This window comes from Citrobacter sp. MGH100 (genome assembly GCF_001034465.1).
In the GTDB taxonomy this organism is placed as follows: domain Bacteria; phylum Pseudomonadota; class Gammaproteobacteria; order Enterobacterales; family Enterobacteriaceae; genus Citrobacter; species Citrobacter youngae.
In genome coordinates this window covers 803972-919314 of sequence record NZ_KQ089800.1, presented here as the reverse complement: position 1 = coordinate 919314, position 115343 = coordinate 803972, and the positions used below count along the sequence as shown (strand labels likewise).

Below are 115343 nucleotides of genomic sequence, written 5' to 3'. Positions count from 1 at the left end.
AGCACGCGCATCGCTCGCCAGGCGAAAACATAACTCAGACTAATTTCCGGCCATAGCCACATCACATACAGTGGCAGAATTGTCGCGAGATCGATAATTCCCCAGAAGCTAAACACATATTTTGCAGGATTGGCCCAGCAGCACAATCTGAGCAGATATTCGATGGTAAAGACCAGCGTAATAAAGACTTCCAGCCAGACAAAAATATGCCATTCATCATAGGTTAAATGGTATTGCGTCCCGACCCCAGACTCAATGAAGATAACAATCACGCTCAGCAATGCGAACAGTGCGCACATGCCTTCAAAACGGCGCCCCGAGCGCGTGTCTAAATCAAATAATGTACGATAGAGAGTACGGCGAACAGAAGAGACTAAGCCTGACACATTTACCTCACCAAAAAGAAGGGCTGACAGTGTGTCAGCCCTCTCGATTATAGCGGGTCTACTTTTAAGCAGGAAACCGCGTGTCGGAAACTCCCTTCAAGTACAGGACGCGTTTTCGCGCATTCTGGGCCGGCGATCGGACAACGTGTGCGGAACACACACCCCGAAGGCGGATTAATCGGGGAGGGTAACTCACCTTCCAGCAGTTGGATAACCTTGTTCCTCTCCATATCAGGATCGGGAATTGGCACCGCTGACATTAGTGCTTTGGTATAGGGATGCAGCGGATTATGGTACACCTCGTCATAGGTCCCCAACTCCACCGCATGTCCGAGATACATCACCAGCACACGATCGGAAATATGCTTAACCACTGCCAGGTCATGGGCAATGAAGATTAATGATAAGCCCATCTCACGCTGTAATTGCTGCAACAGGTTAACAACCTGCGCCTGAATCGACACATCCAGCGCGGATACAGGCTCATCACAAATTATCAGCTTCGGCTCAAGGATCAACGCGCGAGCAATACCAATACGCTGGCACTGCCCACCGGAAAACTCGTGCGGGTAGCGGTTAATCAGGTTAGGCAGTAACCCCACTTTCATCATCATCGCCTTTACGCGGTCACGGACTTCCTGCCCAGGCAGATTCGGGTGATAAGTCCGCAGCGGTTCGGCGATAATTTCACCGATGGTCATACGTGGGTTTAACGATGCCAGCGGATCCTGGAAAATCATCTGGATGTCACTGCGCACTGCCCGCCACTCATCGGGTTTCATGCCAAGCAAATCTTTGCCGAGCCAGGCGACTTTACCATCAGTCGCTTTTACCAGACCGATAATCGCACGCGCAAACGTCGATTTCCCGCAACCCGATTCCCCCACTACGCCTAATGTTTCGCCCTCATACAGACGTAGGGTCACGCCATCAACGGCTTTCAGCGTTTTCGACGGTTGCCAGAACCACTGTTTACCATCTTTGATGTCGAAATGGACTTTCAGATCGGCAATTTCGAGGAGTACTTTTCGTTGTTCGGTTACCGCATTCATACCAGTTCCTCCACCGGTTTAAAGCAGGCGCGCAGACGGCCTGGACTAAACTCTTCCAGTGGCGGAGCACTGTTACAGATTTCCATGGCATGCGGGCAACGGGGCTGGAACGGGCAGCCTTTCGGTAAACGCAACAGATTCGGCGGATTACCCGGGATAGTCAGCATTTCTTCCCCTTCGGCATCCAGACGCGGGACGGCATTAAGCAGGCCAATCGAATACGGATGAACCGGCTTATAAAAGACATCGCGCGCACTGCCATACTCCATCGTGCGTCCGGCATACATCACCAACACCTTGTCGCAAATACCAGCAACAACACCGAGGTCGTGAGTAATCATGATAATTGCGGTATTGAATTCACTTTTCAGCTCATTTAGCAGCGTCATGATTTGCGCCTGAACCGTGACATCCAGCGCAGTAGTCGGTTCATCGGCTATCAGTAATTTTGGCCTGCACAGCAGCGCCATGGCGATCATGACGCGCTGACGCATCCCGCCGGAGAATTCATGCGGATACATTTTCATTCGCTTACGCGCTTCCGGCATTTTCACCGCATCCAGCATCCTGACTGATTCTTCAAAGGCTTCCGCTTTGCTCATACCTTTATGTAGCATCAGAACTTCCATTAACTGTTCGCCGACCCGCATATACGGATTCAGAGAGGTCATGGGATCCTGGAAGATCATCGAGATTTGCTCGGCGCGTAGCTTGTTCAGCTCACGCTCCGGTAAGTTCAGGATCTCACGACCGTTGAATGTAGCGGAGCCGCCAATCCGGCCATTTGCGGCCAGCAGGCCCATCAAGGCAAATGCAGTCTGCGACTTACCTGAACCAGACTCACCAACAATACCCAGCGTTTCCCCGGCGCGTAGTGAAAAGTTTAAATCGTTTACTGCAGTAACATCACCATCTGGGGTGGCAAACGTCACTCGCAGATCGGTAACGTTTAGCAGTGCGTTAGCCTGTTGTTGCGCGAGCGGCGCGGTTGAGGTCTCAATTACGCTCATGGCGGCACTCCTTAACGGTCTTTCGGGTCGAGGGCATCACGCAGGCCATCGCCAATAAAGTTAAAACAAAATAGCGTCACCACCAGGAACCCTGCCGGAAACAGCAGTAACCATGGTGATACTTCCATCGAGTTGGCACCATCGCTGAGCAGTGCGCCCCAGCTACTTAGCGGCTCTTGTGTGCCAAGTCCCAGGAAGCTCAGGAACGATTCAAACAGGATCATGCTGGGAACCAGCAATGAGGCGTAGACCACCACCACACCGAGTACGTTTGGCACAATGTGGCGCACAACAATACGCACGGTAGACACCCCACCGACCTGGGCTGCTTCAATAAACTCTTTGCGCTTCAGGCTCAGCGTCTGGCCACGAACGATACGCGCCATATCAAGCCAGGACACCATCCCAATCGCCACAAAGATTAACAGGATGTTTTGCCCAAAGAAGGTAACCAACAGAATAACGAAGAACATGAACGGGAAGGAGTTAAGGATTTCCAGCAGACGCATCATCACAGAGTCGATTTTGCCGCCCAGGTAACCCGACAGTGAACCGTACAGCGTGCCCACAATCACCGCCACCAGCGCCGCAGCAATCCCCACCATCAACGAGATCCGTCCACCAATAGCCACCCTCACCAGCAGATCACGGCCAGATGAGTCAGTGCCAAAATAGTGCCCAGACTCCGTATCAGGCGCGCTGGACATCATGCCCCAGTCAGTATCGAAGTAGGTAAACTGCGATAACATGGGTGCCAACGTCACAAACAGCGCAATAATCACCAGTACCACGAGGCTGGCTACTGCCGCTCGGTTATGCATAAAGCGTCGACGAGCGTCCTGCCACAGGCTGCGGCCTTCGACCTCCAGCTTCTCACTGAAATTCTCCAGCGCTTCGCTGTTTTTCTTACTTAACATCATAGCGAGCTCCAGTATCAGTAACGGATTTTCGGGTCGATTACGGCATACAGCACATCGACAATCGCGTTAAACACGATGGTCAGCGCGCCAACCAGAATGGTCAGGCTCAGTACCAGCGAGTAATCGCGGTTTAATGCGCCATTCACGAACAACTGCCCAATCCCTGGTAAACCATAGATAGTTTCAATAACCATCGAACCGGTAATGATGCCGACAAACGCGGGCCCCATATAGGACAACACCGGCAACAGCGCAGGTTTTAACGCATGGCGGAAAATAATCCGTCGCATCGGCAACCCTTTAGCACGCGCGGTCCGAATAAAGTTAGAGTGCAGCACTTCAATCATCGAGCCGCGGGTAATACGCGCAATACTGGCAATATAGGCCAGGGATAGCGCCACCATGGGCAGGATCATAAATTTCAGCGCCCCACCGTTCCAACCGCCACCGGGTAGCCATTTCAGTGTGATCGCAAATATCATGACTAATAAGGGGGCAACGACAAAACTGGGGATCACCACCCCGGTCATCGCCACCCCCATAACCGTATAATCCCAACGCGTGTTTTGCTTCAACGCGGCGATTACGCCCGCACTAACACCGATCACCACCGCCAGAATAAAGGCCGCAGCCCCCAGCTTCGCGGAAACCGGAAAGCTTGACGCGACCAGGTCATTAACGGTGTAGTCTTTATATTTAAAGGATGGTCCAAAATCACCGTGCGCCAGCTGTTTCAGATAGCTAAAGTACTGCGTTGAGATCGGATCATTAAGATGGTATTTCGCTTCAATATTCGCCAGAACTTCTGGCGGTAAGGCGCGCTCTCCGGTGAAAGGACTTCCCGGCGCAAGACGCATCATAAAGAATGAAATCGTAATAAGAATAAATAGTGTCGGAATCGCTTCCAGACAGCGGCGTAATATAAATTTCAACATTGCCCGTACCTTCTGGCGTGTGCCTTTATACCCGTCATACTTCAAGCTGCAGGTGCGTTGGCTTTGCTCGCGCACGCCCGTCACTTACTTAAGTAAGCTCCTGGCGATTCGCTGCGTTGCCGCCTTCCTGCAACGTGAATTATTTAGGGTATACCTCTCTTTGTCTAAAGAGGTATTTATAGTTCGAAGAAAAAGACACTGTAGGGCAACCTTAATCGCCCCACGTCTTGCCATTAATGCTTGATAATATACAAGTCTTTAACGTGGATATTATCCATCGGGTCTTTACCGGAGTATCCGCCTACCCAAGGTTTCACCAGACGGGCGTTGACGTAGTAGAACACCGGTACAATTGCAGAGTCTTTATCCAGCAGCTGTTCTGCTTGCGAATACAGTTCACTGCGCTGAGCATCATCAGTCGCTTTCAGGGTATCAGCAATCAACTTGTCAAATGCAGGGCTCTTATAGTGGACGGTGTTGTTGGAGCTATCGGACAGTACCATATTCAGGAAAGACGTCGGTTCATTATAATCCGCACACCAGCCTGCGCGTGAAACATCATAGTTGCCCTGATGACGCGTATCGAGGAACGTCTTCCACTCCTGATTTTCCAGCTTCACATTCGCACCCAGATTTTTCTTCCAGATGGATGCCGCAGCGATAGCCAGCTTCTTGTGCAGATCGGAGGTGTTATACAGCAGATCAAAGGTCAACGGTTTTTCAGCGGTGAAGCCAGCTTCGGCCAGCAGTTTTTTCGCCTCTTCGTTACGTTTTTCCTGTGACCACTTGAACCACTCTGGCTCAACCAGTTTAGCGCCATCAGTATACGGCGGGGTAAAGCTATAGGCGGGCAGATCGCCCTGGTTTTTCACTTTGTTGACGATGATGTCACGATCCAGCGCCAGCTTCAGGGCGGTACGTACACGAACATCGTTGAACGGTGCTTTTTGGTTGTTAATTTCGTAATAGTAGGTGCACAGATAAGGATCAACGTGAACTTCGTTCGGGATCTCTTTTTTCAGTTTCTGGAATAACTCAATCGGCATGTTGTTATAGGTCATGTCGATTTCACCGCTGCGATAGCGGTTCACGTCAGTCACTTCAGAAGAAATTGGCAGGTATGTGACCTGGTTAATAATGGTTTTCGCGTTGTCCCAGTAGTGAGTATTACGCTCAAGTACAATACGCTCGTTGACAACCCAGTCTTTCAGTTTATAAGAGCCGTTAGAAACGATGTTAGCGGGCTGGGTCCATTTTTCACCGAATTTTTCCACCACGGCTTTAGGCACAGGGGAAAGAGAAGAGTGCACAAGGAGTTTGTAGAAATAAGGAACAGGTTCACTCAGAGTCACTTCAAAGGTATGGTCATCAATCGCTTTTACACCGAGATCGGTAACTGGCTTCTTACCAGCGATGATGTCATCAATATTGACAATATGTCCGTACTGTAAATAGCTGGCGTACGGTGAAGCAGTATTGGGGTTCGCCAGACGTTGCCAGCTATAGACGAAATCTTGTGCGGTAACAGGCGTTCCGTCAGACCATTTAGCGTCTTTACGCAGATGGAATGTCCAGACTTTAAAATCTTTATTTTCCCATTTATCAGCCACACCCGGCGATGGTTTGCCATCAACGTCACTGATTAATAAACCTTCAAATAAATCACGGCTAATGTTGGATTCCGGTACACCTTCGATTTTATGCGGATCGAGTGACTGAACTTCCGAACCATTATTACGCACCAGAGTCTGCTTCTCAGCCAACTGAACGCCTGCTGGTACCACTGCTGCTGTAGCAACATTTCCAGCGATTAGCGCAGTTAGGATCCCCGCAGCTACTAAACTTTTTTTAGTGATGTTAGTCATTGTGTTTGTACTCCCTCATTATTATGGCTGGTTTTATAACCAGACTGTTAATCCTGTCAGGATCCCTGTACGACACCGGAGATTTTCTGCCGTCAGGTGTTTTTTTGTTTACTGCTCGCTATCACCGACTTTATTTATTCTGGCGATTCGTTTGATCGCCTTGCGTCGATTATCTACGTGCCTCCCCTGCCGGAAGCACGCTATTACCCTGTTGAGAGAGATCAAATGAAAATTATTCTCATCAACGTGAAATCTTCTGCTAAATACCTGGCCGGAAAGTATCAAATGCGTTTCTTCACCGCCAATACATTTTACAGATTTGTTAACCAATTCTCTTTTATCGAAAAAAAAACGCACAACAAAAGCATTGATACGGCAATTTTTTAACGATAAAATCAATTAATTCAATGCGTTACGTGAGACACTCGACTCATCGCCCTGTCCGGCATCGAAGAGACGTCAAAATGCACATAAATTTAACAATTGGTTATTAATTAGCACATTCATCTAAATTAGGTGCTGAAATAACTAATAACATTTCGATAATCCTTCAGCAAGCCCAAGAGTATGATGTTAATAAAATAACAATGCTGCCCTGGTTCATCTGTTCTGCTGAAAAGATAATTGTGTTGAAAATCAATACATAAAAATGCAGTGGCTATCAGCATCTTTTATTACTGCTATGGCGCGTTTCAACTTTAGTGAGAAGTATTACTGATAATGGTGGGAAACGGAGCCTGGAAGCAGCTCCGTTTATATTGATTCGGTGGATTCAGGCAAGTAAGCCCGGGAAAATGGATTTGATCCCGGTCACAATGAACTCAATGCCCAACGCCATGAGTAACAACCCCATAATACGCGTAATGACGTTGATGCCCGTTTGGCCCAGCAGGCGAACTAACCACGGCGCCATACGAAACAATCCCCAACAGCACAGCGCAAACAGCGCAATCGCCACGAAAAAGCCGAACAGATTAATAGCACTATGGTAACGCGTGCCCCAGACGATCGTTGAGCTTATTGCCCCCGGCCCCGCCATTAACGGCAGCGCTAACGGGACAACGCCAATGCTCTCGCGTATCGCCGTCTCCGACTTTTCCTGCTTGTTTTGCTTATCTTCCCCAAGTTTTCCGCTGATCATCGACATCGCGATAGTCACGACCAGGATACCACCGGCAATCCTGAACGAATCAATTGAGATACCAAACAATTGCAGAATTCCATCCCCCAGAAACAGAGAGATCCACAGAATGATAGCAACCGACAGGTTTGCCGTAAGGTTGGTTTTATTGCGTGCGGCAGCGGTTTGGTAGCTGGTCATGCTGATAAAGACAGGGATGATCCCTACCGGGTTGACCAATGCAAATAACCCAATGAAAAATTTAAAATAAACAGGAAAATCGAATAGCGTATGGATCACGGTTAGCTCCGAAGCGTTAGCCGGATAAAATGAGTCATAAAATTGATGAAATCCGCGCTGAAGATACGCCTTTTGTCAGCATACTTCACCTGCTATCTGCGTATATCTACGTAAATACGCTACCATTACTCAGTGTTATTAATATGTATTAAATATGCTAATGTTAACCTCATTCATTACATCAATTTTTTAACACTTACCAAGAAACGCTAAAAGGGCCTGCTGAAAGGTGTCAGCTTTGCGGAAATTTGATCCAGATCACGCAATTACTACTCAGAAGTGAGTAATCTTGCTTACGCCACCTGGAGGTAACGCGTTAGAGTTAAATGACGCTAACGCATAAGCTCTTTTAGTAAATCAAAGTAAAGTGGACGTTAATTAACCGTTTTATTTTCAAAACGTTATACGATTTTTCGTCGGTCTGTCTATACTCTCGTATCGAGCAGATGATTTACTAAAAAAGTTTAACATTATCAGGAGAGCATTATGGCTGTTACTAATGTCGCTGAACTTAACGCACTTGTAGAGCGCGTAAAAAAAGCCCAGCGTGAATATGCCAGTTTCACTCAAGAACAGGTTGACAAAATCTTCCGCGCCGCCGCTCTGGCAGCCGCAGACGCTCGAATCCCTCTCGCGAAAATGGCCGTTGCCGAATCCGGCATGGGCATCGTCGAAGACAAAGTGATCAAAAACCACTTTGCTTCCGAATACATTTACAACGCTTATAAAGATGAAAAGACCTGTGGTGTTCTGTCTGAAGACGACACTTTCGGTACTATCACCATCGCTGAACCGATTGGTATCATCTGCGGTATCGTTCCGACCACTAACCCGACATCTACTGCTATCTTCAAATCGCTGATCAGCCTGAAGACGCGTAACGCCATCATCTTCTCTCCACATCCGCGTGCTAAAGATGCCACTAACAAAGCGGCTGACATCGTTCTGCAGGCTGCTATCGCTGCTGGCGCACCGAAAGACCTGATCGGCTGGATCGATCAACCTTCCGTTGAACTGTCTAATGCTCTGATGCATCACCCGGACATCAACCTGATCCTTGCGACCGGCGGCCCAGGCATGGTTAAAGCAGCATACAGCTCCGGTAAACCAGCAATCGGTGTAGGTGCAGGTAACACCCCGGTTGTTATTGACGAAACTGCGGATATTAAGCGCGCGGTTGCTTCTGTTCTGATGTCTAAAACCTTCGATAACGGCGTAATCTGTGCTTCTGAACAGTCCGTTGTTGTTGTTGACTCTGTATACGATGCAGTTCGTGAACGTTTCGCTAGCCACGGCGGCTACATGCTGCAGGGTAAAGAGCTGAAAGCCGTTCAGGACGTTATCCTGAAAAATGGCGCACTGAACGCCGCTATCGTTGGTCAGCCGGCATATAAAATTGCTGAACTGGCAGGCTTCTCGGTTCCGGAAACAACTAAGATCCTGATCGGTGAAGTGAAAGTTGTTGATGAAAGCGAGCCGTTTGCTCACGAAAAACTGTCCCCGACGCTGGCGATGTACCGTGCGAAAGATTTCGAAGATGCGGTAGACAAAGCAGAGAAACTGGTTGCGATGGGTGGTATCGGCCACACTTCTTGCCTGTACACTGACCAGGACAACCAACCAGAACGCGTTGCTTACTTCGGTCAGATGATGAAAACTGCGCGTATCCTGATTAACACCCCGGCTTCACAGGGTGGTATCGGCGACCTGTACAACTTTAAGCTCGCACCTTCCCTGACTCTGGGTTGTGGTTCCTGGGGTGGTAACTCCATCTCTGAAAACGTTGGTCCTAAGCACCTGATCAACAAGAAAACCGTTGCTAAGCGAGCTGAAAACATGTTGTGGCACAAACTTCCGAAATCTATCTACTTCCGTCGTGGCTCTCTGCCAATCGCGCTGGATGAAGTGATTACCGATGGTCACAAACGTGCTCTGATCGTGACCGACCGCTTCCTGTTTAACAACGGTTATGCAGACCAGATCACCTCCGTTCTGAAAGCAGCCGGCGTTGAAACCGAAGTGTTCTTTGAGGTTGAAGCTGACCCGACTCTTAGCGTTGTTCGTAAAGGTGCTGAGCTGGCTAACTCCTTCAAGCCTGACGTTATCATCGCACTGGGCGGTGGTTCCCCGATGGACGCCGCGAAAATCATGTGGGTGATGTACGAACATCCGGAAACCCATTTCGAAGAGCTGGCGCTGCGCTTTATGGACATCCGTAAACGTATCTATAAGTTCCCGAAAATGGGCGTGAAAGCGAAAATGATCGCCGTCACCACCACTTCCGGTACCGGTTCTGAAGTGACTCCGTTTGCGGTTGTTACCGACGATGCAACGGGTCAGAAATACCCGCTGGCTGACTACGCATTGACCCCAGACATGGCAATTGTCGATGCCAACCTGGTTATGGATATGCCGAAATCACTGTGTGCATTCGGTGGTCTGGATGCGGTGACTCACGCTCTGGAAGCTTACGTTTCCGTACTGGCATCTGAATTCTCTGACGGTCAGGCTCTGCAAGCGCTGAAACTGCTGAAAGAAAACCTGCCTGCGTCCTACCATGAAGGTTCTAAGAACCCGGTAGCGCGTGAGCGTGTTCACAGTGCAGCAACCATCGCCGGTATTGCGTTTGCTAACGCCTTCCTGGGTGTATGTCACTCAATGGCGCACAAGCTGGGTTCTCAGTTCCACATTCCTCACGGTCTGGCGAACGCCCTGCTGATCAGCAACGTCATTCGTTATAACGCGAACGACAACCCGACTAAACAGACTGCTTTCAGCCAGTATGATCGTCCGCAAGCTCGTCGTCGCTACGCAGAAATCGCAGACCATCTGGGTTTAAGCGCACCGGGCGACCGTACTGCGGCTAAAATCCAGAAACTGCTGGCATGGCTGGAAGAAATCAAAGCTGAACTGGGTATTCCTAAATCTATCCGTGAAGCTGGCGTTCAGGAAGCTGACTTCCTGGCACACGTCGATAAACTGTCCGAAGATGCGTTTGACGACCAGTGCACCGGTGCTAACCCGCGTTACCCGCTGATTTCTGAACTCAAACAGATCCTGCTGGATACGTACTACGGTCGTGAGTATAGCGAAGGTGAAACTGCTGCTAAAACTGAGCCAGCAGCAGCGCCTAAAGCTGAGAAAAAAGCGAAAAAATCCGCTTAATGCACTCACATAAGTTTTAGTATCTTCATAAACGGCCCTTTGGGGCCGTTTTTTTTTGCCATACTCAACGAAAATCAGACTATGCAGACGCCAGCCACCGAGGTGAAAAGGCGTAAGGGAAATAGGTGTGAAAGTGGCACCAGAAGGCAATACGCAGGGTATCGCTTCTGGCTAAAGCAGAGGCCTACCCTGCGATTTTAACTCAGCAGGAGAACAGAGGAGGGTTAATCGTGGCTGTGACGTTCCTGAATGGCCGTCAGAGAGCCTTCAGACTGTGCTTCCTTATAATGCTTGCGGCACACCGATACATAGCGTTCATTTCCGCCTATAACGACCTGCTCTCCTTCGTTATAAGGTCTTCCGGCCTGATCAAGGCGTAATACCATGCTGGCCTTACGGCCACAGAAACAAATAGTTTTTAATTCAACCAGCTTATCTGACCATGCAAGCAGGTATTCGCTACCACCGAAGAGTTCACCACGAAAATCAGTGCGTAAGCCATAACACAACACGGGAATATCCAGTTGATCAACAACCTCTGATAATTCATAAACCTGCTGTCGCGTCAGAAACTGAGACTCATCAACCAGCACGCAGTGAATTCGTTGCTGCGCATTCTCCGCACGAATCTCCTCGAACAATGATGAATTTTGGTTAAACAATTTTGCAGGTGACGACAGGCCTATACGTGAACTTACTTTTCCCGCGCCAAAACGGTCATCAATTTCCGCTGTATATACAACGGCACGCATCCCACGTTCCTGATAATTGTATGAAGATTGCAGCAATGCCGTCGACTTGCCTGCATTCATTGCAGAATAGTAAAAATAAAGCTGTGCCATTGTGTATCGGCCCTCACCGGGGAAAATAAATATGGGCAGGATTGTATCATATTTCACAAACATGTCGGTGCAGCGTGACATCCGGGATGTATAAAAGAACGTGCGAACATCGCCCTGTTTCGTCTAAATACCCCGCTGCGCGGAAGTGTCCTTGAGTACTTTCTCAAGTGTACGATAGAGTGAAAGTCCGCTGCCAAAGCACAAACAACCTGAAGTATGATGAGTATATACACATTCTTTCACAAATAGTGCTCCTGAAATTCATCAACGTCACTTATCATCACCGCGCAATAAAGAAACCCTGCCCTTATTGTTATTGCATCTAACGATAGCCACCTTGTAATAGGGGATTCCCGTAAGCAAAACTAATACAAAAGGTTGAAATCACTGCAAAGAGATACTATTTGTACACCATGAAATGTGACCTGAATCTTGAATTTTTACTCGCTGCTGCCATGAAGCCCGCATACCAATAAGCCTTTTTTATGCCCGACATCGTCGTAAAATTAAGACAGAACAATTAATACAGACACTAAATAAAGAGCAATTTTGAATTCCTTACATTCCTGGCTATTGCACAACTGAATTTATCGCTCTATTATTAGCTCAACAAACCACCCCCAATATAAGTTTGAGATTACTACAATGAGCGAAGCACTTAAAATTCTGAACAACATCCGTACTCTTCGTGCGCAGGCGAGAGAATGTACTCTGGAAACGCTTGAAGAAATGCTGGAAAAATTAGAAGTTGTAGTTAGCGAGCGTCGCGAAGAAGAAAGCGCTGCGGCTGCTGAAGTTGAAGAGCGTACTCGTAAACTGCAACAATATCGTGAAATGCTGATTGCTGATGGTATCGATCCGAACGAACTGCTGAATAGCATGGCAGCGGTTAAGTCCGGTACCAAAGCTAAACGCGCAGCGCGTCCGGCTAAATATAGCTACGTTGACGAAAACGGTGAAACTAAAACCTGGACTGGCCAGGGTCGTACACCGGCTGTGATCAAAAAAGCGATGGAAGAACAAGGTAAACAACTGGACGATTTCCTGATCAAGGAATAATTCAGAAATAGTTTGCTTAAAATCCCGCCACTGGCGGGATTTTTTTTACCCGTACTTCGCACATCGCCCTACCCAAATTAGGTATAAAAAAACGGCGCTGGATTAGCAGCGCCGTTCTGTCCTTATAATACCGCGAGGTTACTTCTTAATACCCATCTCATCTTCAAGCCACGCTTTAAATTCAGCGCCAAGCGTATTATGGCGAATACCATATTCAACAAACGCCTGCATATAGCCCAGCTTATTACCACAGTCATGGCTTTTACCCTTCATGTGATAGGCTTCTACCGTTTCTTTTTCGATCAGCATATCGATAGCATCGGTCAGCTGAATTTCATCACCTGCTCCCGGAGGTGTTTTTGCCAGCAGAGGCCAGATATCCGCACTGAGAACATAACGCCCCACAACGGCCAGATTAGATGGCGCAACGTCTGCTTTCGGTTTTTCTACCACGCCAACCATCGGTACGCTTTCACCAGGCGTTAATTCAACGCCCTTGCAATCAACAACGCCATAAGCCGTTACGTCTGCTACAGGCTCCACCATAATCTGGCTGCTGCCTGTTTCATCAAAACGGTGGATCATTTCAGCAAGGTTGTCACGGGATAAATCAGATTCGTATTCGTCAAGAATAACGTCCGGCAGGATGACCGCAACGGGTTCATCGCCAACAACCGGATGGGCACACAATACCGCGTGCCCCAGACCTTTTGCCAACCCCTGACGCACCTGCATAATAGTGACATGCGGAGGGCAAATAGATTGCACTTCTTCCAGAAGCTGACGTTTTACGCGCTTTTCAAGCATCGCTTCAAGTTCAAAGCTGGTATCAAAGTGGTTTTCAATTGAATTTTTAGACGAGTGAGTCACGAGTACAATTTCAGTGATGCCCGCAGCAATACATTCGTTCACGACGTACTGAATTAATGGCTTATCAACCAACGGTAGCATCTCTTTCGGGATTGCCTTCGTAGCCGGTAACATCCTGGTTCCTAATCCCGCAACCGGGATAACGGCCTTTTTGACTTTTGAATTTAGGGCAGCCATTTAAAACTCTCCTGGACTGTTCATATATTGAACGTGTTCATCAATCTGTTTCGCATCCGAGTATATCAGTACCGCAGTAAGCTTCTGGTCTGAAAAGGACGCACGTCGGTATAATTAAGATAAATACGAATAAATCTGCCGCTGATAGTAGCACTCACAGCGTAAGGGAGGTAAACCAATTTCATTCACTCCCCTCTCGATTGTTCATTCCGCAGACAACATCAGGCGCAGGCGACCGCCTGCCCCCCAAATTTGGCACTGCCAGGATTCACAGCGATGACTTAGCTGATTCAAATACGTATTACCTAACGTGCCCAGCGGAACACCATTACTGATTTGTACGTGATGTGAACCGGTATTTAATGTCGCATTCAGCCCAGCCGATACCAGAATCAGATTTTTTAATCCACTATGGTAATACCCCACCAGCAGTGGAAACTGTCCGGGTAAATTAGCCTGACGCAGTAAATGATTCACCTGTTTCAATAACGCACCGAGCTCAGGCAAACGTTGATTCTGATGGGTGAGCTGTTCTTGCAGCAAACCATTAAACAGCGCGCGCAGTAATAATGCAGCCAGGACACCATTATCCCCGGCCCTTGTCACATCCAGACAATAGAAGGCGAGATCGTGGTCCGACAATGGAGCAATATCCAGTACCAGCCCTGGCTGATCGGCGGCGACCAACTGGCGGTAGTTAACCCGACAATGCGAGATAACCTGCGACACTGGGGGCTGCAATTCTTGCAACAGTTTTGCAGCAGCTGCAGGATCGCCCACCATCGCATCCCAGTCGCGAAACAGCCGCTCTTCTTCTTCCACACGAGAATTAAACATATTGGGATAAAGACACGCAAAAACGGTTTCTCGCAGGCGGTTAAGGTCCTTCACGGGCTTTAAAAGAACATCATCCACACCGAGTCGTAATGCTTTGGCAATATCGGCCATATTTTCCGTTGCGGAGATCACCAGAATAGGCGTCTGATCGCCACGATTACGCAGATACTCAACCAGTTTAAGGCCGTTCATTCTCGGCATAGCGAGATCGCAAATCATCAGGTCGGGGGTGAAGCGCCCCAGTAACTCCAGCGCATCAAGCCCGTCTCCCGCTACTGCTGTTGTCGCTCCCAAAGAGGAAAACCATGAATCCAGAAGCGAGCGAAATACCGGCTCATCTTCAACGATAAGAATCTGTTTTCCGACCAATGGCTGCGTCATATTCTCCCCCCTGACTGGCTTTAGTAAATAGTGGCATGCTATTGCAACTCACGCCTGTCAGAATTTGCTTAAGTGTTGATGAAAAATGCGTTAAACGTTGGTTTTTACCAGGGGCAGAAGCTCATCCATTTTCTTCTCGACCGCTAACTGCCCGGCAGCAATTGCAGCACTGGCGCGATGGAAATCCAGCGTAGATATTTGCGGACAAAACGGCTGAATCAGAATATCAGGTGGATCTCCAGCCATACGGTTGCGCTTGAGACGGTTTTCCAGAACCTGAATCGAGGTCGTCATGATCTCCATCGCCGTAGGTGCCGTGACTGCACGCCGGGCCGTAATGTTGCTCAAACGTTCTTTCAGGCGGGCATGCCATGACAGCTCATCATCATCGTTCGATTCGGTTTCACTATTGACGTTGAAGGAGAGCAGATCCTGTTGCATCAGGTGCGCATCATGTTGCAGGTCGACTGCAATAACGATATCGGCCCCCAACGCACGCGTCAGGGAGACGGGTACAGGGTTCACCACCGCGCCATCAACCAGCCAATAACCATTATGTGCCACAGGTGACATCAGGCCAGGAATACTGCAGGAGGCACGGACGGCAAGATGCAAATCACCTTCGGTAAACCAGAGTTCACGGCCCGTACTTAGATTGGTTGCGACAGTAGCAAAACGACGTGAACATTGTTCGATAGATTCTACCGGCATGACATTCCGATACTGATTGAATACCCGTTCGCCGCGCAATAATCCGCCCCTGCGCCACGAGAGATCCATGAGGCGTAAAACATCCCAGTAACTGAAGGAGCAAACCCACTGTTCAAGCGCGGGGAGTTTGTTACATGCGTAGGCGGCTCCGACCAGTGAGCCAATGGAACACCCTGCCACAATATCAATATCAATGCCCATGTGTTTCAGGGCTTTGATCACACCAATATGCGACCAGCCGCGTGCTGCGCCGGAACCTAGCGCCAGCCCAATTTTTATTTTTCTCATTATACCTACAGACTTCCCCTGGCTTGCAGACGTAGCAACATCGCCACGGCTCAGTTAACATAGTGCCACCCTGGCGTTTTTACGCCGTTTTTTTATTCCAGGGAGTACTTTGTGTCTCAGCTTTGTCCCTGTGGTAGCGCTGTCGAGTATAGCCTATGTTGCTACCGTTATGTGTCCGGTGCACAAGTAGCACCTACGCCGTCACATCTCATGCATTCTCGTTACTGTGCTTTTGTGATGAAAGACGCAGATTACCTCATCAAAACCTGGCATCCAGATTGTCATGCCGCCGATTTTCGGGATGACATTATTGCAGGATTTACCCATACCGAATGGCTGGGACTGACCGTTTTTGAACAGCAGACGGCAGAAACCGACAATATCGGCTATGTCAGTTTTGTCGCACGGTTTTCTGAACAGGGAAAAACAGGCGCAATTATCGAACGCTCTCGTTTTTTAAAAGAAAACGGTCAGTGGTACTATATCGATGGTACACGCCCGCAAATTGGACGAAACGATACCTGCCCTTGTGGCTCCGGTAAAAAATTTAAAAAGTGCTGCGGCTAATCAACGCCCGACAGTATCAATTATGCAAACATTCTCAACAGGATCTCCGCTGCAAATGCATTCATTACAACGAAAAGTGCTGCGTACAATTTGCCCGGACCAAAAAGGTCTGATCGCGCGCATTACTAACATCTGTTACAAGCACGAACTGAACATCGTGCAAAACAATGAGTTCGTGGACCACCGTACCGGGCGTTTTTTCATGCGCACCGAGCTGGAAGGCATTTTTAACGATGTCACACTGCTGACCGATCTGGACAGCGCGCTACCAGAAGGTTCCATTCGCGAGCTTACGCCTGCGGGACGGCGCCGCATCGTTATTTTAGTCACCAAAGAAGCCCACTGTTTGGGCGATCTGTTAATGAAGGCCAATTACGGCGGACTGGATGTTGAAATTGCTGCGGTTATCGGCAACCACGACACGCTACGTTCCCTGGTTGAGCGTTTTGATATTCCTTTTGAGCTGGTCAGCCACGAAGGATTAACGCGTGACGAACATGACCAGAAAATGGCCGATGCTATCGACGCACATCAGCCAGACTATGTCGTGCTGGCAAAATATATGCGTGTCCTGACGCCGACATTTGTTTCTCGCTTCCCGAATAAGATTATCAATATCCACCACTCATTCCTGCCAGCGTTTATTGGTGCTCGCCCGTACCATCAGGCCTATGACCGCGGTGTGAAGATCATCGGTGCGACGGCGCATTATGTGAATGATAACCTCGATGAAGGTCCGATCATCATGCAGGACGTGATTCATGTGGATCATACCTATACCGCAGAGGATATGATGCGTGCCGGTCGTGACGTTGAAAAAAACGTATTAAGCCGCGCGCTGTATCAGGTTCTCGCGCAGCGTGTCTTTGTTTACGGTAACCGAACGATTATTCTGTAATCGATTGATAATTTTATTGCTTACCTTTACATCTTTACGCGTAAAAATCAGGCAACCAGTTCTTTTTTATCAACGGAATGCTTTACAGGGGCGCATCATTTGATATGATGCGCCCCGCTTCCAAAGGAAGCAGGCCAGTAACATAGCATTACCCCGTGGTGGGGTTCCCGAGCGGCCAAAGGGAGCAGACTGTAAATCTGCCGTCATCGACTTCGAAGGTTCGAATCCTTCCCCCACCACCATTATTCACTACAGTGATGTAGTAACCCCAATAAGCTATGCTGAAGTTTGCACTTACTGGGAAGGGTGAGAATCTTCGATTAAGGTTCGACTCGAGCGAAAGCGAGAGAACGTTGCCAGCGGCAACGGCCCGAAGGGTGAGGAGCGAAGCGACGAATAATCCTTCCCCCACCACCATCCTCAAGCTTTACCTACAATTTGAATTGCCCCTGGTGGGGTTCCCGAGCGGCCAAAGGGAGCAGACTGTAAATCTGCCGTCATCGACTTCGAAGGTTCGAATCCTTCCCCCACCACCATCATCTCCTGTAAGACTTCACTAAATCATATCTCAATGCCTTATATTCTACCCAGCCGGGAAGGATGAGAAGCTTCGACTAAGGTTCGATTCGAGCGTAGCGAGAAAGCGTTGCCGCAGGCAACGACCCGAAGGGCGAAGCGCACAGCGCTGAGTCATCCTTCCCCCACCACCATCACTTCATATAGCACCAACACCAAGTCCATCTGCAATACCCCATATTCTGCCCTCAATACGTGCCAGCAATTTGCCTGAGGCGCTACGCTTATCAGGCCTACAGAGAACTGACGTCTGCGTAGGCTGGATAAGGCGGTTACGCCGCCATCCGGCGTGCAGAATACAAAAAACCCCGCCGTAGCGGGGTTTGGTGCGTTACAACGCGAAATTAATGACGGGCGCGCACAATCTGATATTTACGTGTCAGATACTCGACTGGCACGCTCCAGATATGTACCAGACGCGAGAATGGGAACAACAGGAACAGCGTCATACCCAGCACAAGGTGCACACGGAAAATAAATGCGACGCCATCCAGATACTGAGACGCTCCGCCATGGAAGGTCACCACTGATTGTGCCCAGTTCACCAACTTCATCATTTCGCTACCGTCCATATGCTGAGCCGAGAACGGAATGGTCAGCAGGCCCAGTGCACACTGGATAACCAGAACAGACAACACCAGAATGTCGGCTCCCGTGGTCGTTGCACGCACGCGTGGACTAAACAGACGACGTTTCAGCAGCAGCACGCCCCCCACCAGGCACATCACACCACTGGCACCACCGGCAAACATTGCCATCTTTTGCTTCACTTCAAGCGGTAACCACGCTTCGTACATCCAGTGTGGCGTCAGCATCCCCAGGAAATGGCCCGCGAAGATGCCAAGGATCCCAATGTGAAACAGGTTTGACGCAAGGTTCATCCCTTTGCGATCCAGCATCTGGCTGGAAGCCGCACGCCAGGTATACTGACCGTAGTCGTAACGTAACCAGCTGCCAATCAGAAAGACAGAACCCGCAATATACGGATAGATGTCAAAGAAGAACGTATTCAGGAAGTGCATTAGTTCTGTCCTCCGGTGGTGATGTTCAGGTACTGCGGCGCAACGGCCCCTGCAAAACGACGCTGGTGAGCAGAAATTTCAGACTCACCACATCCCTGGTCGGCAAAGAATTTCACCTGCTCTTCTTCCCAAACAGCATCCAGTGCCTGCGGCGTGTCGTCACGAACTTCATCCGCAATTTTTTCGGCCACTTTGTCACCGTCGATAGCGGTATTCGCCAGTTTTAACAGCAGATCGAACAGCACCGCGTAACGGCTTTCGCGCTGTTGCAGACGCGCACTGAGCAGCGCCAGAATCGGGGCGATATCCTGCAAGCCACCTAACGCTTCGCTTTTTGGCAACTGTGCGAGGTACTCCAGATACAGCGGTAAGTGATCGGGCAATTCGCGGCTATCGAGTTGTAGCCCGTGCTGCTCATACTGCGCCATCAGGTCAACCATCGCCTGTCCACGATCGCGGGATTCACCGTGAACATGTTCAAACAGCAGTAGCGAAGTCGCACGACCACGGTCGAACAGTTCGCTATAGCTTGCCTGTGCATCCAGCATGTCCTGCGCAGTTAAATCGCGCAGGAAAACGCCCAGAGTCTGGGCATCCTCTTTGTCCAGGTTTTCAGATGACGCGAGTGCATCGAAAAGTTCCTGCTGATGCTGCCACAAGGCAGCATCCGGGTACTCGAGCAGACGCGAAACAATGACGAGTTCAATCATTGGTGCGGCTCCGTTTTGCTGGTCACATCGACAGCATCGATGCGGCGACTGTTGAACAGATTGAATTTAGTATCAGAACCGTGGCAACCATCACCGAAGGTGAAACCACAACCGCTCTTCTCCGGGAATGCTTCACGCGCCAGTTCGCGATGGCTGCTCGGGATCACAAAACGATCTTCATAGTTAGCAATCGCCAGGTAACGATACATCTCTTGTGCCTGAGCTTCGGTCAACCCGACTTCTTCCAGCGCGCGGGTATCAACTTTACCGTCTACGGTTTCTGCGCGTTTGTAGTGACGCATCGCCAGCATACGTTTCAACGCCCGCAGTACCGGCTGGGTATCACCCGCTGTCAGCAGGTTCGCCAGGTACTGAACCGGGATACGCAGGCTGTCCACGTCTGGCAGAATACCGTTGCTACCCAGTTCACCCGCGTCAGCAGCGGACTGAATCGGAGATAAAGGTGGCACATACCAGACCATCGGCAACGTGCGGTATTCCGGATGCAGCGGCAGCGCCAGCTTCCAGTCCATCGCCATTTTGTATACCGGAGACTGCTGGGCCGCGTCGATTACACTCAGCGGAATGCCATCTTTCAGTGCCTGTTCAATCACCGCTGGATCGTTTGGATCGAGGAATACGTCCAGCTGACTCTGATACAGATCTTTCTCGTTCTCGGTGCTTGCCGCGCTTTCAATCGCATCTGCGTCATACAGCAGCACGCCGAGATAACGAATACGACCTACGCAGGTTTCAGAGCAAACTGTCGGCTGACCGGCTTCGATACGCGGATAGCAGAAAATGCACTTCTCAGATTTCCCGCTCTTCCAGTTGAAGTAGATCTTCTTATACGGGCAACCGGTGATACACATACGCCAGCCACGGCACTTGTCCTGGTCAATCAGCACGATGCCATCTTCTTCACGTTTGTAGATGGCGCCACTTGGGCAGGTCGCCACGCACGCCGGGTTCAGGCAGTGCTCGCACAGACGGGGCAGATACATCATGAAGGTGTTTTCGAACTGGCCGTACATCGCCTTCTGTATATTTTCGAAGTTCTGGTCTTTCGCCAGTTTCTCGAACTCGCCGCCCAGGTCATCTTCCCAGTTCGGACCTTTGGTGATTTTGTCCATACGCTTACCGGTAATCAGCGAGCGCGGACGGGCGATCGGCTGCGCCTTGCTATCAGCAGGTGCGTTGTGCAGCGTCTGGTAGTCGAAATCAAAAGGCTCGTAGTAATCATCAATGCCCGGCAGATGCGGGTTAGCAAAGATTTTACCCAGCAGCAGCGCTTTGTTACCCATGCGCGGCACCAGCTTGCCGTTGATTTTACGGATCCAACCGCCCTTCCATTTTTCCTGGTTTTCCCAGTCAGTCGGGAACCCCGTACCTGGCTTCGTTTCAACGTTATTGAACCAGGCATATTCGGCACCTTCACGGCTGGTCCAGACGTTTTTGCAGGTTACTGAACAGGTGTGGCAACCGATGCACTTATCGAGATTCAGCACCATGCCGACTTGTGAACGAATTTTCATTTTACGCTCTCCTGTACCTGGTCATTGCCTTCACCATCCAACCAGTCAATGTTCTTCATCTTACGTACCACAACGAACTCATCACGGTTCGACCCTACGGTGCCGTAGTAGTTAAAGCCGTAGGCCAGATGTGCATAGCCGCCGATCATGTGGGTCGGTTTCGGCGTAATACGCGTTACCGAGTTATGGATCCCGCCACGCTGCTGGGTAATTTCTGAACCTGGCAGGTTCACAATACGTTCCTGCGCGTGGTACATCATGGTCATCCCGGCCGGTACACGCTGGCTGACAACGGCACGGGCGGTTAAGGCACCGTTGCTGTTGAAAACTTCGATCCAGTCGTTATCTTCGATACCCAGTTCTTTCGCATCAACTTCACTCATCCACACGATCGGACCACCGCGTCCCAGCGTCAGCATCAGCAAGTTGTCGCTGTAGGTGGAGTGGATACCCCATTTCTGGTGCGGCGTCAGGAAGTTAAGTGCTTTTTCCGGATTACCATTAGACTTCTCGCCCATCACCTCTTTCACCGAACGGGTGTCGATTGGCGGACGATAAACCAGCAGGCTTTCACCGAAGTCGCGCATCCACTGATGATCCTGATACAACTGCTGGCGACCAGAAAGCGTGCGCCAAGGGATCAGCTCGTGAACGTTGGTATAACCGGCGTTATAAGACACATGTTCATCTTCCAGACCTGACCAGGTCGGGCTGGAGATAATTTTGCGCGGCTGCGCCTGAATATCACGGAAGCGAATCTTCTCATCTTCTTTGTTCAGCGCCAGATGCGTATGGTCACGTCCGGTAAATTCACTCAGCGCTTCCCAGGCTTTCACGGCAACCTGACCATTTGTTTCCGGTGCCAGGGTGAGGATCATCTCAGCGGCATCAATAGCCGTGTTTAGACAAGGCTGTCCTTTCGCCGGGCCTTCCGCCTTGGTGTAATTGAGCTTACGCAGCAAGTCCATTTCACTCTGGGTGTTCCAGGCAATCCCTTTACCACCGTTACCGATTTTTTCCATCAACGGACCGATAGAGGTGAAGCGCTCGTAAGTTGCCGGGTAATCACGCTCAACGGTCATGATGTGCGGCGCGGTAACACCCGGAATCAGGTCGCATTCGCCTTTTTTCCAGTCCTTCACGTCTAACGGCTGCGCCAGTTCGGCGGCAGAGTCGTGCTGGATTGGCAGCGTCACCACGTCGGTTTCTTTCCCGAGGTGGCCTACGCAGACTTCAGAGAATTTCTTCGCGATGCCTTTGTAGATTTCCCAGTCGCTTTTCGACTCCCAGGCTGGATCAACAGCGGCAGACAGCGGATGAATAAACGGATGCATATCCGAAGTATTCATATCGTCTTTCTCGTACCAGGTTGCGGTAGGCAGCACGATGTCGGAGTACAGACAGGTGCTCGACAGACGGAAGTCCAGCGTCACCACCAGATCCAGTTTGCCGTCCAGCCCGTTGTCCTGCCATTCCACTTCTTCTGGCTTCACGCCGCCCTGTTTACCCAAATCCAGCCCCTGAATACCGTGCTCGGTACCCAGCAGGTACTTCAGCATGTATTCATGACCTTTACCGGAAGAACCGAGCAGGTTAGAACGCCAAATAAACAGGTTACGCGGATGGTTTTTACCGTTTTCTGGTTGTTCTGCCGCAAAGCGAATAGAACCTTCTTTCAGAGATTTAACGGTGTAATCGACGGGTGTCATCCCAGCTTTTTCCGCCTCACGCGCAATGTACAGCGGGTTAGTACCCAACTGCGGTGCGGACGGCAACCAGCCCATACGCTCGGCGCGTACGTTAAAGTCAATCAAATGACCGCTGTAGCGGGATTTATCCGCCAGCGGAGACAGCAGTTCCTGCGCGGTGACCGTCTCATAGCGCCACTGGCTGGAGTGGTTATAGAAATAGGACGTACTGTTCATGTGACGCGCCGGACGCTGCCAGTCAAGGGCAAACGCCAGCGGCTGCCAACCGGTCTGCGGACGCAGTTTTTCCTGGCCCACATAGTGGGCCCAGCCGCCACCGCTCTGACCAACGCAGCCGCAGAAAATCAGCATGTTGATCAGGCCGCGATAGTTCATATCGAGGTGGTACCAGTGGTTCAGACCCGCACCGACGACAATCATCGAACGACCGTGCGTCTTATCGGCATTATCTGCAAATTCACGGGCGATGCGCACGATTTGAGAACGTGAAACACCGGTGATTTTTTCTGCCCACGCCGGGGTATACGCTTTGATATCGTCGTAGCTGGAGGCGCAGTTTTCATCGTTCAGACCGCGTTCCAGACCGTAGTTGGCCATGGTCAGATCGTAAACGGTGGTCACCAGAGCCGTAGAGCCATCGGCCAGTTGCAGTCGTTTCACCGGCAGTTTATGCAGCAGAACGTTTTCCAGTTCGACTTTATTGAAGTGTTCAGTTCCTTCGCCACCGAAGTACGGGAAACCGACTTCAGCGATGTCATCCTGACTACCCAGCAGGCTCAGTTGCAGTTCGGTTTCGGCACCAGACGTACCGTCACGCTGCTCCAGGTTCCATTTGCCTTTTTCACCCCAGCGGAAGCCAATTGAACCGTTTGGCGCAACCATTTCGCCGTTGCTGTTAATCGCGACAGTTTTCCATTCCGGGTTGTTTTCCTGGCCCAGAGAATCGACCAAATCTGCCGCACGCAGCATACGCCCAGCGGCATAGTAACCGTCACGCTCTTCAAGCATGACCAACATTGGCATGTCGGTGTAACGGCGCACGTAATCGGTAAAGTACTGGCTTGGGTTGTCGAGATGGAACTCACGCAGCATAACGTGGCCCATCGCCAGCGCCATCGCCGCATCGGTCCCCTGCTTCGGTGCCAGCCACAGGTCGCAAAGCTTGGCGATTTCTGCGTAGTCCGGCGTAATCGCGACAGTTTTGGTACCTTTGTAGCGAACTTCTGTGAAGAAGTGCGCATCCGGGGTACGGGTCTGCGGTACGTTAGAACCCCAGGCGATGATGTAACTGGAGTTGTACCAGTCAGCAGATTCAGGTACGTCTGTCTGCTCACCCCAGGTCTGCGGAGACGCAGGCGGTAAGTCGCAATACCAGTCGTAGAAGCTCAGGCAAGTACCGCCGATCAGCGACAGGTAGCGCGCGCCAGAAGCATAAGAAACCATCGACATTGCCGGGATCGGTGAGAAACCAGCAACGCGGTCAGGACCATAGGTTTTCACGGTATAGACGTTAGATGCCGCAATCAGTTCGTTTACTTCCTGCCAGGAAGAACGGACAAACCCGCCACGACCACGCGCTTGTTTGAAGCTTTTTGCTTTATCGGCGTCTTCGATGATGGAGGCCCAGGCGTCAACGGGATCGCTGTGCAGTCTTTTCGCTTCACGCCACATCTTCATCAGACGTTTGCGCATCAGCGGATATTTGAGGCGATTTGCGCTGTAGAGATACCAGGAATAGCTCGCGCCACGCGGGCAGCCGCGAGGTTCGTGGTTTGGCAGATCAGGACGAGTACGCGGGTAGTCAGTTTGCTGGGTTTCCCAGGTTACCAGACCATTTTTCACGTAGATTTTCCAGCTGCATGAGCCGGTGCAGTTTACGCCGTGGGTTGAACGCACGACTTTGTCATGCTGCCAACGCTGGCGGTATCCATCCTCCCAGTCCCTGTTGGTGTTGAGAAGCTGGCCGTGCCCATCGGCAAAGGTTTCGCCCTTCTGTTTGAAGTAGCGAAACCGGTCCAGGAATTTACTCATCGGTTTTCTCCTGTAGGAGCCTGACGGCTCTCTGATAAATCGACATTGCTTGATTGGGGGTGAAGGTAACGCTCTGAAAGGGCGTGATAATTGATAACGATCAAGGCAGGCAGGGATGAAAAATGAGGGTTGGTTTTTACATACCCCCAAAGTGGGATATTGATATTTAACGTAATGAATTGAATTTAAAGGATTTTAAATAATTCACTTATCATGCAAATGTTAAATTCTTTATAAGTGGGTATTAAGGGGTATCCCCCCTGCTTAGCATATTGCGTACGCCGTTCTCACAGGCTGTTGTCATGCCACAATACAAAAGTATGTTGTAACTAATCACAGGCAAAAAAAAGCGCGGTCTAACACCGCGCAATGGATAATCAACCTACACTTCATCCTTCAAACTGCTTCTGCGTTGGCTGCGCTCGTTCTCCCCAGTCACTTACTTCAGTAAGCTCCTGGGGATTTCTCACTTGCCGCCTTGATGCAGTTAGAATGATTTTGTGTATACCTCTTTTTTACTTTTTAGAATGACGTCCGTATACCACCCAGGTGATGACCACGCAGGCGACATAGAAGATCAGAAATACTTTCATCGCACCGACCGGAGAACCGGTTAATGCCAGGGACGTACCAAATGCTTTCGGGATAAAGAAGCCGCCGATCGCACCAATAGCAGAGATAAAGCCCAACGCTGCCGCCGTATCGGTTGCCGCCTCGCGCATCGCTTTCTCTTCTGAACCGCCTTCAGCTTTCACTCTGTCCATCGTCAGCTTACGGAAGATGACAGAGATCATCTGGAAGGTTGAACCACTCCCCAGCCCGGCCGTCAGGAACAGCGCCAGGAACACGGCGAAGAAGGCAATGAAGTTGCCGCCGACACCGTTTGATGGCAGCGTCAGGAACAATAAGGCACTGAAAATAGCCATCAGCACGAAGTTCACCAGCGTGACGCGGGTCCCGCCCAGACGGTCAGAGATTGCGCCGCCCGCAGAACGCGCCAAAGCGCCAATGAACGGACCAAAGAAGGCATAATGCAGGATCTGCACTTCCGGGAACTGCGTTTTTGACAGCATCGCAAACCCCGCTGAGAAACCGATAAAGGAACCGAAAGTCGCCAGATACAGCAGGCTCATAATCCACAAATGCCCGCGTTTCAGCACCGGCAATTGCTCTTTTAACGACGCTTTCGACGTTGCCAGTTCGTTCATACCGAACCATGCGGCCAGCGTGAAAATAGCGAGGAACGGCACCCAAATCCATGCGGCGTTTGCCAGATACAACTGCGAGCCATCCGGTTGTTCAACGCCGTGGCTGCCAAAAGCGGCGAAGATGGACAGTGAGACCACCAGCGGCGCAACCAACTGCATCACGCTGACGCCCATGTTGCCCAGGCCGCCGTTCAACCCCAGCGCGCCGCCCTGCTTCTGTTTTGGAAAGAAGAAGCTGATATTTGCCATGCTGGAAGCAAAGTTCGCACCGGCAAAACCGCACAGCAGGGAGATAATAATAAAGGTACTGAACGGCGTGGTGGTATCCTGCACAGCAAAGCCTAACCACACGCAGGGGATTATCAGGATACCTGTGCTGAACGCTGTCCAGCGTCGTCCACCAAACAGGGGAACCATAAAGGAGTACGGAACACGCAGCAGCGCGCCGGAAACTGAAGGCAATGCCGTCAGCATAAACAGCTGCTCAGTGGTGAAATTGAATCCCACTTTCGGTAAGTTCACCGCCACTGCGCTAAATAACATCCATACGCAAAACGCCAGCAGCAGACAAGGGACTGAAATCCACAGGTTACGGCTGGCAACTCGTTGACCACGCTGTTCCCAGAAGGCGGGATCTTCCGGCCGCCATTCCGTGATTACAGCTCCAGATGCCCTTTCCGGGGCAGATGAGTGACTCATAGACACCTCTGATACTTGTTTCGATGCCTGCAACATTAGGGTTTACAGCCGGGGGTAAGTTGATATAAATCAAAGGAAAAGGTGTCATTATTAACGCCTAAAATTTATCATTACCCTAAATGAGTACATAACTTCGGTAAAAAAGATGTGGTTTTTCACGCTTCTGTCGCACCCTACTCCCCGACGTCCGGGATCTCTCCCCCTGCCGGCAATTAAGGGGTAGCCCGTTTGAGGTATGGGTATACTCCAGTGTATCGCTGAGAATAGCGGCACTGCCTGCAGCAGAATCGTCATTCAATAAGGTTTTCTGCTCACTGAGAACCCGAAGGAAGAAGTCACATGTTTAAACGTTGTCTTTCCCCGCTTACGCTGGTTAACCAGGTGGCGCTGATTGTTTTGCTGTCTACCGCGCTTGGCGTGGCGGGTATGGCTGTCTCCGGCTGGCTGGTTCAAGGCATTCAGGGTAGCGCTCACGCGATCAATAAAGCCGGCTCGCTACGCATGCAGAGCTACCGTTTGCTGGCTGCCGTACCGCTGGACGCCAGCGATCAACCGCTGCTGGATGAAATGGAACAAACGGCGTTTAGCCCTGAACTGACTCGTGCCGCGCAGCGCGACGGCCAGCAGATCCAGTTAAAGGCATTACAGGATTACTGGCACACCGAACTGGCACCTGGGCTTAAACATGCACAAACGGGGGATGCGGTCGCCGACGACGTTTCACGCTTTGTGACCGGACTGGATAAGTTGGTTACCGCCTTTGACCATACCACGGAGTTGCGTATTGAACGCGTCGTTATGCTGCATCGCCTGATGGCAGTATTTATGGCTCTGCTGCTGGTCTTTACGATTATCTGGCTGCGCGTGCGTCTGTTGCAGCCGTGGAAACAACTGCTGGCGATGGCCCGCGCCGTCAGCCAGCGTGATTTTACGCAACGAGCGCATATCAGCGGACGTAATGAGATGGCAGCACTGGGTTCGGCGCTGAACAATATGTCCGAAGAACTGGCCGAAAGTTATGCCGTACTGGAACAGCGGGTGCAGGAAAAAACCGCGGGTCTGGAACATAAAAACCAGATCCTCTCTTTCCTGTGGCAAGCCAACCGCCGTCTGCACTCACAGATACCGTTGTGTGAGCGGCTTTCACCGGTACTCAACGGGTTGCAAAATTTAACGCTGCTGCACGATATTGAGTTGCGCGTTTATGACCTGGAAGATGAAGATAATCATCAGGAATTTACCTGCCAGTCGAGTGCCAGTTGCGATGAAAAAGGTTGTCATCTGTGTCCACGAGGCACACTGCCCGCCATTGATGGTGGCACTACGCTGAAATGGCGGCTGACCGATGCGCATACCCAGTACGGTATTCTGCTCGCCACCTTGCCGTACGGGCGTCATCTCAGTCACGATCAGCAGCAACTGGTCGATACTCTGGTTGAACAACTCACCGCAACACTGGCGCTGGACAGACACCAGGAACGTCAGCAGCAGTTGATCGTGATGGAAGAGCGTGCCACCATTGCTCGCGAACTCCATGATTCTATTGCACAATCGCTCTCCTGTATGAAGATGCAGGTCAGTTGTTTGCAGATGCAGGGCGACGCGCTCCCGGAAAACAGTCGTGAGTTGCTAAGTCAGATTCGTAACGAGCTGAACGCCTCCTGGGCACAGCTACGTGAATTGTTGACGACCTTCCGTTTGCAGTTGACTGAGCCTGGGTTGCGGCCCGCGCTGGAAGCCAGCTGCCAGGAATACAGTGCTCGCTTTGGTTTTACGGTGAAGCTGGATTATCAGTTGCCGCCGCGCCTGGTCCCTTCACATCAGGCGATCCACCTGCTGCAGATTGCCCGTGAGGCCCTGAGTAATGCGCTTAAACACTCTCAGGCCAATGAAGTCATCGTGGCGGTGGTGCAAAATGGCAAACAGGTCAAACTGACAGTGCAAGATAACGGCTGCGGCGTACCAGAAAACGCCGAACGCAGTAACCACTACGGCATGATTATAATGCGCGACCGTGCGCAGAGCTTGCGCGGCGATTGCCGTGTACGCCGTCGCGAGACGGGCGGTACTGAAGTTGCTGTCACTTTTATTCCCGAAACAAACTTCACAGAAGTCCAAGGAGATACCCATGAGTAATCTGGAACCGGCAACCATCCTGTTGATCGACTATCATCCGATGCTGCGCACCGGTGTAAAACAGCTTGTCAGCATGGCGTCCGATATCACCGTGGTCGGCGAAGCCAGTAATGGCGAGCAGGGTATCGAGCTGGCTGAATCACTTGATCCCGATCTGATCCTTCTTGATCTCAACATGCCGGGAATGAACGGTCTGGAAACGCTTGATAAGCTACGAGAGAAATCTCTGTCCGGACGCATCGTCGTTTTCAGTGTTTCCAACCATGAAGAAGACGTCGTGACTGCCCTGAAACGCGGTGCTGACGGCTATCTGTTGAAAGACATGGAGCCAGAAGATCTACTGAAGGCGTTGCAACAGGCTGCCGCCGGTGAAATGGTACTGAGCGAAGCCTTAACCCCGGTTCTGGCCGCCAGCCTGCGCGCTAACCGTGCGACCTCCGATCGTGATGTAACTCAGTTGACGCCACGTGAACGCGATATTCTTAAGCTCATCGCCCAGGGTCTGCCTAACAAGATGATTGCTCGCCGCCTCGATATCACCGAAAGCACGGTAAAAGTGCATGTAAAGCATATGCTGAAGAAAATGAAGCTTAAATCACGCGTTGAAGCCGCGGTATGGGTGCACCAGGAACGCATTTTCTGATAACGCGCTCATGCGTCATTGTTAACGAGGATCATTTTCCGAAACGGTAATAAACGGTTCGGTCAGTGATAGCGTGATCTCATTGGAAGAGACACGCTGGCCCTGCTCATCTTCTACCACCACAGACAACCGCCAGCGGTTTGTCGCACCTTCTCTGTTGTCCCACTTCGGCATAATAATCGTCCAACCCTGCTCGCTTCGGCTATTGCTGCCCGCCGTTAAGCTCAACGCCAGAGTATCCCCCTGCCATGCCAGACGACGGATCCCATGCAAACTACGCACCTGCAGCTTCAACGCCACCGTCTCACCGGGCTTGAGATCCCAGGGCGGCGTGGCCAAAAATACCGACAGTGTTTTACGCTGGCGATACTCCAGCGTCGGCAGATTGTTACGTTGTGGATCGTCATAACGACTGCCGCGCAGCGATCGGCTGTTTGCCACCTCGCTTACCATCAGCTGTTTTTTTAGCGGCACGCCAAAACGGTAATTTAACGTTAATCCGAGGTTATTCTGACTGACGCCATTTTCACCCTGCTTATGCTGTGCTGTCACGGTGATCAGCGGCACCGGCGTATAGCTCAATCCCAGATTCACCGCCACAGGATTGTGGTACCCGGTTCCGGAATGAAACAGATCCACCCGGTCACCAAAATACTGCTCCACGCTGACGCTGGTATTGAGATGTTGATAGAACGGCATGCGCATTTGTGCGGTCAGGTCGTATCCCCTGGCCATCCGTTGTTCTTGAGTTGCAAAACGATCCTGCCAGGAGGACAACGGTTGATAGTAATTAGCAGATAAACGGAGGTATTCACCCCACGCCTCTGCCCCCACGCCTCCCCGGGGCAGATTCTCATCCAGCAGGTTGTCATAAAAGGTGTTGTAACCCAGTAACCAACCGTCACGAACCCAGCGCTGCCCAATCCCCGCATTACTGACCAGGCCTCCGTCCTGTTGCGTCAGCCCCAACTGGCTCCAGGTAAGATAGCGTTGATTATCCTGCCACGGGATAAACCAACTTCCCCGACTCCCGGTAAAGCTGCCTTCGTTATCCACCTGCAACCCGACGCTGGCCTTTCCCCAGGGAGAGAGCCAGGATTCCAGTTGCTGATTCACCTGTTCGCTGACCCTGTCGCGCACCTGGCCAAACGCGAACTGCTTCGCTTGCTCGCCAGTATCAAGGCCGTTATCGGTCATGCTGGCTTCCCCAAACGCTTTAACCATTTCGGCAAAGTGCTTTTCGCCTGCCCGCGACTCCGGCGCCATACCGAGATCGGGCAAGCCATCACTATTGTTATCGAAAGGGTTTTCCGCCTGGTGAATAAATGACGATTGCGCGCTGGCAGTACCGCCTGCCAACGGCAAGAGTGCAAATACAGTGAGAGATAAATAAATATTACGGCTCAAATCGTTAGTGGTTTCTTACATCAATTAATTAGGCATACCTAAGTTAAACCATAACGTCTTCGGCTGTTAATTGCAGCCTTTATCCCCGTTTTCGGGATTTTCCGACCCGGATAATAAGAGGTACCCACTTCTGCAATCATGCTTTCATTTCTACTTAAGCCAACAGGGAGTAACATACACACCAGGCATTATCCCTTCCATCTGATAACAGGAGTAAAAATGCAAAAGATAGTGATCGTCGCGAACGGTGCAGCCTATGGAAGCGAATCGTTATTTAACAGCCTACGTCTGGCTATCGCCTTGCGCGAGCAGGAAGGGGATCTCGACCTGCGTTTGTTTTTAATGTCGGACGCGGTAACCGCGGGATTGCGTGGTCAAAAACCCGCGGAAGGATACAATATTCAGCAAATGCTGGAGATTCTGACGGCGCAAAATGTGCCGGTCAAACTGTGCAAAACCTGCACCGATGGCCGTGGGATCACGACACTGCCGTTAATTGACGGAGTAGCCGTCGGCACGCTGGTTGAACTGGCTCAATGGACGCTGGCTGCAGATAAAGTGCTGACCTTCTGATACACCGCTTTCAGGCAAGCACACTGAAAGTGTCGATAATTTCCGGATTTAATCGTAGATGGGCGCGGTTTCGTTGAACGTTAGCACGCCCTTTCAATCCTTTTGAGGGATTTTGTCACTTTTGTTTAATCGTTATGCCATTTTTTGATCAAAATCAGCATCCCGTTGCTCCCCCTTTGGTGTTATGCAATGAGTGAAATGTGAACAACATCACGCAGCACTTTCGACAGAAAGTACGTTGTTTTCAAGAACGGGGTGAAAAATGGCATTAGTGAAGGCAAGTTTAAAGTTATTTGGTGGCGATACGGTGGTTGTGCGTTGTTCCGAGCGCTGTCACATCCATCTGATGAGCGAGAAAAATCACGTCAAAGACACGCAGTCCGACATCTTAAGCGTGCAGGATCGTGATAACGCATGGTTGACCGTGCCCTATACCGGCATCTGGAATGTGCTGATCGACAGCCACAGCCAGTCGCTAGAGCATTCAATAAGTTATATTGCAGCCTAAGCGTTAATTGCCCGAAAAGCGCCTGGCTTTCGGGCATTCAGTTCCCGGCTGGATTCAGGCAAACCCTGGCCGCATAACGCCTTCCGGCAGGTTCTCTCCCAACAATCGTTTGACCGAGATCACCAGATCGTTAAGACAATCATCCTGCATCCCCAACTTGACCAGCTCTTGTTCCAGTGAGAACAGATACTGGGCGTTGGTGCCTAAAGGTCCGCTCGCCGCAGCGATAAGCGGCGCAATCACCTGTGCGCGCGTATCTGACTCAAACAGCGGATGACGCGGATCCATAATAAAGACCAGCGCGTTCACCGTCCGACCATCATCCAGCGCCAACTGACACCAGGTTGGCAGATAACAGCCGGTGATCATTTCTCGCTTCCACAGCAGAGAAAGCTCTTGTTCCAGCGACGCGTCCGGCAAAAGGTAGGCCACACCGGTGGTGCGTCCCCCTTCTTTCAGGGCCAGCATGCGCCCTGGCTGACACGCCGTGCCTCGCCCTGCCGTCAGGCGCAGACAAAAAGCGCGGTGCCAACCCACTAACGTCCCGGTACAGGACTCATCGAACTCTAAGGCCGGGTTCCACATCAACGATCCATAACCGAAGATCCACACCGGTCCATCATCTGGTCGGCAAGCGAGCGTAGCCGCCAGTGAGGCTGCCCGTTGTTCCGCTGACCAGAGTAGTGATTCTTCAATAGCACCAAATGCCGTCTTACAGTCGGCATTCAATAAAAAATCACGCGTTAACACCTTACACCTCCGCCACTGCGGCTTCCCTGCGACAACTTTTTTGACGCCTTCCGGGCTTTTATACTGCTCATTTTGAAACCAATAGCTGGACAATAGGCAATTCGCCGCTCGCTTGCAAGGCAACAAAGCGTCAACGGCATTTTATATCCTCTCGCGTTGGTACGTCCTGCACTATCATTTGTATCAGAACTATCAGCAATTTTTGTTGACGCTAAAGTCTAATGCTTTGTTATTTAAATATTCTATAAACAAGATATGCAATTTTATTCGCTTTGATGCAAAAATTGGTCCATGCCGTAAAATTACGTAAAATCGGATCGGAAATACCGAAAGATCTGTTATTTTTTACATTCTTTAATACTTTTATAATTATAAATACCTGCAGAGATGGAGAATTAGTTCAATGACACAAGTACATGAGGCGGTAAAAACCCGCCACAAGGAGACCTCTCTCGTCTTCCCGATTTTGGCGCTGGTAGTCCTGTTCTTCTGGGGGAGCAGTCAGTCACTACCAGTGGTCATCGGTATTAATGCGCTGGCCCTTATTGGTATATTAAGCAGCGCATTCAGCGTTGTCCGTCATGCGGATGTATTAGCGCATCGACTTGGCGAACCCTACGGGTCACTGATCCTCAGTCTGTCCGTCGTTATTCTCGAAGTCAGCTTAATCTCAGCATTAATGGCGACCGGTGATGCTGCACCTACGCTCATGCGCGACACGTTGTACTCAATCATTATGATCGTCACCGGCGGTCTGGTCGGTTTTTCATTACTGTTGGGTGGCCGTAAATTTGCTACTCAGTATATGAACCTGTTTGGTATTAAACAGTATTTAATTGCCCTGTTCCCACTGGCCATTATTGTACTGGTGTTCCCAATGGCTTTACCGGGAGCGAATTTCACTACCGCCCAGGCGCTGCTGGTAGCATTAATTTCTGCAGCGATGTACGGCGTATTTTTACTGATTCAAACCAAAACGCACCAAAGCCTGTTCATTTACGAGCATGAAGATGAAGGCGACGATGACGACCCGCATCACGGTAAGCCGTCAGCACACAGCAATATGTGGCACGCCGCCTGGCTTATCATTCATCTGATCGCCGTTATTGCCGTAACCAAGATGAACGCCAGCCCACTGGAGACCTTGCTGACTGAACTGAATGCCCCAGTGGCCTTTACCGGTTTCCTGGTTGCGTTACTCATCCTCTCTCCTGAAGGGCTGGGCGCGCTGAAAGCGGTTCTGAGCAATCAGGTACAGCGGGCGATGAATTTGTTCTTCGGTTCAGTATTAGCCACTATTTCACTGACCGTACCAGTGGTGACACTGATCGCATGGGCAACCGGGAATGATTTGGTGTTTGCGCTGGGCGCACCAGAGATGATCGTGATGGTTTCTTCACTGGTACTGTGCCATATCTCTTTCTCCACCGGACGCACCAATGTGCTTAACGGTGCGGCACATCTGGCGCTGTTTATCGCCTATCTGATGACGATATTTGCCTGATGAAAAAAGCCGGACACCAACACAACTTGTCGGGTCCGGCTTCTTATTTCCTTTTGTATACCTGATAAGCGCAAGCTCTATCAGGCACACAAAATGAATTAGTTCTCGGTATCCAGCTCGTCGAAGCTTTTCACCAGGTCATCAATCGCTTTAATCTGCGTCAGGAACTGTTCCAGTTTCGCCAGCGGCAGCGCGGATGGACCGTCGCATTTAGCATGGGCTGGATCCGGGTGCGCTTCAATGAACAGACCCGCCAGGCCTACCGCCATACCGGCGCGAGCCAGTTCGGTGACCTGTGCACGGCGACCGCCGCTTGCTGCGCCAAACGGGTCGCGGCACTGCAGCGCGTGGGTGACGTCAAAAATCACCGGAGAGTTACCGGAAACTTTCTTCATCACGCTAAAGCCCAGCATATCGACAACCAGGTTGTCATAACCAAAGTTCGCACCACGGTCGCACAGGATAACCTTGTCGTTACCGCCTTCATGGAATTTATCCACGATGTTGCCCATCTGACCCGGGCTTACGAATTGCGGTTTTTTCACGTTAATAACAGCGCCCGTTTTCGCCATCGCTTCTACCAGGTCGGTCTGACGAGCAAGGAATGCCGGCAGCTGAATCACATCCACCACATCGGCAACAGGCTGTGCCTGGCTGGCTTCATGAACGTCGGTGATCACTTTTACGCCAAACGTCTGCTTCAGTTCCTGGAAGATTTTCATCCCTTCTTCAAGACCTGGCCCACGGTAAGAGTGGATGGAAGAACGGTTGGCTTTATCAAAGGAGGCTTTGAACACGTAAGGGATACCCAGCTTTTGAGTAACGGTTACGTAGTGCTCACAAATGCGCATCGCCAGATCGCGGGATTCCAGCACGTTCATTCCGCCAAACAGCACGAACGGCAGGTCATTTGCCACGTTGATGTCGCCAATGCTAACCACTTTTTGTTTCATAGGATCGCCTTAAACGGTAGGTAAAGTGTTATTAATCAATGCAATACAATTTGCTTGTGCGAAATAGTATTAATCTGCGCACGGATCATTTCGCTGATCGGGTCTTCCGGACACTGCTCAACGAAATAACTTAAATCAGTCAGCGCAACATGTTCACATTCCAGCTGCGCGTAGATTAATCCGCGATCGCGTATTTCATACGGATCCTCAGGATTAAACTGCAGTAATGCTTCGCTGGCTCGCAGCGCCAGTTCCATTTGTCGCTCTTCCATTAGCGATGATTTCAGCGTGTCGAGCAGTTTGCGGATCACTTCCGCGTTATCCGCTTCGTCAAGATCCTCGTTGAACAGTTCAGCAACCGGGCTAATGTTACCCTTCAGCCACACTTCCAACGTGTGTTCATTTAACGTTTCGCCATTGAACGGATTGATTAGCCACATTTCACCATCGAGCGATTCAATACGCAGGATGAGTTGTGTCGGGAAAATCACCGGTACCAACGGCAGATCCAGTCGGTTAGCAATCCACAATAAGATGGCACCGAGTGAAACCGCACTGCCCTGACGATTTTTCAGAACCTGGTCGAGCCATAGTGCATCAGAAAGACGATAGACGCCGTGGGTGTCCGTAAAACCCCATTCGCCGTAAAAAAGTGCCAGCAGTTTATCCAGTTGCTCATCCTGAGACAGGAGCTGGCTAATTTCTTCTTGCGCCAGACCAACCAGACGTTCCAGTTCGTCATAGACAGTTTGTGTTGGAAAATCCAGACGGATAGACTCCGACGCCAGGATCATCCCATCACACAACGGCGCTTTATTAAATTCGAAATCAGCTAACGACCTCATGACTTACCCCAGTAACGGTATTTTTGTGGTGGCGAGTTTAATGATGATGTACAGCACCACCAGCGCCAGCGGAAATGCGATTAATCTCGCCTGCTGACTGCGCGCCCGACGGTAATCGAGCGCAATAAAACCCAAAACGATGTAAATGATAACCCCAAACAGCTTTTCAGTCAGCCATGTCCCCTGCTCGGTGAATGGCAGGATGTGCGTTTTAGCGATCAACGCCACGCCGCTGAGAAGTAAAACGGTATCAATGATCGGTGGCAGAATACGCGTCCAGCGCGATGATGCAAGGCGCGTATTGGTAGAACGCCACCAAAAACGCAACGTGAGTAGCCCGACAGAAAGCGCGATGCTAACGAGATGAATAGTAAGTAGTGTGCTGAACGAATTCATGATGGGATGCGCCCAAGCGTAATCCGCTCGTTGCCGCCATAGTCACGACAGGTTTCAACCGCCTGATAACCTGCGCGGGTAAACGCGTCGCGTACCGCCTCACCCTGCTGCCAGCCATGTTCCAGCAACAGATAACCGCCGGGCGTTAGCATGTGTCGAGACTGATCAATGATATGCACGATATCCGCCATACCCTGCTCGCCCGCTACCAGTGCCGATAGCGGCTCAAAACGTACATCGCCCTGCGCCAGGTGAGGATCCTGCTCGTCGATGTACGGCGGGTTACTGACGATCATCTCAAACTGCTGCCCCTGCAAAGCACTGAACCAGTCACTTTGCAACACATGCACATTGTCGATAGCCAGATTTTGTCGATTGCGGTTTGCCAGGTTTACGGCATCCGGCATGCGGTCAACTGCTGTCACCGTGCAATCCGGACGCTCAGACGCCAGCGCCAGCGCGATGGCGCCCGTACCGGTTCCCAAGTCGAGAATACGGCACGGCGAGGCAGGCAAACGCGCCAGTGCCTGTTCAACCAGGCACTCGGTATCCGGGCGTGGAATAAGCGTAGCCGGAGACACAAACAGCGGCAGCGACCAGAACTCGCGCACGCCGGTCAGATGTGCCACCGGCTCACCCCGCTGACGGCGTTCCAGTAATGTACCGAGCCGTTGATGCTGCGCCTCGGTTAACACCGTTTCGCCGAACGCCAGAATAAAGGTACGCCCTTTACCGGTGACAAACTCGAGTAAAATCTCGGCGTCACGGCGCGGGCTTTCACTGGTCTGTAGCTGGCTTATTGCTTCACGCAGCCATTGCTGATAGTCCATTAATCTTGCTCGGACAACGCCGCCAACTGGTCGGCCTGGTATTCCTGGACGATTGGCTCAATGAGCATATCCAGTTTACCTTCCATCGCTTCATCCAGACGGTAAAGTGTCAGGTTGATGCGGTGATCGGTCACACGCCCCTGCGGGAAGTTATAGGTACGGTTGCGATCGCTGCGATCGCCACTGCCCAACAGGTTGCGACGTTCAGAGGCTTCCGCCTGCTGACGCCTGGCCACTTCGGCGGCACGAATACGCGCGCCCAGCACTGACATCGCTTTCGCTTTGTTTTTATGCTGTGAACGTTCGTCCTGACACTCCACCACAATGCCGGTCGGCAAGTGGGTAATACGGATAGCGGAGTCGGTGGTGTTAACGTGCTGACCCCCAGCGCCGGATGAGCGGAAGGTATCAATACGCAGATCGGCTGGGTTGATATCCGGCAGTTCTGCTTCCGGCAGTTCCGGCATCACCGCGACCGTACAAGCGGAAGTATGGATACGCCCTTGAGATTCGGTCGCCGGTACGCGCTGTACGCGATGACCGCCGGACTCAAATTTCAGTCGCCCGTAAACGCCTTCGCCGCTAATCTTGGCAATGACTTCTTTAAACCCGCCATGTTCGCCTTCACTGGCGCTCATGATCTCTACCCGCCAGCGACGCGATTCAGCGTAACGGCTGTACATGCGGAACAGATCGCCGGCAAACAGCGCCGCTTCATCACCACCGGTTCCCGCACGCACTTCGAGGAAGGCGTTACGTTCATCATCAGGATCGGTTGGCAGCAGCAGAACCTGCAGATGCTGTTCCAGTTGTTCACATTTTTCTTTTGCTTCGCGCAGTTCATCCTGCGCCATTTCACGCATTTCAGGATCGTCGAGCATCATCTGTGCCGTTTCGATATCTTCCTGAACCTGTTGCCAGTCCGTAAAACAACGGGAAACATCACTTAATTGCGCATATTCGCGCGACAATGCACGAAAGCGTTCCTGGTCTGCAATAGTTCCCGCATCACCGAGCAGCGCCTGAACTTCTTCATGGCGTTCATGCAGGGCTTCCAGTTTGGCAACGATAGAAGGCTTCATAGGCGTAAATTCACCCTGTAAAAAATGAGATTGGTTTATTGCTACTCCAGCCCGAGGCTGTCGCGCAGAATATTCAGGCGTTCACTGTCCCCGTCACGGGCGGCCTGTTGAAGTGATTTGGTTGGTGCGTGGATCAGGCGGTTAGTCAGCTTCCACGCCAGGTCCTGCATAATGGCTTGCGCATCACCGCCCTGTTCCAGAGCAGCCAACGCTTTAGCGGTCAGTTCATCACGGATTTGTTCAGACTGACTGCGATAATCGCGGATGGTCTCGCTTGCGCTTTGTGCTCGCAGCCAGGCCATAAACTCGCTGGTTTCCTGCGCAACGATGGTTTCCGCTTCCACGGCGGCCGCTTTGCGCTGCGCCAGGTTATGCGAAATGATGCTTTGCAGGTCGTCAACACTGTACAAATAGGCGTTGGACAGTTTGCCCACTTCCGGTTCAACATCGCGTGGTACCGCAATATCGACCAGCAGCATAGGCTGATTACGGCGATTTTTTAGCGCACGTTCGACCATCCCCTTGCCAATAATAGGCAGTGGGCTGGCGGTAGAGCTGATAATAATATCGGCATCCTGTAAGCGGGCATCAATATCGCTCAGAGAAATCACCTCGGCGCCGACTTCATCGGCCAGCACCTGCGCACGCTCACGTGTGCGGTTAGCGATGATCATCTTCTTCACTTTATGCTCACGCAGATGTCGCGCCACCAGCTCGATGGTCTCGCCGGCACCTACTAACAACACGGTTACCGTGGAAAGGGATTCAAAGATCTGCCGCGCCAGGGTACAGGCAGCAAACGCGACGGACACCGCACTGGCGCCGATATCCGTTTCTGTGCGTACACGCTTCGCGACAGAGAATGATTTCTGGAACATACGTTCCAGCGCACTGGCGTTCAGATGGCCTTTTTGCGAGTCCGCAAACGCTTTTTTCACCTGCCCCAGAATTTGTGGCTCGCCAAGCACCAGCGAATCCAGACCGCTGGCGACACGCATCAGATGGCTGACGGCGTCGTTGTCCTGGTGCCAGTACAGGCTACTGCGCAGGTCTTCTTCGTTCAGATTGTGGTACTCACACAGCCAGCGAATCAGCGCTTCCTGCAGGTTATCCTGCTCTTCTACGCTGAGATACAGCTCTGTGCGGTTACACGTCGACAGCACTACCCCGCCCTGCACCATTGGCTGCGCAAGCAGGCTGTCCAGCGCCTGATCGAGCGTATCCGGCGAAAACGTTACGCGTTCTCGCAGCGATACAGGTGCCGTTTTATGGTTAATACCAAGCGCTAAAAGGGTCATGTGTGCGGGAATAGTACCAGCGTTGATAAGGTTAGACTGGGTGCATCATACAGGATGCGTGCAGCCAATAAAAGAGACTGCCCCCTTTTGGAGTAATAGCTTACGGTTTAAATTAAGATAACGTGACCGTAGACGATATTCACGGTCGGCGCTAGCATTAAGGGTTATAACTGCAACCGCTGGCATGATTTTGCCGGATGGCGAAAAACGCGTCTTTTCCGACCTGCGGATTCAGTTTGTAGGCCTGATAAGCGCCGCGCCATCAGGCAATTAATGCACCGTATTACAAGGATTTGTCATCATTATGACCCTGCCTGATTTTCGCCTGATTCGCCTGCTGCCGCTGGCGGCCCTGGTTCTTACTGCCTGTACGCTCAACGCGCCGAAAGGTCCCGGCAAAAGCCCCGACTCTCCGCAGTGGCGCCAGCACCAGCAGGAAGTGCGCGCCCTGAACCAATATCAGACACGCGGTGCGTTTGCCTATATTTCCGACCAGCAGAAAGTGTATGCCCGCTTTTTCTGGCAGCAAACTGGCCAGGATCGCTATCGCCTTCTGCTAACCAATCCGTTGGGCAGTACCGAACTGGAACTGAACGCGCAACCGGGCAACGTGGAACTCGTCGACAACAAAGGGAAGCACTACACCGCTGACGACGCCGAAGAGATGATTGGTAAACTGACCGGCATGCCTATTCCATTGAACAGCTTGCGCCAGTGGATCCTGGGTCTGCCGGGAGACGCCACCGATTATAAACTTGACGACCAATATCGTCTGAGCGAAGTGAATTACAGTAAAGATGGCAAAAGCTGGAAAGTCGTGTACAGCGCCTACGACAGCAAAACGCAGCCGGCGATGCCTGCAAATATGGAGCTGTCCGACGGCTCCCAGCGCATTAAGCTGAAAATGGATAACTGGATTGTGAAATGATGACCCGTTGGCCCTCTCCGGCAAAATTGAATTTATTTCTATACATCACCGGGCAGCGTGCGGACGGTTATCACACGCTGCAGACGTTGTTCCAGTTTCTGGATTACGGCGATACGATAGATATTGCGCTGCGCAGCGACGGTGAAATTCACCTGTTAACGCCCGTTGATGGGGTTGAGCATGAAGACAACCTGATCGTTCGCGCAGCGCGTTTGCTAATGACAACGGCGTCTGAAAGCAATCGTCTTCCCAAAGGGAGTGGCGCGGACATCAGTATCGACAAACGCCTGCCGATGGGCGGCGGCCTCGGTGGTGGCTCATCGAATGCCGCCACCGTTTTAGTGGCGCTGAATCATCTGTGGCAGTGTGGGTTGTCTGTAGATGAACTGGCAATACTGGGCTTAACGCTGGGCGCCGACGTACCGGTATTCGTACGCGGTCACGCAGCCTTTGCTGAAGGCGTAGGAGAAATTCTGACGCCGGTCAATCCAGCAGAAAAATGGTACCTGGTCGCCCATCCGGGAGTCAGTATTCCAACGCCGGTGATTTTTAACGATCCTGACCTCCCCCGTAACACGCCAAAAAGGTCAATAGAAACGTTACTAAAATGTGAATTCGGCAATGATTGCGAGGTTATCGCAAGAAAACGTTTTCGCGAGGTTGATGCGGCGCTTTCCTGGCTGTTAGAATACGCGCCGTCGCGCCTGACTGGTACAGGGGCTTGTGTCTTTGCTGAATTTGACACTGAGTCTCGTGCTCGCCAGGTGCTTGAGCAAGCCCCGGATTGGCTCAAAGGCTTTGTGGCGAAAGGTGTCAACCTCTCCCCATTGCACAGAGCGCTACTCTAAATCATTTGGGTTTCAGGAAGATGGCGAGATGACGAATCGCCAGACACATACAAAAGTATGTGACTGGTGTGAGAAATTGATGCCAGCACATGAAACGTGTCTGATGACGAGTAAGCCGGGCAAGCTGAGTTGCGGTGACAACGTCACCCTGTTCCAGACGTTGCATCGCGCTCTTTAATACACCGCCTGGAGAGGATACTGCCTGGCCCGCACAGTTTTCGGCAGATTCTTTCCACCAATGGACGCATGCCTGAGGTTCTTCTCGTGCCTGATATGAAGCTTTTTGCTGGTAACGCCACCCCGGAACTAGCACAACGTATTGCCAACCGCCTGTACACTTCACTCGGCGACGCCGCTGTAGGTCGCTTTAGCGACGGCGAAGTCAGCGTACAAATTAATGAAAATGTACGCGGTGGTGATATTTTCATCATCCAGTCCACTTGTGCCCCTACTAACGACAACCTGATGGAATTGGTCGTTATGGTTGATGCGCTGCGCCGTGCTTCCGCAGGCCGTATCACCGCCGTTATCCCTTACTTCGGCTATGCACGTCAGGATCGTCGCGTACGTTCTGCTCGTGTTCCGATTACCGCTAAAGTCGTCGCGGACTTCCTGTCCAGCGTTGGCGTTGACCGCGTCCTCACCGTTGACCTGCATGCTGAACAGATCCAGGGCTTCTTTGATGTGCCGGTTGATAACGTATTCGGTAGCCCGATTCTGTTAGAAGACATGCTGCAGTTGAATCTGGACAACCCGATTGTGGTTTCTCCAGACATCGGTGGCGTCGTGCGTGCCCGCGCTATCGCTAAACTGCTGAACGATACCGATATGGCTATCATCGATAAACGTCGCCCGCGTGCGAACGTTTCTCAGGTGATGCACATCATTGGTGACGTTGCGGGCCGTGACTGCGTGCTGGTTGATGACATGATCGATACCGGCGGTACGCTGTGTAAAGCAGCTGAAGCGCTGAAAGAGCGTGGTGCTAAACGCGTATTTGCTTATGCAACTCACCCGATCTTCTCAGGTAATGCGGCAAACAACCTGCGCAACTCAGTAATTGATGAAGTCGTTGTCTGTGACACCATTCCACTGACCGACGAAATCAAAGCACTGCCAAACGTGCGTACGTTGACTCTGTCGGGTATGCTGGCCGAAGCGATTCGTCGTATCAGCAACGAAGAATCCATCTCTGCTATGTTCGAGCATTAATCGAACCCGGCTCAAAAACCCGCTGCGGCGGGTTTTTTTATCTGTAATATTTATTTGTATGACTTTTGCCTCCTTCACCTGCCATTCAATTGACAGATGATGCGCCCATGGATGAAACATTATTGTGAACAGATTATTTTCCTCACATGTGATGCCTTTCCGCGCCCTCATCGACGCTTGTTGGAAAGAAAAATATACCGTTTCTCGCTTTACCCGCGACCTGATCGCCGGGATAACGGTTGGGATAATTGCCATTCCGCTGGCGATGGCGCTGGCAATCGGTAGTGGCGTTGCACCACAGTACGGCCTGTACACCTCTGCCGTGGCTGGAATTGTTATCGCCCTCACCGGGGGCTCACGCTTTAGCGTATCAGGCCCAACTGCCGCCTTCGTGGTGATTTTGTATCCGGTGTCGCAACAGTTTGGACTGGCAGGTCTGCTGGTCGCCACGCTAATGTCCGGGATATTCCTGATCCTTTTCGGCCTCGCTCGATTTGGCCGCCTGATCGAATACATTCCGGTGTCCGTTACGTTAGGTTTTACCTCGGGTATTGGTATCACCATCGGTACCATGCAGATTAAAGATTTTCTTGGCCTGCAGATGGCTCATGTCCCTGAGCACTACCTGCAGAAGGTCGGCGCGCTGTTTATGGCCTTGCCGACCATCAACGTGGGGGATGCCGCGATTGGCGTGGTGACGCTGGGGATCCTGATTTTCTGGCCGCGTCTGGGGATCCGCCTGCCCGGTCACCTCCCGGCTCTGCTGGCTGGCTGCGCGGTGATGGGTATCGTGAACCTGACGGGTGGCCATGTAGCGACCATCGGGTCTCAGTTCCATTACATTCTGGCCGATGGCTCGCAGGGTAACGGTATCCCACAGCTGCTGCCGCAGTTGGTACTGCCATGGGATATGCCAGGGTCCAACTTTACGCTGAGCTGGAGTTCATTACAGGCACTGTTACCCGCAGCTTTTTCGATGGCAATGCTCGGGGCAATCGAATCTCTGCTGTGCGCTGTCGTCCTCGATGGGATGACCGGCACCAAGCATAAGGCCAATAGCGAATTGATTGGTCAGGGTCTGGGCAACATCGTCGCACCGTTCTTTGGCGGTATCACTGCCACGGCGGCAATTGCCCGTTCTGCGGCTAACGTTCGTGCCGGCGCAACGTCGCCAATTTCTGCGGTCATTCACGCGATTCTGGTGATCCTCGCCCTGCTGGTGCTTGCGCCGCTGCTTTCCTGGTTACCGCTGTCGGCGATGGCTGCCCTGCTGCTGATGGTGGCATGGAACATGAGTGAAGCGCATAAAGTTGTGGATCTCCTGCGCCACGCGCCAAAAGACGACATCATCGTTATGCTGATGTGTATGTCTTTGACGGTGCTGTTCGATATGGTTATCGCCATCAGCGTCGGTATCGTTCTCGCTTCGCTGCTGTTTATGCGCCGTATTGCACGCATGACGCGTCTGGCACCGGTCAACGTAGACGTACCAAACGATGTACTGGTACTACGCGTTATTGGCCCGCTTTTCTTTGCCGCAGCAGAGGGACTCTTTACCGATCTCGAATCTCGCCTTGAAGGCAAACGCATTGTGGTGCTGAAGTGGGACGCCGTCCCGGTACTGGATGCCGGTGGTCTGGACGCCTTCCAGCGTTTTGTTAAACGCCTGCCGGAAGGTTGTGAGTTGCGTATCAGTAATCTGGAATTCCAGCCGCTACGCACCATGGCACGCGCGGGTATCCAACCCATCCCCGGCCGTCTGGCGTTCTTCCCGAACCGAGATGCCGCGCTGGCAGATATTTAATCATACGATGTTACCGGCTTGCGCAGGCTTGCCGGTAACACTTCTCTTCTGTAAACGCGTCTGAGTTGCTATTATCCAGTTCCCCTGGTTCTGATGATATCTGCAACGATGAACGCTGATACTACATTTATATTCCGTGAAATAACTGAGGCTGATATTTCGTCCGTTCAGTCGTTTATTATCCACCATTTAAATCTCTATTTTAACGCTAACCGACCAGCACCTGAACCGCATGCAGATGTATTAAATCTGCGCTCACACTACCTCCATCAACCGCGAAATCTGTTGCTCGGCGCATGGAATAACCGACAGCAACTTATCGCTACGCTGGCGGTCTGCCAGTACGATGACCGAATACCTGCACTGCGCGGACGCTATCAATTATCCTCAACCGCGGAAATTTGTCGCTGCTACGTCTCACAGGAATATCGTCGGCAAGGCATAGGCAGCCAACTTGTCCTGCTGGCGGAACAATTTTGCGACCGACAACAATATAAAATACGCTATCTGCACACCCACCACTTTTTACCTGGTGGCTATCAATTTTGGTTGCGAAATCACTTTACCGTCTTTTTTGATGAAGGTGGCGAACAGCAAATCGTACACATGGAAAAATATCAATAAAAATGTGACGCCGCGCAAATAATTAAATATCACAGTAAATTTCGTTATTAAGCGTGGTCAGCTCGGCAAAGAAAACATTAATTGATCAACATCAAACAATTCTCATTTAGTTTATCGGTATTTGTGTTTTTCACATAATTAATGTCATAAACACCAAAGCAACGAATTGATTTTATTGAATTTAAAAATAAAAGCGGTATCAACCCTACTTATTCAAGCGGTTGACGGGGCTATTCGATACCGATAAAGTCCCCACCGACAGTATTTCAGAATCTATTTATCATTTTGAAACGGAATATGGTGCGGATTATTTTAATCTTATGCCATAGCTGCCCCCGCAACTGTAAGCGGAAACTGAATATCACTGTGTCGTGGATTATCCACGACAGGTCACTGTAAAGAACGCCTTTATGGGAAGGCCGATATTCAGATTGCCGCGAGCCAGGAGACCTGCTGTCAAGGTTGTATACATTGAGTGGACGGGATGGTCCATGGGGTGATTTATTTGACGAATGAATAATATAATTTCTGAACAAATTGGCAACAATATGTTTTATTTTCATATTATCTTGCCCGCAGTTCACGATTAGATGTCATCTATCGTCATGTGCCTGTCCCGAATTTATGGAACGAAATGAACCATGACCAGACGTTCAGATTCTGGCATGAACGGGACAACGCTAATGCACGCAAAAATAACTTCTGCTTATTGCAAACTTTCACTTCTGGCACTGACTGGCGCAGCACTCTTCCTGACCAGCAATATGGCTTCTGCGGCAAAAACAGAATATCCATTAACGATCAAAAACTGTGGTAGGGATATTACGTTTAATCATGCGCCAAAACGCGTGACTACCGTTGGACAAAACAGTACTGAAATCCTCTATTCCCTGGGTCTGGCCGATCGTGTTGTTGGAACATCACTGTGGTTTGGCCCGGTACCTGAACAGTACAAAGCAGCGAATGACAAGATTGCAGTCATTGCGCAAAACATCCCGAGTTTCGAAGGGATTATTGCGAAAAAACCGGATCTGGTGGCCAGTCAGTTTGAATGGCAGATTGGCCCTGCGGGCACAGTTGCCTCTTACGAACAATTTAGCGAATTACACGTTCCGGTTTATACCGCCCCAGCCGATTGTGCCAAAGACAACGAAGACGGCGGCGACGGCGTGCGTAAGAGCATGTTTGATATCGCCATGGTCTATCAGGAAATTGCCGACCTGGCGAAAATTTTTGATGTACAGGACAAAGGCGATGAACTGATTGCCAGCCTGAAAGCACGTGAAGCCGCTGCGAAAGCTAAGATTGCCGGCATGGACAACCACGTATCTGCCGTCTTTTGGTTCTCCAGCGCCGACCTGCAGCTTGACCCCTATGTCGCCGGGAAATTTGGCCCCGCGGCGTGGATAGCGCAATCTCTTGGGGTGAAAAATGTCATTGATTCCGCCGAGGAGTGGCCAACAGTAGGTTGGGAAACCATTGCCAAAGCCAATCCATCGGTCATCGTCCTCGGCGAGATGGGCCGTCGCCGCTTCCCGGCCGATGACTGGAAAGTCAAAATGGAATACCTCACGTCCGATCCTGTTACCCGGCTGATCCCGGCAGTGAAAGAAAACCACCTGCCGGTGATCGACGTGCAAACCATGAACGCGGGTATCAGAACCATTGACGGACTGGAAAAACTCGCCGATGCGCTGGTGCAATATGGTCTGGCGCACCCTCAGACGACTCACTAACTCTCGTCGCGCGTTATGCCTTATACGGGCATAGCGCCCTTTCGTATTCCGGGAAGTCGTAAACAATGAGCGAATTACGCAGGACGCGTCATGCCATGAGCCAGCTTGCAGGCAGGACGCTGTTCCACGCGCTGTGGGTCAGCATGGTGATGTGCGGCGTCCTTCTGGCGGGCATTTCAATCGGTGAGACGGTTATCCCGTGGCAGCATGTCAGCCATACGCTGGCAAACCGCTTGTTTGATACACAGTATGCGGTGGATGCGCTTGATGCCGGGATTATCTGGAACTACCGCCTGACCCGCGCGCTGGTTTCCGCCTGTTGCGGAGCCTGTCTGGCGGTTTCAGGCGTGGTTCTCCAGTCGCTGCTGCGCAATGCGCTAGCCGAACCTTACCTGCTGGGTATTTCTGCCGGAGCCTCAACGGGCGCGGTGCTCATCGCCCTGACCGGACTTGGCGCAGGGATCATTTCCATGTCGCTTGGCGCGTTTATTGGCGCGCTGACGGCATTTCTGTTTGTCGCGCTATTGGCGATGGCGGCAAGGGGCAAAAGCGGCTCGGCCACCACGCAAATCATTCTCGCCGGGATTGCCAGTTCGCAGCTGTTCAATGCCATTACCTCGCTCATCATTACGCGCTCAGCCAATGCCGAACAGGCTCGGGGCATCATGTTCTGGCTGCTGGGCAATCTCAGCGGGGTACGCTGGCCGGATGTCGTGCTGGCCATCCCTACTGCGCTGATTGGCATCGTCGTTTGCTTTTGCTACGCCCGCCATCTGGATGCTTTCTCGTTTGGCGCGGAATCGGCGGCATCGTTGGGCATTCCCGTTAAACGCACCCGTGGCGTACTGATTGCCGCCGTAACAGGGATGACGGCCATAATGGTATCAATCGTCGGCGCCATTGGCTTTGTCGGACTGGTCATCCCCCATGCTGCGCGGTTACTGGTGGGAAATCAGCACCATCGCCTATTGCCCGTCAGCGCTCTTATTGGTGCCATTTTCCTTATCGTCGCGGATGTTATTTCACGCACCTTACTTCCAGGACAGGTCTTGCCGATCGGCGTGATTACCGCACTGGTCGGCGCACCTGCATTTGCCATCATTTTGATACGAGGGAATCCGGGGAAATGACCGCTAATCCTGTGGTAAACGCCCAGCATCTGTACTGGGAGGTCAAAGGCAAAGCCATCGTCAATGATGTCTCTTTTCAGGTCTCGCGCGGCGAGTTTGTCGGCATTATCGGCCCCAATGGTTCCGGGAAAACGTCGCTGATTTCGCTCCTGGCGGGTTTACTGAAACCGTCTTCCGGGCACGTTACGTTAAACCATCAGGATATTCGACGCTATTCACGCCGCCATCTGGCGCAAAAGGTGGCACTGGTTGAACAACAGGCTGAAACCAGTGAGCGTCTTACCGCCATTCAGGCGGTTTCGCTTGGTCGCACGCCATGGCTGAGCCTGCTGTCGCCGTGGTCGAGGAAAGACGACGATATTGTGCAGACGATGCTGGAGAAAGTCGCTCTACAAAACATGCAGCATCGCTGCTGGCATACCTTCTCCGGCGGAGAGCGTCAACGTCTGCACATCGCCAGAGCGCTGGCACAACAGCCGCAGGTACTGCTGATGGATGAGCCGACAAACCATCTTGATATCCAGCATCAGATTGGCCTGCTCAATCTGGTTAAACGTGAAAAACTCACCGTCATCGCCGCCCTACACGACCTGAATCATGCGGCGATGTTCTGCGATCGCATCATGGTGATGAAAGCCGGACAGCTGGCGATGCAGGGGCGTCCTGCCGCCATTTTTACCCGTGAAAATCTTAATAGCTGGTTTGGGATCGACGCGATTGTCGAACACGCCCCCGACGAAGAGAACTGTTTTATCCGTTACCAACGCCCCGCGTAAACACCGAAAGGAACCGCAATGAAATGTGTTAAGCAAAGTTTGCAAATCTTATGCCTGTTAGCCTTCACCTCGACGGCTTTTGCACAAACCTACGAAGTGCTGATGAAAAACCGCGGTACAGGCGGCCCGATGGTTTATGAGCCGGACTATCTGGCGATCCAGCCAGGTGATAGCGTGAAGTTTATCCGCAAACATAAGAGCCACAATGCCGCGTCGATTGCCGAACTCTCTCCCGCCGGATACCCCGGCTTTATCGGCAAAATCGATGAAGAGATTGAAGTGAAATACGACAACGCAGGTTTCTACGGCATCAAATGTTCACCGCACTACGCGCAGGGCATGATCATGCTGATTAAAGTCGGCGACGCCGTTTTACCCGACAGCTACCGCGCGTTCAAAGCCCCTGGTCTTGCCGATAAGCGTTTTCAGGAAATTTATACCCGCATCGATAAACAGTAACGCCGTCACAAAGGGAGAATAATGGTGGTGGACAAAAAAACGCTTAGCGAAACAATCCAAACTCAGCGACGCGATTGCCTGTGCAAGCTGACGAAATTTGTCGGCGCAGCGGGCGTGACCGCCGCCGTCTGGCCACTCATTTCCGCGCTGGGTCCGGATGATAAAACGGTGGCGGAAAATGAACCTGTTGATGTCTCCCTCGCAGGCGTAACAGCAGGCCAGACGGTGAAGCGTATCTGGCAGGGAAAACTGATCCTGATTCGCCACCGCACGGCGGAGGAGATTGCCGCGGCGCGGCAAGCTGATCTGCGTCTACTGGCCGATCCGCAGGCGGATAGCGAGCGGGTGGCAGCGGCACATCCACAGTGGCTGGTAGTACAAGGTTACTGCCCCCACGCGGGTTGTGTACCCAATGCCAACCCCAACGGACAGGGCTGGGTCTGCCCGTGTCATGGTTCCGAGTTTGACACCTCCGGGCGCGTAACACGAGGCCCGGCCACGGCGAATCTGGCCATCCCTGACTTTAGCGTGTCGGCTGACGGCCTGAGTCTGCGTATTGGTACGAAGGATGCCTGAGATGAAATCCGCTTATCCGTCCTCCCCCTGGTATCACCTGCAGTTTCGTCTTCCTGTCCCCCGCTCAGTCGCTGGCGTGTGGATCTTTGCTATTGGTCTCATATTGCTGGTCATGCTCGGCGTGCAAATGCTCTCCGGTATCGTGCTGGCTATGTTCTATGTGCCTACAGCGGGATCCGCTTTTGACTCTATTGTTCATATTCTGCGCGCAGTCAGACACGGTGAGCTGGTGCGCAATCTGCATGCTATTGGCGCGTCGCTTTTTTTCTTCGCCTGTTATCTGCATATTTTCCGGGCAATGTATTACAACGTCTACCGCAAACCCTATCTGAAGATGTGGGCAATCAGCGTGACGCTGTATGTGCTGTTGATGATCACCGCGTTTCTCGGCTATAGCCTGATTTGGGGGCAAAAAAGCTACTGGGCCGCTACGGTCATCACCAGTTTCGCCCGGTCGATACCATTTATTGGCGATACGCTATATACCTTTTTGGTCGGTGGCTATATGCCCGGCACGCCGACATTAGGCCGTTTTTATGTCCTTCACTTTATCATCCCCTTCGCCATTGTCGCGGTTACGATATGGCACATCCGTACCGTCCAGTCGGCTTTTGCCCACGCGCGGAAGAAAACATTTTCGCCCAAAGAGTCTCAGCGTGTGTTGTTCGATTTTCGCATCACCGAAAACGATGCAATCAAACTCACCCTCTTTTTAATGCTGTTCGCCTGGTTTCTGTTTTTCGCGCCGCACTATATCAGCAGCGCCGATAACTTTATTCCGGCAGACCCGACACTCACACCGGCTATCGTCGCGCCTGAATGGTATTTCCTGCCATTCTTCTCCATTCTGCGCTGCTTCCCCAATGAACTGGCAGGCATCACTGCGATGTGCGCTGCGGTACTGATTTTCTATTTTCTCCCGTGGCTGGATACGTCACACGCACGGTTTCGTAATAACAGTCGGCTGGTTAAAGCCTTTTTTTGGCTGTGGGTCGCCAATGCGCTCTTTCTGGGTTGGTTGGGCTCAAAAGCATTGGTCGGGCCGGACTTAATTGATGGTTTTAGCGATGACGATGGCTGGACACGCGCGGCGTCTCAGCTTTCAACCGTTATTTATTTTGCATGGTTTCTGCTTGTGCTGCCGTGCCGACGTTTACTGGAACGACAGGACTGACATCATGGCGCGATTTTTACCCACTGCAACTCTGGCTCTTTTATTGAGCAACGCGATTTGCGCACAGCTACCCACCGCGCAGACATGGTCGTTTAGCGGCGTGAACGGTAAACACGATAGCGAACAACTGCGACGCGGGCTGCAGGTCTATGAAGAGAAATGCCGGGCCTGCCACGGTATGAAATATCTCACTTTCAAAACGTTAACTAAAGCTGGAGGGCCGCAACTCAGTGAGGCGGAGGCCAAAACACTGGCCAGCGGCTACGTCTTCGCGACAATTGAAGACGACGGTCAACCCGGCGAACGGGAAGGCAAGCTGAACGATGTTTTCGCGTCACCTTATCTGAATGACCATGAAGCAAAATACCTTAATAATGGCGCGCTGCCGGTTGACCTGAGTTATATCGTTCGAGCGCGAACCTACGACCGTGGGTTTCCGCGATTTTTACTGGATGCGTTCACCCCCTACACCGAGCAAGGCGCTGATTATGTTTATGCGCTGCTGACCGGGTATGCAACCGATGACCCGGAGATGAAAACCAACCGTTTTTTCCCTGGCGGGATGATTAATATGCCCAAACCGCTGGCTGACAATGACATCACCTGGGCTATGCAAACGCATGCTCCCCAAACGGAAGAACAGTACGCACGAGATGTCACCGCGTTTCTGGCATGGGCCGCTGACCCACAGCTTGAGAGCAGAAAACATCAGGGAGCGGTCGTTATGGGATATCTGGCGAGTATGTTGGCGCTATTAGCACTGTTACAGCGCATGCGATCCCGCTCGCGCAGCAACGAGAAAAACTAACGACCAGTCAGCGTAACGCTGGCTGGTCTGCAGGTTATGTCAGCACTTAGCTGTGGCGTTGGCTATCATTACGACGGCAGCGTTTGTCGTAATGGCGAACCCACCAGTAGCGGTCACTGATTTGTTCATGTCCGCCGACGCGGGCACCCGCCAGCCAGAGGACGCCACCAACAAAAATACTGAGCACGGCACCATGTGCAAAAAACTGTGGCAGATTAAATTGCGGTAACTGGTTTAAAATAGAGTAACCAACACCACCAACCATCACCACCAACCCTAAAGCCATGAGCACGTTACCGAGTAACGAAGCGTTTTTGCGTTTCATGTGTCACCTCCGGAACTTTGGGTTGTTACAGGGAATACCCCTAATCCTTATGTGTAAAGTATAGACAACACTGCCATTCGCAAGTGCGCCTGTGATCACAAATACAAACACCAACGCAACAAAACTTTACAAATAAGCTACTGAACACCCTCAATTTCCAATAGTCCACTTCTGCAATTATTCAGTATTCGGTGCGACCCACGCAGTTTTTTGTCAAGCGCGTCGGCAAACAGTAAACTACACGCCGGTTATAGACACACTCAGGACAAATTACGTGGCGATTAAATTGATTGTCGGCCTGGCGAATCCCGGCGCAGAGTATGCGGCAACGCGACATAATGCAGGCGCGTGGTACGTCGATTTACTGGCAGAGAGACTCCGTGCCCCCCTGCGCGATGAGCCGAAATTCTTCGGTTACACCTCCAGAGTCACGCTTGAAGGTGAAGATGTCCGCCTGCTGGTACCGACCACATTTATGAATCTGAGCGGCAAAGCCGTTGGCGCAATGGCCAGCTTTTATCGCATTAACCCTGATGAAATTCTGGTCGCCCACGATGAATTAGATCTGCCGCCCGGCGTCGCCAAATTTAAGCTCGGCGGCGGTCATGGCGGACATAACGGCCTGAAAGACATCATCAGCAAGTTAGGCAATAACCCTAACTTTCATCGTTTACGCGTTGGAATCGGCCATCCGGGCGATAAAAATAAAGTTGTCGGTTTTGTTTTAGGCAAACCGCCTGTTTCAGAACAGAAGTTAATTGATGAAGCCATTGACGAAGCGGCACGTTGTACCGAGATTTTATTCAAAGATGGACTCACCAAAGCAACGAGCCGGTTACACACCTTTAAAGCGCAATAAGCAGCGATGTGCGGCATTTTTCTCGCGTGCTGTGTATAATAGGCAAAGTTATTTACATTTCTACAATCTGTTTTCCATAACAGGTTGAATATCAAAAGATTAAGGTGATTTAAACATGGGATTCAAATGCGGTATCGTCGGTTTGCCAAACGTAGGCAAATCCACCCTGTTCAACGCGCTCACAAAAGCGGGTATTGAAGCGGCAAACTTCCCGTTCTGTACTATCGAGCCGAACACGGGTGTTGTCCCGATGCCCGATCCTCGTCTGGATCAACTGGCCGAAATCGTCAAACCGCAGCGTATCCTGCCCACCACAATGGAATTTGTGGATATCGCGGGTCTGGTAAAAGGCGCATCCAAAGGTGAAGGCCTGGGTAACCAGTTCCTGACCAACATTCGTGAAACCGAAGCTATCGGTCACGTTGTTCGCTGCTTCGAAAACGACAACATTATCCACGTGAACAATAAAGTTGATCCGGCTGACGATATCGACGTTATCAACACCGAACTGGCACTGTCCGATCTCGACACCTGCGAGCGCGCTATCCACCGTGTACAGAAGAAAGCCAAAGGCGGTGATAAAGACGCTAAAGCTGAACTGGCTGCACTGGAAAAATGCCTGCCGCAGTTGGAAAACGCCGGTATGCTGCGAGCGCTGAAAAACCTGACTGATGAAGACAAAGCAGCCATCAAATACCTGAGCTTCCTGACGCTGAAGCCAACCATGTATATCGCCAACGTGAACGAAGACGGTTTTGAGAATAACCCGTACCTCGACAAAGTGCGCGAAATCGCGGCTGCCGAGGGTTCTGTTGTGGTTGCCGTTTGCGCTGCCGTTGAAGCTGACATCGCAGAACTCGATGATGCTGACCGTGAAGAATTCATGGCTGAACTGGGTCTGGAAGAGCCGGGCCTGAACCGCGTTATCCGCGCAGGCTACGAACTGCTGAACCTGCAGACCTACTTCACCGCGGGTGTGAAAGAAGTCCGTGCATGGACCATCCCTGTCGGCGCAACGGCCCCGCAGGCAGCCGGTAAGATCCACACCGACTTCGAGAAAGGCTTCATCCGCGCACAAACCATCGCGTTTGAAGACTTCATCACCTATAAAGGTGAGCAAGGCGCGAAAGAAGCCGGCAAGATGCGTGCAGAAGGTAAAGATTACATCGTTAAAGATGGCGATGTGATGAACTTCCTGTTCAACGTTTAAGTTGCTTCTGCTGTCTGATCAGGCTTTCCGGAGCTTTGTCAGATCAATGAACGCGAAAAAAATCCACGCAGCTGCGTGGATTTTTGTTTTCATAGCGACCGTGTCAGCACCTTAGAAACGCAGCTAAAATTGAGCACGCTGGTAAGTGCAATTGTAAGCACACCTGTTTTAGTTCCACGCATTTTTTGAAATTTCCGGTTTTTCAGCCATCAGCCGGTACTCTTCCGGCGTCAGGTTGTTCAGGGATTCATGAGGCCGCTCGTTGTTATAGCGTTCTGCCAGCTCAGTCAGCGCATGGATCACTGGTTCTTCACGTCCGGTATTGGGCTGATAAAAATACACCGTCCTGCTCAACGATAACGTCCTGCAGGCCTGGCGTAAACTCATGGCAAATTGTGCCGTCAGATAGCTGACGAGCTCACGCTTTATCGCTGGTTTTAAAGCTTTTTTTCGATGACGTCTTTTAACGTGAGATTTTCCAGACTCAGGTCGGCAAACATTTGTTTCAAACATCGATTCTCATCCTCAAGGTCTTTGAATTTTTTAATATCGGCCGCTTCCATCCCGCCATACTTTGCCTTCCAGTTGTAATAGCTGGCCTCCGAAATAGCGACCTCACGGCATACTTTTGAGTAGCATAAAAAAGAAACGACATACTCACCCGTTGGTATTATTTTTTTGTCGACGACATCACCTTTTCTCTAAGTAAAATTCATGAGATCAACTGGCGTACGTCTAATACTTATTCTAGGGTTAACTCATGTCTTCTTGTGTCACATTATTGTTTTTTTAAAGCAAAAAATGTGGTTATTTGAAAAAGGTGAAGGATATGGCTCTAGTCTTCGACAAACGCTTAATTCTTTTTTGCGGCGCCTTTTCCATTATTCCGGCGGCAAACGCAGCGTCTACAAGCGGGACATTTCAGGTACTGATGACGATACAAAAAGCGTGTACCGTCACTGCGGGGTCGGCTTCAAATATTACTCTCGGTCCCGTGAATACCACTGCGACAAATACCAGCGCAAGCAACACAATTTCAATTAATTGCTCAAAAACCACCCCCTACTTTATTGGCCTGGCACCTTCAGCGGCCAACGGCGGGACACCCACGGGGTCCGGAGCCATGTCCTCTGTCGCAAATGCAGCAAACAATACCGATAAAGTGCCTTACCAGCTGAACCAAACATCAGCAACAGGACCGGTCTGGGGGAATACGGCCACCGCCACCACGGTAGGAAATGGTGTTGCATCCCAGGGAACTGGGCTTCTACAGAGTTTTACCGTATATGCCACCGCGCCAAGCGCGAACTTCACACCTGACGACTATGCCGACACCGTAACGGTAAACGTTAACTACTAAATTCAGGAACACAGATGACAGTAAAACTGCCTGTACAGCAGTATGCCTGCGCATGCCTGTTAGGAGCGGCTATGAGCGTAAATTCGGCGACAGCCAGCGGATTGCAGGTTGCCCCAGTTACATTAACGCTGCAAGCGTCGCAAAATGCCGATGGGATCTGGCTAAGCAATGCCGGAGAAAACGTGCTGAATGCCCAGGTTCGGGTCTTTCGCTGGAGCCAAAGCGCTTATGGCGATAAGCTGTCTCCCTCTCAGGGGCTGGTTATCAGCCCGCCGATGCTGGCGTTAGCCCCTGGTGAACGCCAGTTGATTCGTGTTATTCGCACCGGCCCGCCATCGACACATACCGAAGATGCCTATCGGTTATCAATTGACGAATTACCGCCAGCAAAATTACAAAAAAATAAACTTCAGTTTGTGCTGCATTATTCCGTACCTGTATTTATTCAACCAACGGCGCAGGCTGAAACCCAGGCCAAATTGCAATGGAAATTACAGCAACTTGACGGCAAAAAATTTCTTGAAGTCAGTAATCAGGGAAATGGTCATGCGCAATTATCAGCGGCAACCTTTATAAACCATAATGGTGCGAAAAAGGTCATTACGCCGGGACTATTAGGCTATGTTCTCCCGGGCTCAACAATGCGGTGGATATTATCCACGTCCGCCAGCGATACCCATTATGGCGGTAAAGTTGAAGTAACAGTTAATGGCCAAAAAACAGTACAAGATCTCTAAGAGATCCTGGCTTCTGGTGAAATGTTGCTTACTCAATGGAGCATTATTATCTGGAATGGTTTCAGCTCACGCAGTCAATAATAACCAGACAAACAGTGGAATTATTGGCGACGCAACACCTCTTGCGGGCATCGATTTATATCTCGACGTGACCCTGAATGGAAACCCTGTCGGCTTGGTTCATTTTGGCTATGAGAATGAAAAACTCTATGCTGGCGCCAATACCCTACGACAGTTGGGTTTTCGCTTACCGCAAAATGCGGCTGCCACCGTCAGCCTGAACGATATTGCCCAACTGAGCATTGACTACAACGTCGAACAACAAACTCTGGCGCTCACTGTGCCGCTCAGTTCCCTTGATCTTGCCACCACGCAGGTGAACCCGACCGGCGAAGCGACACCAATAGCATCAAACTCACGTGGGGCGTTACTCAATTACGATGTCTATGCTCAGCAGGGAGATGAAACCAGCGCCAACACATTTAGCGAGTTGCGCGCGTTTAATGGCTTAGGGGTGTTAAGCACAACCCAACTGACTCAATATTCCACCGCGCCCAACGCAGATAATGCCTTCTACCGCATGGACACCCGCTGGCGCACGTCATTTCCGGAAAATATGTTGGCGATAAACGTTGGCGATACCCTGACAAGCTCGCTCACCTGGTCCCGACCGACCCGCATTGGCGGCATCCAGATAGGAACCGATTTTAGTTTACAGCCGTACATGCCAACCACCCCGCTTCCCTCCTATCTTGGTTCTGCCACGCTTCCTTCAAACGTTGAGTTGTACGTCAATGGGATTAAGTACTACAACGGGGAGGTTCCGGCCGGAAGTTTTCAAATCAACACCATGCCTAATATCAGCGGCGCAGGGACCGGTCAGGTGATGATGACCGACGCGCTGGGCAGAACGACAGTACAAAATTTCTCGTTCTACAACGATCAGCAACTCCTGCGAGAAGGGCTAACAGCCTGGTCAGCGGAATTAGGCGCAGTAAGAGAGAATTACGGTTACGCCTCATTTGATTATGCCAGTGCCCCTGTGTTTAGCGGGACCTGGCGTCGGGGATTCAGTAACACCTTTACTGCAGGTACGCACGCGGAAACCAGTGATGGGCTGATTAACGCAGGTTTTAGCAATGACTGGGTTCCCAGCCCGCGCAGCGGCACAGTGTCCACCGCATTGGCAGCCAGTACGGACTCAGGGAAAAGTGGATTTTTGTACAGTGTTGGTTACCGTTGGTCAGGTGAACAGTTTAATTTCAGCACCAGCACAACGGCGACGTCAGGTGACTACCGTGATGTCGCGACCCATTATGGTGAGCCGCCGCCCTCGCTGAGCAGCAATACGGTAATAGGTTATGCAATGGCGTCAGCCGGCAATGTCAGCCTGAGTTACCTGCAGTTTCGCTATCCGCACGATAGCGCGGTACGCTACGCCAACGCCAGTTGGTTCAAATCCGTCACCGAAAACATCTCACTCAATGCCGGATTTAACCAGAATATTGACGACACCCGCGATCGCAGCGTTTACCTGATGGTGACGGTCACCACCAGCGGTAATCTGAGCGCCAGCAGTACCGTACAACATACCAATAATGAAACCGGCTACCAGATCAATGCCAGCCAAACGCCACCGGGTGACGGCGGCTGGGGATGGAACGTCGCTGCCAGCCAGCAAGCCTCCCGGCAAAGCGGCCAGGGAGAAGTCGGGTATTTGGGCCGTTTCGGAAAAGCCTACACCGGATTTAGCCGCCTGCCCGACAACCACTACGGTTATGCTGGTGCGACCGGTTCCCTGGTTGCGATGGGGGGAGGTTTGTTCGCGGCTCGGGAAATCAACAATGGTTTTGCCGTCGTATCAACAGACGGCATTCCGGACGTGCCAGTCAAGCTGCAAAACAACCTTGTCGGTCGCAGCGACGATCAGGGTCTGCTGCTGGTCACGTCACTCAATAGCTATCAAAACAATCAAATCAGTATTGACCCCATGGATCTACCCGCCAATATGCGGATCGCCCGCGTTGAAGCCAATGCAACGCCGGCGGATCGCTCCGGAACCCTGGTCAGTTTTGGTATCACTCCCGTACGCGCCGCGCAGGTTACTCTCGTTAATGAACAGGGTAAGGCCATTTCTGAGGGCAGCATGGCATATATCACTAACGGCGCAGGCCAGTCATCCGTCGTCGGATTCGATGGAATGGCCTGGTTTGACAGCCTGGAACAGCACAACAGGTTACGCGTTGACACAGATACCGGTAGCTGTAACGCACAATTCGATTATCCCGCCAATGCAAAGGGGATTGTACAAATAGGCCCGCTGGAATGTCGGTCACAATAGCAGGAGTTCATTCATGAAATTAAGACAGTTGCTGTTTATCGCTGCACTCCTCGTCTGTCCAGGGATAAGTCATGCGGTCACCTGCTCCGTCAGTAACGTCCAACCAATTAGTTTTGGTGCAGTGGACCCGTTGTCATCATCAGGCGCAACGACCTCAATGACCTTTACCTGGACTTGTGCAAAAGAAGTGACCGACGTACTGGCGGGGATTAACCTCTGTTTTAATATTGGCGCATCGGGCGTCAGCGGTCAGGTGGCAACACGGAATATGTCGTTAAGCGGAACACCTGCCAGAACGTTGAGCTATCAGCTATATCAGGACGCCGGGCACAGTAAAATCTGGGGGAGTCAGTATCAGAGCGGAACCTCGGTTCCCATGGTACAACTTAACTTGTTCAATTTGCTCCCTGTGACCGGTTCACTGACAGTATCCGCCCAGCTCGTCACGCCGCAAACTTCTGCAGTCCCCGGAAGCTATCAGGACAGCTATACGGCAGCCACGGCGCTTATCACCCTCAACCCTGGATTAGTTATTCCGCCCACCACGTGCGGTGATACCGTTGCCGCCAGACTTCCCTTCAGCGTATCAGCCACTGTCAGCAAACAGTGCAATATCACATCGGCCAATAACATTAGTTTTACCCCGGTGAAGGCAACTCAGCGCAATGCGACAGCATCAAATACCATCGGGGTGGCATGCACCAATAACACCCCTTATACCATTGGACTGCAACCCTCCAACGGCAATACTGCAGGCAACGGTGTGATGAGCGGAACGGGGGCAAACAGCGATAAAGTGCCCTATCAGCTCAGCTCAACGCCAGGGCCTTCCGGCACAGTGTGGGGCAACACCCCGCTCAATACCGTTACAGGCACTGGCACCGGCTCCGCTACGCCATATTCGGTGTATGCCACCGTTCCCAGCGCGAACTACACCCCCGACAACTATGCGGACACCGTCACTATCTCAGTGACCTACTGACGCGCCGCTAAAATGCAATCAAGAAAACACAAATAATTATCATATTGTTTACTTTTAGAGGTGCATCATAAATCTGACAAATAGTCATTCTCATGCACGATGCATATTAAATGCCTGAATTGCTACTTGATCGCAAACATTCGCAAAATCAATAGATAATTATTCACTTAACGCTTAATTCACATATTTTTTATATGGCTATTAGAGGGCTGGAGGACAGGCCGTTTCTTGAAAAAAATGTTAAATTTAAGTTTATATGGTGAGATCCACTGTATACCACGGCCAAATTAAGAACATATTACTTTTATAACTAAGGTTTATCATGGATAAGTTATCTTACGCTTCAGATAGCAGCACATCTGCCTGGAATACCTACCTGCAACAAATCGAGCGTGTGGCCCCTTACCTGGGCGAACTTTCCCATTGGGTGGATACCCTGCGCCACCCGAAACGCGCGCTAATTGTCGATATTCCGGTGCAGATGGATGACGGCACTATTCGCCATTTCGAAGGATATCGTGTACAGCACAACCTCTCCCGCGGCCCGGGAAAAGGCGGTGTGCGTTATCATCCTGATGTTGATCTTAATGAAGTGATGGCCCTTTCCGCCTGGATGACCATCAAATGTGCCGCACTGAACCTGCCGTACGGCGGTGCCAAAGGTGGCGTTCGCGTCGACCCATTCTCGCTGTCCGAAGGTGAACTGGAGCGTTTAACCCGCCGCTATACCAGCGAAATCGGCATTATCATTGGGCCGCAAAAAGATATTCCAGCGCCGGATGTCGGCACCAACGGCAAAGTGATGGCATGGATGATGGATACCTACTCCATGAACCACGGCACCACCGTAACCAGCGTGGTCACCGGTAAACCTATCCACCTTGGCGGTTCGTTGGGTCGTGATAAAGCAACGGGTCGTGGCGTGTTCGTCAGCGGTCTGGAAGTGGCTCGTCGTGCCGATATCGACGTTGAAGGCGCGCGCGTAGCGGTACAAGGCTTTGGTAATGTCGGCAGTGAAGCGGCTCGCCTGTTCGCCAGTGCTGGCGCACGCGTCGTTGCCATTCAGGATCACACTGCCACCCTGTTTAACACCACCGGGATCGACATGACCGCGTTGACCGCCTGGCAGTTGGAGCACAAACAGATTGCCGGTTTCCCGGGGGCGGAAACTATCGCCAGCGAAGCCTTCTGGAGCGTGGAGATGGATATCCTGATCCCTGCCGCGCTGGAAGGGCAGATTACCCGTCAACGTGCAGAAATACTGACCTGCAAACTGGTGCTTGAGGGCGCTAACGGCCCAACTTACCCGGATGCCGATGATATGCTGGCAAGCCGCGGTATCATCGTGGTACCTGACGTCGTATGTAACGCAGGCGGCGTCACCGTCAGCTACTTCGAATGGGTTCAGGACATGGCCAGCTTCTTCTGGAGCGAAGAAGAGATCAACAATCGCATGGATAAAATCATGACCGATGCGATGGTTCATGTGTGGGAGAAAGCGGCGGAGAAATCCTGCTCATTGCGCACTGCTGCCTATATTGTGGCCTGCGAACGTATCCTGCTGGCACGTAAAGACCGTGGTATTTATCCGGGATAATACGACGGCAGATACGTCAACGTTTTGGGTGATGCTGCCAACTTACTGATTTAGTGTATGATGGTGTTTTTGAGGTGCTCCAGTGGCTTCTGTTTCTATCAGCTGTCCCTCCTGTTCAGCTACTGACGGGGTGGTGCGTAACGGCAAAAGCACCGCCGGACATCAGCGCTATCTCTGCTCTCACTGCCGTAAAACATGGCAACTGCAGTTCACTTACACCGCTTCTCAACCCGGTACGCACCAGAAAATCATTGATATGGCCATGAATGGCGTTGGATGCCGGGCAACTGCCCGCATTATGGGCGTTGGCCTCAACACGATTTTACGTCACTTAAAAAACTCAGGCCGCAGTCGGTAACCTCGCGCATACAGCCGGGCAGTGACGTCATCGTCTGCGCGGAAATGGACGAACAGTGGGGCTATGTCGGGGCTAAATCGCGCCAGCGCTGGCTGTTTTACGCGTATGACAGGCTCCGGAAGACGGTTGTTGCGCACGTATTCGGTGAACGCACTATGGCGACGCTGGGGCGTCTTATGAGCCTGCTGTCACCCTTTGACGTGGTGATATGGATGACGGATGGCTGGCCGCTGTATGAATCCCGCCTGAAGGGAAAGCTGCACGTAATCAGCAAGCGATATACGCAGCGAATTGAGCGGCATAACCTGAATCTGAGGCAGCACCTGGCACGGCTGGGACGGAAGTCGCTGTCGTTCTCAAAATCGGTGGAGCTGCATGACAAAGTCATCGGGCATTATCTGAACATAAAACACTATCAATAAGTTGGAGTCATTACCACGTTTTGAACGACGATAAACGCCAGTCGTGAGTTACGCCAATAATGCGGCATTATTTGTGGCATTATTGGCGTGTAGTCACCTGATTCATCCGCCCCGCTTTCTGCGTTTTACTTACCCAATATCTGCGCGGTTTGTTAGCCAATAAACATTAAATCCCATCGCAGCAACCATAATTTGCGTTAAGAATCCATAGCAACGCATTATTGGCCGCAATGTCTACTACCAATATTACGCCCGCCATATATATTGACGAACTGATTAAAAATCCCGAATAATTGTCGAATTATGGCATTCTGGCTGCAGGGAAAGTTGCCTGACACAGTGCGATTAGATCGGGCCGGGAAAACTCAGCGAATAACCATGTGAGAATATAATGGTCGATCATTCATCTGCTTTTGAGCACAACGATTTTACTCGTTGCCTGTCTCTTTTCGACAGCGCATTTCCACAAATCTTATCCCTGCTGGGCATGCCAGCCCCCACGCAACTCTCGCCTGATACGTTTTATAATTCACTTGATAAAGCCCGAGAGAAATTGGGCAACTGGAACAGTGTAGCGGCCTGCTTTAACTATAACGAGCAGGAAATGGCGAGCTTTCTTGCGGCACTACGCACCTTGAACAAATGGCTCGGCAGAAATACAGATGGCCAGCCTGCCGACAGAAATCTGACCATTGCCGCGTTGCGTTTTTTGTGGCAGCTCGAATATTTGCGAGAAAAACAGCCTCAATTAACTTACTCAACGACGCTGAATAACGAAGACGAAGAAAAGCAGTTACGTAGTTTGCAGCAGGTACGGGCATTAGAGTTGACCATTCGTAGTTTAATTAATGAAGCGTACAATAACCAACAAGCCCTACTTGAGCACCTAAACAAATTATTTGGTCAGGAACGTGTAAAAAAATGGCTGAACGTTGCCGATCGTGATGACGTATTGAGCGGTACTCTTTTCAGTGAACTCGCCTCACTGTTTATTGATAAAGACGAATATCCCATCCACTATTCTCCACTTTATCAATATACCCCTTTGCTCAGCTTTGTTAACGATAAACGTAGAACACTGAATACCTTTCTTGACGATATTCGCGTAATTCGCAACCGTCTGGCGCATCATAAGCGGGTAACCTCCGTCCAAACAACATTGGTGAATTACTATTACCGAGAAATTACTGAGCCGGTACAGGAGGCCTTCGATGAAGGTCGGGTAAAAGTTAACCCTGATCGTTTTTTTGATGACAGCAATGCTGAGGTTGCGCGCTATTTCGAACGGACCGCCCAAAAAATTGACGATCTTGGCGGCGACGTTCAGGGAATAAAGGATGACCTGGCGGCTCAGGCTCAGGATATTGGAAAAATCAAAATGGAAACGGGCATCATTCGCAATCGAGTGGCCTGGGTGCTGGGCGGTATCGTCGTCATTATTGTTGGCTCGGTACTGACTTTCGGAACCTCAACCAAGACGCTGGTGAATACGGAGTCCATCCGTAGCGATCTCGGGGAAGTGGGTAAAACGGTTGCCGGTGCGAAAAAAGAAACCAGTAGCGATCCGCGTAAAGAACTGGCGAATATCGGCATTGCCTGGGATGAAAAAAATCTTCGCGCCGCTATCGACCGCGGTGATACCCAGGTTGTCAATTTGTTTCTTGCCGGAGGCATGCGCTGGAAACTGTATTATGCCGAAGCCGCATTACAGGAAGATCGCCAGGAAACGTTGAATGCCCTATTACAATCAGCATCGTTGATGGATGAAAAAAACGGTTGTCTCAGAATGGCCGGTAAATTACGTCAGCAAACGAACCAGAATGGCACGCTGACCCCCATACAGATTCGTTATTTAAAAACATTCTGTTCTTCTGCCAAGGATATTCAGGGTATTAAAGCGGAACTGGACAGAGCGCTTAATTTTGAGAAAGCCCAGAAGAAAGCTTACGATGAAGAAATGGCTAAAAATGAACCTGCGGGTCGCTGTGAACGCCGTTTGATGGCCGATAATGCACGTGACTTACTGGCTGACGCGGCGCAGTTTTCACTGCAAAGACCTACCACCTATTCACTCCACGATGTGTTATTGAAAGAACTGAATACGCGTCTGATGTTCGGCACACTCAACGGGGCAGAGTTAAAAAACCTGGTTAAGAACTACTGCGTGAAACAAGAAAACCATGAACCCAATATTGCGATTGACGATAACTGGAGTCGCTCACAACAGGTCATTTATAACGTAGTCAAATAATGAGCGATACAACAACACATCCATCGAAAGAGAATTATATGTTCGCATTCAACAATGCATGGCCGCAGTTTACTTTCGAGTTCAATCCGTCGCAGCGTGATGCACCGGCAGGCAGCCTGCTGATCGGATTGGGCGACGGCAATGATACGGAAAGCCAAAAGGGTGTCGCGCTCAATAACAAAGGATACCGTGCAGGTCACTACAATTCGGTGAGTGAACTGGTGGCAAATGCCGACGATCGTCAATGGACTATATGGCGCAATAAACTCTCAAGTGTCCAGGGAATACAACGAATCGTTATCGAAGATTTCTCTCTGGATACCTGTTTTACGCTGTTGCTGTTTTTGAACCATCTCGATGCCGCTGGTTCGCTGTCGCTATCAACACATCCGTGGCTGGAATACGTCACCGCATGGGAAAGCGGTATTTATCTGGACGGTGATGATACGACGCGTTCTGCCGCGTGCTTGTTATCCGCACTCGCGCATAGCAGCCTGTGCGAGCAATCCATGGATGATACTGCCGTTGTTCGCCACAACATATTGGCCTGCCTGCGCCTGTTGAGCGATATGATAATAGCCAACCCAGACCCCACCGCAGGCATTATGCCCATGCACACGCAATGTTATGCAAGTGCGGTCGCAAGTCTGGCGTATGAGCAACAGATTTACCAACACGTTATCAAGCGTTCGGTGACCTGCCAACTCCTGCTGGACCTCGGCACAGGCCGGCGGCAAACGGTGGTTGATGCACTGTTTATCACCGAAACGCTCCCTTCCGGGATGCTGAAAATTCTCGCGCGCTGCGACAAAGAACGCAGTTGGACGCACAATGGATTTGGGCTGCTGGCCATTTATCGCCCGCGAGAAGTGGGCACGGGCAATGATATCGTTATTTCGCTCAACCCCATTCAGGGGACGCGCCTTGATGCCCTGTGGTCCGCTCTGGAACAGCGTGAAGATGCGGCCTGGCAAGGGTTACGCCCGCACGATACTCCGCGTTTTCTCGAAAGCTATCGCCTGGCCAGAAGCGATAAACTAATCCCAGGAGCACCGAACCAACCCTGGTACGACGATCAAGGCAGAATGACGCTAATTGCGGCACCGAAGCAGCTTGCGCCCGGAGAGCCAGGCTCGAAACTGACCTGGCAACAAGACGTTTTACCCGCAATCTGGGAAAATTATTTTACCCGGTACCTTGATAACGCCATTGTGCCAATAGCTTTACCCGAACTTGATTGCCGCACAAAGGGTAAATGCATTCGTGTCTATCAGCATCGCATCCCGGAGGGCGGTGATATTACGATAGTCCCGCTGATGCGTATGATCGATACCCCCACTTTCCATGCCTGGCTGGCAGCACAGAGCGATAGCACGCGCGTCGTCCGGAGCCCTGCGGATCTCCCCCCCGCCAGCGAGTACAGCAGCCAGTGGTACAGCAATATTCTGGTCGTCGCTCACCGTCATGGCGTCACATTCTTCTGTCGCGAAGAAGAGGATAAACATCTGGCAATACTGATTAAAGCGGCCAGTTCAGTAGCGGATGTCAGCCATGAGTATGAAAATTTTCTGGCGAACTCTGCCCAACAGATTGAACAGTGGCTCAAGGATCTGCTCGAATCGCAGCAAATTCACAACCGAAAGGGAAAAATTCGTCGTTTATCTGACTGGTCCGAAATGATGCTGGAAACCAAGGCCCGGGCGCTAAAAGCCATGAATAAAGGTGCTTTGGTCGGCAACGATGCCCTGCATAACCAGCTGAGTGACGATCTCTCGCGGCAGTGGGGATTATCTGAACAGCGCCAGGAGCTCATGGCGCAGATAGAGCAATTGGATCAGCTCATGCGCCAGGCGATTAGTCAGCGTCAGGAAAAACGTCAACGTATTTACGGCGCACTGTTTTCCGCTTTAGCACTCGGCGCGGCGGCTAACCATATTTGGGAACCGATTAAAGAGATAAAAACAACAAACCTTTATGAATGGCAACTCATGCTATTCAAAGAGCAGCCAGCCCCGGCAATGGACAAATTGCAGGCGATTGCCGCAGATGCCGCACGATACGAAGTCTATACCCTGGCTATTCTGCTAATTTTTGGTTTTATTGGTTTTATCCTGTTCTGGTTTTTCGATTTTAATGGCAAAGAAGAGTAAGGAATAACGTTTTATTCACAATACCGTCAGCATAAACCTTGCCGCATCTCTCACTTCCGCTGTTTTATGCACCAATACGTTTCAATACGGAACATTACCAGATGCTAATGTTCCGTATTGAAACGCCAATCACATCAATTTTCTTTTGACTACCCGTGTGCAAAATTACCTTATCGGCAGCGAGAGGTCGCCGTGGCGCTGTACAAACCGATACCCTACATCAGATGTCTGCCTGATATGTGCAGCCATCTCAGGACTGTCTGCGGAGCATAAAAAATGAAAAAATTGATCAACCGTGTTGAAGACGTACTGAACGAACAACTCGCCGGGCTGGCAAAAGCCTACCCTTCTCTGGCACTGCATCAGGACCCGGTGTATGTCACTCGCGCAGATGCGCCAGTGATGGGCAAAGTGGCGCTGCTTTCCGGTGGTGGTAGCGGCCATGAGCCAATGCACTGCGGCTACATTGGCCAGGGTATGCTCTCCGGTGCCTGTCCGGGTGAAATTTTCACCTCGCCAACGCCGGATAAAATGTTTGAATGCGCCATGCAAATTGATGGCGGCGAAGGCGTACTGCTGATAATCAAAAATTACACCGGCGACATTCTTAACTTCGAAACGGCAACCGAGCTATTGCATGAAAGCGGCGTCAAAGTCACCACGATGGTCGTGGATGATGACGTGGCGGTGAAAGACAGTCTGTACACCGCCGGTCGTCGCGGTGTGGCAAATACTGTATTGATTGAAAAACTGGTCGGTGCGGCCGCTGAACGCGGTGACTCACTGGATGCCTGCGCGGCATTGGGGCGCCAGTTGAACAATCAGGGTCATTCCATCGGGATTGCCATTGGTGCCTGTACCGTTCCGGCGGCCGGTCAACCGTCATTCACCCTGCAGGACAACGAAATGGAGTTTGGCGTCGGTATCCACGGCGAACCCGGCATTGACCGCCGTCCATTCTCCTCGCTTGATCAAACTGTGGATGAAATGTTTGACACCCTGCTGGAAAACGGCAACTACAGTCGTACGCTGCGTCACTGGGATCACCTTCAGGGCGCATGGCAGGAAGGGAAAGAAAGCAAACGCGCGCTACAGAGCGGCGATCGCGTGATTGCGCTGGTCAATAATCTCGGTGCGACACCGCTGTCTGAGCTCTTCGGCGTGTATAACCGCCTTGAAAGCCGTTGCCAGGATGCCGGTATTGTCATCGAACGTAACCTGATTGGCTCTTACTGCACCTCTCTGGACATGACCGGTTTCTCAATCACCCTGCTACAAGTGGATGACGAAACGCTGAGCTTATGGGATGCACCGGTTCACACCCCTGCACTCAACTGGGGTAAATAAGGAGATTCATGATGTCCCTCACCAGAACACAAATTGTTAACTGGCTCTATCGCTGCGGCGAAATATTCACCACCGAAAGCGATTTTCTTACCGGCCTTGACCGGGAAATCGGCGATGCCGACCACGGTCTGAATATGCACCGCGGCTTCAGTAAAGTGGTCGAAAAGCTCCCGTCCATTGCGGATAAAGATATCGGTTTTATTTTGAAAAATACCGGGATGGTACTGCTCTCAAGCGTCGGTGGTGCCAGTGGCCCGCTGTTCGGCACCTTTTTCATCCGCGCCGCGCAGGTCACTCAGGCCCATCAAAGTCTGACGGTTGACGAGTTGTATCAGATGATGCGTGATGGCGCAGAAGGTGTCATTAGTCGTGGTAAAGCCGAACCGGGTGACAAAACCATGTGCGACGTTTGGGTGCCTGTCGTCGAATCTTTACGCCAGTCCAGCGAGCAAAAGCTGAGCGTACAGGCCGCTCTGGAGGCGGCAAGCGCCCAGGCAGAAGCCGCGGCGCAAAGTACCATCACGATGCAGGCGCGCAAAGGCCGCGCCAGCTACCTTGGTGAGCGTAGCATTGGGCATCAGGACCCCGGCGCAACGTCCGTTATGTTTATGATGCAAATGTTGGCTCAGGCGTCCAGAGAGTAAGGATAAAACGATGGTAAACCTGGTTATTGTGTCTCACAGCGCCCAACTGGGCGAAGGCGTCGGTGCGTTAGCCCGACAGATGTTAATGGGTGATGGTTGTAAACTCGCTATTGCCGCAGGCATTGACGATCCTGAGAACCCCATTGGCACCGACCCCATCAAAGTGATGGAGGCCATTGAGTCAGTGGCAGATACGGATCACGTGCTGGTGATGATGGATATTGGCAGCGCGTTACTGAGTGCGGAAACCGCGTTGGATCTGCTCGATCCGGCAATCGCCGCCAAGGTGCGTCTGTGCGCTGCCCCGCTGGTTGAAGGTACGCTGGCGGCAACCGTCAGTGCTGCGGCGGGCGCTGATATCGATCGGGTCATCAATGATGCCATGAATGCCCTTGACGCCAAGCGTGAGCAACTGGGTTTACCTTCGTCGTCTGTTGCGAAGACAGCACCCGCTGAATTGTCACCCGACGCCGATGCTCGTTCGGTTGCCGTGACCGTAAGAAACCCCAACGGTATACATGTTCGCCCGGCATCGCGGCTGGTCTCCACATTGTCTGGCTTTAATGCCGACATGTGGCTGGAAAAAAACGGCAAATGCGTCGTCCCTGACAGCCTGAATCAGATAGCACTGCTGCAGGTGCGCTGTAATGACACGCTGCGTCTGATTGCTAAAGGTGAACAGGCAGACGCGGCGCTGGCTGCGTTTACACAGCTGGCGGCTGAGAATTTTGGCGAGTCCGTCGAAGAAGCACGCGCTGAAAGCATCGCAGTACCGGTGCCAGCGCTGGCAACGGGTACTGCATTTTGCTATACGCCGTTCTCACCGCAAGTCACCCATCGCCCGACCGCGGATATGCAGGACGAGCAGCAGCGGCTAAAAGCGGCCATTCAACGCACACTCGACGACCTGAGTGATTTAACCGCGCTGGCAGAGGAGAAGTATTCCGCTGATATCGCCGCCATTTTCTCTGGTCATCACACGCTGCTCGACGATCCTGAGCTTTTCGATATGGCCTGTGATTTGATGCGCGAAGAGCAGTGTAGCGCAGCATATGCCTGGCATAACGTACTGCGCGATCTGAGTCAGCAGTATCTGCAACTCGACGATCCTTATTTACAGGCGCGATACATTGATATTGAGGATTTGCTGTCCCGTACGCTGCAACATTTGACCGGCGAAAGTGCCCGTATCCCCGCGTCTATTCGACCGACCATTCTGGTCGCCGATGTCATCTATCCGTCTACCGTGCTGCAACTCGACCCGCTCACGATCAAAGGGATCTGCCTGCGCGCCGGTAGCGAGGCCTCCCACTCGGCGATTATCGCCCGCGAGATGGGCTTGTGCTGGGTATGCCAACAAGGCGCAACCCTCGATGCTATCAAGATGGGTGACGCTCTGACTCTGGACGGTGTAACAAATCGGGTGATCCTCGTGGGCTGATACCCACAGCCCACCCTTTATCTGTAAAAGGTGGGCTATTTCACTCCCTCCGTCAGGAAATGTCTGTTTAATCGCAAAATGGGGGGCCGATCACGCGCAACGGTCGATCCTGAACTAAGGTTTTCTCATGGTAGATGCCGCAACTTCGGCACGCCGCTAAGGAGATTAACCGATGATAACACCCGCAATTCGCCATCCTGGCCTGCTCTCAGTGGCGATAAAACTGACGCTCGCGAGCACCTTTTTTGCTCTGGCCTCTTTTACTGCGAACGCTGAGGATTCACCTGTCGCTACGCCTTCTCCTCCTGATATTCTGCTTGGTCCATTGTTCAATGATGTACAGACAGCAAAGCTATTTCCCGATCAGAAAACTTTTGCCGACGCAGTGCCCAACAGCGATCCGCTGATGATCCTTGCCGATTATCGGATGCAGAAAAATCAGTCCGGCTTTGATTTACGCCATTTTGTGGAAGTGAATTTTACGTTGCCAAAAGAGGGTGAGAAATACGTGCCCCCGGCCGGGCAATCACTCCGCGAGCATATTGACGGACTGTGGCCGGTACTCACTCGCTCAACCACCGATGTCGAAAAATGGGACTCTCTGCTGCCGCTACCAGAACCCTATGTAGTGCCGGGCGGGCGTTTTCGTGAGATTTATTACTGGGATAGCTATTTTACTATGCTGGGGCTTGCCGAGAGCAATCGCTGGGACAAGGTTTCTGATATGGTGGCCAACTTCGCTTATGAGATTGATTCCTGGGGGCACATTCCTAACGGCAACCGAAGCTACTACCTGAGCCGTTCACAGCCACCGTTCTTTGCCTTTATGGTTGAACTGCTGGCGCAGCATGACGGTAACGACGCGCTGAAAAAATACCTCCCGCAGATGCAAAAAGAGTACAGCTACTGGATGGAAGGAGGCGAAACACTTCAGCCCGGTCAACAGCATAAACGTGTGGTCAAACTGGCTGATGGCACCCTTTTAAACCGCTACTGGGATGACCGGGATACGCCAAGACCTGAATCCTGGGTTGAGGATATTGCCACCGCGAAAAGCAATCCGAACCGCCCTGCCACTGAAATTTATCGCGACCTGCGCTCAGCCGCCGCATCCGGCTGGGACTTTAGTTCACGCTGGATGGATAACCCCAACCAGCTAAGTACCCTGCGCACCACCAGCATTGTGCCTGTCGATCTCAATGCCTTGTTATACAAGATGGAGAAAATGATCGCTCTCGCCAGCAAAGCCGCAGGTGACGATGCCAAAGCAGCGCAGTACGAGGGCTTTGCCAATGCCCGCCAAAAAGGGATTGAAACCTGGTTGTGGAATGACAAAGAAGGCTGGTATGCCGACTATGATCTGAAGAGCCACAAAGTCCGTAATCAGTTAACTGCCGCCGCGCTGTTCCCTTTATTTGTGAATGCGGCGGCAAAAGATCGCGCCGGCAAGGTGGCCGCAGCAACTCAGGCGCATCTGTTGCAACCTGGCGGCCTTGCAACCACGTCGGTGAAAAGCGGCCAGCAGTGGGATGCTCCCAACGGCTGGGCGCCGTTACAGTGGGTCGCCGCCTCGGGATTACAGAACTATGGCCAAAATGATGTCGCTATGGATGTCACCTGGCGATTCCTCACCAATGTGCAGCACACGTACGATCGTGAGAAAAAATTGGTTGAGAAGTATGACGTGAGCAGCACAGGAACTGGCGGCGGCGGTGGCGAATACCCGCTACAGGATGGTTTCGGCTGGACCAACGGCGTAACGTTAAAAATGCTCGATCTGATATGCGCTAAAGATAAACCCTGCGACAGCGTACCGGCAACGCGCCCCGCCCCCGCCAGTAACACGCCTTCCGAGGCCAAAAAGCAGACTCAACCGACGTCCTAATCTTCTTCTGGTGTCTTCAGTCTCCTCTAAATCCGCGCCATGTCGCGGATTTTTTGGTGCCATGTATCTCCATTTCAGGTGTATCCATTGCATCTAGCCCTTATGGGGTAGCCCCTGTTTTCATCCGTGTGAAATTGATTCTGAACATGTTTTTATTCGCTGTATATGTAAATATATAGCGATTTTATCACTGTTCAGGAGCAACATAATGCCACTGACAAGAAGGATGTTTGCCCAGCTCGTGGCATCTGCGCTGCTGTTACGCCATTTTCCGGCCCTTGCCCAAACACCGCTTACCGTTGCTGTCGGTTCACCGCCGTCACCCGAGGCAATCCAGCGCGTCGTCAGCGCCGGAGCACCTGCTGATATGCTATTGCTGGCTGTCGCACCGGAAAAACTGGTGGGATTTTCATCATTTGATTTTTCTCACCAGGCCGCAGTGCCATTCCATCATGACATTTTGGCGTTACCGAAATTGGGAAGACTGGCAGGACGCGCCAGCACCCTGTCACTGGAGGCCTTGTTAGCGCTGAAACCCGATCTGGTGGTTGACTGCGGCAATGCTGATGAAACCTGGCTTTCTCAAGCCCGGCAGGTCAACGCGCAAACGCACGTTCCGTGGCTGCTGATTAACGGCGAGCTCCGACAAACCCCGGCACAACTGCAAGCCGCAGGGGCTGCGCTGGGTACCGCAACACGGGCCTCGGCACAGGCCGCACTTGCCCGTCGATTTATTGATGACGCAGATGCGTTTTCGCACTCCCCCGCAGCAAAACTGCGCTTTTATGCCGCACGCGGTGCCAGAGGACTGGAAACCGGTTTACAGGGTTCACTGCATACCGAAGCACCAGAGTTACTGGGATTACACAATGTCGCGCAAATCCCGGGACGACATGGATTGACCCAGGTATCCATGGAAAATCTGTTGAGCTGGCAGCCCGATATTATTCTGGTTCAGGATGCAGTCACCGCACAGTACCTGCGAGAAGATCCCGTCTGGCAAGGGGTTAAAGCCGTTGCTGAGCAACGTATTCTGTTTCTCAGCGGACTGCCGTTTGGCTGGCTGGACGCCCCGCCGGGCATCAACCGGTTGCTGGGATTACGTCGCCTGCACGCCTGGCTTGACCCCAAAATTGAAACCCACTTTAAGACCGATATGCAGCGCTACGCAGAGTTGTTCTGGCACACCTCATTAAGCGATGCACAGTTTCAAAAGCTGGTGACACCCTGATGAGAATGACTACGCTGAGTGCTCTGATGATCGCAGCCATTGCCGTGTGTGTCATCGTCGCAACGGTTTCAGGTGCATATCGCCTGGATGCCCAGCAGGTGATGAACCTCATTGCTGACCATCCGGGCGTGCCGCCCCAGGACAAAATCGTCTTCTGGCAGATTCGATTGCCACGCATTCTGGCTGCATTGCTGCTGGGCGCGGCACTGGCGGGCGCAGGGACCACTTATCAGGGTATGTTCCGTAACCCACTGGTGTCGCCGGATATTCTCGGCGTGGCAGCCGGGGCGGGTTTAGGGGCCTGTACCGCCATCCTGCTCGGTTTACCGATCCTGTTTATTCAACTGTATGCGTTTGTCGGCGGCCTGTTCGTGGTGGCGGGCGTGTGGCTCATCACCCAGCGGGTAAAACGCCACGATCCGGTACTCACCCTTGTACTGGTCGGCATTGCGCTGGGTACGGTGTGCGGCGCAGGGATTTCGCTCATCAAAACGCTGGCTGACCCGTATACCCAGCTACCGTCGATTACCTTCTGGCTACTCGGTGGTCTGTCGACCATCACCGCCCATGACCTGTGGTTGTCCGCACCGCTGATCGTGGCCGGTTTGGTGCCGCTGTTGCTGCTACGCTGGCGTATGAATTTACTCACCCTCTCGGATGATGAAGCCCGTTCTCTGGGCATCAACGTTTCCCGGCTACGGCTCTGGCTGATTATCTGCGCCACGCTTATCACCGCCTGCACTGTGGCGATTGCCGGAATTATTGGCTGGATTGGGCTGGTGGTGCCACACATTGGCAGACTGCTTTGTGGGAACAACCACCAACGGCTACTGCCTGTTTCAATGGGGATCGGCGCTATTTTACTGCTGCTGACAGATACCCTTGCCCGCACTCTGAGCAGCACGGAAATCCCGCTGGGGATCCTGACCGCGTTTATTGGTGCCCCCTTCTTCCTGTTACTTCTGCTCCGGGGAGGCCGACAATGACGCTGCTGAGCGTACAACATGCATCTCTCGGCTACCATTCCCGGCACCCAGTATTACGCGATGTCTCGTTTAGCGTCGCGCTAGGGGCAATTTGTTGCCTGATTGGCGCCAATGGCAGTGGGAAAACTACGCTGATGCGTACCATTCTTGGCGTTCTTCAACCGCTTGCTGGCCAGATTACGCTTGATGGTATCGCGGTGAATCATCTCAGCGACTGGGAACGCGCCGCCGCCATCGCCTGGGTTCCTCAGGCACATGACGGTGCGTTTGCCTTCACGGCTCTGGACATGGTGATGATGGGACTGGCCCCGCAAATGGCGGCATTTGCCGTTCCCGGCGGCAAAGAGCGCGACATCGCCCTTGAACAACTGGACGTGCTGGCAATCCCGCATCTCGCGCCCCGGCGCTGGAACACCCTGAGCGGTGGCGAACGTCAACTGGTGTTGATTGCCCGTGCGCTGGCACAGCGTCCACGTCTTTTACTGCTGGATGAACCTGCTTCCAGCCTCGATTTTGGTCACCAGATCCGACTGCTCGACACCCTGGTCACGCTGAAAAATTCGGGCATGGCGCTGCTGATGTCGACCCACCATCCGTTGCATGCACGGGCCATTGCCGACAGCGTGGTACGCGTCGAGCCAGATGGTCTGGTGTCACAGGGGGGGCCTGAACACCAACTGGCTGCTGAACGTCTGGCCACGCTGTATCGGGTCACGCCCTCACAAATAGCCCATCACCTCTTTGGCTCACACGATTAAGGAATCACGATGCTCATTGACGACATTGATTTTGCTGACCTGTACCGCAAACAGTTACTTCAGGCGAAGCGAACCGAGAAAAAACCAGAACACTGGGACAAACGCGCGGAAAAAATGGCAGAAAATTGCGCCTCATTAACCGACAACTACCTGCTCCAGTTATTGAGCAAGATTGACCTGAAAGGTGCTGAATCACTGTTTGATATGGGTTGCGGCCCCGGAACGGTTGCGCTGGCGCTGGCCAAAAAAATGCCGATCGTTTACGGCGTAGACTACAGCCAGGGAATGCTGAGCGTTGCCGCTCGCCGTGCCGGGCAGATGGGCGCGCGCCACGTACAGTGGGTGCAGCGCGCATGGGAAGCGCACTGGGACGACTTGCCCCAGTGTGATATTGCCGTCGCCTCACGTTCAACGCTGGTTGCCGATATGCGTCAGGCTATGACCAAACTGAATAATCAGGCACGGCTGCGGGTTTACACCACCCATCTCGTCAGTTCCTCATTTGTATCGCCCACGATTCAGCGCGCGCTGGGGCGCGAGGTGATTGAGCTTCCCAACTATATCTATGCACTGAATGTTTTGTATCAGATGGGCATTCACGCACATGTTGATTTTATCCGTGGACCAAACTGTCAGCAGGACAACAGCACCTGGACACGTTTTCTGGAGAACGTGCGCTGGAGCATGGGAGAACTGAGCACTGACGAAATTGAGCGTCTGGAGCACTGGTACCATCAGCAGGACCCCGGCACCATCGCTCCCGCCAGTCGCGACTGGGCGCTTATCTGGTGGGATAGCGTACCGCGGGAGGCGCTGCAATGATCTACTTCTCACAGGCGCAAGTCGATGCGCTGCTGCTGGAGGATATTCAGGGCGGCGATTTAACAACCCGCGCGTTGGGTATCGGCGCACAGCCAGGAAGTATGGGTTTTTATCACCGCCAGGGCGGGTGCGTAAGCGGAACTACTGTTGCCAGACAAATGCTGACATCACTGGGTTTGACCGTTACCGACCTTGTGCCCGATGGCGAACGGGCGCGTACCGGACAGTTACTTCTACGCGCGCAGGGTAACGCGGCGGCACTACACCAGGGCTGGAAAGCAGTACAGAACGTGCTGGAGTGGAGTTGCGGTGTCTCACGCTATCTCGACGATATGCTAAGCATCCTGCGTCAGCGCTATCCTGATGGCCAGATTGCCTGCACCCGCAAAACTATCCCTGGCACCCGTATGCTGGCTACCCAGGCGATCCTTGCTGCCGGAGGCATTATCCACCGGGGCGGGAGCGCCGAAACCGTGCTGCTTTTTGCGAATCATCGCCGCTTTCTTGCCGATCCGAACAACTGGGCTGCGGCAATCGCGCAACTACGCGCCCATACGCCAGAAAAAAAGATTGTGGTCGAAGCAGATACCCCCGATGAGGCACTGGCCGCGCTACATGCGGCCCCTGATGTGCTGCAACTCGATAAGTTTACCCCTGAGCAGGCAGCAGGCATCGCTCGCCTGGCACCGTCTCTGGCCCCCCATTGCACGCTGGCGCTGACTGGCGGCATTACCCTCGCCTCACTGGCGAGTTATCTCGACTGTGGCATCAGACTCTTTATCACCTCCGCACCTTACTACGCCCCACCGGCGGATATCAAAGTTAGCCTGAGCCCGGACGCCCACGGCGTATAACATTTATAAATGGACTATAAATAATGAATTTTAACAAAAGTTGTCTTTACACAGCCCTGTCGTTTGCTTTCGCGCAAGGTGCTTTTGCTGGGCAGGAAAGCGAAACCATGACCGTCTGGTCTAGTCCGGCCTCCGCCGCAACCACTACGGTTCTCGGCCATGAAACGATGCAGCAGTTGGATAAACAAAACGTGGCGCAGGCGCTAAGCGTCGTTCCCGGCGTCGTGCTGCAAAAATCCGGTAACCGTAACGAGCAACAAGTGAAGGTCCGCGGTTTTGACAGTCGTCAGGTCCCGGTCTTTTTCGACGGTGTTCCGGTGTACATCCCCTACGATGGCAACCTTGATTTAGGTCGTTTTCTGACATCCGATATCGCTTCTGTCGAGGTCTCTAAAGGCTACTCATCCTTGCTACAGGGGCCGAACCAGATGGGTGGCGCTATCAACATCACGACCAAGAAGCCCACCAAACCGATTGAGGGCTCTCTGGGCTATCGTCAGGGCTGGAGCCGTAGCAAAGACAATGCCCATGATATGCACGCGTCGTTCGGTGCCAGCAACGATCTCGGATATATCCAGCTCAGTGGTAGCCAGCTAAAACAGGATTTCCTCGGATTACCTCATGGTGTTGATAACCCGGTAGCGGGCAGCAATGGCAAGATGATTAACTCATCAGCCGATGATAAACGCGGCATCGTGAAACTGGGGTTCACGCCACGCGGTGATGATGAGTATGTTCTGACCTACATTAATCAGGACGGCGAAAAAGATAACCCGCCATATGCCGGGACCAGCAGCCAGAAATCACGTTACTGGCAATGGCCGCAATATGATAAAGAAAGTTATTACTATCAGGGCACCACGCATTTGGGCGATCGCTTTACATTGAAAAGCCGCCTGTATCGCGACACCTTTGAAAATACACTGATGATGTACAATTCCCTTGCCGATCTGAAAAATAAGAAAGGCAGCTACAGCCATTATTCTGACTATAGCGACGGCGCAGGTTTGCAGCTTTCCGCTGATATGCGGGAGAACGACCTGCTCTCTTTCGCCGTGAACTGGAAAGACGATGTTCATCGCGAAAAAGGGGCTCCAAATGCCGCTTATGACCGCTACGAAGATCGCACCTGGTCTGTTGCCAGTGAATATCAGTGGGCGGCTGCGGATAATGTCGATGTGGTGGCGGGTATCAGCTACGACTGGCGTGACAGCGTAGAGGGGATGAAGCACGAGAAAAACGGCAGCGTTACCCATTATGATGACAACGATCAGTCCGCCTTTAACTGGCAGGTAATGACCAAATATCACTTTGAAAATTCTGACACATTAGCGCTGTCCTACTCTGACAGAACGCGCTTCCCCACACTGAAAGAGCGCTACACCACGTCAAAACCGGCTTATAACCAGATAGCGCTGGTCAACCCGCAGCTAAAACCGGAACGCGCCCGTAGCGTCGATCTCACGTGGAACGGTTCGTTCACCCAAAACTGGGGATTCGAAGCCAGCGTGTATTACAACCGCATTACCGATGCGATTCTGTCGCACAATATTGATGCCGACACGATTCAGAACCAAAACAGTGGTCGGGTGGATTACACCGGCCTGGATGCCGGCGTCAAAGGTAAGGTCTTTGACATGCTGGATGTGGGACTGAGCTACAGTCTTATCCATGCTGACGTTAAACGCAGCGACATCGGTAAAATTACCGATCTACCGACGCAAACTCTCACCGCCTGGATGACGCTGAAACCGTGGGACCCACTCAGCATTACGCTATCCGAAGAAGCCCGCTCTTCAAGCTATAGCAATTCTGATGGCTCACAAAAAGCGGCCGGATTCGCCATTACCCACCTCCGTGCAGATTACACCATCGGACATGGCTTTAGCGTTAACGCTTCGGTCAACAACCTGTTTGATACACAGTACGTCTACAGCGAAGGGTTTATCGAAGAAGGGCGTAATTACTGGGCGGGGATTGAATACCAGTTCTGACTAAACTACGCAGAGAAACGGCCCCCGCAGGGGCCGTTCGATTAATCTCGTCGTACCAGTCGGAAAACACCCAGTACCACAATCGCGCCGACCACGGCCACCAGGAAGCTGTGGAGATTAAACCCACTGACATCGCCGCCGATACCAAACATCGTTGCCAGCCACCCACCGACCACAGCACCGACAATACCGAGAATGCAGGTCAGAATAAATCCGCCGCCATCACGCCCCGGCATAATCAGCTTGGCGATAACCCCCGCAATCAGACCAAAAATAATCCAGGCAATAATTCCCATTTTCAGGCCCTCTTTCCAGTGAACGCATACGCAAGACATTCCTGCGCCAGCACGTTAAGTATAGGCAAGCCATCGCTACCTGCTGTTTGCACTCAGACTTAATTCATTGGCTTGGGTAAAAAATTTCATCCATTTGTATTAAGTTCCGTCTCGCAATGCCGATAACCCAACGATAAGCCAGGTATCCAGGAGTCATTAGGTGTGAGTAACTACAATGAGCAGTTCCTGAAGCAAAACCCGCTCGCCGTATTAGGGGTACTCCGGGACTTAAATTCACAGCAGGTTCCACTGCGTATCTCCTGGTCAGGAGGTCAGTTCATCAGCAAAATTCTTGCCGTCGGCCCGGACGAATTGATCATGGATTTTGGCAGTCAGGAATATGAAAACCAGGCCGTGCAACGCGCCAGCCAGATCTCAATTATCGCTGAAACGCAGGGTGCCAAGGTGGAGTTTACCCTCCCGCAACTGACAAAAGGCGAGTATCAGCGATTGCCAGCCTTTGTCTCATCGTTGCCACCTTCGCTGTGGTTCGTCCAGCGTCGGGAATACTTCCGCATCGGCGCGCCGTTACACCCGCCCTATCACTGCAAGGCGAAGATGCCGGACAACAGTCTCCTGCATTTTCGCTTATTCGATTTGTCTCTTGGCGGCATGGGCGCGCTATTAGAAGGGACAGCACCGGAGGGGCTGGTCGAAGGCATGCGCTTCTCGCAGGTTGAACTGAATATGGAACAATGGGGCGTGTACCACGTTGATGCCCAGCTCATCTCGATTACCGAGCGAAAAGTGATCGACGGAAAAAATGAGACCATCACCACTCCCCGCCTGAGCTTTCGTTTTCTCAACGTCGGCCCGGCGGTGGAGCGGAATTTACAGCGGATTATTTTTTCACTTGAGCGTGAGGCTCGGGAAAAATCGAATAAAGTGCGCGAGTAATATTACGCGCGTTACATCGCATCCAGCGCTCGCTGAAGCTTCCAGATATAACGTGGAGCCTGCGGCGCTGGATGGTTATCGACAACATGCTCGAAAAACTCATCCGCACTCAGATCGTTGATTTTGCTGATGGCTTTTTTCCTGTCAGAGGAGAACGTCCGCAGCAGCGCCCCGGCACCGTTCGCGTATGACACCACCAGCGCATATTGCATCACCTGTGGGTCTTCAATTCCCGCCAGCGGACCGGTTTCAAGAATGCTCAGATATGCCGCCCCCATGGAGATATTGCGCTCTGGATTTTTCAGCTCACTGGTGGATGGCTCTCCACTCCACCCCATACGACGATAAACATCGCGGCCTGAAGTCGAGGCTTTAAGCTGCATCAGGCCGATGGCATTAGATTTACTGACTGCATTGGGGTTACCCCCTGATTCAATAGCGATAATCGCCGTAATCAATTGTGGGCTAACGCCCCAGGCAGCACCGGCTTTTTCACTGATCGGCATCCATTGCATTGCGCGTTTAACCGGAACTTCTGCATTCCATGGCGGATTTTTGTAATCCTGTTTTGAACTACAGCCCGCGAGTAATACAACCAAAAAAGCAAACCATCTCAATTTCACGTCATCTATCCTTATAGCCGGAACCTGTCGCTGAGGTGACAACGACATACCTACGCGGCATGATATACATTTGGTTTTAGTTGTAGCAAGGAAATGCCATGTCCCGGTTTCACTTAATTGCCCCGTCGGGCTACTGTATCAACCAGCAGGCTGCGTTACGTGGGCTTGCGCGTCTTACTGAGGCCGGTCATCAGGTCGATAACACTGCCGTCATTACCCGCCGCTGTCAGCGTTTTGCCGGTACCGAAGCCGAGCGTCTGGCGGATGTGAACTCACTCGTTGAGCTAAAAATGCCTGATACTATTGTGATGGCGGTGCGCGGCGGCTACGGTGCGAGCCGTTTGCTGGCAGATATTGACTGGCAGGCGCTGGCCGTTCGTCAGCAACAAAACCCGTTGCTGCTGTGTGGACACAGCGATTTCACGGCCATTCAGTGTGGTCTGCTGGCTCAGAGTAATGTGATTAGCTTCAGCGGCCCGATGCTGGCGGCTAACTTCGGTGCCGAGGAAATGAACGCCTTTACCGAGCACCATTTTTGGCAGGCTTTGCGCAATGCCGAATTTACTCTCGACTGGCAAGGGCATGGCCCGGATTGCGCTACTGAAGGCACGCTGTGGGGAGGCAATCTGGCAATGCTCATTTCGCTGATGGGAACGCCGTGGATGCCCGCCATTGAGAACGGTATTCTGGTGCTGGAAGACATCAACGAGCACCCGTTTCGCATCGAGCGTATGCTGCTGCAACTTTATCATGCTGGGATCCTCGCCCGCCAGAACGCCATCATTCTCGGCAGTTTTAGCGGCAGTGCGCCTAATGATTATGATGCCGGTTACAGTCTTGATTCAGTTTGTGATTTTCTGCGCGCCAGATTACCCGTTCCACTGTTAGGCGGCCTCGATTTTGGCCACGAACAACGCACCGTCACCTTACCTTTAGGGGCCAAAGCCGTGCTGAAAAATGATAAAAACGGCAGTCAACTCACAATCTCCGGTCATCCGGTGCTTAAATCGTAAAAAAAGCCTGCCTCAGGGCTAAGTAAAACGCTGTTTCTGTCGTTATTATGTTAGGGTTTATTAATACGAAACAGCGTAATTCAGGAGTAACCGAACGTTGGATGCCGCAGCAATCATTAGCCTTTTTATTTTGGGTTCCGTTCTCGTCACCTGCAGTATCTTGCTTAGTTCATTCTCATCACGTCTTGGTATCCCGATTCTGGTGATTTTCCTCGCTATTGGCATGTTAGCGGGCGTGGACGGTGTTGGCGGTATTCCTTTTGATAACTACCCTTTTGCCTACATGGTGAGTAACCTGGCGCTGGCGGTTATTCTGCTCGACGGTGGGATGCGCACCCAGGCCAGCTCATTTCGTGTAGCGCTGGGCCCGGCGTTATCGCTGGCGACCGTGGGTGTGCTGATTACCTCTGGCCTCACCGGCATGATGGCGGCATGGCTGTTTCATCTGGATCTCATTGAAGGGCTGCTGATTGGTGCGATTGTCGGCTCAACCGATGCCGCGGCGGTCTTCTCCCTGCTCGGCGGTAAAGGACTCAACGAACGTGTGGGCTCGACGCTGGAAATTGAGTCAGGTAGCAATGACCCAATGGCCGTATTTCTGACCATTACGCTTATCGAAATGATCCAGAACCACGAGACCGGTTTAAGCTGGATGTTTGCGGTACATATTATCCAGCAGTTTGGCTTAGGTATCGCTATCGGTCTCGGCGGTGGATATCTGCTCCAGCAGATGATTAACCGTATTTCACTGCCTGCCGGGCTTTATCCACTGCTGGCCCTGAGCGGTGGGATCCTGATTTTTGCCCTGACTACCGCGCTGGAAGGCAGTGGTATTCTGGCGGTTTATCTGTGTGGTTTCCTGCTGGGTAATCGCCCGATCCGCAACCGGTTTGGTATTCTGCAAAACTTCGACGGTCTGGCCTGGCTGGCGCAAATCGCCATGTTCCTGGTGCTTGGACTGCTGGTTACGCCGTCCGACCTGCTGCCTATCGCGATTCCGGCGCTGATTTTGTCCGCCTGGATGATTTTCTTCGCGCGTCCGTTGTCAGTGTTCGCCGGATTGCTGCCATTTCGTGGTTTCAATCTGCGTGAGCGCATTTTCATCAGTTGGGTGGGTTTGCGCGGCGCGGTACCCATCATCCTCGCCGTCTTCCCAATGATGGCGGGCCTGGAAAACGCGCGCCTGTTCTTTAACGTCGCGTTCTTTGTGGTACTGATCTCGCTGCTGTTCCAGGGAACGTCGCTGTCGTGGGCCGCCAAAAAAGCCAAAGTGGTGGTCCCGCCCGTTGGCTGGCCGGTTTCTCGTATAGGTCTGGATATTCATCCGGATAATCCCTGGGAGCAGTTTGTTTATCAGCTCAGTGCGGATAAGTGGTGTGTCGGGGCCGCGCTGCGTGACCTGCATATGCCGGAAGAAACGCGAATTGCCGCCCTGTTTCGTGACAACGTGCTGTTTCACCCCTCCGGCAGCACGCGTCTGCGCGAAGGCGACGTATTGTGTGTTATTGGCCGCGAACGCGACCTGCCCGCCTTAGGTAAGCTGTTCAGCCAGTCGCCGCCAGTGTCGTTAGACCAGCGTTTCTTTGGTGATTTTATTCTTGAAGCCAGCGCGAAATATGCCGATGTGGCACTGATTTATGGCCTGGAAGATGGCACCGGGTATCGCGATAAGCAGCAAACGCTGGGTGAAATTGTCCAGCAACTGTTGGGGGCTGCGCCGGTCGTCGGTGACCAGGTGGAATTTGCTGGCATGATCTGGACGGTAGCCGAGAAAGAAGATAATGCCGTGCTGAAAGTGGGTGTCCGTGTGGCAGAAGATGAGGATGAGTAACGCGGATGTTTTTTGCCGGGTGGAGGCTGCGCCTTACCCGGCCTACAAAAGTTACACCGTCACTACCGGCACACGCAGCGCCAAAGAACACATTAATTCATAACCCACCGTGCCCGCCGCTGTCGCCACATCGTCGATTTTAATCTCTTTACCCCACAGCTCCACTGGCGTCCCGATCCCCGCCTGCGGGCACGGCGTCAGGTCTACCGCCAGCATATCCATGGATACCGTGCCGACCGTCCCGGTACGTACGCCATCCACCAGCACAGGCGTGCCGCTTGGCGCATGGCGCGGATAACCATCGGCATAGCCTGTCGCCACAATCCCAATGCGCTGGTCACCACTGGCAGTGTAACGACCACCGTAACCCACCCGGTCACCCGCTTTCAGCGTTTGCACGCCGATAATCTCACTGCTCAGGGTCATCACCGGTTTCAGGCCGGTATTGGCGATGTCCCGCCATTGTCCCGACGGCGATGCGCCATACAGAATAATGCCCGGACGAACCCAGTCATAATGCGCTTGTGGGTGCCACAGCGTCGCAGCCGAATTCGACAGCGAACGTCGACACTCCAGCCCTTCCGTTGCCTGCGCAATACGCGCCATCGCGTCCTTGATGCCATCCGGATGTTCAGCATCCGCAAAATGTGACATCAGCGTCATTTCACCCACGTTAGGCATTGCCCGTAACTGTTGCCAGACGGTCGCAACGCGCTCTGGTAAGAAACCCAGCCGGTTCATGCCGCTATTCACCTTGAGGTAAATATCCAGCGGCGCGTTCAGGCGGGCATTTTGCAACGCTTTGAGCTGCCAGTTACTGTGGACACAAGTGGTCAGACGATATGTGTCATACACCGTCAGGTCTTCGGCATGGAAAAAACCCTCCAGCATTAAAATCGGTCCTTTCCATCCCCGCTCGCGCAGGGTGATCGCCTCCTCGAGATTGAGCATCGCGAAACCATCGGTCGTTCCCAGTGCATTCCAGACACGTTCTATACCGTGTCCGTAGGCATTAGCTTTTACGACCGACCAGACGCGGGAGTCCGGCGCAGCCTGACGCGTAATGGTCAGGTTTTGTTTCAACGCCTGCAGGTCAATGCTGGCCAGTATCGGGCGGGTCATCTCGCGTCCTTATTAGTTATGTACGCCATGTAAATGCCGCGGGCGAGACGGGGTAAATCCCGGACTGTAACGCGCCACGCTCAGATCGTCATAAGGTATGGCAGGCGTGCGACCAGAGAGGATATCGCTCAGCAACTGACCGGATCCACACGCCATCGTCCAGCCCAATGTGCCATGACCCGTATTGAGCAGCAGATTCTTAAAGCGGGTACGCCCCACCACTGGCGTTCCGTCTGGCGTCATCGGACGCAGCCCGGTCCAGAAGGTGGCCTGTTCCACATGCCCACCGCGCGGAAAGAGATCGCGCACCACCATCTCCAGCGTTTCACGGCGTGGTTGTAGTAGCTCAGTATTAAAACCAACAATCTCTGCCATACCGCCAACACGAATACGCTCATCAAAACGGGTAATGGCGATTTTGTAGGTTTCATCAAGAATAGTGGAAACCGGCGCACCATCATCTTCTGCCACCGGAATGGTTAATGAGTAGCCCTTGAGCGGATACACCGGAATATCAACGATCCCTTTGAGCATCGCCGTGGAGTACGAGCCAAAGGCCATCACATAGGCATCGGCTTTGACTATCTCTTCTCCGCACTGAACGCCATAAATCTGCTCGCCATCGCTCAGCAGCTTATCGACCGGAGTGTTAAAACGGAATTTTACCCCCGCCTGCTCGGCCATTTGCGCCAGACGCTGGGTAAACAGCTGACAGTCACCGGTTTCGTCATTCGGTAACCGTAACCCGCCTGTCAGTTTGTGCGCGACCTCTGCCAGCGCAGGTTCGACTTCCGCCAGGCGACTTGCTTCCAGCAGTTGATAGGGTACGCCCGCATCTTCGAGCACGGCGATGTCGCGGGTGGCGTTCTCATACTGTTGAGCGGTACGGAACAGTTGCAGGGTTCCGCCCTGACGTCCTTCGTACTCGATACCGGTAGAGGCACGTAACGCTTTCAGGCAATCACGGCTGTATTCCGCCAGGCGCACCATCCGCCCCTTGTTTTCCATGTAGTGGCTGGTATCGCAGTTGCGCAGCATTTGCCACATCCATTTCAACTGGAACTGCGTCCCGTCGAGGCGTACTGCCAACGGCGCGTGGCGCTGAAACATCCATTTAATCGCTTTTAGCGGTACGCCTGGGGCCGCCCACGGCGCGGCATAACCAGGGGAGATTTGCCCGGCGTTCGCCGCACTGGTTTCCAGTGCCGGCCCCGGCTCACGATCGATGACGGTGACATCGTGTCCAGCCTGACTTAAATACCAGGCGCTGGTCACGCCAACGACGCCACTTCCCAGTATGACAACTCGCATAGCCACTCCGTTAACAGTAAAAGAACAATCTTCTAATTACATCTTGATAACTCAGTTGAAAATATTATTCAACATATGGCTTTTTTATGGTGACGTATCTCACACATAGCAGTGATTGCAGGGAAGTCTCTGCTTTGGCATCTCCTGCTGTGCGTTATTTTTATCCAGCATAAAATTTTGTCACCTGGCCGTTTTTCGACGCTTCGCTGACGTGAAATCGCAAAGAAAAAATTTCTCCTGCAGCACGTTTTTTAACACCATGATCTATGCTTGAAATGAGGTACTCCAGACAGAGAGTGCCGCCAACAATGAGGGTGCGCGAATGGCTACGATTGATTCCATGAACAAGGACAGCACACGGTTAAGCGATGGACCCGACTGGACGTTTGATCTGCTGGATGTCTATCTGGCAGAGATAGACCGCGTGGCGAAACTCTACAGGCTGGATACCTACCCGCACCAAATCGAGGTGATCACCTCCGAGCAAATGATGGACGCCTATTCCAGCGTTGGGATGCCGATCAACTATCCGCACTGGTCGTTTGGTAAAAAGTTTATTGAAACCGAACGCTTGTACAAGCATGGTCAGCAAGGGCTGGCCTATGAGATTGTTATTAACTCCAACCCGTGTATCGCGTACCTGATGGAAGAGAACACCATCACCATGCAGGCACTGGTCATGGCGCATGCCTGCTATGGACATAACTCTTTCTTCAAGAATAACTACCTGTTCCGCAGTTGGACGGACGCCAGTTCCATCGTCGATTACCTGATCTTCGCGCGAAACTACATTACCCAGTGTGAAGAGCGTTACGGCGTGGATGAAGTCGAAAAGCTTCTCGACTCCTGCCATGCGTTGATGAACTACGGCGTGGACCGCTATAAACGCCCGCAAAAGATCTCACTACAGGAAGAGAAGGCCCGGCAGAAAAGCCGTGAAGAGTATCTGCAAAGTCAGGTGAATATGCTGTGGCGTACGTTGCCGAAGAAAGAGGAAGAGAAGACGATCTCTACCGCGCGTCGTTATCCTTCTGAGCCGCAGGAAAACCTGCTGTATTTTATGGAGAAAAACGCCCCACTGCTGGAGTCCTGGCAACGCGAAGTTCTGCGCATTGTGCGTAAGGTGAGCCAGTATTTTTATCCGCAGAAACAGACTCAGGTGATGAATGAGGGATGGGCAACTTTCTGGCACTACACCATCCTCAATCACCTTTATGATGAAGGCAAAGTCACCGAGCGCTTTATGCTGGAGTTTCTGCATAGCCATACCAACGTGGTATTCCAGCCACCGTATAACAGTCCATGGTATAGCGGGATAAACCCGTATGCGCTTGGCTTTGCTATGTTCCAGGATATCAAACGTATTTGTCAGTCGCCCACCGAGGAGGACAAATACTGGTTCCCAAATATTGCGGGTTCCGACTGGCTGGAAACGCTGCATTTCGCGATGCGTGATTTTAAAGATGAGAGCTTTATCAGCCAGTTCCTGTCACCAAAAGTGATGCGCGATTTCCGCCTGTTCACGGTGCTGGATGATGACCGCCATAATTACCTGGAAATTTCAGCGATTCACAATGAAGAGGGGTATCGCGAGATCCGTAACAGGCTGTCATCGCAATATAACCTGAGCAATCTGGAGCCGAATATTCAAATCTGGAATGTCGATCTGCGCGGCGACCGTTCACTGACCTTGCGTTATATCCCACATAACCGCGCGCCGTTGGATAAAGGACGCAAAGAGGTGCTTAAGCATGTGCACCGGCTATGGGGTTTTGATGTGATGCTGGAGCAGCAGAATGAAGATGGCAGCGTTGAGCTGCTGGAGCGTTGCCCGCCAAGGATGAACGGCCTGTAACGCTTATTGCCGGAGGCGGTGTAAATACCTTATCCGGCCTACGACGTAGACGCATTGTAGGCCGGATAAGACGCTTTGGCGTCACCATCCGGCATTGCGCGATTAGCGTCCCTGAATAGCTAAATCGCCCGGTAAATTCTTCTGCATACGGTGCCAAATCTCACCACTGTCGTGACCATAGCGGCGCACCGTTTCATAGACCAAATCATGAGCGCCCTGCTCACACAGCTCTGACAGCTTACGGTAGAAGTTCAACGCCAGGCCGCGCGCTTCCGGGTTGGCAAAGTAATGACGGCCAATACGCGTATAAAGTCCTTTCATACCGTTGAGGATCAAACCGTAAATCGGATTGCCCGATGCAAATGCCAGACCACGGAAAATGTTGTAGTCCAGATCGGCAAACGCGTCAGCATGGTCAGCAACCTGATTCGCCGTGGCCAAAACGTCCTGGGCTTTATCAGGATGTTGGCGGAATGCGGTGCGAATAAAGATCGTCGAGATGTTAGTACGCACAGACAGCAGATTATCAATCAACTGCGGAACACTTTCGTGATCGAGACGCGCCAGCGTTTCCAGGATATTCAGTCCGGAGGTTTCCCAAAAGTTATTCACTTTCGTCGGTTTGCCGTGTTGAATGGTCAACCAGCCGTCCCGCGCCAGACGCTGCAAAACTTCGCGTAACGTGGTACGTGTTACTCCAATGAGTTCGGAGAGTTCACGTTCAGCGGGCAAAATAGTGCCAGGTGGGAAGCGGTTATTCCAGATACTCTCAATGATGTACTCTTCCGCGAACCCAGCAGGGCTTTGCGCCTTAATGACCATAGTGATAATTCCATTACACAGCAAAACATAGTTACACACATCATACCAGACGGGTTTCTTAGCTGATAGCTGACGCAACGAAGAAAAAGTGGATCAAGGCTTCATTTTCCAGATAACGCTGATACGCAGTCGGTACGATAAGCCACGTGAAGAGCTTGCCTGCGTTCACTCGTGCCGCTAAGCTTTGCGGTCAAACATAAAAACATGATTTCATTTTTACAGGTAAGGGAAACTGCCATGGAGCTATCATGGGGCCGCGCTATGTGGCGCAACTTTTTAGGCCAGTCGCCGGACTGGTATAAACTTGCACTGCTCGTCTTCTTAATCATTAACCCGCTTATTTTTTTCATCAATCCCTTTATCGCGGGTTGGTTGCTGGTGGCCGAATTCATTTTTACGCTGGCAATGGCGCTTAAGTGTTATCCACTGTTGCCGGGCGGGCTGTTAGCCATCGAAGCTGTCGTCATCGGCATGACCAGCGCCACTCATGTTCGTGAAGAAGTTGCCGCCAACCTTGAAGTGCTCTTGCTGCTGATGTTTATGGTGGCGGGCATCTACTTTATGAAGCAACTGCTGCTGTTTATTTTTACCCGACTGCTGCTCAGTATTCGCTCCAAGATGCTGCTGTCGCTGGCCTTTTGTGTTGCCGCTGCCTTCCTTTCGGCGTTCCTCGACGCATTGACCGTGGTCGCGGTCGTGATCAGCGTGGCGGTCGGTTTTTACGGTATCTACCATCGCGTCGCCTCTTCCCGCCCGGGAGATAACAATTTGCTGGATGACAGCCATATCGACCAGCACAATAAAGTCGTACTGGAGCAGTTCCGCGGTTTTCTGCGCAGCCTGATGATGCACGCGGGAGTCGGCACAGCCTTAGGCGGTGTGATGACCATGGTTGGCGAACCGCAGAACCTGATTATCGCCAAAGCAGCTGGCTGGCATTTTGGTGATTTTTTCCTGCGCATGTCGCCGGTCACCGTCCCGGTGTTGATTTGCGGTCTGCTCACCTGCCTGCTGGTTGAAAAGTTACGTTGGTTTGGCTACGGTGAAACATTGCCGGAAGCTGTCCGTGGCGTTCTGCAACAGTTTGACGATGAAAGCCGGCAACAACGTACCCGCCAGGATAAAATCAAGCTGATTATTCAGGCAGTCATCGGCGTATGGCTGGTCGTCGCCCTCGCGCTGCATCTGGCAGAAGTTGGATTAATTGGCCTGTCGGTGATTATTCTGGCGACTTCGTTAACTGGCGTTACTGACGAACACGCTATTGGTAAAGCCTTCACCGAGTCGCTGCCGTTCACCGCCCTGCTGACCGTGTTCTTCTCTATCGTTGCGGTGATTATCGATCAACAGCTCTTCTCGCCGATTATTCATTTTGTTTTGCAGTCTTCTGAGCATGCACAGCTGACCCTGTTCTATCTTTTCAACGGCCTGCTGTCGTCAATTTCAGACAACGTCTTTGTTGGCACAATTTACATCAACGAAGCGAAAGCGGCGCTGGAGCACGGGACGATTAGCCTGAATCAATATGAACTGTTAGCGGTGGCGATCAATACCGGGACCAACCTGCCTTCCGTGGCCACGCCAAACGGCCAGGCAGCATTCCTGTTCCTGCTGACCTCCGCGCTGGCACCGTTGATTCGCCTTTCTTATGGTCGCATGGTGTGGATGGCTCTGCCGTATACTCTCGTCCTGACGCTCGTCGGTCTGCTTTGCGTAGAGTTCACGCTGGTTCCAGTGACCGAGTGGATGACGCAAACAGGCTGGTTAGCTACACTTTCATAACAATAAACCGGGTAAATCACTGCCCGGTTTGACTTTTTGCATGATAATTATCCGATTACACAATATTTCAATTGCCGCTAGTGGCGCATAAATTGAATTGGTTTAAACTGCGGTCTCTACGCATGTTGCAGGGAAATTATTATGTTGCGATTTTTAAACCAGTGCTCCCGTGGGCGTGGAGCGTGGTTATTGCTGGCGCTAACCGCCCTGGCGTTGGAACTTGTTGCCTTGTGGTTCCAGCATGTCATGCTGCTAAAACCCTGCGTGTTGTGTATTTACGAACGTAGCGCATTATTTGGCGTGATGGGTGCTGGTCTGGTGGGCGCAATTGCCCCAAAAACGCCACTGCGTTATGTGGCAATGCTTATCTGGATTTACAGCGCCTGGCGCGGGCTTCAGTTAGCGTATGAACACACGATGATTCAGCTTCACCCGTCACCGTTCATGACCTGTGATTTTGCCGCGCGCTTCCCGAGTTGGTTACCGCTGGATAAATGGCTGCCGCAGGTATTTATGGCATCCGGTGACTGCGCTGAGCGTCAGTGGTCATTTTTAACCCTGGAGATGCCGCAGTGGCTGTTGGGGATTTTTGCCGCGTATCTGGTCGTTGCAGTGTTGGTGCTGATTGCTCAGCCCTTTAAACCGAAAAAACGTGACCTCTTCGGTCGCTAACAGAACGCTCCTTCGGGAGCGTTTTTTTTGCCATAATGTCATTGCTTGCTGGCATCTATAAGATTTATATTAAATACATCTTATAGATGCCATACAAAGGAGATGTCTTATGTCCCATTTACGCATCCCGGCAAACTGGAAAGTTAAACGCTCTACTCCCTTCTTTACGAAAGACAATGTCCCGGACGCTCTGCTTTCTCACCACAACACAGCAGCCGGCGTTTTTGGACAACTCTGCGTGATGGAAGGCACTGTAACGTATTACGGCTTTGCCAATGAAGACGCAAAAGAACCTGAAGTAAAAGTGGTCATTAATGCCGGACAGTTCGCGACCAGCCCACCGCAGTACTGGCATCGTGTTGAATTAAGCGACGATGCGCAGTTCAACATTAATTTCTGGGTTGAAGATGACAACCATAGTGATGAGATGTATCAGGCGAAAAAGTCTTAATCCTTAACGCCTGTTAATCGATGGGCGGCTTAGTCCGCCCATGAAGGTTTGTTCAGAATATGGTCCTGCCAGTCACGCACTTCTGATTCTTTCACCGCGATATGGCGTACTGAAATACGCTCACCGTGCATTGCCGCCTTTGACCCCGTCAGCAGCGGATGCCACTCCGGCAACCCTTTACCTTCCGCGAGCAGACGATAGGCGCAGGTCATCGGCAACCATTCAAAAGTCGGCAAATTATCGCGCGTCAGCTTGATGCAGTCAGGCTCGTACTCGAATCGACGTTCGTAATTACGGCACTGACAGGTTTTGATATTGAGTTGCTTACACGCGACGTTGGTAAAGTAGATTTCGTCGGTGTCTTCATCCATCAGCTTATGCAGGCAGCATTGGCCGCACCCATCACATAATGACTCCCACTCGGCATCGGTCATTTCATCAAGGGTTTTACTTTGCCAGAAAGGTATGTCGCTCATCAGGGTATCCGCTATTTCACTAAAGCTGCACCTTATAACCAGTCTGGCACGTTGATGCAAGTTTTGCCGCCCGAAATAGGCGGCAAGCAGAGGTTACAGCACCCGGGTGGTTAGCGTCTGACCATGGAAACTGATAGCCAGCTCATCACCGCTGTGTAACGGCCCAACGCCAGCTGGCGTCCCAGTCAATACCACATCACCGGCTTTAAGCGTGAAAAATCGGCTCATGTAAGCAATCAATGGGACAATATGATGGATCATATCCGCCGTAGTGCCCTGCTGGCGGACTTCGCCATTCACCGTTAATCCGAGCTGAGTATCCTGCGGATCACCGTTAAATTCCGCTACCGGAATAAACCCCGACAGCGGGCAAGAGTTGTCAAAACCCTTCGCTTTTTCCCACGGCTGGCCCGCTTTTTTCATTTTGCCCTGAATATCACGCAGGGTCAGGTCCAGCGCCACACCATAGCCAGCGATGGCTTTGCGCACATGCTCTTCTGTCGCCTGGCGCAGGGTTGCACCGATCAGCACGGCCAGTTCAACTTCGTGATGGACGGAACCCATATCCGCCGGAATGACCAGCGGTTGGCGCAAATCACACAGCGCAGTTTCAGGCTTAATAAACAACACTGGCTCTTCCGGCGTTGCTCCCCCCATCTCTTTAATGTGGTTTGCATAATTGCTACCGACGCAAACCACTTTGCTCACCGGATAATCCAGCAGAGCACCATGCCAGTTGTGATGTTGATACATTACTTTCCCCTAACGTAGTCATAGATTTCAGGTACTGCATCGGTGAGACATGCTGCTGCCGGATGCAGTTTAACGTTTAGCGTCTGATGTATTTTCTTTTACCGCAGATAAATGCTGTTTGAGTAAATCTTCAGGCGGCGGTGGTATTTGTAAATAATAGCCCTGCTCGGTTAGTGCCTGTTTTACTTTTTCAAGATCGGCATTAACCAGTTTTTTACGACCATCAAGCGGTAAAATCATTGCCAGCTTTGGCTGGCCAAACCCTTTCATCAGTTCTTCAGGAACACGCGAGAAATCGTCTTTTTTTTCGACATATAAATAGGTCTGGTCACGTTTGCTGCTTCGGTAGATCACACAAAACATATCTTTTACTCTGAATTCACGGAATGGTGGCTTGCCTCAATATAATACTGACTATAACATGCCTTATAGTCTTCGGAATATCACCCCGCACTGGGGATGATAAATAGCAAATTGAGTAAGGCCAGGATGTCAAACACGCCAATCGAGCTTAAAGGCAGTAGCTTCACCTTATCAGTGGTTCACTTACATGAAGCAGAACCCGAGGTTATTCGTCAGGCGTTGGAAGACAAAATCGCGCAGGCACCTGCTTTTTTAAAACATGCTCCCGTCGTAGTTAACGTGAGTGGTCTTGAAAGTCCGGTAAACTGGTCAGCGCTGCAGAAAGTTGTCGCGTCTACTGGATTGCGCATTATCGGCGTTAGCGGATGCAAAGATGCCAGACTCAAAGCTGAAATCGACGAAATGGGTCTTCCTTTACTGACAGAAGGTAAAGAAAAAGCCATTCGTTCCGCACCTGTTGAAACTCCGGCACCTGCCGTACCGCCACAAAACGTTACTCCCATCACAAAAACACGATTAATAAATGTACCGGTTCGTTCCGGTCAGCGTATTTATGCTCCACAATGTGATCTGATTGTTACAAGTCACGTCAGTGCGGGCGCAGAGCTTATCGCTGATGGCAATATTCACGTTTATGGCATGATGAGAGGCCGTGCGCTGGCGGGCGCAAGCGGCGATCGGGAAGCGCAAATTTTCTGTACCCACCTGACGGCAGAACTGGTGTCTATCGCAGGTGTTTATTGGCTGAGTGATAAAATCCCAGCAGAATTTTATGGCAAAGCGGCACGTCTGCAATTGGCAGAGAACGCTTTGACAGTTCAACCGTTGAATTGATCCCTTTTTAACAAGGAATTTCTATGGCACGCATTATTGTTGTTACTTCGGGTAAAGGGGGCGTTGGCAAAACCACCTCCAGCGCGGCCATCGCTACAGGTTTGGCCCAGAAGGGAAAGAAAACTGTCGTTATTGATTTTGATATCGGCCTGCGTAACCTTGATTTGATTATGGGTTGTGAACGCCGCGTCGTTTATGACTTCGTCAACGTTATTCAGGGCGATGCGTCGTTAAATCAGGCGTTGATCAAAGATAAACGTACCGAAAATCTCTTTATTCTTCCGGCCTCACAGACTCGTGATAAAGACGCGCTGACGCGTGAAGGCGTCGCGAAAGTTCTGGACGACCTGAAAACGATGGAATTTGACTTCATCGTCTGCGACTCCCCGGCAGGTATTGAGACCGGCGCGCTGATGGCCCTGTATTTTGCCGACGAAGCCATTATTACCACCAACCCGGAAGTGTCTTCTGTACGTGACTCTGACCGTATTCTGGGTATTCTGGCGTCGAAATCTCGTCGCGCTGAAAATGGCGAAGATCCGATTAAAGAGCATCTGCTGCTTACGCGCTATAACCCTGGCCGCGTAAATAAAGGTGACATGCTCAGCATGGAAGACGTACTGGAAATTCTGCGAATCAAGCTGGTTGGTGTGATTCCTGAAGATCAGTCAGTCCTGCGCGCGTCTAACCAAGGTGAGCCGGTTATTCTCGACATCAATGCTGATGCCGGTAAAGCCTATGCTGATACCGTAGACCGTCTGTTGGGAGAAGAACGTCCTTTCCGCTTCATTGAAGAAGAGAAGAAAGGTTTCCTCAAACGCCTGTTCGGAGGATAAGTTATGGCATTACTGGATTTTTTTCTCTCGCGGAAAAAGAGCACAGCGAACATCGCTAAAGAGCGACTGCAGATTATTGTTGCGGAACGTCGTCGTAGTGACGCAGAGCCACATTATTTACCGCAACTGAGGAAAGATATTCTCGAGGTTATCTGCAAGTATGTACAAATTGATCCTGAAATGGTCACCGTACAGCTTGAACAAAAAGACGGCGATATTTCTATCCTCGAACTTAACGTGACTTTGCCTGAAGCAGAAGAGTCTAAATAGCATCTTTTGTAAATGAGTCATGGTTGAAAAAAGGCAGATTATTCTGCCTTTTTTATTTTTGATCGTAGTCCAGGCTGCGCCCCATTTATTCCAAACTGAACTTCGGGTAGTTCTCAGCAAAATAGCGACGTAAATACTCCACGGTAATACGGATTTTTGCCGATGTCGCCAGACGTGACACATAAACAGCCCAAATATTTGCTGGTTGATAATAGTCAGGCAATATATGAACCAGATGCCCACTGGCGATGTTATCGCAGACATCCCACCATGAACGTAGCGCAATCCCCTGACCATCGACACACCATTGGTGAACAACTTCGCCATGATTGGAGGAGAGCGGCCCCGTCACCTTGATCGAGTGCACGCCCTCTTTATTACGCATTTGCCAGATGCCAAATGGATGATCGCGCTCTTTAATCACCAGGCAGGGCAACGTGGACAGATCGTTCAGTTGCTTCGGTGTACCGTGCTGCGCCACAAACTCAGGCGATGCACACAATACTCGATAATTGGTCGCCAGCTTACGTGCGATCAAATTGGGTGCAATATCATCCCCGATGCGGATATCAAGATCGACACCTTCATTAACCAGATCGACTAACCGATCCTCAACGTCAAACCGCAACTCCAGCTGCGGATACTCTTTTGCCAGCGCTGACAACGCTGGAGCCACTACACGGCGACCAAAACCAAAGCTGCTGATAATACGTAACATCCCCTGCGGGATCTGCCGGACATCAGACAGCTCATCCATCATCTGATCCACATCCTGCAGGATCCGCTGAGCCCATTCGTAGATCCGCTCCCCCTCTTCCGTGATGGTTACGCGTCGTGTAGTCCGGTGCAGCAGCACTACATTCAGCGTCTGCTCCAGCAGGGCAACTCGCTTACTGATAAAAGCCGGTGAAACGCCTAACTCCTCGGCAACGGCGGCAAAACCCGCACGGCGGGCAACCAGCATAAAGACGCGTAAATCATTTAACAGCGGCAGATTATTCATGATCTGTGTTTTATGTTTCACCAGTTGGAGGGATTAACTATTAATCAGTCAATTATAGGATAAGGGGAAAGTCAATTTTGATGGCGTACAAGTGAGAGCTGCTATGAAGAAAACCTGTCGTATTGCCGCTATCCCCGGAGATGGCATTGGTAAAGAAGTCCTGCCTGAAGGCATTCATGTGTTACAAGCGGCCGCTGAGCGCTGGGGGTTGTCGCTCAGCTTTGAGCAAATGGAATGGGCCAGCTGCGAGTACTATATGCATCACGGCAAGATGATGCCCGATGACTGGCATGAACAGTTGAAATCCTTCGATGCTATCTACTTTGGTGCGGTCGGCTGGCCGGACACTGTACCGGATCACATCTCACTATGGGGCTCGTTGCTCAAGTTTCGTCGGGAGTTCGATCAATACGTCAACCTGCGTCCGGTACGCCTGTTTCCTGGTGTTCCTTGCCCACTGGCGGGTAAGAAACCTGGCGACATTGATTTCTACGTTGTACGTGAAAACACCGAAGGCGAGTATTCATCACTGGGTGGGCGCGTAAGCGAGGGTACCGAACATGAAGTGGTCATTCAGGAGTCGGTCTTCACCCGTCGCGGCGTGGATCGTATATTGCGTTACGCTTTCGAGCTGGCGCAAAACCGCCCACGTAAAACCCTGACCTCGGCGACCAAATCCAATGGCCTGGCTATCAGCATGCCTTACTGGGATGAGCGCGTTGAAGCTATGGCGGCTCACTATCCCGAGATCCGTTGGGATAAACAGCATATCGACATTCTGTGCGCCCGCTTTGTGATGCAGCCAGAGCGTTTTGACGTGGTGGTCGCCTCTAACCTGTTTGGCGACATCCTGTCCGATTTGGGACCTGCCTGCACTGGCACGATTGGCATTGCACCTTCGGCAAACTTAAATCCGGAACGAACCTTCCCATCGTTGTTCGAACCGGTCCACGGTTCGGCCCCGGATATCTACGGCAAGAATATTGCTAACCCAATTGCCACCATCTGGGCTGGTGCGATGATGCTGGATTTCCTTGGCAACGGCGATGCGAATTATCAGGCGGCCCACGATGGCATTCTGGCTGCGATTGAACAGGTTATTGCCAGCGGCCCGAAAACGCCGGATATGAAAGGCAATGCCACCACTCAACAGGTAGCTGACGCTATCTGCCGGGCACTGCGTTAGAGGTCAAACCACGGAATATGAGCCGCGTCACTGACGCGGTTTTTTTATGTGTTCTGTACGTCAAATAACCTGCGTGAATTCACCTTTTATTATTTCCGTTCCGTGTTTTATTGCTTCACGCATCAGGCAATTGTTTAATTCATGTAAAGAACAAATAATAAAATTGTTAAATACGAAGCGACAAAATCTTACCCTACAGCATGATAACAACGACAGGCTAATGCCAAACGCGGGCGACTATGCCCAGGAGATCATCCATGTTGAGCAACGTAAAGAAAAAAGATGTGCCACTGATAGCCATCAGCCTGGTGGCTATTCTTTTTATCGCCGCCACACTCAGTTTCTTCCCTCAGCAGTCTGCACAAGTTGCAAATACCATTTTTAACGGCGTGACCCGAATGCTGGGTTCCGCCGTGCAGATCCTGGTCCTCATGGCCATGGGGCTGGTTGTCTGGCTGGCCACCAGCAAATACGGCAATATTCGCCTCGGTGAAGGTAAAGCGGAATACAGTACCCTTTCCTGGCTGTTTATGTTTATTTGCGCTGGATTAGGCTCCTCCACGCTCTACTGGGGGGTTGCTGAATGGGCCTATTACTACCAAACGCCGGGGCTGAACATCGCCCCACACTCACAAAAGGCCCTGGAATTCAGTCTGCCTTACTCCTTTTTCCATTGGGGGATCAGCGCATGGGCGACCTACACGCTGGCCTCGTTAACCATGGCCTACCATTTCCATGTGCGTAAAAATAAAGGCTTGAGCCTGTCCGGGATAATTGCTGCTATCACCGGCGTTCATCCACAGGGCGTATGGGGAAGACTGGTCGATTTGATGTTCCTGATCGCCACCGTCGGCGCGTTAACCATCTCCCTGGTCGTTACCGCTGCAACCTTCACTCGTGGTTTATCAGCACTTACCGGTTTACCGGATAACTTCACGGTGCAAGCCTTTGTGATCCTGTTCTCTGGCGGCATTTTCTGCCTGAGCTCCTGGATTGGCATCAACAATGGTCTGCAACGTCTGAGCAAAATGGTCGGCTGGGGGGCATTTTTACTGCCGTTGGTGGTACTGATTGTCGGCCCAACCGAGTTCATCACCAATAACATCATCAACGCTATTGGCCTGACGACACAAAACTTTTTGCAGATGAGTCTGTTTACCGATCCACTCGGTAACGGTGAGTTTACCCGCAACTGGACGGTGTTCTACTGGCTGTGGTGGATCTCCTACACCCCGGGCGTCGCTATGTTTGTCACGCGCGTATCCCGCGGTCGCAAAATTAAAGAGGTTATCTGGGCATTAATCCTCGGTAGCACCGTTGGCTGCTGGTTCTTCTTCGGGGTGATGGAGAGCTACTCTATCCATCAGTTTGTCAATGGCGTGATTGATATCCCGCAGATCATGGCAACGCAGGGCGGAGAAACGGCTGTGCAGCAGGTACTGATGTCACTGCCTGCCGGGAAGCTGTTCCTGGTCGCGTATCTGGCCATCATGATTATTTTCCTTGCCTCGCATATGGATGCTGTGGCCTACACCATGGCAGCCACCAGCACACGTAATCTACAGGAAGGGGATGATCCTGAACGTGGCTTACGTTTGTTCTGGTGTGTGGTCATCACATTAATTCCATTATCAATTTTATTCACCGGTGCGTCTCTGGAAACAATGAAGACCACGGTGGTACTGACCGCCCTTCCCTTCCTCGCCATCCTGTTGGTAAAGGTCGGCGGTTTTCTTCGCTGGGTACGGCAGGATTATGCCCATGTTCCTGCTCACCAAATTGAAAGTCATCTTCCCGAAGCACCGGGCGACGCGCCTGTCACGCCACCGGCTGGGACACTACTCAAAGGCGGCAATTAAGCGCCAGTCAAAAATCTTCTTACTCACAAATTAAAGGTAATCCAATGAGCAATCTGAGCCCTGAGTTTATTCTGCCGCAAAATTTTTGTGCCAATCCGCAGGACGCCTGGACTATCCCGGCACGGTTCTATACCGACCAGCAGGCTTTTGAACACGAACAAGAGAACGTGTTTGCCAAAAGCTGGATTTGTGTTGCCCACAGCAGCGAACTGGCAAAGCCAAATGACTATGTCACGCGTGAAGTGATTGGTGAGAACATCGTGCTGGTGCGTGGCCGCGATAATGTACTGCGCGCATTCTACAACGTCTGCCCGCATCGTGGTCATCAACTGCTGAGCGGCGAAGGGAAAGCCAAGAACGTGATTACCTGCCCCTACCACGCGTGGGCATTCAAACTTGATGGCAATCTGGCTCATGCCCGTAACTGTGAAAACGTCGCCAACTTTGACAGTGAGAAGGCTCATCTGACACCAGTGCGACTCGAAGAATATGCCGGTTTTGTATTCATCAATATGGACCCGAACGCCGGTAGCGTTGAAGATCAGCTTCCGGGACTGGCAGCCAAAGTCGTCGAGGCCTGCCCTGACGTGCACGATCTGAAACTCGCCGCGCGTTTCACTACCCGCACGCCGGCCAACTGGAAAAATATCGTTGATAACTATCTGGAGTGCTACCACTGCGGTCCGGCCCACCCTGGTTTTTCCGACTCAGTACAGGTTGACCGTTACTGGCATACCATGCACGGCAACTGGACGCTGCAATACGGTTTTGCCAAACCCTCTGAACAATCGTTTAAGTTCGAAGAAGGTGTTGATGCTGCGTTCCACGGCTTCTGGTTGTGGCCGTGCACCATGCTTAACGTCACGCCAATCAAAGGCATGATGACCGTTATTTATGAATTCCCGGTGGATGCAGAAACCACACTGCAAAACTACGACATCTATTTCACTAATGAAGAGCTGACCGAAGAGCAAAAAGCGCTGATCGAATGGTATCGCAATGTCTTCCGCCCTGAGGATTTACGCCTGGTTGAGAGCGTACAAAAAGGTCTGAAATCACGTGGCTATCGTGGACAGGGACGCATTATGGCGGATACCAGCGGTAGCGGAATCTCCGAACATGGCATTGCCCATTTCCATAACCTGGTCGCTCAGGTGTTTCAGAATTAATCAGTGAAGGAGTTAGTCATGACCGTTTTTCAGACTTCACTTTTTCGCCAGCAGGCGTTTATCGCCGGACTGTGGTGTGATGCCGATGACAGTAACACGTTGTCGGTCAGCAACCCGGCAACAGGGGCCGTTCTGGGACAAATTCCCAACATGGGAACGTCAGAGGCGCAACGCGCCATTGATGCCGCCTCTCAGGCGCTTCCTGCCTGGCGGGCAATGACCGCAGCCCAACGTTCCACGTTGCTTAAAGCCTGGCATCATTTAATTCTCGACAACAAAACGGCGCTGGCGCAAATCATGACCGCCGAGCAGGGCAAACCGCTGGCTGAGGCGGAAGGAGAGATTGTCTATGCCGCGTCGTTTATTGAGTGGTTTGCCGAGCAGGCTAAACGTACTAATGGCGAGATTATCCCCTCGCCTGCGGCGGATAAACGGTTGATGGTTATCCGTCAGGGTATCGGTGTCTGCGCGGCAATAACACCATGGAACTTCCCTGCGGCAATGATCACCCGCAAAGCCGGTCCCGCGCTGGCTGCAGGTTGTACGATGGTAGTAAAACCGGCCAACGAAACACCGTTTACCGCTCTGGCGCTGGCAGAACTTGCACGTCAGGCCGGTATTCCGGCGGGTGTTATCAATGTCGTGACCGGAAAGTCCCGCGAAATTGGTGCATTGTTCACCGCAGACGATCGCGTACGCAAACTGTCGTTTACCGGCTCTACCGAGGTAGGGCGCGTACTGATGCGCCAGTGTTCCGATTCTATCAAAAAGGTTTCACTGGAGCTGGGCGGCAACGCGCCGTTTATCGTATTTGAGGACGCGGATCTCGACAAAGCCGTTGAAGGCGCGCTGGTGGCTAAATTCCGCAATGCCGGACAGACCTGTGTTTGCGTGAACCGTTTTTACATTCATCAGGCTGTTTATGACGCGTTTTGCGAGAAATTCGTGGCCCGGGTCGCCGCTCTGAAAGTCGGCAACGGTGAGCAACCCGGCGTACAAACCGGTCCGCTGATCAATAGCACCGCCGTCGACAAAGTGCAGTCGCTTCTTGATGACGCGCTGACGCGGGGCGCCACGCTGTTAACCGGGGGTCAACGCCATGCTCTGGGAGGAAACTATTTTACGCCCACCGTCATCGGCAACGTGCAGCCGGGCACGCAGTTGCTCCAGGAAGAGATATTAGGACCGGTCGCCGCGCTGGTGAAGTTTGAAGATGAACAGGATGCGATCCGCCAGGCAAATGACACCATTTATGGACTGGCATCCTACTTCTACAGCAATGATGCCGCACGCATCTGGCGTGTTTCAGAGCAACTGGAGTATGGCATGGTCGGTATTAATACCGGACTGATCTCGAATGAAGTCGCCCCTTTCGGTGGTGTGAAGCAATCAGGGCTGGGGCGAGAAGGTTCTGAACACGGTATCGAAGATTACCTGGAGATGAAATATCTCTGCCAGGGGCTGTAACGACAGATTCCGGCGCGCCGGGTAACCCGCGCCGGACAGATTTTTTAGGGAGTGCCGCAATGTCTGAATATCAAATGCGAGAAGTTCAGGTCAGTCAGATTGAAACGATTACCGCGCATGTAAAGCGCTTCACCTTAACGGCTGCCTCAGGCGATCCGTTGCCTGCGTTCCAGGGCGGCAGCCATATCATCGTGCAGATGCACGATGGCGAAAATCTCTATAGCAACGCGTACTCGCTGATGAGCTCGCCGTTGGATACCCGCACCTGGCAAATCGCTGTGCGCCTGGAGGAGAATTCCAAAGGCGGCTCACGATACCTGCATCAGCAGGTCAAACCCGGCGATACGCTGACGATTTCCACGCCCAATAATCTTTTCGCCCTCGAACCGCAGGCGCAAAAGCATTTGTTAATCGCTGGCGGCATCGGTATTACGCCCTTCCTGTCGCAGATCCCGGAACTCGAAAGCGCCCAGGCACAGTGGCAGCTACATTACTGTTCACCCAGCCCTGAAAACTGCGCGTTTCATGATGAACTGAAACAGCACCGCCAGGCCAATCGCATTCATCTGCACCTTTCGAGTGAAGGCACACGCCTCGACCTGGCACGTCTGCTTGCCGATGTAGAACCCGGCACCCATATTTATACCTGCGGCCCGGCCGCGCTTAACGATGCCGTAAGAAGCGAGGCCGCCCGCCACGGTCTGGATAACAATACGCTGCATTTCGAGCAATTTGCGGTAGAAGATAAAAGCGGTGATGCTTTCACCCTCGTGCTGGCACGTTCCGGACGTGAGTTTGTCGTTCCGCAAGAGATGACGATTCTGCAGGTTATCGAAAATAACAAAGCTGCCAGAGTCGAGTGCCTGTGCCGTGAAGGCGTGTGCGGTACCTGTGAGACGACGATTCTTGAAGGGGAAGCGGATCACCGCGATCAATACTTTAGCGACGACGAAAAAGCCAGCCAGCAGAGCATGCTTATTTGCTGTTCACGTGCCAAAGGCAAACGCCTGGTGCTTGATTTGTAGAATTTAACCGACCGGATAAGCGATGGACTCCCCGGTCGGCCTGCTCGCTTACTGTGGATAGTCCAGCAGCAGCGTCTTGAGGCGGTCGGCCATCAGTTCGCCACGCCAACCGGAAATCAGCTCCGGCAGGGACGCCTGCGGCTTTAATTTCCAGTGCCAGTTGAGCAGTTGGTTGATTTGACGACGCGAAGCAAGGAGTTCCACGCTAAGATTCTGCTCCGCACTCACATCGGCCACCAGGGCTTTAATGGCTTTGAATGCCTTGCGATAACCCGGCATATCCATCAGATTCAGCAACGGTTGCGGCAGCGACTCTTCCGGTAAGGCCTGTGCCTTTTCTACCAGGGAGATCAGCGTCTTGCCGTGGAAGCGAATTTCGCTCCCGGAAAGTCCCAGACTATCCAGCTCGCCCAGACTGCCCGGCATATAACGGGCCACCGCCCACAGATGCTCTTCACGCACCACGAAGTTTACCGCCAGATCGCGCTCACGCGCTTTGCGCAACCGCCAGTCGGCAAGCAGTTGCAGACAGGCGAGCTGACGGGTACGCAACTGCCAGGCATTGGTAATTTCTCGCCACGCATCTTCGGGTGCCAGAATTTCCTGACGACGCTGTTGCATCAAACGACATTCGTCCAGCGCAGCGGGCAGCCAGCCGGATGCATCGGTTTCTGCCATCAGTTTTGTGGTGATCGGTAATAAATACCAGACATCTGCCGCCGCATACTCGCACTGCCGCTCAGTCAGCGGTCTGGCCAGCCAGTCGGTACGTGATTCACTTTTATCCAGCACCACCCCGGTGAACTCTTCCACCATCGCAGCAAAGCCCCACGACAGTGGGCGCCCACAAAAGGCAGCCAGAATCTGTGTATCGATCAGTGGTTGCGGGAGCTCACCAAACGTGTTGAGAAACACTTCGAGGTCTTCACTTCCGGCATGCAGGAATTTGGTGATCGCAGTGTTACGCAGGATATCGCGCAGCGGCGACCAGTCGGTGATCCCCTGCGGGTCAATCAGAGCAACGTGTTTGCCATCAAACAGCTGGATCAGTCCCAACTGCGGGTAGTAGGTACGCGTGCGAACAAATTCGGTATCCAGGGCTATCGCCGGAAATTCACGAACGGCTTCGCACAGCGTGGCCAACGCGTCGTCCGTGGTGATCATTTGATAATTCAAATCGTGCTCTCTTAGGTTTTCGCCAAAAAAAACGCCGGATTATCCGGCGCTTTCTGCTGGCTGTCTTAACGCTCAGCCTTTATTGTCCACTTTGCCGCGCGCTTCGTCACGTAATTCTCGTCGCAAAATTTTACCGACGTTAGATTTCGGCAACTCATCACGGAATTCCACCAGCTTCGGTACTTTATAGCCCGTCAGGTGACGACGGCAGAAAGTAACCAGCGCTTCATCGGTTAACGAGGCGTCTTTCTTCACCACGAAAATTTTCACCGCTTCACCGCTGCTGCCTGATGGAACGCCAACGGCAGCCACTTCCTGCACACCTGGATGTTGCATCACCACGTCTTCAATTTCGTTCGGATAGACGTTAAAGCCGGAGACCAGGATCATATCTTTCTTACGATCAACAATACGCAGGAAGCCTTCATCATCCATCACCGCAATATCGCCGGTGTGCAGCCAGCCGTCTTTGACGATTTCGTCTGTGGCGTCTGGTCGCTGCCAGTACCCCAGCATCACCTGCGGACCTTTCACGCACAGTTCGCCCGGTTCTCCCGGTGGCACTTCGTTGTCGTCATCATCCACCAGTTTGACCTCGGTAGACGGAACCGGTAACCCGATACTGCCGCTATGGTAGTCGATATCGTGAGGGTTGACGCTCACCAGCGGAGCGCACTCCGTCAGGCCATAGCCTTCCAGCAGATACTGCCCCGTCAGCTTCACCCAACGTTCCGCTACCGCCTGTTGAACCGGCATCCCGCCGCCTGCAGAAAGGTGCAGTGACGAGAAGTCCAGTTGCTGGAACTCTTTGTTATTCAGCAGCGCGTTAAACAGCGTGTTAACGCCGGTCATCGCGGTGAAGGGATATTTCGCCAGCTCTTTTACCAGTCCGGGAATATCGCGCGGGTTGGTAATCAGCAGATTTTGACCGCCCAGCTCAATAAACAGCAGGCAGTTCATCGTCAGCGCAAAAATGTGATACAGCGGTAGAGCTGTTACCACCAACTCTTTGCCCGGATGCAGCAACGGACCATAGGTGGCATTAACCTGCTCCAGGTTAGCCAGCATGTTACGGTGCGTGAGCATTGCGCCTTTCGCCACACCGGTGGTACCACCGGTATACTGCAGGAAAGCCAAATCTTCTGACACGACTTCCGGCTTCACATACTGCATGCGGTAGCCGTTTTGCAGCGCACTGCGAAACGAGATGGCATCCGGCAGGTGATATTTCGGCACCAGACGCTTGATATATTTCACGACGAAGTTAACCAGCGTCCCTTTGGCGGTGGACAACTGATCGCCCATACGCGTCAGGATCACGTGTTGAACTGAGGTCTTATCGACCACTTTCTCCAGCGTGTGAGCAAAGTTAGAGACGATGACGATCGCCGATGCACCGCTATCGTTGAGCTGATGTTCCAGCTCGCGAGGCGTGTACAGCGGGTTCACGTTCACAACTATCATGCCAGCACGTAAAATCCCAAACAGTGCAACGGGATATTGCAACAGGTTGGGCATCATCAGTGCCACGCGATCGCCCTTTTTCAGTCCAAGTCCTTGTTGCAAATAAGCCGCGAATGCCCGACTGCGCTCTTCGAGTTTGCGGAAGGTCATCACCTCCCCCATGTTCATAAACGCGGGTTGATCGGCATACCGTCTTACTGAGTGTTCAAAGAGTTCCACCAGGGATTGATAACGGTCAGGATTGATCTCCGCGGGAACACCAGCGGGATAACGGTTAAGCCAAACCTTTTTCAATACATCACCTCTAAAATGCGTATTCGTCGTCATCACAACCCCAGGCAATAAACAAACTGTTAACATAATATTAACTCAGCGTACCAGTTTGTTTATTACACAACGACAAGGTTGCGAAGCACGTCACTATTTATTTTTCTTATATCCACGTTAATGCAGAAACAGCGGACGAGCCGCTGTTTCTTTTATCATTAAAACAAAGAGTTACTCTGTTACTATCGTCTGAACCTGCGCGGGACCGGGATTGTACCATCCCCATCCGCCGTAGCCACCGTAAGGCCAGCCACGCGCACCGTAGAACCAGGGGTCAATCGGCTGCGGAGGCATGACAATCTGCTGAGTAATATGCCAGCGTTTATAACCGGTTACCTGCATCAGCATGAACTTATACGGTGTACTACCTATTTTTCCGTCCACAGTTCCGCTAATGGGTCCGACGACGGTGACCAGTTGACCACGAAAATCTACCGGGTCGAGAAAACCGTTAACATCGGCATAAATTCGCCCGCGTGACGCTTCGCCCAGAATCGGTCGTGCCCCGCTATCGAGCGGCATAGTGGCGATCTCCAGTCGGGATTTCCCCTGCTGGTTTTGAATATCCACCACCTTACCGCCAAAACGTGCTTCTTGTCCGACGTACAACTGCGGCGCATTCATCACCCGCACCAGATCCTGCTGCGGTGTCGGGCTCGAACCTTTAATCGCATCCGGGATGGTGACGCAGCCGCTTAGCGATAACGCCAATACGCCTGCCAGTACACCTTTCAATAACTGCTTTTGCACCACCATATTGCGACTCCCTTTTCTTAGCCTCTGCCCGGACATGTTCGCGATGCTGTGTATTGACATCAGTGCGAATTTACCAGGGATGTACTACTAAGATTCATTCTTTACCGGGAAGTTTCTTCCACGCCACGGTGTTACGTAAATAAACCGGTTCAGCATGTTCAACCGCCACGGTCTTACCGGCAGCCAGCATTTGCGTGGCGACAGGCAGCATATCTTCTGCCGCAGGAAGCAATACGTCGCCATCGTTCAGCATCAGACCACTATCTTTGCCGAGTTCAGGCCAGGCTGGCCAGCCCGTGCCAACGGTTACCCAGTCGCCAGAAAGCTGCAGCAGGCGATCGTGTACCTGCTCCGGCGTTAACACCGCTTCTGTCTCTTCGCCGTGCCAGATGCCATCTTCATCACGCTGGTATTCAGCCCAGTACACTTCACCCATACGCGCATCAATCGCGGCCAGTACGCGGGTAGCGCCCGATTTACGCCAGGCCCCCTGTGCCATTGTCGCGAGAGTGGAGACGCCGATCATCGGTAAATTCGCGCCTAACGCCAGCCCCTGGGCAATGCCAATCCCAATACGGACACCGGTGAAACTACCGGGACCGCGCCCAAATGCCAGGGCGTCAATGTCGGTTAACGTGAGATCGCCAGCGGCCAGGATTTCCTCGACCATCGGTAAAATTCGTTGGGTATGTTCTCGTGGGCAAAGCTCGAAGTGAGCCTTGATAGTACCGTCATTCCACAGGGCAACAGAGCACGCCTCTGTGGCGGTATCGATAGCCAGAATTCGCATGGGTGTTTGTGATCAGATCAATAAATTTGGCGCGCATCTTACCACACTCCGTAACAAATTACTCAGTCGTTGGTATGGCAAGAAAGCGAACCGCGCGAGCTATGTCACGCGTCCGCGGCGCAGGAGGAAGACTCGCCAGGAAGGTGGCGCCGTATGGCCGCATAACCAGACGATTGTCGCAAATCACCAGCACGCCGCGATCGTCGGCATCACGTATCAGACGCCCTACCCCCTGCTTCAGGGTGATTACCGCATCCGGCAACTGCACGTCTTCAAACGGATCGCCGCCGCGCAGGCGGCAGTCCTCCATTCGCGCTTTTAACAGCGGGTCATCCGGCGAGGTAAACGGCAGTTTGTCGATAATGACTAGCGACAGCGTATCGCCACGCACGTCTACCCCTTCCCAGAAGCTGCTGGTGGCGACCAGTAATGCATTACCTGCGCTGACAAACTGCTGTAACAGTTGCCCTTTACTGGTTTCGCCCTGCAGCAACACGGGAAGCGTCATGGTGGCGCGGAATTGTTCCGCCAGATCGCGCATCATCGCGTGCGAAGTGCACAGCATAAAGCAGCGACCGTTGTTCGCTTCAATAATGGGACGCAGCATGGAAGCCAACTGCCGCGCAGCCCCCGGCTGGTTGGTTTGCGGGAGATTACGCGGCACGCACAGCAGCGCCTGGCGCGTGTAATCAAATGGACTCGGCAATAACATCGACTCGGCATCTTCAATCCCCAACCTCGCGGTGAAATGATGAAGGTCATCGTTTACCGACAGCGTCGCGGAAGTAAAAATCCAGCAGCCCGGCTTTTGTTCCATCACTTCTTTGAATTTATCCGCCACAGTGAGCGGCGTCAGCGCGAGCGTAAAATGGCGGGAGGTGCATTCATACCAGTAGCTGAAGCCTGGCTGGTTGATCTCTTTCAGACGCTTCAGGCGCGCACGGTAAAGCGTGGCACGTTCAAACGCAGCATCCAGCAAGGCAGAACGGCCGAGAGACAGCTTCGCCACGTCATAACAGAGCTCAAGTGTGTCATCGAGCAGCAAAAACGCGCGCTGCACACGTTGGTCAGCCAACAGCTCTCGTAGGTTTCCACGATAGCCGGGCTCGCCGAGCTGTAGGCGAAAGTCCTGCGCGCTTTGCGCCAGCCGGTCCGCGCATTTTTGTAACTGCTGGGTGTCTTTCAGCTCGGTGCGATAGGCAATGGTGATGTCTTTTGCCAGATCCAGCAGTTGGCGACTGGAAAGCGATTGACCAAAGTACTGGCTGGCGATATCCGGTAGCTGATGGGCTTCATCGAAGATCATCACGTCTGCCTCGGGGATTAATTCACCAAATCCACTCTCTTTCACCACCATATCAGCGAGAAACAGATGATGGTTCACCACGACGACATCCGCTTCCATCGCCTTCTTGCGCGCTTTAACGACAAAGCACTCTTTATACAGCGGGCAGTCGCTGCCAAGGCAATTATCGTTTGTGCTGGTTACCAGCGGCCAGGCCTGAGAGTCTTCCGCCACGCTGACGCAGGTGCTGATGTCGCCATCAAGCGTTTGATTTGACCATGAGCGCAGCAGTATGACATCGCTTAACGTTTGTACCGGTAGATCACCACCCGCCAGCGCCTGCTGTTCGAGGCGTTCCAGACACAGGTAGTTGGAGCGCCCTTTTAGCAACGCCAGCTTACCGGTGAATTTCAGTGCCTTGGCAACGGTGGGAAGATCGCGACTGTAGAGCTGATCCTGCAACGCTTTCGATCCCGTCGACACAATCACTTTCTTTCCAGCGCGAAGCGCTGGGGCGAGGTAAGCGTACGTTTTACCTGTGCCAGTGCCGGCTTCTACAACAAGCGGTTGTGATTTTTCAATGGCATGACTGACAGCAATCGCCATCTGTCGCTGTGGTTCACGCGGTTTAAAACCCGGTATCGCTTTAGCCAATTGACCGTCTGCTGCAAAATCGTCCGTCACACTGCCCCCTGTTCATTTGAACAGGGATTATGTCAGGCCAGCGGGTCTTTCGCCAGTTGAAGAGGTGACGCGGGCGCAACATTATGGCAGTCTTGGCGCAATCTGAAGCCCATGAAGAAAAATGCAAATAAGGAATGATTTATGACGATTGTGCGCATTGATGCTGAAGCTCGTTGGTCTGACGTGGTTATCCATAACAACACGTTGTACTACACCGGCGTGCCGGAGAATCTGGATGCAGACGCTTTTGAGCAAACGGCAAATACGCTGGCGCAAATTGATGCGGTGCTGGAAAAACAGGGTAGCGACAAGTCACGAATCCTTGATGCCACCCTTTTTCTGGCGGACAAAAGTGATTTTGCCGCCATGAACAAAGCCTGGGATGCGTGGGTCGTTGCCGGTCACGCGCCAGTACGTTGTACCGTTCAGGCCGGATTGATGAACCCGAAATACAAAGTCGAGATCAAGATTATCGCTGCGGTTTAAGCGGCGCTACTCGTCTTCATCTTCAAAACGCGCCACGATCCGTTCACCGGTATGGCTGGCGCGTAGCTCTTCAGCAACCAGAGCAATCGCCTGTCCGCTGCTCATCCCCTGCGACATCAGTTCCTGAATCCGCTCTACTGCTTTTTGCTGCTGCTCATGACTGAGTGAAGGTAAACCTGCAAACATTGTTAACTCCTGCTAAATTGTCTGCGCTAATTATTTCATGCTACCGGGCAGTTAGCCAGTAGAGTAGCAACGAGTCAGGACTGATGAAGACGTTATCTCCCACAGTAATCACATTACCCTGGTGTCAGGACGCCGCTGAACGCTATTTTTCGACCTTAAGCCATCTGCCCTGGGCGATGCTGTTGCATTCAGGTCATGCCGATCATCCGCATAACCGTTTTGATATTCTGGTCGCCGACCCTGTAGCGACCCTGGTTACGCGTGCACAGGAGACTATGGTCAAGGACAGGCAAGGCATTTTGCGCACGCTTGATGACCCGATGGCAGTATTATATTCAACGCTAACCGCTCAGGCTATTCAGCCTGATTATCATCCCGACCTCCCGTTCCAGGGCGGCGCACTGGGTTTGTTTGGCTACGATCTGGGCCGCCGCTTTGAATCGCTGCCAAATATTGCCGAACGCGATATCGCCTTGCCGGATATGGGCGTCGGTATCTATGACTGGGCGTTGATTGTCGATCACCAGCTACAGACTGTATCACTGCTTAGCCATAGCGATGTGCATGCCCGTCTGGCGTGGCTCGAAAATCAACTGCCGCCGGTACGCGAGCCATTTACATTAACGTCGGCATGGCACTCGAATATGAGCCGTGAGCAATACGGCGAAAAATTTCGTCAGGTGCAGCACTATTTGCACAGCGGCGACTGCTATCAGGTCAACCTGGCCCAACGTTTTCAGGCGCAATATCAGGGAGATGAATGGCAAGCGTTTGTGCAGCTCAATCGCGCTAACCGCGCGCCATTCAGTGCGTTTATACGCCTGGAAGACGGCGCAATCCTCAGTCTGTCACCGGAACGCTTTATTCAACTGGAAGATCAGCATATCCAGACTCGCCCCATCAAAGGTACGCTACCCAGACTGGACGATCCTGATGCCGATCGCCAGCAAGCCGACAAGCTGGCAAATTCGCCAAAGGATCGGGCGGAAAACCTGATGATCGTCGATTTGATGCGTAACGATATCGGCCGCGTCGCCGTGCCCGGCTCGGTACAGGTTCCGGAACTGTTTGTGGTTGAACCCTTCCCGGCCGTACATCATCTGGTCAGTACCATTACCGCGCGTTTACCAGAGTCATTGCATGCCACCGACCTGCTGCGTGCCGCCTTCCCTGGTGGCTCCATCACCGGCGCGCCAAAAGTGCGGGCGATGGAAATTATCGACGAACTGGAGCCGCAAAGACGCAACGCCTGGTGCGGCAGCATTGGTTATCTGAGCTTTTGCGGCAATATGGATACCAGCATCACCATTCGCACACTGACAGCCACAAACGGACAAATTTATTGCTCCGCTGGCGGTGGCATTGTTGCAGACAGTCAGGAAGACGCGGAGTATCAGGAAACGTTTGATAAAGTGAATCGTATTTTGCACCAACTGGAGAACTGACACGTGGAATACAGCAGCCTGACGCTTGATGATTTTTTATCGCGCTTCCAACTCCTGCGCCCGCAGGTCAATCATGCCGCGTTAAACCAGCGCCAGGCCGCCGTACTGATCCCTGTCGTACGCCGTGCGCAGCCGGGATTGCTGTTAACCCAGCGATCCGTTCATCTGCGCAAGCACGCCGGACAGGTCGCCTTTCCCGGCGGTGCGGTGGACAGCAGCGATGCTTCATTGATTGCCGCCGCCCTTCGCGAAGCGCAGGAAGAAGTGGCGATCCCACCTTCTTGCGTTGAGGTGATTGGCGTGCTGCCACCGGTCGACAGCGTTACCGGATTTCAGGTCACGCCAGTGGTAGGTATTATCCCGCCAAATTTACCGTATCGCGCCAGTGAGGATGAAGTGTCTGCAGTGTTCGAAATGCCGCTGGCGCAGGCCCTGCATTTAGGTCGCTATCATCCTTTGGATATCTACCGTCGCGGTGATTCACATCGTGTATGGCTTTCCTGGTATGAGCACTATTTCGTCTGGGGAATGACCGCCGGAATAATTCGTGAGCTGGCGCTGCAAATTGGCGTCAAGCCCTGACTATACTTATCTTTACGCACGCCATAGACAACTTGAAACTCAGGTCACAACATTAGTAAAACCGCGGTTATCTATTAGTTTAATTCATGTGAATAGTTAAGCCGATCGCCGCGTTCCCTCTTACACTATGCGCAGTTATAACATCGTTACTGGAAAGCCCAGTCGCCCTGTAGGAGTATTATCGTGATTAGTCTATTCGACATGTTTAAGGTGGGGATTGGTCCCTCATCTTCCCATACCGTAGGGCCTATGAAGGCGGGTAAACAGTTCGTCGATGACCTGGTCGAAAAAGGATTACTGGACAGCGTAACCCGTGTTGCCGTCGACGTGTATGGTTCACTGTCGCTCACGGGTAAAGGTCACCACACCGATATCGCCATTATTATGGGTCTGGCGGGCAATGAGCCTGCTACCGTGGATATTGACAGCATCCCCGGATTTATCCGCGACGTAGAAACGCGTGGCCGCCTGCTGCTTGCGCAGGGGCAGCACGAAGTGGATTTCCCGCAGAATGACGGCATGCGTTTTCACAACGGCAACCTGCCGCTGCATGAAAACGGGATGCAGATCCATGCGTACAATGGCGAAACCGTCATTTACAGCAAAACGTACTATTCCATTGGCGGTGGGTTCATCGTTGATGAAGAACATTTTGGTCAGGATGCAACGAATGAGGTCAGCGTACCTTATCCGTTCAAATCCGCCACTGAAATGCTGGAATACTGCAACAGCACCGGTTTGTCTCTCTCTGGCATGGTGATGCAGAACGAACTTGCGCTGCACAGTAAAAAAGAGATTGAAGAGTACTTTGGCAACGTCTGGCAGACCATGCAGGCTTGTATCGATCGTGGGATGAACACCGAAGGCGTGCTGCCGGGTCCGCTGCGCGTTCCTCGCCGTGCCTCCGCCCTGCGTCGTATGCTGGTTTCCAGCGACAAGCTCTCCAACGATCCGATGAACGTGATCGACTGGGTGAACATGTTCGCGCTGGCGGTTAACGAAGAAAACGCCGCGGGTGGTCGCGTTGTAACCGCGCCAACCAACGGTGCCTGCGGGATCGTGCCTGCAGTACTGGCCTATTACGATCATTTCATCGAGTCCGTCAGCCCGGATATCTACACCCGTTATTTCCTGGCGGCGGGGGCAATTGGTGCGTTGTACAAGATGAACGCCTCTATCTCTGGCGCCGAAGTAGGCTGTCAGGGTGAAGTCGGTGTGGCATGCTCCATGGCTGCTGCAGGTCTGGCTGAGCTACTGGGCGCGAGCCCTGAGCAAGTGTGTGTTGCTGCCGAGATCGGTATGGAGCACAACCTGGGCTTAACCTGCGATCCGGTTGCCGGACAGGTGCAGGTTCCGTGCATCGAACGTAACGCTATTGCGTCCGTGAAGGCGATTAACGCCGCACGTATGGCGATGCGCCGCACCAGCGCGCCACGCGTCTCGCTGGATAAAGTCATTGAGACCATGTACGAAACAGGTAAAGACATGAACGCCAAATACCGCGAAACGTCACGCGGTGGTTTGGCAATCAAAGTTCAATGTGACTAATACTTAATTTTCGCCCATCTGCGACGGATGGGCGAATTTGCCCCTTCTCGCTCGTCTACTGTAATTTTCCCCACTACACTTGCTCTGTTGCTGTTGGCTTCTGTGACCAACGGCTTATCGGGCGGCCCGCATGCAAACAGCACAACGGATCATTCAAAACTATCGCCGTAATCGCTTAATCGTCTGCACAATATGTGCACTACTGACGCTCATCCTCACATTAACGGTCCGATTTATTTCGGAGCGTAATATAAATCACCGTTACACCGTCACCTTTGCTAATCATGCCGTAGAGGCACTGGATGATGTGCTGCTCCCACTGCAGGCCGGGCGCGATATACTGCTCCCGTTGATTGGTCTTCCCTGCTCTGTGGCGCGTTTACCTTTGAGCAAGCATGCTGCCAGGCTACAAACAGTGCGCTCTATCAGTCTGATTCAGGGGGGGATTCTTTATTGCTCCAGTATCTTTGGCTATCGCAATGTGCCTATCCGCCAAATTCAACCTGAATTACCGAGCCGGGAGGCGCAACTGCTGTTGTCCACCGACCATTCGCTGATTAAAGGTAGTCCCATTCTGACGCAGTGGTATCCGGCCTCCGCGGATGGCGAAAATGGGGTGCTGGAAATCGTCAATATTGATTTATTATCGACCATGCTGCTGGAACCCCAGCCACCGCAAATCACCAACGCCAGTTTAACCGTCGGCAACCGGCACCTGCTCTACGGACAAGGTGTTGTCGAGACCTTGCCTGCACTGAACGATGAAAAACGTTATCAGCTTTCATCGCAACATTTTCCCTTCACGATCAGCGTCACCGGCCCTGGCGCCAGTGAATTGGCGATAAAACATCTGCCGACACAACTGCCGCTGGCGGTGATCCTGAGCCTGTTGGTGGGATACCTTGCCTGGCTGGCAACCGCCAGCAGAATGAGTTTTTCCTGGGAGATTAATCTGGCTCTCGCGGCACACGAGTTCGAGTTGTTTTGTCAGCCACTGCTGAACGCGCAGACCCAGCAATGTATGGGTGTAGAAATTCTGTTGCGCTGGAACAACCCACGTCAGGGCTGGATTTCGCCGGAAGTGTTTATTCCTATCGCCGAAGAGCACAACCTGATTGTCCCTCTTACCCGTCATGTCATCGCAGAAACCATTCAGCAACGACACGTTTTTCCGATGAGTAGCCAGTTTCATATCGGTATCAATGTTGCCGCCAGCCATTTCCGCCACGGTACGCTGTTAAAAGACCTTAATCAGTACTGGTTCAGCCAGCATCCCATCCAGCAACTGGTTATAGAACTGACCGAACGCGATGCCTTACTGGATGTGGATTATCGGATCGTGCGCGAGTTGAATCGCCTCGGCGTTAAGCTGGCGATTGACGATTTTGGTACCGGAAACAGCTCGCTCTCCTGGCTGGAAAAATTGCGCCCGGATGTGCTGAAAATTGATAAATCATTTACTTCGGCGATCGGAACCGACGCCGTGAATTCAACCGTCACAGACATCATTATCGCGCTGGGAAAAAGGCTGAATATCGAACTGGTGGCTGAAGGCGTAGAAACGCAGGCACAGGCGCAGCATTTACGCCGTCATGGCGTACATATCTTGCAGGGTTTTTTGTATGCCAAGCCGATGCCGCTTCGTGATTTTCCCAAATGGCTGGCGGGCAGCACGCCGCCGCCCGCCAGGCATAACGGGCACCATATCATGCCCATTATGCCATTTCGCTAACCCCGTTTACTCGTCTTCGTCGTGAGCGGGTTGTTCTTTAACAATGCGAACTAAATCCACACGATAGTCATTAGCTTCGACAATCGTAATGCTCAGCGGTGCAACCTCAATAACATCACCTACACGCGGGATGTGACCGTTAGCCGCAATCACCAGCCCTGCTACGGTGGCGATGTCTTCGTCCTCATCCACCAGCGTATCCACGTCCAGCGCCTGTTGCAGCGCGTGCAGATCGGTTCCCCCTTTCACCAACCAGCCACCGGCGTCAGCAATGATTTCAGGGGTTTCGTCGGCATCCGGGAATTCACCTGCGATCGCTTCTAATACGTCCAGCGGTGTTACCAGCCCCTGCACCACGCCAAATTCGTTAGTGACGATGACAAAGCTACCGCGGGCACGACGCAGCACGCCTAGCAGATTAATCGGGTCGAGCGTTTCCGGGACGACAATTGCCGGCGAGGCAGACGCAATCGCTGCAACATCCACGCCGTCTTCCAGCG

Annotated in this window: 103 protein-coding genes, 2 tRNA genes, 2 other RNA genes, 2 pseudogenes and 1 riboswitch (2 of these 110 running past the window's edge); of the genes and pseudogenes, 65 read left to right on the top strand and 44 right to left on the bottom strand. The window is 52.1% G+C overall.

Annotated elements, in window-relative coordinates:
* The 7 genes from SK32_RS04335 to ychE form a co-directional block, all read right to left on the bottom strand.
* Positions 1-386, bottom strand: the 5' end (the start) of a protein-coding gene (locus SK32_RS04335) for an ion transporter (protein WP_048211483.1). The gene continues 451 nt to the left of window position 1, outside the view; only the first 386 of its 837 coding nucleotides appear in the window; the start codon lies at positions 384-386; its stop codon lies off the left edge, out of view.
* A gap of 47 nt (positions 387-433) precedes the next feature.
* On the bottom strand, positions 434-1438 hold the full coding sequence (gene oppF / locus SK32_RS04330; protein ID WP_048211482.1) for a murein tripeptide/oligopeptide ABC transporter ATP-binding protein OppF: 1005 nt from the start codon (positions 1436-1438) through the stop codon (positions 434-436).
* Positions 1435-2448, bottom strand: coding sequence for a murein tripeptide/oligopeptide ABC transporter ATP-binding protein OppD (gene oppD / locus SK32_RS04325; protein ID WP_005126407.1), 1014 nt, complete (start codon positions 2446-2448; stop codon positions 1435-1437). Before oppD ends, oppF begins: the two co-directional genes overlap by 4 nt.
* A gap of 11 nt (positions 2449-2459) precedes the next feature.
* A complete protein-coding gene (oppC, locus tag SK32_RS04320; RefSeq protein WP_048211481.1) occupies positions 2460-3368 on the bottom strand; it encodes an oligopeptide ABC transporter permease OppC in 909 nt (302 codons plus the stop codon).
* 14 nt (positions 3369-3382) lie between these two features.
* Positions 3383-4303 carry an oligopeptide ABC transporter permease OppB gene (gene oppB / locus SK32_RS04315; protein WP_005126405.1) on the bottom strand — a complete coding sequence of 307 codons (921 nt, stop codon included), beginning with the start codon at positions 4301-4303 and terminating at the stop codon, positions 3383-3385.
* 233 nt (positions 4304-4536) lie between these two features.
* Positions 4537-6168: an oligopeptide ABC transporter substrate-binding protein OppA gene (oppA, locus tag SK32_RS04310; RefSeq protein WP_048211480.1), complete on the bottom strand. Its 1632-nt coding sequence runs from the start codon at positions 6166-6168 to the stop codon at positions 4537-4539.
* Between the two features lie 772 nt (positions 6169-6940).
* Complete coding sequence (gene ychE, locus SK32_RS04300) at positions 6941-7588, bottom strand: NAAT family transporter YchE (RefSeq protein ID WP_048211478.1); 648 nt, start codon at positions 7586-7588, stop codon at positions 6941-6943.
* A 486-nt stretch (positions 7589-8074) separates the two neighbouring features.
* Between ychE and adhE the strand changes: the two genes are divergently transcribed.
* On the top strand, positions 8075-10753 hold the full coding sequence (adhE, locus tag SK32_RS04295; protein ID WP_048211477.1) for a bifunctional acetaldehyde-CoA/alcohol dehydrogenase: 2679 nt from the start codon (positions 8075-8077) through the stop codon (positions 10751-10753).
* A gap of 224 nt (positions 10754-10977) precedes the next feature.
* Here the strand turns inward: adhE and tdk are convergent, their stop codons facing one another.
* Positions 10978-11595, bottom strand: coding sequence for a thymidine kinase (tdk, locus tag SK32_RS04290; protein ID WP_005126397.1), 618 nt, complete (start codon positions 11593-11595; stop codon positions 10978-10980).
* Between the two features lie 645 nt (positions 11596-12240).
* Here tdk and hns point away from each other — a divergent pair.
* A complete protein-coding gene (gene hns / locus SK32_RS04285; RefSeq protein WP_003020723.1) occupies positions 12241-12654 on the top strand; it encodes a histone-like nucleoid-structuring protein H-NS in 414 nt (137 codons plus the stop codon).
* Positions 12655-12792: 138 nt separating this feature from the next.
* On the opposite strand, the gene galU is transcribed toward hns, so the two are convergent.
* The 3 genes from galU to rssA form a co-directional block, all read right to left on the bottom strand.
* Positions 12793-13701 (bottom strand): UTP--glucose-1-phosphate uridylyltransferase GalU, encoded by a 909-nt coding sequence (gene galU / locus SK32_RS04280; protein ID WP_045443617.1) that lies wholly within the window; start codon positions 13699-13701, stop codon positions 12793-12795.
* Between the two features lie 204 nt (positions 13702-13905).
* Positions 13906-14919 (bottom strand): two-component system response regulator RssB, encoded by a 1014-nt coding sequence (gene rssB, locus SK32_RS04275; protein WP_048211476.1) that lies wholly within the window; start codon positions 14917-14919, stop codon positions 13906-13908.
* A 90-nt stretch (positions 14920-15009) separates the two neighbouring features.
* Positions 15010-15918 carry a patatin-like phospholipase RssA gene (gene rssA / locus SK32_RS04270; protein WP_048211475.1) on the bottom strand — a complete coding sequence of 303 codons (909 nt, stop codon included), beginning with the start codon at positions 15916-15918 and terminating at the stop codon, positions 15010-15012.
* Between the two features lie 111 nt (positions 15919-16029).
* Here rssA and SK32_RS04265 point away from each other — a divergent pair, with 111 nt between their 5' ends.
* The 6 genes from SK32_RS04265 (at position 16030) to SK32_RS24280 (ending at position 18093) form a co-directional block, all read left to right on the top strand.
* Complete coding sequence (locus tag SK32_RS04265; RefSeq protein WP_048211474.1) at positions 16030-16485, top strand: YchJ family protein; 456 nt, start codon at positions 16030-16032, stop codon at positions 16483-16485.
* A gap of 55 nt (positions 16486-16540) precedes the next feature.
* Positions 16541-17383, top strand: a complete 843-nt coding sequence (purU, locus tag SK32_RS04260; RefSeq protein WP_048211473.1) for a formyltetrahydrofolate deformylase — start codon at positions 16541-16543, stop codon at positions 17381-17383.
* A 157-nt stretch (positions 17384-17540) separates the two neighbouring features.
* A tRNA-Tyr gene (locus SK32_RS04255) sits at positions 17541-17625 on the top strand.
* Positions 17626-17668: 43 nt separating this feature from the next.
* A non-coding RNA gene (locus tag SK32_RS24285) (RtT sRNA) lies at positions 17669-17800 on the top strand.
* 34 nt (positions 17801-17834) lie between these two features.
* Positions 17835-17919, top strand: a tRNA-Tyr gene (locus SK32_RS04250).
* A gap of 43 nt (positions 17920-17962) precedes the next feature.
* Positions 17963-18093, top strand: a non-coding RNA gene (locus tag SK32_RS24280) — RtT sRNA.
* Positions 18094-18303: 210 nt separating this feature from the next.
* Here SK32_RS24280 and narI read toward each other — a convergent pair.
* The 5 genes from narI to SK32_RS04225 all read right to left on the bottom strand — a co-directional run bounded on the left by narI (position 18304) and on the right by SK32_RS04225 (position 26873).
* Entirely contained in the window at positions 18304-18981 is a 678-nt protein-coding gene (gene narI, locus SK32_RS04245) for a respiratory nitrate reductase subunit gamma (protein ID WP_048211472.1), read from the bottom strand.
* A complete protein-coding gene (gene narJ, locus SK32_RS04240; RefSeq protein ID WP_048211471.1) occupies positions 18981-19691 on the bottom strand; it encodes a nitrate reductase molybdenum cofactor assembly chaperone in 711 nt (236 codons plus the stop codon). The genes narI and narJ overlap by 1 nt, the downstream gene beginning before the upstream one ends.
* Positions 19688-21226, bottom strand: coding sequence for a nitrate reductase subunit beta (gene narH, locus SK32_RS04235; RefSeq protein WP_048211470.1), 1539 nt, complete (start codon positions 21224-21226; stop codon positions 19688-19690). The genes narJ and narH overlap by 4 nt, the downstream gene beginning before the upstream one ends.
* Positions 21223-24966, bottom strand: a complete 3744-nt coding sequence (locus SK32_RS04230; RefSeq protein ID WP_048211469.1) for a nitrate reductase subunit alpha — start codon at positions 24964-24966, stop codon at positions 21223-21225. The genes narH and SK32_RS04230 overlap by 4 nt, the downstream gene beginning before the upstream one ends.
* Positions 24967-25481: 515 nt before the next feature.
* Positions 25482-26873: a NarK family nitrate/nitrite MFS transporter gene (locus tag SK32_RS04225; protein ID WP_048211468.1), complete on the bottom strand. Its 1392-nt coding sequence runs from the start codon at positions 26871-26873 to the stop codon at positions 25482-25484.
* Positions 26874-27212: 339 nt separating this feature from the next.
* Here SK32_RS04225 and narX point away from each other — a divergent pair, with 339 nt between their 5' ends.
* The gene (narX, locus tag SK32_RS04220) at positions 27213-29009 is read left to right on the top strand and encodes a nitrate/nitrite two-component system sensor histidine kinase NarX (RefSeq protein ID WP_048211467.1); all 1797 of its coding nucleotides are present in this window, start codon (positions 27213-27215) and stop codon (positions 29007-29009) included.
* Complete coding sequence (gene narL, locus SK32_RS04215; protein ID WP_048211466.1) at positions 29002-29652, top strand: two-component system response regulator NarL; 651 nt, start codon at positions 29002-29004, stop codon at positions 29650-29652. The genes narX and narL overlap by 8 nt, the downstream gene beginning before the upstream one ends.
* Before the next feature lie 21 nt (positions 29653-29673).
* Here the strand turns inward: narL and SK32_RS04210 are convergent, their stop codons facing one another.
* On the bottom strand, positions 29674-31059 hold the full coding sequence (locus tag SK32_RS04210; RefSeq protein WP_048211465.1) for a YchO/YchP family invasin: 1386 nt from the start codon (positions 31057-31059) through the stop codon (positions 29674-29676).
* A gap of 219 nt (positions 31060-31278) precedes the next feature.
* Here SK32_RS04210 and SK32_RS04205 point away from each other — a divergent pair, with 219 nt between their 5' ends.
* Complete coding sequence (locus SK32_RS04205; RefSeq protein ID WP_003020761.1) at positions 31279-31632, top strand: DsrE/DsrF/TusD sulfur relay family protein; 354 nt, start codon at positions 31279-31281, stop codon at positions 31630-31632.
* Positions 31633-31894: 262 nt separating this feature from the next.
* Entirely contained in the window at positions 31895-32140 is a 246-nt protein-coding gene (locus SK32_RS04200) for a DUF1883 domain-containing protein (protein WP_003020763.1), read from the top strand.
* A 54-nt stretch (positions 32141-32194) separates the two neighbouring features.
* On the opposite strand, the gene SK32_RS04195 is transcribed toward SK32_RS04200, so the two are convergent.
* Complete coding sequence (locus SK32_RS04195; RefSeq protein WP_048211464.1) at positions 32195-32890, bottom strand: gamma-glutamylcyclotransferase; 696 nt, start codon at positions 32888-32890, stop codon at positions 32195-32197.
* A gap of 403 nt (positions 32891-33293) precedes the next feature.
* On the opposite strand from SK32_RS04195, the gene chaA reads away from it, so the two are divergent.
* Positions 33294-34394, top strand: coding sequence for a sodium-potassium/proton antiporter ChaA (gene chaA, locus SK32_RS04190; protein ID WP_003020769.1), 1101 nt, complete (start codon positions 33294-33296; stop codon positions 34392-34394).
* Between the two features lie 98 nt (positions 34395-34492).
* On the opposite strand, the gene kdsA is transcribed toward chaA, so the two are convergent.
* The 6 genes from kdsA to hemA are packed head-to-tail and all read right to left on the bottom strand — an operon-like array spanning position 34493 to position 39798.
* Complete coding sequence (gene kdsA / locus SK32_RS04185; RefSeq protein ID WP_048211463.1) at positions 34493-35347, bottom strand: 3-deoxy-8-phosphooctulonate synthase; 855 nt, start codon at positions 35345-35347, stop codon at positions 34493-34495.
* 35 nt (positions 35348-35382) lie between these two features.
* On the bottom strand, positions 35383-36192 hold the full coding sequence (sirB1, locus tag SK32_RS04180; protein ID WP_048211462.1) for an invasion regulator SirB1: 810 nt from the start codon (positions 36190-36192) through the stop codon (positions 35383-35385).
* 3 nt (positions 36193-36195) lie between these two features.
* Positions 36196-36588 carry an invasion regulator SirB2 gene (sirB2, locus tag SK32_RS04175; protein WP_040233231.1) on the bottom strand — a complete coding sequence of 131 codons (393 nt, stop codon included), beginning with the start codon at positions 36586-36588 and terminating at the stop codon, positions 36196-36198.
* Positions 36585-37418, bottom strand: coding sequence for a peptide chain release factor N(5)-glutamine methyltransferase (gene prmC, locus SK32_RS04170; protein WP_048211461.1), 834 nt, complete (start codon positions 37416-37418; stop codon positions 36585-36587). The genes sirB2 and prmC overlap by 4 nt, the downstream gene beginning before the upstream one ends.
* Positions 37418-38500, bottom strand: coding sequence for a peptide chain release factor 1 (gene prfA, locus SK32_RS04165; RefSeq protein ID WP_048211460.1), 1083 nt, complete (start codon positions 38498-38500; stop codon positions 37418-37420). The genes prmC and prfA overlap by 1 nt, the downstream gene beginning before the upstream one ends.
* 41 nt (positions 38501-38541) lie before the next feature.
* Positions 38542-39798: a glutamyl-tRNA reductase gene (hemA, locus tag SK32_RS04160; RefSeq protein WP_040233235.1), complete on the bottom strand. Its 1257-nt coding sequence runs from the start codon at positions 39796-39798 to the stop codon at positions 38542-38544.
* Positions 39799-40102: 304 nt separating this feature from the next.
* Between hemA and lolB the strand changes: the two genes are divergently transcribed.
* Together lolB and ispE are read left to right on the top strand one after the other, a co-directional pair.
* Positions 40103-40726, top strand: a complete 624-nt coding sequence (gene lolB, locus SK32_RS04155) for a lipoprotein insertase outer membrane protein LolB (RefSeq protein ID WP_048211459.1) — start codon at positions 40103-40105, stop codon at positions 40724-40726.
* Positions 40723-41574 carry a 4-(cytidine 5'-diphospho)-2-C-methyl-D-erythritol kinase gene (gene ispE / locus SK32_RS04150; protein ID WP_048211458.1) on the top strand — a complete coding sequence of 284 codons (852 nt, stop codon included), beginning with the start codon at positions 40723-40725 and terminating at the stop codon, positions 41572-41574. The genes lolB and ispE overlap by 4 nt, the downstream gene beginning before the upstream one ends.
* 1 nt (position 41575) lies before the next feature.
* Here the strand turns inward: ispE and SK32_RS26370 are convergent, their stop codons facing one another.
* Positions 41576-41740, bottom strand: a complete 165-nt coding sequence (locus SK32_RS26370; protein ID WP_156182747.1) for a hypothetical protein — start codon at positions 41738-41740, stop codon at positions 41576-41578.
* A gap of 98 nt (positions 41741-41838) precedes the next feature.
* On the opposite strand from SK32_RS26370, the gene prs reads away from it, so the two are divergent.
* From prs to SK32_RS04100, 10 genes are all read left to right on the top strand, one after another.
* Positions 41839-42786 carry a ribose-phosphate diphosphokinase gene (gene prs / locus SK32_RS04145; protein WP_001518537.1) on the top strand — a complete coding sequence of 316 codons (948 nt, stop codon included), beginning with the start codon at positions 41839-41841 and terminating at the stop codon, positions 42784-42786.
* A gap of 124 nt (positions 42787-42910) precedes the next feature.
* Positions 42911-44590 (top strand): C4-dicarboxylic acid transporter DauA, encoded by a 1680-nt coding sequence (gene dauA, locus SK32_RS04140; RefSeq protein WP_075551372.1) that lies wholly within the window; start codon positions 42911-42913, stop codon positions 44588-44590.
* A 108-nt stretch (positions 44591-44698) separates the two neighbouring features.
* Positions 44699-45214 carry a GNAT family N-acetyltransferase gene (locus tag SK32_RS04135; RefSeq protein WP_048211456.1) on the top strand — a complete coding sequence of 172 codons (516 nt, stop codon included), beginning with the start codon at positions 44699-44701 and terminating at the stop codon, positions 45212-45214.
* A gap of 242 nt (positions 45215-45456) precedes the next feature.
* A riboswitch (cobalamin riboswitch) is annotated at positions 45457-45686 on the top strand.
* Between the two features lie 211 nt (positions 45687-45897).
* Positions 45898-46950, top strand: a complete 1053-nt coding sequence (locus tag SK32_RS04130) for an ABC transporter substrate-binding protein (protein ID WP_048212574.1) — start codon at positions 45898-45900, stop codon at positions 46948-46950.
* 65 nt (positions 46951-47015) lie between these two features.
* Positions 47016-48080, top strand: a complete 1065-nt coding sequence (locus SK32_RS04125; RefSeq protein ID WP_048211455.1) for a FecCD family ABC transporter permease — start codon at positions 47016-47018, stop codon at positions 48078-48080.
* On the top strand, positions 48077-48856 hold the full coding sequence (locus SK32_RS04120) for an ABC transporter ATP-binding protein (RefSeq protein ID WP_048211454.1): 780 nt from the start codon (positions 48077-48079) through the stop codon (positions 48854-48856). Before SK32_RS04125 ends, SK32_RS04120 begins: the two co-directional genes overlap by 4 nt.
* Before the next feature lie 18 nt (positions 48857-48874).
* Positions 48875-49315, top strand: a complete 441-nt coding sequence (locus SK32_RS04115) for a pseudoazurin (RefSeq protein WP_048211453.1) — start codon at positions 48875-48877, stop codon at positions 49313-49315.
* A 21-nt stretch (positions 49316-49336) separates the two neighbouring features.
* Positions 49337-49891: a ubiquinol-cytochrome c reductase iron-sulfur subunit gene (gene petA / locus SK32_RS04110; protein WP_048211452.1), complete on the top strand. Its 555-nt coding sequence runs from the start codon at positions 49337-49339 to the stop codon at positions 49889-49891.
* 1 nt (position 49892) lies between these two features.
* Positions 49893-51065 (top strand): cytochrome b, encoded by a 1173-nt coding sequence (locus SK32_RS04105; RefSeq protein WP_048211451.1) that lies wholly within the window; start codon positions 49893-49895, stop codon positions 51063-51065.
* A 4-nt stretch (positions 51066-51069) separates the two neighbouring features.
* Positions 51070-51873 carry a cytochrome c1 gene (locus SK32_RS04100; protein ID WP_048211450.1) on the top strand — a complete coding sequence of 268 codons (804 nt, stop codon included), beginning with the start codon at positions 51070-51072 and terminating at the stop codon, positions 51871-51873.
* Between the two features lie 46 nt (positions 51874-51919).
* Here the strand turns inward: SK32_RS04100 and ychH are convergent, their stop codons facing one another.
* A complete protein-coding gene (gene ychH, locus SK32_RS04095; RefSeq protein ID WP_048211449.1) occupies positions 51920-52198 on the bottom strand; it encodes a stress-induced protein YchH in 279 nt (92 codons plus the stop codon).
* A 274-nt stretch (positions 52199-52472) separates the two neighbouring features.
* On the opposite strand from ychH, the gene pth reads away from it, so the two are divergent.
* A complete protein-coding gene (gene pth / locus SK32_RS04090) occupies positions 52473-53057 on the top strand; it encodes an aminoacyl-tRNA hydrolase (RefSeq protein ID WP_003020814.1) in 585 nt (194 codons plus the stop codon).
* 115 nt (positions 53058-53172) lie between these two features.
* Positions 53173-54267, top strand: coding sequence for a redox-regulated ATPase YchF (ychF, locus tag SK32_RS04085; protein WP_048211448.1), 1095 nt, complete (start codon positions 53173-53175; stop codon positions 54265-54267).
* Positions 54268-54435: 168 nt separating this feature from the next.
* Here ychF and SK32_RS26215 read toward each other — a convergent pair.
* Together SK32_RS26215 and SK32_RS25650 are read right to left on the bottom strand one after the other, a co-directional pair.
* A pseudogene (locus tag SK32_RS26215) lies at positions 54436-54537 on the bottom strand (integrase); the annotation flags it as partial.
* Positions 54535-54896 (bottom strand): annotated as a pseudogene (locus SK32_RS25650) (transposase); the annotation flags it as partial. The pseudogenes SK32_RS26215 and SK32_RS25650, both read right to left, overlap by 3 nt.
* Positions 54897-55096: 200 nt before the next feature.
* On the opposite strand from SK32_RS25650, the gene SK32_RS04075 reads away from it, so the two are divergent.
* The 18 genes from SK32_RS04075 to SK32_RS03990 all read left to right on the top strand — a co-directional run bounded on the left by SK32_RS04075 (position 55097) and on the right by SK32_RS03990 (position 78427).
* Positions 55097-55627, top strand: a complete 531-nt coding sequence (locus tag SK32_RS04075) for a Csu type fimbrial protein (RefSeq protein WP_048211446.1) — start codon at positions 55097-55099, stop codon at positions 55625-55627.
* Between the two features lie 14 nt (positions 55628-55641).
* Positions 55642-56364, top strand: a complete 723-nt coding sequence (locus SK32_RS04070) for a fimbrial biogenesis chaperone (protein ID WP_048211445.1) — start codon at positions 55642-55644, stop codon at positions 56362-56364.
* A 55-nt stretch (positions 56365-56419) separates the two neighbouring features.
* Positions 56420-58705 carry a fimbria/pilus outer membrane usher protein gene (locus SK32_RS04065; RefSeq protein WP_048211444.1) on the top strand — a complete coding sequence of 762 codons (2286 nt, stop codon included), beginning with the start codon at positions 56420-56422 and terminating at the stop codon, positions 58703-58705.
* 13 nt (positions 58706-58718) lie between these two features.
* Positions 58719-59687, top strand: a complete 969-nt coding sequence (locus SK32_RS04060; protein ID WP_048211443.1) for a Csu type fimbrial protein — start codon at positions 58719-58721, stop codon at positions 59685-59687.
* A gap of 322 nt (positions 59688-60009) precedes the next feature.
* Positions 60010-61284, top strand: coding sequence for a Glu/Leu/Phe/Val family dehydrogenase (locus SK32_RS04055; RefSeq protein WP_048211442.1), 1275 nt, complete (start codon positions 60010-60012; stop codon positions 61282-61284).
* A gap of 82 nt (positions 61285-61366) precedes the next feature.
* A protein-coding gene (locus SK32_RS04050; protein WP_103215986.1) for an IS1-like element IS1A family transposase occupies positions 61367-62064 on the top strand; the annotation gives its coding sequence in 2 pieces (ribosomal slippage) (positions 61367-61616 and positions 61616-62064; 699 coding nt in all).
* 391 nt (positions 62065-62455) lie between these two features.
* Positions 62456-64315: an STY4199 family HEPN domain-containing protein gene (locus tag SK32_RS04045; protein ID WP_048211441.1), complete on the top strand. Its 1860-nt coding sequence runs from the start codon at positions 62456-62458 to the stop codon at positions 64313-64315.
* A 38-nt stretch (positions 64316-64353) separates the two neighbouring features.
* Positions 64354-66465 (top strand): hypothetical protein, encoded by a 2112-nt coding sequence (locus SK32_RS04040; RefSeq protein ID WP_048211440.1) that lies wholly within the window; start codon positions 64354-64356, stop codon positions 66463-66465.
* Positions 66466-66741: 276 nt separating this feature from the next.
* Positions 66742-67812 carry a dihydroxyacetone kinase subunit DhaK gene (gene dhaK, locus SK32_RS04035; protein ID WP_048211439.1) on the top strand — a complete coding sequence of 357 codons (1071 nt, stop codon included), beginning with the start codon at positions 66742-66744 and terminating at the stop codon, positions 67810-67812.
* An 11-nt stretch (positions 67813-67823) separates the two neighbouring features.
* Positions 67824-68456 carry a dihydroxyacetone kinase subunit DhaL gene (dhaL, locus tag SK32_RS04030; protein WP_005122292.1) on the top strand — a complete coding sequence of 211 codons (633 nt, stop codon included), beginning with the start codon at positions 67824-67826 and terminating at the stop codon, positions 68454-68456.
* Between the two features lie 10 nt (positions 68457-68466).
* Complete coding sequence (dhaM, locus tag SK32_RS04025) at positions 68467-69897, top strand: dihydroxyacetone kinase phosphoryl donor subunit DhaM (RefSeq protein ID WP_048211438.1); 1431 nt, start codon at positions 68467-68469, stop codon at positions 69895-69897.
* A gap of 172 nt (positions 69898-70069) precedes the next feature.
* Positions 70070-71782, top strand: coding sequence for an alpha,alpha-trehalase (locus SK32_RS04020; RefSeq protein ID WP_048211437.1), 1713 nt, complete (start codon positions 70070-70072; stop codon positions 71780-71782).
* A gap of 208 nt (positions 71783-71990) precedes the next feature.
* Positions 71991-73013, top strand: a complete 1023-nt coding sequence (locus tag SK32_RS04015) for an ABC transporter substrate-binding protein (RefSeq protein WP_048211436.1) — start codon at positions 71991-71993, stop codon at positions 73011-73013.
* 5 nt (positions 73014-73018) lie between these two features.
* Entirely contained in the window at positions 73019-73999 is a 981-nt protein-coding gene (locus tag SK32_RS04010; RefSeq protein WP_370529599.1) for a FecCD family ABC transporter permease, read from the top strand.
* Complete coding sequence (locus SK32_RS04005; protein WP_048211434.1) at positions 73996-74757, top strand: ABC transporter ATP-binding protein; 762 nt, start codon at positions 73996-73998, stop codon at positions 74755-74757. The genes SK32_RS04010 and SK32_RS04005 overlap by 4 nt, the downstream gene beginning before the upstream one ends.
* Before the next feature lie 9 nt (positions 74758-74766).
* The gene (locus SK32_RS04000; protein WP_048211433.1) at positions 74767-75579 is read left to right on the top strand and encodes a class I SAM-dependent methyltransferase; all 813 of its coding nucleotides are present in this window, start codon (positions 74767-74769) and stop codon (positions 75577-75579) included.
* The gene (gene modD, locus SK32_RS03995; RefSeq protein ID WP_048211432.1) at positions 75576-76433 is read left to right on the top strand and encodes a ModD protein; all 858 of its coding nucleotides are present in this window, start codon (positions 75576-75578) and stop codon (positions 76431-76433) included. The genes SK32_RS04000 and modD overlap by 4 nt, the downstream gene beginning before the upstream one ends.
* A 23-nt stretch (positions 76434-76456) precedes the next feature.
* Entirely contained in the window at positions 76457-78427 is a 1971-nt protein-coding gene (locus SK32_RS03990; RefSeq protein WP_048211431.1) for a TonB-dependent receptor plug domain-containing protein, read from the top strand.
* A 41-nt stretch (positions 78428-78468) separates the two neighbouring features.
* Here SK32_RS03990 and SK32_RS03985 read toward each other — a convergent pair whose 3' ends face one another.
* Entirely contained in the window at positions 78469-78723 is a 255-nt protein-coding gene (locus SK32_RS03985; RefSeq protein ID WP_048212573.1) for a GlsB/YeaQ/YmgE family stress response membrane protein, read from the bottom strand.
* A 201-nt stretch (positions 78724-78924) separates the two neighbouring features.
* Between SK32_RS03985 and ycgR the strand changes: the two genes are divergently transcribed.
* Positions 78925-79659 (top strand): flagellar brake protein YcgR, encoded by a 735-nt coding sequence (gene ycgR, locus SK32_RS03980; protein WP_048211430.1) that lies wholly within the window; start codon positions 78925-78927, stop codon positions 79657-79659.
* Between the two features lie 11 nt (positions 79660-79670).
* On the opposite strand, the gene emtA is transcribed toward ycgR, so the two are convergent.
* Positions 79671-80282, bottom strand: a complete 612-nt coding sequence (gene emtA, locus SK32_RS03975) for a membrane-bound lytic murein transglycosylase EmtA (protein ID WP_048211429.1) — start codon at positions 80280-80282, stop codon at positions 79671-79673.
* 98 nt (positions 80283-80380) lie between these two features.
* Here emtA and ldcA point away from each other — a divergent pair, with 98 nt between their 5' ends.
* Both ldcA and SK32_RS03965 read left to right on the top strand, forming a co-directional pair.
* The gene (gene ldcA / locus SK32_RS03970; protein WP_048211428.1) at positions 80381-81295 is read left to right on the top strand and encodes a muramoyltetrapeptide carboxypeptidase; all 915 of its coding nucleotides are present in this window, start codon (positions 80381-80383) and stop codon (positions 81293-81295) included.
* A gap of 97 nt (positions 81296-81392) precedes the next feature.
* Positions 81393-83126, top strand: a complete 1734-nt coding sequence (locus tag SK32_RS03965) for a potassium/proton antiporter (protein WP_040232328.1) — start codon at positions 81393-81395, stop codon at positions 83124-83126.
* A gap of 51 nt (positions 83127-83177) precedes the next feature.
* Here SK32_RS03965 and dadX read toward each other — a convergent pair whose 3' ends face one another.
* Together dadX and SK32_RS03955 are read right to left on the bottom strand one after the other, a co-directional pair.
* Positions 83178-84248, bottom strand: coding sequence for a catabolic alanine racemase DadX (gene dadX, locus SK32_RS03960; RefSeq protein WP_048211427.1), 1071 nt, complete (start codon positions 84246-84248; stop codon positions 83178-83180).
* 12 nt (positions 84249-84260) lie between these two features.
* Positions 84261-85559, bottom strand: a complete 1299-nt coding sequence (locus SK32_RS03955) for a D-amino acid dehydrogenase (protein ID WP_048211426.1) — start codon at positions 85557-85559, stop codon at positions 84261-84263.
* A 322-nt stretch (positions 85560-85881) separates the two neighbouring features.
* Between SK32_RS03955 and SK32_RS03950 the strand changes: the two genes are divergently transcribed.
* Positions 85882-87414 carry a SpoVR family protein gene (locus SK32_RS03950; RefSeq protein WP_048211425.1) on the top strand — a complete coding sequence of 511 codons (1533 nt, stop codon included), beginning with the start codon at positions 85882-85884 and terminating at the stop codon, positions 87412-87414.
* Between the two features lie 102 nt (positions 87415-87516).
* On the opposite strand, the gene fadR is transcribed toward SK32_RS03950, so the two are convergent.
* Positions 87517-88236 carry a fatty acid metabolism transcriptional regulator FadR gene (fadR, locus tag SK32_RS03945; RefSeq protein ID WP_005122254.1) on the bottom strand — a complete coding sequence of 240 codons (720 nt, stop codon included), beginning with the start codon at positions 88234-88236 and terminating at the stop codon, positions 87517-87519.
* Between the two features lie 237 nt (positions 88237-88473).
* Between fadR and nhaB the strand changes: the two genes are divergently transcribed.
* The 3 genes from nhaB (at position 88474) to SK32_RS03930 (ending at position 91141) form a co-directional block, all read left to right on the top strand.
* Positions 88474-90018: a Na(+)/H(+) antiporter NhaB gene (gene nhaB, locus SK32_RS03940; RefSeq protein ID WP_048211424.1), complete on the top strand. Its 1545-nt coding sequence runs from the start codon at positions 88474-88476 to the stop codon at positions 90016-90018.
* A 141-nt stretch (positions 90019-90159) separates the two neighbouring features.
* Complete coding sequence (dsbB, locus tag SK32_RS03935) at positions 90160-90690, top strand: disulfide bond formation protein DsbB (RefSeq protein ID WP_005122248.1); 531 nt, start codon at positions 90160-90162, stop codon at positions 90688-90690.
* A gap of 109 nt (positions 90691-90799) precedes the next feature.
* Positions 90800-91141, top strand: a complete 342-nt coding sequence (locus SK32_RS03930; protein ID WP_048211423.1) for a TehB family protein — start codon at positions 90800-90802, stop codon at positions 91139-91141.
* 29 nt (positions 91142-91170) lie between these two features.
* Here the strand turns inward: SK32_RS03930 and SK32_RS03925 are convergent, their stop codons facing one another.
* The 3 genes from SK32_RS03925 to SK32_RS03915 all read right to left on the bottom strand — a co-directional run bounded on the left by SK32_RS03925 (position 91171) and on the right by SK32_RS03915 (position 92733).
* A complete protein-coding gene (locus SK32_RS03925; protein WP_003020944.1) occupies positions 91171-91617 on the bottom strand; it encodes a YcgN family cysteine cluster protein in 447 nt (148 codons plus the stop codon).
* A gap of 93 nt (positions 91618-91710) precedes the next feature.
* Positions 91711-92370, bottom strand: a complete 660-nt coding sequence (locus tag SK32_RS03920; RefSeq protein ID WP_048211422.1) for a fumarylacetoacetate hydrolase family protein — start codon at positions 92368-92370, stop codon at positions 91711-91713.
* Positions 92371-92439: 69 nt separating this feature from the next.
* Positions 92440-92733 carry a YcgL domain-containing protein gene (locus SK32_RS03915; protein ID WP_048211421.1) on the bottom strand — a complete coding sequence of 98 codons (294 nt, stop codon included), beginning with the start codon at positions 92731-92733 and terminating at the stop codon, positions 92440-92442.
* A 126-nt stretch (positions 92734-92859) separates the two neighbouring features.
* Between SK32_RS03915 and minC the strand changes: the two genes are divergently transcribed.
* The 3 genes from minC to minE are packed head-to-tail and all read left to right on the top strand — an operon-like array spanning position 92860 to position 94673.
* Positions 92860-93567, top strand: coding sequence for a septum site-determining protein MinC (gene minC / locus SK32_RS03910; RefSeq protein ID WP_048211420.1), 708 nt, complete (start codon positions 92860-92862; stop codon positions 93565-93567).
* Between the two features lie 23 nt (positions 93568-93590).
* Positions 93591-94403, top strand: a complete 813-nt coding sequence (gene minD / locus SK32_RS03905) for a septum site-determining protein MinD (RefSeq protein ID WP_003020956.1) — start codon at positions 93591-93593, stop codon at positions 94401-94403.
* Positions 94404-94406: 3 nt separating this feature from the next.
* On the top strand, positions 94407-94673 hold the full coding sequence (minE, locus tag SK32_RS03900) for a cell division topological specificity factor MinE (RefSeq protein WP_001185666.1): 267 nt from the start codon (positions 94407-94409) through the stop codon (positions 94671-94673).
* A gap of 85 nt (positions 94674-94758) precedes the next feature.
* On the opposite strand, the gene SK32_RS03895 is transcribed toward minE, so the two are convergent.
* Positions 94759-95676 carry a LysR family transcriptional regulator gene (locus tag SK32_RS03895; RefSeq protein ID WP_048211419.1) on the bottom strand — a complete coding sequence of 306 codons (918 nt, stop codon included), beginning with the start codon at positions 95674-95676 and terminating at the stop codon, positions 94759-94761.
* A 103-nt stretch (positions 95677-95779) separates the two neighbouring features.
* On the opposite strand from SK32_RS03895, the gene SK32_RS03890 reads away from it, so the two are divergent.
* The 5 genes from SK32_RS03890 (at position 95780) to SK32_RS03870 (ending at position 102382) form a co-directional block, all read left to right on the top strand.
* Entirely contained in the window at positions 95780-96862 is a 1083-nt protein-coding gene (locus SK32_RS03890; protein ID WP_048211418.1) for a tartrate dehydrogenase, read from the top strand.
* Between the two features lie 257 nt (positions 96863-97119).
* A complete protein-coding gene (locus SK32_RS03885) occupies positions 97120-98721 on the top strand; it encodes a BCCT family transporter (RefSeq protein ID WP_048211417.1) in 1602 nt (533 codons plus the stop codon).
* A gap of 44 nt (positions 98722-98765) precedes the next feature.
* On the top strand, positions 98766-99890 hold the full coding sequence (gene yeaW / locus SK32_RS03880) for a carnitine monooxygenase, oxygenase subunit YeaW (RefSeq protein ID WP_048211416.1): 1125 nt from the start codon (positions 98766-98768) through the stop codon (positions 99888-99890).
* Positions 99891-99908: 18 nt separating this feature from the next.
* Positions 99909-101357: an NAD-dependent succinate-semialdehyde dehydrogenase gene (locus SK32_RS03875; RefSeq protein WP_048211415.1), complete on the top strand. Its 1449-nt coding sequence runs from the start codon at positions 99909-99911 to the stop codon at positions 101355-101357.
* 59 nt (positions 101358-101416) lie between these two features.
* Positions 101417-102382, top strand: coding sequence for a PDR/VanB family oxidoreductase (locus SK32_RS03870; protein ID WP_048211414.1), 966 nt, complete (start codon positions 101417-101419; stop codon positions 102380-102382).
* 48 nt (positions 102383-102430) lie between these two features.
* Here SK32_RS03870 and rnd read toward each other — a convergent pair whose 3' ends face one another.
* From rnd to SK32_RS03845, 5 genes are all read right to left on the bottom strand, one after another.
* Complete coding sequence (rnd, locus tag SK32_RS03865) at positions 102431-103546, bottom strand: ribonuclease D (protein WP_048211413.1); 1116 nt, start codon at positions 103544-103546, stop codon at positions 102431-102433.
* A gap of 84 nt (positions 103547-103630) precedes the next feature.
* The gene (gene fadD, locus SK32_RS03860; protein WP_005122193.1) at positions 103631-105316 is read right to left on the bottom strand and encodes a long-chain-fatty-acid--CoA ligase FadD; all 1686 of its coding nucleotides are present in this window, start codon (positions 105314-105316) and stop codon (positions 103631-103633) included.
* A gap of 204 nt (positions 105317-105520) precedes the next feature.
* Positions 105521-106105, bottom strand: a complete 585-nt coding sequence (locus SK32_RS03855; protein ID WP_048211412.1) for a Slp family lipoprotein — start codon at positions 106103-106105, stop codon at positions 105521-105523.
* 94 nt (positions 106106-106199) lie between these two features.
* On the bottom strand, positions 106200-106895 hold the full coding sequence (gene tsaB / locus SK32_RS03850; RefSeq protein WP_048211411.1) for a tRNA (adenosine(37)-N6)-threonylcarbamoyltransferase complex dimerization subunit type 1 TsaB: 696 nt from the start codon (positions 106893-106895) through the stop codon (positions 106200-106202).
* A gap of 58 nt (positions 106896-106953) precedes the next feature.
* Complete coding sequence (locus SK32_RS03845) at positions 106954-108864, bottom strand: DNA repair helicase YoaA (RefSeq protein ID WP_048211410.1); 1911 nt, start codon at positions 108862-108864, stop codon at positions 106954-106956.
* Positions 108865-109005: 141 nt separating this feature from the next.
* Here SK32_RS03845 and SK32_RS03840 point away from each other — a divergent pair, with 141 nt between their 5' ends.
* A complete protein-coding gene (locus tag SK32_RS03840; protein WP_005122186.1) occupies positions 109006-109350 on the top strand; it encodes a RidA family protein in 345 nt (114 codons plus the stop codon).
* Between the two features lie 6 nt (positions 109351-109356).
* Here SK32_RS03840 and SK32_RS03835 read toward each other — a convergent pair whose 3' ends face one another.
* The gene (locus tag SK32_RS03835) at positions 109357-109536 is read right to left on the bottom strand and encodes a YoaH family protein (protein ID WP_003020986.1); all 180 of its coding nucleotides are present in this window, start codon (positions 109534-109536) and stop codon (positions 109357-109359) included.
* Between the two features lie 83 nt (positions 109537-109619).
* Here SK32_RS03835 and pabB point away from each other — a divergent pair, with 83 nt between their 5' ends.
* The 4 genes from pabB (at position 109620) to SK32_RS03815 (ending at position 114843) form a co-directional block, all read left to right on the top strand.
* Entirely contained in the window at positions 109620-110981 is a 1362-nt protein-coding gene (gene pabB / locus SK32_RS03830) for an aminodeoxychorismate synthase component 1 (RefSeq protein ID WP_048211409.1), read from the top strand.
* A gap of 3 nt (positions 110982-110984) precedes the next feature.
* A complete protein-coding gene (locus tag SK32_RS03825) occupies positions 110985-111563 on the top strand; it encodes a CoA pyrophosphatase (RefSeq protein WP_048211408.1) in 579 nt (192 codons plus the stop codon).
* Between the two features lie 183 nt (positions 111564-111746).
* Complete coding sequence (sdaA, locus tag SK32_RS03820) at positions 111747-113111, top strand: L-serine ammonia-lyase (RefSeq protein ID WP_048211407.1); 1365 nt, start codon at positions 111747-111749, stop codon at positions 113109-113111.
* A 130-nt stretch (positions 113112-113241) separates the two neighbouring features.
* The gene (locus SK32_RS03815) at positions 113242-114843 is read left to right on the top strand and encodes an EAL domain-containing protein (RefSeq protein WP_048211406.1); all 1602 of its coding nucleotides are present in this window, start codon (positions 113242-113244) and stop codon (positions 114841-114843) included.
* Between the two features lie 6 nt (positions 114844-114849).
* Here SK32_RS03815 and yoaE read toward each other — a convergent pair whose 3' ends face one another.
* Positions 114850-115343: the 3' end of a CNNM family cation transport protein YoaE gene (gene yoaE / locus SK32_RS03810; protein WP_048211405.1), read on the bottom strand. Its footprint extends 1066 nt past the window's final position; the window shows 494 of its 1560 coding nt (coding positions 1067-1560); its start codon lies off the right edge, out of view; its stop codon occupies positions 114850-114852.

Bases quoted from the DNA above. Each gene is read 5' to 3' on its own strand.
- SK32_RS03835 (WP_003020986.1), bottom strand. From the start codon at position 109,536: ATGTTTGCAGGTTTACCTTCACTCAGTCATGAGCAGCAGCAAAAAGCA.
- pabB (WP_048211409.1), top strand. From the start codon at position 109,620: ATGAAGACGTTATCTCCCACAGTAATCACATTACCCTGGTGTCAGGAC.
- SK32_RS03895 (WP_048211419.1), bottom strand. From the start codon at position 95,676: ATGAATAATCTGCCGCTGTTAAATGATTTACGCGTCTTTATGCTGGTT.
- SK32_RS03925 (WP_003020944.1), bottom strand. From the start codon at position 91,617: ATGAGCGACATACCTTTCTGGCAAAGTAAAACCCTTGATGAAATGACC.
- hemA (WP_040233235.1), bottom strand. From the start codon at position 39,798: ATGACCCTTTTAGCGCTTGGTATTAACCATAAAACGGCACCTGTATCG.
- SK32_RS04130 (WP_048212574.1), top strand. From the start codon at position 45,898: ATGCACGCAAAAATAACTTCTGCTTATTGCAAACTTTCACTTCTGGCA.
- dhaL (WP_005122292.1), top strand. From the start codon at position 67,824: ATGTCCCTCACCAGAACACAAATTGTTAACTGGCTCTATCGCTGCGGC.
- SK32_RS04125 (WP_048211455.1), top strand. From the start codon at position 47,016: ATGAGCGAATTACGCAGGACGCGTCATGCCATGAGCCAGCTTGCAGGC.
- SK32_RS03915 (WP_048211421.1), bottom strand. From the start codon at position 92,733: ATGTTTTGTGTGATCTACCGAAGCAGCAAACGTGACCAGACCTATTTA.
- SK32_RS04010 (WP_370529599.1), top strand. From the start codon at position 73,019: ATGACTACGCTGAGTGCTCTGATGATCGCAGCCATTGCCGTGTGTGTC.
- rnd (WP_048211413.1), bottom strand. From the start codon at position 103,546: ATGATCACCACGGACGACGCGTTGGCCACGCTGTGCGAAGCCGTTCGT.
- lolB (WP_048211459.1), top strand. From the start codon at position 40,103: ATGACCCTGCCTGATTTTCGCCTGATTCGCCTGCTGCCGCTGGCGGCC.
- oppD (WP_005126407.1), bottom strand. From the start codon at position 2,448: ATGAGCGTAATTGAGACCTCAACCGCGCCGCTCGCGCAACAACAGGCT.
- SK32_RS03985 (WP_048212573.1), bottom strand. From the start codon at position 78,723: ATGGGAATTATTGCCTGGATTATTTTTGGTCTGATTGCGGGGGTTATC.
- dsbB (WP_005122248.1), top strand. From the start codon at position 90,160: ATGTTGCGATTTTTAAACCAGTGCTCCCGTGGGCGTGGAGCGTGGTTA.
- kdsA (WP_048211463.1), bottom strand. From the start codon at position 35,347: ATGAAACAAAAAGTGGTTAGCATTGGCGACATCAACGTGGCAAATGAC.
- tdk (WP_005126397.1), bottom strand. From the start codon at position 11,595: ATGGCACAGCTTTATTTTTACTATTCTGCAATGAATGCAGGCAAGTCG.
- galU (WP_045443617.1), bottom strand. From the start codon at position 13,701: ATGGCTGCCCTAAATTCAAAAGTCAAAAAGGCCGTTATCCCGGTTGCG.
- oppC (WP_048211481.1), bottom strand. From the start codon at position 3,368: ATGATGTTAAGTAAGAAAAACAGCGAAGCGCTGGAGAATTTCAGTGAG.
- SK32_RS03890 (WP_048211418.1), top strand. From the start codon at position 95,780: ATGAAGAAAACCTGTCGTATTGCCGCTATCCCCGGAGATGGCATTGGT.
- SK32_RS03875 (WP_048211415.1), top strand. From the start codon at position 99,909: ATGACCGTTTTTCAGACTTCACTTTTTCGCCAGCAGGCGTTTATCGCC.
- narX (WP_048211467.1), top strand. From the start codon at position 27,213: ATGTTTAAACGTTGTCTTTCCCCGCTTACGCTGGTTAACCAGGTGGCG.
- SK32_RS03840 (WP_005122186.1), top strand. From the start codon at position 109,006: ATGACGATTGTGCGCATTGATGCTGAAGCTCGTTGGTCTGACGTGGTT.
- SK32_RS04045 (WP_048211441.1), top strand. From the start codon at position 62,456: ATGGTCGATCATTCATCTGCTTTTGAGCACAACGATTTTACTCGTTGC.
- SK32_RS03870 (WP_048211414.1), top strand. From the start codon at position 101,417: ATGTCTGAATATCAAATGCGAGAAGTTCAGGTCAGTCAGATTGAAACG.
- rssB (WP_048211476.1), bottom strand. From the start codon at position 14,919: ATGACGCAGCCATTGGTCGGAAAACAGATTCTTATCGTTGAAGATGAG.
- prfA (WP_048211460.1), bottom strand. From the start codon at position 38,500: ATGAAGCCTTCTATCGTTGCCAAACTGGAAGCCCTGCATGAACGCCAT.
- minE (WP_001185666.1), top strand. From the start codon at position 94,407: ATGGCATTACTGGATTTTTTTCTCTCGCGGAAAAAGAGCACAGCGAAC.
- SK32_RS26370 (WP_156182747.1), bottom strand. From the start codon at position 41,740: ATGCAACGTCTGGAACAGGGTGACGTTGTCACCGCAACTCAGCTTGCC.
- SK32_RS03955 (WP_048211426.1), bottom strand. From the start codon at position 85,559: ATGCGAGTTGTCATACTGGGAAGTGGCGTCGTTGGCGTGACCAGCGCC.
- SK32_RS04060 (WP_048211443.1), top strand. From the start codon at position 58,719: ATGAAATTAAGACAGTTGCTGTTTATCGCTGCACTCCTCGTCTGTCCA.
- tsaB (WP_048211411.1), bottom strand. From the start codon at position 106,895: ATGCGAATTCTGGCTATCGATACCGCCACAGAGGCGTGCTCTGTTGCC.
- prmC (WP_048211461.1), bottom strand. From the start codon at position 37,418: ATGGACTATCAGCAATGGCTGCGTGAAGCAATAAGCCAGCTACAGACC.
- SK32_RS04075 (WP_048211446.1), top strand. From the start codon at position 55,097: ATGGCTCTAGTCTTCGACAAACGCTTAATTCTTTTTTGCGGCGCCTTT.
- SK32_RS04230 (WP_048211469.1), bottom strand. From the start codon at position 24,966: ATGAGTAAATTCCTGGACCGGTTTCGCTACTTCAAACAGAAGGGCGAA.
- SK32_RS04100 (WP_048211450.1), top strand. From the start codon at position 51,070: ATGGCGCGATTTTTACCCACTGCAACTCTGGCTCTTTTATTGAGCAAC.
- SK32_RS03815 (WP_048211406.1), top strand. From the start codon at position 113,242: ATGCAAACAGCACAACGGATCATTCAAAACTATCGCCGTAATCGCTTA.
- oppA (WP_048211480.1), bottom strand. From the start codon at position 6,168: ATGACTAACATCACTAAAAAAAGTTTAGTAGCTGCGGGGATCCTAACT.
- SK32_RS04225 (WP_048211468.1), bottom strand. From the start codon at position 26,873: ATGAGTCACTCATCTGCCCCGGAAAGGGCATCTGGAGCTGTAATCACG.
- SK32_RS04070 (WP_048211445.1), top strand. From the start codon at position 55,642: ATGACAGTAAAACTGCCTGTACAGCAGTATGCCTGCGCATGCCTGTTA.
- rssA (WP_048211475.1), bottom strand. From the start codon at position 15,918: ATGAGAAAAATAAAAATTGGGCTGGCGCTAGGTTCCGGCGCAGCACGC.
- modD (WP_048211432.1), top strand. From the start codon at position 75,576: ATGATCTACTTCTCACAGGCGCAAGTCGATGCGCTGCTGCTGGAGGAT.
- SK32_RS04200 (WP_003020763.1), top strand. From the start codon at position 31,895: ATGGCATTAGTGAAGGCAAGTTTAAAGTTATTTGGTGGCGATACGGTG.
- SK32_RS04135 (WP_048211456.1), top strand. From the start codon at position 44,699: ATGAACGCTGATACTACATTTATATTCCGTGAAATAACTGAGGCTGAT.
- hns (WP_003020723.1), top strand. From the start codon at position 12,241: ATGAGCGAAGCACTTAAAATTCTGAACAACATCCGTACTCTTCGTGCG.
- nhaB (WP_048211424.1), top strand. From the start codon at position 88,474: ATGGAGCTATCATGGGGCCGCGCTATGTGGCGCAACTTTTTAGGCCAG.
- narJ (WP_048211471.1), bottom strand. From the start codon at position 19,691: ATGATTGAACTCGTCATTGTTTCGCGTCTGCTCGAGTACCCGGATGCT.
- SK32_RS03920 (WP_048211422.1), bottom strand. From the start codon at position 92,370: ATGTATCAACATCACAACTGGCATGGTGCTCTGCTGGATTATCCGGTG.
- narL (WP_048211466.1), top strand. From the start codon at position 29,002: ATGAGTAATCTGGAACCGGCAACCATCCTGTTGATCGACTATCATCCG.
- ychF (WP_048211448.1), top strand. From the start codon at position 53,173: ATGGGATTCAAATGCGGTATCGTCGGTTTGCCAAACGTAGGCAAATCC.
- SK32_RS04000 (WP_048211433.1), top strand. From the start codon at position 74,767: ATGCTCATTGACGACATTGATTTTGCTGACCTGTACCGCAAACAGTTA.
- SK32_RS03950 (WP_048211425.1), top strand. From the start codon at position 85,882: ATGGCTACGATTGATTCCATGAACAAGGACAGCACACGGTTAAGCGAT.
- SK32_RS04065 (WP_048211444.1), top strand. From the start codon at position 56,420: ATGGTTTCAGCTCACGCAGTCAATAATAACCAGACAAACAGTGGAATT.
- dadX (WP_048211427.1), bottom strand. From the start codon at position 84,248: ATGACCCGCCCGATACTGGCCAGCATTGACCTGCAGGCGTTGAAACAA.
- purU (WP_048211473.1), top strand. From the start codon at position 16,541: ATGCATTCATTACAACGAAAAGTGCTGCGTACAATTTGCCCGGACCAA.
- SK32_RS03885 (WP_048211417.1), top strand. From the start codon at position 97,120: ATGTTGAGCAACGTAAAGAAAAAAGATGTGCCACTGATAGCCATCAGC.
- SK32_RS04205 (WP_003020761.1), top strand. From the start codon at position 31,279: ATGCAAAAGATAGTGATCGTCGCGAACGGTGCAGCCTATGGAAGCGAA.
- sirB2 (WP_040233231.1), bottom strand. From the start codon at position 36,588: ATGAATTCGTTCAGCACACTACTTACTATTCATCTCGTTAGCATCGCG.
- SK32_RS04120 (WP_048211454.1), top strand. From the start codon at position 48,077: ATGACCGCTAATCCTGTGGTAAACGCCCAGCATCTGTACTGGGAGGTC.
- ychH (WP_048211449.1), bottom strand. From the start codon at position 52,198: ATGAAACGCAAAAACGCTTCGTTACTCGGTAACGTGCTCATGGCTTTA.
- yeaW (WP_048211416.1), top strand. From the start codon at position 98,766: ATGAGCAATCTGAGCCCTGAGTTTATTCTGCCGCAAAATTTTTGTGCC.
- minD (WP_003020956.1), top strand. From the start codon at position 93,591: ATGGCACGCATTATTGTTGTTACTTCGGGTAAAGGGGGCGTTGGCAAA.
- petA (WP_048211452.1), top strand. From the start codon at position 49,337: ATGGTGGTGGACAAAAAAACGCTTAGCGAAACAATCCAAACTCAGCGA.
- ispE (WP_048211458.1), top strand. From the start codon at position 40,723: ATGATGACCCGTTGGCCCTCTCCGGCAAAATTGAATTTATTTCTATAC.
- adhE (WP_048211477.1), top strand. From the start codon at position 8,075: ATGGCTGTTACTAATGTCGCTGAACTTAACGCACTTGTAGAGCGCGTA.
- narH (WP_048211470.1), bottom strand. From the start codon at position 21,226: ATGAAAATTCGTTCACAAGTCGGCATGGTGCTGAATCTCGATAAGTGC.
- SK32_RS04055 (WP_048211442.1), top strand. From the start codon at position 60,010: ATGGATAAGTTATCTTACGCTTCAGATAGCAGCACATCTGCCTGGAAT.
- chaA (WP_003020769.1), top strand. From the start codon at position 33,294: ATGACACAAGTACATGAGGCGGTAAAAACCCGCCACAAGGAGACCTCT.
- SK32_RS04005 (WP_048211434.1), top strand. From the start codon at position 73,996: ATGACGCTGCTGAGCGTACAACATGCATCTCTCGGCTACCATTCCCGG.
- SK32_RS04105 (WP_048211451.1), top strand. From the start codon at position 49,893: ATGAAATCCGCTTATCCGTCCTCCCCCTGGTATCACCTGCAGTTTCGT.
- dhaK (WP_048211439.1), top strand. From the start codon at position 66,742: ATGAAAAAATTGATCAACCGTGTTGAAGACGTACTGAACGAACAACTC.
- minC (WP_048211420.1), top strand. From the start codon at position 92,860: ATGTCAAACACGCCAATCGAGCTTAAAGGCAGTAGCTTCACCTTATCA.
- oppF (WP_048211482.1), bottom strand. From the start codon at position 1,438: ATGAATGCGGTAACCGAACAACGAAAAGTACTCCTCGAAATTGCCGAT.
- ldcA (WP_048211428.1), top strand. From the start codon at position 80,381: ATGTCCCGGTTTCACTTAATTGCCCCGTCGGGCTACTGTATCAACCAG.
- fadR (WP_005122254.1), bottom strand. From the start codon at position 88,236: ATGGTCATTAAGGCGCAAAGCCCTGCTGGGTTCGCGGAAGAGTACATC.
- narI (WP_048211472.1), bottom strand. From the start codon at position 18,981: ATGCACTTCCTGAATACGTTCTTCTTTGACATCTATCCGTATATTGCG.
- SK32_RS04015 (WP_048211436.1), top strand. From the start codon at position 71,991: ATGCCACTGACAAGAAGGATGTTTGCCCAGCTCGTGGCATCTGCGCTG.
- SK32_RS03930 (WP_048211423.1), top strand. From the start codon at position 90,800: ATGTCCCATTTACGCATCCCGGCAAACTGGAAAGTTAAACGCTCTACT.
- SK32_RS04020 (WP_048211437.1), top strand. From the start codon at position 70,070: ATGATAACACCCGCAATTCGCCATCCTGGCCTGCTCTCAGTGGCGATA.
- SK32_RS04115 (WP_048211453.1), top strand. From the start codon at position 48,875: ATGAAATGTGTTAAGCAAAGTTTGCAAATCTTATGCCTGTTAGCCTTC.
- SK32_RS03990 (WP_048211431.1), top strand. From the start codon at position 76,457: ATGAATTTTAACAAAAGTTGTCTTTACACAGCCCTGTCGTTTGCTTTC.
- SK32_RS03855 (WP_048211412.1), bottom strand. From the start codon at position 106,105: ATGGTGGTGCAAAAGCAGTTATTGAAAGGTGTACTGGCAGGCGTATTG.
- sirB1 (WP_048211462.1), bottom strand. From the start codon at position 36,192: ATGAGGTCGTTAGCTGATTTCGAATTTAATAAAGCGCCGTTGTGTGAT.
- oppB (WP_005126405.1), bottom strand. From the start codon at position 4,303: ATGTTGAAATTTATATTACGCCGCTGTCTGGAAGCGATTCCGACACTA.
- SK32_RS04040 (WP_048211440.1), top strand. From the start codon at position 64,354: ATGTTCGCATTCAACAATGCATGGCCGCAGTTTACTTTCGAGTTCAAT.
- dhaM (WP_048211438.1), top strand. From the start codon at position 68,467: ATGGTAAACCTGGTTATTGTGTCTCACAGCGCCCAACTGGGCGAAGGC.